The sequence below is a fragment of the Flagellimonas sp. B-3 genome, assembly GCF_056857835.1.
Genome location: NZ_JBSXNW010000023.1, coordinates 1 through 115,343 on the forward strand (window position 1 = coordinate 1; position 115,343 = coordinate 115,343).

The following is a 115,343-nucleotide window of genomic DNA, read 5'->3' on the forward strand; positions in this document are numbered from 1 at the left end:
CGAACACACTCGGTGGACCGGGCAGCGTACTTCTGGAACTTACGGGCCCTGTTTCGTCCACCCAGCGGGAGGGCGTAGCGCCCTACGCGTTGTTCGGCGACCTATCGGGCGATTACAACGAGAGGGACCTTCCGTTGGGGAACTATACCCTTACCGCCACGGCCTACAACGGCAGTAGTTCGAGCAGCGGGGTCATGGGCCAACCCTTGAGCGTGAACTTTTCCATAGTTTCTGGTTTAACAGGTAAACAAAGTTCTTCTGATATGGATAATGCACTAGTGGAATCTGAATCACAATTCAAAGTAGAAAATAAGGTCATGCCTTTTGAAATTATATTGTTCCCAAACCCTGGGACAACAGAGATCACTCTATCGACTAATTCAGTCAACCCAGACCTGAAAGGAATTAGAATATTTGATGCTACCGGACAATTGGTAAGGTCCTTCAACCCTTCAGATTTTAGGGATGGCAGGAATGATTATAAACTGCCTGTAAATAGTTTACAGTCAGGGGTGTATCATCTTGGTATCTTGACTTATGATGGTGGGACATATTTTAAACAATTGATTATAAGAAAATAACCGGTACCAGTTTTAACTGGAATTTTATTTAACAAGTAACAAAGCTTAGCTGTCCCTTTTTCCAAAATAGTTTTTCTACAGGAAAAAGGGTTGGCTTTTTGAGACTAAATGATAAGAATTTTTGCGAATTCCCTGTGGATGTATGCCTATGGATCTAATCCTGTCAAAATACGGTCTTTTTATGGGGAGTGACAACCAGTAAAGCAATATGGCCAAACTCAATAAGAATAAATACGGCCTACGGTACATTTCATAATTAATAGAAAGACTGGATCGTATTTTCCATAACAGGAAGTAATTGGTTCAGCACTTTTTTGGAAAGTTTGATGTTTTTCAACAGGGAAAGCTGTCTACTGTTGTGAATATCCGTTCCAACAAAATCAATAAGCTTGTCGCTGAGCAGTTTTTCGGCCATTTTTTGAACCCCTGTACCATAGGCTTCTGAGCCTAGGGATAGCAGGTTGAGCTGGAATAATATGCCATTGGATTTCATGGATGGGTATTTCCCATACTTTTGGTGGAAATATATATATCGCTCAGGATGGGCCAAAATTGGAAAATACTGGTGCTTTACAACTTTTTCGACCGCAATATCAAAATTAAAGGAAGGTTGCAGGTAGGACATTTCGATCAGCAAATATTGTTTTCCTAAGGGCATCACCTCTTCTTTTTCCAAAATGCTCTCAAAATTATCGTCGATCATGTGTTCTGCAGCACAATCGATACTGATGTTGGACAACCCCTTGTTGCCCAATTCCATTGAAAGCTGGTCGTAAGCCTTTTTAATGGTCCCCGGGGTGTTATCATAAAAATTGTGCATGATGTGGGGGGTGCAAATAAAATGGGTCATACCAAATTCGGATAGGCCATTGATCAAATCCATGGAATCATCCACCGTCTTGGCCCCATCATCTATACCCGGGAGTATATGGTTGTGAATATCCACCAACCCATGCAAATGGTCTGCCAAAAATTCTTTCTTCTGAAAAAAACTGAACATGATTAAAATTTGGACTGCTAAGATAATTAATCAATGGGAGCGAAGGCAAATTCAGGAAATCAATGTGTGAAAAATAAAAAAACCGACCTAAAATTAGATCGGTCCGAAAGATTCGCTACGTTGTATTTTTCTAACTAAACTCATGCTAATTTACGCATTGAAGTAATACACGGCGATTAACAAAAGATCAAAAAGGTTAATGAAAGATTAATAGGGTTAACCATTGGGTAAATAGCTGGTTATTTTTTGTTTATTTAGCAGTATGCTGACCAAGAGAAACCTGTATGTCCTTGTTTTTGTGATTGCCGTAATTGGCCTTTTGGTAGTGCAATATCAATATTTGCGAGTGGGACTCGGCTTGGCACGGGCTCAATTTTCAGATAAAATAGATAAGGCAAGGCAGAACATTACCAGTGAATTGGCCGAGGTAAACTCCCTGACCTACACCCTTGGCAATACCATACGAAAAGATACCTCCGAAGTGAGGATAGGGCTGGACAGCCTTGAAAAGGCATCCCAATACTATTTAAACGACTATATATCGTATCAGTTGAACGTTTCCGGAATTGATGCGCCTTTTTCCTATACCCTGTACTCCCGGGATTCCATAACCTATTTAAGTTCTGTCAGGTCGCACCTTAAGGCCGAGGACAAATTGACCTACCCTATTGAAATTGAGGGGTATTTGCCGGAACTTTTAAAAAAGGAGGTGATTCTGGAAATCGGTTTTGAAGATTTGAACAAGTATTTCTTGGGACAAATACGGGGATTGATCATTCCAGGGCTATTATTTCTTTTGATGATCGTCATCGTCGTTGTGTGGGTACTTCGATCATTTTACTTGCAGCGAAGCATCAATACAACTACCAACGATTTCATCAATAACTTGACACATGAACTAAAAACCCCGGTTTTTTCCATAGGATTGGCCACCAAGATTTTGGAAAAAGATGTTCCGGACAATAAAAAAGCCGTGGTGGAACTCATTCGAACCGAGTCGGATAGATTAAAAAAACATATCGAAAAGGTGTTGGAGCTGGCCAGTATGGAATCGGGAAAAAAACTGTTGCGGTTTCAAACATTCGATTTTAGACCGGATTTAAAGCGAATTTGCGAAGGTTTTGCCTTACTTGCGCAACATGAGGCCATTGCATTCGAGTACGAACTGGGGGAGGGCCCATATAACATTCGGGCCGAAAAGTTTCATTTGGAAAACGTAATCGGTAATTTGTTGGAGAATGCACGGAAGTATTCGGACGATCCCAAGGTAACACTGACCGCCCAAACCCAAAAAGGATGGCTGCTCGTTCATATTTCGGACAACGGCCAGGGTATTGCCAAGGAGGACATCAAAAAAATTTTCAGCAAATATTATAGGGTGAAGAACGGGGATGTGCACAAGGTAAAAGGCTATGGTCTGGGATTGTACTATGTGCAAAAGATCATTAAAATGCACCGTGGCAGAATTTCGGTGAAAAGTGAATTGGGAGAAGGAACTACTTTTATGCTATCCCTTAAATTGACCAAAAATGGATAAAATGTACAAATTGATTTTGGTAGAAGATGATAATTCCTTGGGGTATTTGCTCTCGGAATATCTGGGAATGAAAGGTTTTTCGGTCACTTGGGCCAAGGATGCTTCGGAGGCCATAATCAAAACAAAAAGCAATGTGTTCGACCTGGCCATTTTGGATGTGATGCTTCCCGATATGGACGGATTTGAACTTTCCCAGAAAATAAAGGCGATCAATGCAGAGCTGCCATTTATCTTTTTAACGGCCCGTTCGCTCAAAATAGATGTTTTAAAAGGGTTTTCCTTAGGTGCGGTCGACTATTTAAAGAAGCCGATTGATGAGGAGGAGCTGGTGGTCCGTATCAATGCCTTGTTGTCCAGATTGGTCAGCGATGCGGCGCAAGAAGACCAGGTATCGCAGTACGAAATCGGGGATTATGTCCTCAATATGGACAATTTTGAGCTCAACTATAAAGGAAAACCGATAAAATTAACGGGCAAGGAGTTTGACCTATTGGCCTTGCTGGCCAAAAACAAAAACCAATTGTGCACCCATAAGGAAATTTTGACCACGGTTTGGGACAAAAACGACTATTTCAACAAAAAAAGCCTTAATGTTTTTATATCACATTTACGAAAACATCTTGGCCAAGACCCCAAACTGAGTATAGTAAACGTGAGCCGTCGCGGGTTTATGCTTCGGGTAGAGGAGTCTTAAACCAAATATTCTGGCTTGGTTTTTGATAACCTTTCAGAGAATCTGGTTACCGTTTGTTTATATGTTCAAGTTTTTTAAAAATAGTTCCCCCAAGCCCTCATTGCACCAATTGGACCATCTTTATGGCCAAACCATATGTAAATGTCCGTTAAAAGAGCAAATATCCTATTGCCAAAGACTCATCGAAAGTTCCAGGTATCATTTGGAGCAATCCTGCCCAAAAAAGGATTCCGATTATTTTAAGAACTTGATCGAAGCAGCGGATAAAGAACTTCAACGATTGAACTCCCAAAGAAAATCCTGATGGATTTGAGGTGAAACGCTGCAAAAAGCAGTAATTTTAGGATTGTAAAAAAAACAGCAATGAAGAAATCAATCCTTGTTTTAGCCCTACTTTCAATTTGTATCAATGCGTTTGCCACAGAAACCAAACTTATGGTCCGGGCAAAAGCAAAAGACGCCAAGTTTGTGGGAAGTTCCATTGGTGGGGCACATGTTATTGTGCGCAATACCCGGAACGGCGAAATTTTAGCGGAAGGAAACACGGTTGGTGCTACTGGGAACACAAATCTTATCATGAAAAGTCCCCATGAGCGCTACACGCAACTTAGTGACGACAAAACTGCTGGGTTTTTGGCCGTTGTAGACATTGACGAGCCTACTTTTGTTCGCGTGGAGGTGCTTTCTCCGGTCAACAAAAAAAATGCACGGATACATGCCAGTACCGAACTATGGCTAATCCCCGGAAAGGATATTTTAGGCGATGGCGTAGTTTTGGAAATTCCCGGCTTTGTAATTGATATATTGGAACCCAACACGCATCAATATATTTCTTTGGAATCGATTTCCGCATCTGGTATAAAGATCACGGCCAACATTGTGATGATGTGCGGCTGCCCGATTGATAAAGAAGGTATTTGGGACTCCAATCTTATGGAGGTCAAGGCTTTGGTGCAAAAAGATGGGGAATCTTTTGGCGAAACAGTATTGGACAATCCGAGCCAAAACACCTTTGAAGGAACCCTAAAGCTAACGGAAGCAGGATATTACCAAATTACAGTGTATGCCTATAATTCCAAAACGGGAAATACGGGTGTTGATACGATAAATTTTGTGGTACGAGGGTAAAACTATAAGCAATACAGGCATCAAAATGATTTTCATTGATTGGGTTGTGTAAAATTGGTACCTTATACCTTCCAATCAATCCATTATGAAAAAGAACATTGCGTTCTCCATTTGTTTATTAATACTCAACGCAGCCTGCAATACTGCTCCAAAGGTTGACTTATTGGAGGAAGGTATTCCCTTAAAAATGGCAGCATATAGAAAAGAGCAGGTATCCGATGTGGTATACAATCTATCTTTCGATATTCCCTCCAAAAAGCAGGAGCCCATTCCTTCCAGGTTAAAGTTGGATTTGGAAATCAACGACCTTTCCCACCCCCTATACCTCGATTTTAACGCAGCCAGTTCCTTGTTAAAAAGCATCAGTGTCAATGGCGAAGCGCAGGAAATCAACCATCAAAAAGAGCACATCATTATTTCTAAGAACCTTGAGGAAGGTCCAAACACCATTGAAATTGTTTTTAATGCCGGCGAATTGTCCCTAAACCGCAACGAGGACTTTCTGTATACGCTTCTTGTTCCTGACCGTGCAAGTACGCTGTTTCCCTGTTTTGACCAGCCCAACATAAAAGCACGTTATCTTTTAGATGTTACTGCTCCCGAAGGATGGAAGGTATTATGTGGCGCACCTTTGGTGAAAAGTACCCAGAAAGGGGACAAGGTCCACTATAGTTTTGATGAGAGCGACGCCATGAGCACCTACCTGTTCTCCATGGTCGCCGGAAAGTTCGAGTCAGTTACAGAGAATCCAGGGATGTTTGATATGACACTTTTATACCGGGAAACAGACTCGATCAAGATAGAACATAGCATTCCGACCATTTTTGATTTACATCAACGATCCATAGATTTTTTAAAGGATTATACGCGTTATGAGTTCCCTTTTCAAAAATTGGATTTTGCAGCCATTCCCGGGTTCCAGTATGGCGGAATGGAACATGTGGGGGCCATTCAATATCGGCAATCCTCTATTTTTTTGGATGAGAGCGCCACGGAGCGTCGCAGAATGGGAAGTGCCAAATTGATTGCCCATGAAACTTCACATATGTGGTTTGGGGACATGGTGACGATGGACTGGTTCAACGATGTTTGGATGAAAGAAGTGTTCGCCAATTTTATGGCCGATAAAATCATAAACCCCACTTTTCCCGATATCAATCATAAGCTGCAATTCATGATTTCCCATTACCGGAGCGCTTACGGAGAGGATAGAACCCGTGGCACCAATCCCATACGTCAACAACTGGATAACTTAAAAAATGCCGGTAGCCTGTATGGGGGAATCATTTATAACAAGGCCCCCATTATGATGCGCCAATTGGAAGCGACTATAGGGGAGAAGGCCTTTCGCGATGGCATACGGGAATATATTTTAACCTACGCCTACAACAATGCCACTTGGAATGATTTGGTGGAAATTTTGGATAAACGTACACCCAAAGATTTGAAACAGTGGAGCGAAGTATGGGTAAACCAATCCGGTAGGCCTGTATTAACGGAAGAAATCAATTATGAAGAAGGAAAAATAACAAGCTTTACCATTTCCCAGCACGCCGAAGATGGGAGCGACAAGCTATGGCCCCAGTCTTTCGAGGTAACCTTGGTGTATCCAGATAGCGCACGAATTATCCCTGTTACGATTTCTGGAAGTAGTGTGGATGTGAAGTTGGCCATAGGATTGCCGAAACCCCGGGCTATCATTTATAATTCCAATGCTTTTGGATATGGTGTTTTTCCTTTGGACACTTCGGATTTGCCTATTATTCCACAATTGAAGGACGAAGTAGCCCGTGGGTATGCCTATTTAAATACATACGAAAATGCATTGTCTGGGAATATATCACCTCTTGAAGCCTTTGATCTATATATGGAAGGCATTCTCAATGAACAGAATGAGTTTGTGCATGGAATGGTATGTGGACAGGCGAACGCGATATTTTGGAGTTTCTTGAACGGGGAACAGCGAACAAAAAAGCAACCTTTGGTGGAGGAACAGCTCTGGAAGGAACTTCTTGATGATGGGTACAAGCCAAATATTAAAAAGAACATATTTGGACTTTGGAAGGGATTGGCCTATTCGGACAATGCCAAAGAGAGGCTTTACCAAATTTGGCACAAAAACATTAAGATTCCCGACTTAAAGTTAAATCAAGATGATTATACCGACATGGCCATGTCCCTTGCGCTTTACGAGCATAATAAAACAGCAACCATATTGGAAAAGGCCAAGTCACAACTGAATAATCCAGATAAGGTGAAACGTTTTGAGTTTTTATTGCCAGCTCTTTCATCGGACATTGCCGTGCGAGATGCCTTTTTTGAGTCGCTCAAAGAAGCCCAAAACCGTGAAAAAGAGTCTTGGGTGGTCACGGCAAGTGGTTATATACACCATCCGCTCCGTCAAAAAACGGCGATTGAACATTTGCCCTTGGCTTTGGAACTGCTCGAAGAAATACAAAAAACAGGGGATATTTTCTTTCCTAAACGATGGCTTGCATCAACTGTGGGGCAATACCAATCCGATAAGGCTTATGAGATGGTCGAAACCTATTTATCGCAACATCCTGATATGGAGCCATCGTTAAAGGGCAAGCTTTTACAGGCTTCGGATAATCTGTATCGTTTTGTAAATCAGGAATAAAGAGAATTTTTCTTGGTCTTGTGTAACTTTAGTTACAATAAGATGATTGTAAATAATTGGTTTTCAATGATTTGATGACGAAAATCATTGAATTCCCATAGTATTGATTATACTTTAGTTCCAATAAATTTTTAAATACGAGTACCATGAAAAAGATTTTAATGTTGGTGTTCGTTGTTCTTGGAACAGTGACACTAATGGCACAGGACAGGGATAGGGACAGAGTCCAAGATCCCGATCAAGATCGAGACCGTTTAATGCTGGTCGATGGCGATGTACTTCAAATTCGAGATCGTGACCAGATCCGTTTGGAAGACCCCATTACGTTGAACGATGGAACGGTAGTTAACCCAAATGGAACCTATTTTACCCGAGATCGAGATAGACTTAGGTTAAAAGATGGTGAATGTTTGGATAGTGATGGAATTAAATATCGCAATGAGTATCAGTATCGTTACAAAGTGATGCAAGCGGATAAAGGACTTACCGATGCACAGATCCAGCAACGCAACCAAAACAGGTATCAATTGATGCTCATTGATGGAGATGTATATCAAATCAGGACGCAATCACAAAACAGATTGCAGCAGCGGCTTGAGCTTGCAGATGGAACCACGGTTGACCCAGACGGTACCTACATGAATCAAAATCGTCAGCAATTGAGGCTTCAAGACGGTGAATGTTTGAATTTGAATGGTGAAAAGTTCACAAACATGTACAAGCATCGTAAAATGATGGCAAACAAGAATATGAAGTCCATCAAAAACATGAAGTCTAAAAAATCCATGAACAAATCAGCCCTTAAGAAAAAAGGGGGCGTCATGTGAAGGTACTGTATCGAGGGCTTGACCACCGTATGGTTGAGCCCTTATGTTCCATCTGTAAATGATTTATCATGAAACGGTGTTTACTCTTAAGCTTAATATTATGTTTGGGTACCATAGCAGGTGCATTTGCCCAAAAGATCAATAAGGAAAAGTCCGATAGCGAAGATTCCTATGTTTTGATGGATGTAAGTTATATGAACGATGCGGTATTTATGGGTAGGCGAGATTCCATAGCTGCTCCGTACCTATTGCCTTCCATTGGATATTATGACAAATCGGGATTGTTCATTGATGCCACTGTATCCTATCTTACAAGTTCCGATGAGCAACGCGTGGACCTTTTTTATTTGACTGGAGGGTATTTGTTTGATTCCAATAATTGGAGCGGAGGTGTTTCCGGAACGGCTTATTTTTACAATGAAGATAGTTACAATGTACAATCCGAGGTGGTCGCGGACATTACGGGTTTGATCAGTTACGATTTTAAATTGCTGGAACTATCGCTTTACGCCAGTTCATATTTTAATAAGAATAGCTCACCCGATATTTTTTTAGGCTTTATGGCCGATCATACCTTTAGGGCATTTGACGATCATTTGTTGTTTGCTCCCCGATTTTCGGTATTTGCGGGTTCCCAATACTTTTATGAAGAATATTATACAACCAGTAGATTGGGCAATAGAAAAGGCATTGGCAGTGGGCAAGGAAGTGGACCGGGAGGATCCATAGATTCAGGGACCGAAGTTACCACGATTCAAATTGCAGAGGCATCCGAGTTTAATATACTAAATATGGAATTGAGTTTTCCTTTTCAATATCGTGTGGACCAATTTATTTTGTCGTTTACACCTACTTGGGCATTTCCCCAGACCCCTGCAACCCTTACCACAGATACAGAAACCTTTAAAGAAGATTTGGAGAATGTGTTTTACTGGTCCGTTGGTTTAAGCTACTGGTTCAGTACAACCAAGAAGAAATAAGGTTTCTATTTTCTTTTCGGGCAAATACAGTCCATAGGTTTTGGCCGCTGTGGTTATCCTGTCCAAGTGCCCCACAAAGGATTTGTCCTTCATTAAAAAATGAACATGTACAAAACCATCGGTATATGTAAAAAATCCTTGGTAATGTTCGGAGTAAAAACCCATAAATCCCCCTTTGGCATTTTCAAATGAAAACTTTTGTGATTTCACTCCCTCTCGATAACCTTCCACTTCGGGCAAACGAAGGGTAACAATATGGGAAGGAATAAGACATACGATGCCATCGTTAAAGGAAAAGGTTTTGCAGGCTTCGGATGATTTGTATCGTTTTGTTGAGATGGAATGAGCCGATCTTCATGGATTTGATAGCCGTATATTGTCAATTATGGCTTAGGTTTCAGTACTCCACATACTCTTTTACAACACTAAGAACAATCCGCACAGGTACCCGTTAAAACACAGTTGACACTTTCAACCTTATAGCCCATAGGCAACGAAAAATCCACTTTTTCCTTTAAACAGGCGATAGTTTGGCAACTGGTGCAACGAAAGTGGAAGTGGCTATCCGGCAAGGACTTCCCATCACAGTCCATGCAGATTGCAAAATACTGTTTACCATCCTCCGCTACAATATTATGGACCAGACCATCCTCACAAAACCGGTTTAAGATTCTGTATATGGTCGCCCTATTGATATCCATATCGATCTTGTCCTCAATGGCATCATGGCTCATGGCCTTGCCACTCTGGGACAATAAATTCAAGATTGCTTGTTTTGTTGGTGTGTTTCTTCTTTTCATAAATTATTAATGCGACATTGTTGCAATAATATAAAATATTCATAAGTTTGACAAATATTATAGCGTTACAAATCACAATATGGAAAAAAACAAGATATACGATGTTATCATTATAGGAGGAAGTTATGCAGGGCTTTCGGCAGCTATGGCCCTCGGAAGGTCGTTAAAACAAACCTTGGTTATTGATGGGGGCGAGCCATGTAATAGGCAAACTCCACATTCCCAAAATTTTTTGACACAAGATGGCAAACCTCCCAAGGAGATTGCCGACCTCGCAACAAGGCAGGTTAAGGACTATGAAAGTGTTACGTTTTTTAAAGGCTTTGCATTAAATGCAAGTACATCTACAAGTGGTTTTCTTGTCCGTACCGATACTGGGGATGTTTTTGAGGGAAAGAAATTGATTATGGCCACGGGCATCAAGGATTTGATGCCTGAGATTCCGGGTTTTCAAGAATGCTGGGGGATTTCCGTGATACATTGTCCCTATTGCCATGGGTATGAATACCGCGGTAAAAAAACAGGGATATGGGCACCGGCAGAGAAAGCATTTCATTTGGCTCCGTTGTTGCTCAACCTTACCGATGATCTTACCATTCTAGGCCAAGATGTGTCAAATTTTACCGAGGAAGAGTTAAAAACACTTCAAAAGCATGGTGTTGAAATGGTACATCATAATGTTATGGCAATGGAACATAAAAATGGATACCTCCATAAAGTGGTACTTGATAATGGGGATAAAATTTCCTTTTCGGCCGTTTATGCGGGTGTCCCATTTGAACAAAGTTCGGATATTCCCAATTCGCTGGGCTGCGAACTTACGGAACAAGGTTTTATTAAAACGGATCATTTTCAGATGACCACTGTGCCTGGAGTGTTTGCTTGTGGGGATAACTGTATTTCTATGCGGTCGGTTGCCCAAGCTGTGTCATCGGGCAACTTGGCAGGTGCCATGGCCAATATGGAACTCTCGAAAGAATCATTTTAAAACAAACTTCATGAAGATAAAAAACCAAACTTTTGACATAATTGCACTTACAAGCTCGTTTATTTGTGCCATTCACTGCGCGGCTGCGCCCATTCTGCTATCATTCTCATCTTTGTCCAGCCTACATTTTTTACACAATCCACTTATGGAATGGTCGTTTATTGGACTTGGTGTTGTGTTTGTATTTGTTTCCCTTTGGCCGAGCTATAAAAAAGTACATCGTAAATCAAGGCCTTTGCTCATTGCCGCTGTTGGTTTTGGTATAATTGCACTGGGCAGGTTGGATTTCAGTGAAACTTGGGAAGTCGTAAATACGGTGGTAGGAGCGTTAATGGTTTCAGTGGCCCATTTTATAAACTGGAAGCTGTTGCGTTTTAGGGGAGGACATAAACATTAAAGTGCCGGGGGGCAAAATTGATCATAATTTTAGCATCGACCGAACTGTTTTTTGATGAGGAGAATGTGTGAATATTAAAGAAACAGTGCCATATGTATTGTCTATGTGCACAGTTTAGGGGAAAGCCCTTTACTGGTCTTGCAAATATTGTCCCTTACTTTCCTAAATTTTATTTCGTCTGGAACATAGAAAATCAATTCTTTCTTGTTTTTCCTCAACAATATGACATTTCGTTTCTTTTCCCATGGAAAATAGCTTTCATGATCTGTGATGTAATCTAACCTGGTGATTTTGGCAATTGCTATTGTTCTTCTCCCAATTGGAAATATCAGTACTTTCTTTTTAATCACCAGTTTGCCACAATCGATAATGATTTGATAGCGGCCCAATAGCATCCATATAGCACCAATACCAAACCACAGCCATAAAATCAAAAGCAAGAACAAGGTGATGTTAAACCCTTCGTAAAGGATTTTTTCAGCCATAAGTAAAGCCATGGCCAGTAAAAATAACCGAACAAGTGTTGATGCCAGGTTAAAATAACTTCGGTATTCCAATCTCATACACAAATCTTCACATTTTTAGGTTCATTGTATAGATGTGATGTTGCTTTGTTATTCAAAATAAGTATCATTTAAAATGGAGGTGTTTCCCAAGTACATGTTGTACAGTTCAGTAAGCTATCTGGTATGGGTTTGTCCATATAAATCTTGTTGAACGTTGGTTTGTCGATACTGTACTTGACCAAGAATTTTTTTCCGACAAGGGTTTTCATTTTCAAATAGTGGTTCTCTCGGAATTTATAACCAAGGTTGTACTTTCCTTTAAATTGTTCCTTTTTTACATTGAAATTGTACACTAGCCAACGCGACTCAGTCCCAACAATCTTATATTCAACTATTTTTGCAATGGTATACTTTGTATTGGTTCCTTGGATGAATTTTTTCTTCTGATAGTTTAAAAGAAGCAGGTAGGCTATTACGGTAAGGATACTGACCATTGGGAGAATAGTATAAATCAATTTGCTCAATTTCATGTGGTTCATAACCTTAAATGGATTCAGCACAATTTTAAGTTCCCCTCTCTCGCTGCCGTACGAATGCATCGCCAAGTAGCAGCGAGATTGAGAAAATAAGCTCTGTTTTTATTTACTCTTCCTTGGATTCCATGGCCATTTCGCATCCATATTTGTCTGCGAAGAAATTGTCCAGTTCATCGGCTTTTAGGGCCAATTGTTTTACATTTTCCTTGATGGTTTCCTTGTGATCCGTGAAAATATCCGAGATATGTGTTCGGTACGAAACAAAAATTTTGTTTTCATGTATGCCCAAATAATAAGGGGCCACCTCATTGCCCAATAGGTAGGGAAGTAAATTGTTGAGGTTCTGTTTGGGCAACTTGTTCAATGGGGAGGTAACTATCAAATAATCCTTGTTCAAAACAAAAATCCGGATGAGGGCACTCCCTTGGTGAAATTCCCAAAAATCCCTCCCGGCCCTGCCCAAAATGGGGTCTATGCCAAGTTCCGAGATTGCACTTTCAGCAAATTGGGCAAAATCGCCTTTTTTGGATTCCTCCCAAGCCGCGGAGTTGATGGTATTGCCACAGTTTGAGCAGAATTCAGTGGCCTCTTCAATATAGGTGTCGCAAGAGTTGCACTTGACCCTAAAAGAAGTTCCTTCTGCATTGGCAAAATCCTTCATTTCCTTGATCAAGTCGGAATGTTTAATACCAAAACCTACGTTGTCCGCATTGTTCAGCTTGGATGTGGTAACACCAACGAGTACACCGGCTTCGTTGAGGATTGGTCCTCCGGAGTTGCCAGGATTGACCGCAGCGTCCGTTTGAATATAGCTTCGGTTTCCCACAGGCTGGTTTATTGATGAGATGATTCCCTCTGTTATGGTAAAGGGCATACCAAAAGGATAACCGTTTATGAATACCTTTTGGGTATTGGCGAGCATTATTTCTTCTTGGAGCGAAACACCATATTCTTTGTAGTCCATTTCCTCTGGATGAAGAAAAGCAAGGTCTGCCTCGGGATTGGCCATGATTACTTTTGCCACATACCTGTCTTTTTTGTGATTTTCTACGGCCACCTTTTTTTCACCTTGTACCACGTGATAATTGGTAATGATATAGCTGTGTCCATTTATAATGAATCCACTTCCTGTTCCCGAAGCTGTTATGACTTTAAATACTGATTTATGAATATTTTCCATGGGTATTTTATTAATGGTTATCCAAACAATTTTGAGAAGAATCCCTTTTTGGAGCTGACATGCGACGCAGTTCCTACCGTACCGTCCAAGAAACTGCGATAAGTCTCCAATAACATCGGCGCCGCCTCATCAAGACTTTTTCCCGAAACCTGCTCCAGTACGTTGTAGATGGCATTTTTGTGGTGTTCTTCTACATTAAAGCAGTAGATGATATACAAAAAGGAGTATTGCAGATAGTAGCAGAGCATTAAGTCATCATTCTTTTGGACATAACTGTTCACATTCTTCTCAAGACTTTTGGCATGCTGCTGCAACTTTGAGGTGGAAGTCCATGCTTTTATGGAAATCAAGGCATCGGCATGATAAATATTGTCCAAATATTCCTCTTTGGTCATTTCACACAGTTTTTGCATAAATCCAAAAGTTTTGTCCACCCTTTGTTGAAAGCTTAAGTTTCCATTCATAAGTGTGCTTACATAGCCTTCGAGTTGTGTCCTGAGACTGCCATGTACACAGGGAATATTCACAATCTTTAGCATTGAAATCAACGAAATGTCCCACTGAAAATCGTTCCATCGCTTTTCTTGAAAAAGGGCACTGTAATTTTTGTAGTCATCCAGGATATTCTCAATTTGAAGCCAAACCTGTTCCTTTTCTTCTGAAGTCAATGGGGTTACTTTGGGCTCTTGGTAGAATTCAGCTTTATATTTTTCTATGAACTCATCGTCGTAATTGTCTGCACTTATGCAAATTTCCCTCAGCAAATAATAGATTTTGTAGGGCTGACAAAGCTCTATCGGGGTTTTGTATTCAAACCAGAGCGTATCGTTGTGCAAAATAATCTGTGTCAGTTTCAAAGGATGAAAATTGACCTCGGCAACTTTTCTGTACAGAGCAACTTTGTTGGTCTTCTCCGTTGTCTTTAGAAAAGGGGCCTTAACGGAAAAAGTATCATCCGTAATAGTGAGGTGGATTTCCGTGGAGCCTTGACTTTGGACAATCTCAATGTCTTTGTCAGTATCCTTGCCCTTTAGCAATGCTGGATTGATATAATTAATGGTCTCGACCAATGCCTTTTTGTAGTCTTTGGCATCATGTGCCTGTGTGGCCGTTTCCCAGTGCGATACATCAATAAATGGCTCACCCTTACTTTTAATAGGTCTTTGGAACCTAGGAAGTACATATTTCATAGATTTAGGTTAAGAATTATAAAATCAGATTCGGGGGAGGTTGAACCGCTGTTTTTGAAGAGGTTGTGGTAAAACAGCAATGCTAATATCGTCTTTTTTTAATTAGTACCTATTCAAATTAAAAAAAATATAAGCGATGGATTGTGGGTTAGGGGGGCTAACCCACCGCCGGTTCCAGTAGGCGTAGTTGTTTTTTATAGGCATTAAAGTAAGCCTCAACGCCTATGGGGAGGGTCGAGTTTTGTGGTATGTGCCCAAAGCTCATGCCATAGGCGGCGGGAATGCCCAATGGGGAAATCCTGTCCATGATCACTTCCCTTAACGTAAAGTTTTCGGTAGTACGTTTACGGTCGCACCCTTTGCAAACACCAAAAATGATTCCCTTGGCCTTGGTAAAGCTTTCAACATCGGTAAGTTGGGTAAGCATACGGTCAATGCGGTACGGGGCTTCCTCCACATCTTCCAATAGTACGAGTTTGTCCGTAAAGTCGATTTCATAAGGAGTGCCTATCATGGCGGCCACCAAGGTTAAACTACCCCCTACAAGTTCGCCTTGGCCAATACCAGCGGTGATCGTATATCGGTAGTATTCGCTGTTGCGGTATTGTTTCGGGTCTTTTAATATGGCATTTTTGATGGGCAGTGTTTGCTGTGGTTCCATCAATACCTTTTTGAAGTAAACCTGACTGTACTCATCATCCAGCGTTTTTCCAACAGGTCCGTGAAAACCAATAAGACCGGTTTTTTTATAAATGGTGTTGATCAATGCGGTGATGTCGCTAAAACCAATCAGTGCTTTTGGATTGTTTGTGATGCTGTCATAATCCAATAAGTCTAAGATACGGGTGCATCCATAACCGCCTCGGGCACAAAGAATGGCATCAATATCCGGGTTGGCAAACATTTCGTTCACATCTTTTGCGCGTTCCTCATCGGTATCGCTGAAATAACCGTAATTACCTTTTATACGATCGGTGTGATAGGTTTTGAAACCCATTTTTTGCAGCGTGTCCAAAGCCAGGTAGAGTGCTTCCTGTTCAATGGCAAATCCAGGGGCAACAAGGCCAATGGTATCCCCTAATTTTAATTTTTTCGGTTTAATTTTGGGCTTGGGGTCAGAGAAAGGTTGATTGCCCCAAGTGGTTTGGTGTAAAAGGGTTGCAGCTCCCAGAGCTGTTGCCGATTTTAAAAAGCTTCTTCTTTTGGACATTATCGAATTATCAATACAAATATAAAAATGCACAAAATTTAGAAGAACAGCATCAACTAATCACTGTTTCTTTCTTCTCTTCGTAATTGTCTTTGGATTTTTCTGATGGCCGATTCGATGGATTTTTCGGGTTCTATTATATTGTATTCGCCCCAAAAATCAGGATCCGAGAAGCCGGAGGCCTCATCACTTAGGATAATGGACTTTCGGATTTGTTGCCGATATCTGGGCCTTTCGGTCTTGCTTACTCTTTCCCAATCGGTGATGGCCATTTCAGCCGTCATACTGTACTGTGAATTAAACCATTTATCGGCCCAGTCCACTTTAAATTCCATAAATACACTGCTATAGCCGTAATGCCATTTCCCGTCTTTTTCCCGATAATCAACACGGTAAGAGACCTCTGTGGGCCACACATCCACTTTTGCAGGCTTTCTGCGCACAAAAAGTTGGGCAGCTTTGTTCCTATCTGTAATGTTCAGGGAAAAAATGGCGCCTGTTAAGATCTTATTCTCGACATCGATGTACAGTTCCCCACGATACAATGGTTCTAAAATACCTTCATGCTGATTAAATTTGATGACATAGATCAATCGGTCATTGGTCATTGTGGAGCGATCAAAGGTAAATTTGTAGTTGGATAGGGACTCTTCCGAGAATATATATTCCGGGTACTTCATCATATCTACATACAGGGTGTTGTAAGGTCCACCCTGAAGCTTTAGTGCCACGGTATCCAACTTGCTGTAATCAGTGCTTTTTCGCGCTTTGTAAAGCTCAACGGCATCATCGCGGGTGGAACTATAGGGTGTTTTGTAAACATTGACCACTGCTTCGGCCAAAGATACGTTCTTTCTTCGTCTTTTTATGGTTTCTCGATAAAAGGCCGTCATCAAAGCGGGATCTTCAAAATAATTCTCATCCCTGTTTTTTAGGGTCTCCTTGACCAAGGCCAACGCATCTTTTGGGGCGTTCACATTGATTTCTGAAAGCCTTGTAACGGACACCTCTAGGGATATTTCGTTTTTTTCGCGTTCAAGGCTGGCAATGGGAACCTTTTTGGTTTTGTAGCCCAAAAATGAAACCACCACATTTTTGTTGGTGTATTCTTTGGGTACTTTTAAAAGAAAGTTTCCTTCTGTATTGGTAATGGTACTTATGTTGGTGCCTTCTACGGTAAGTGTGGCAAAAACCAAAGATTTATTGCTCGATGCTTCCTTGACCTCACCACTGTACTCATTGAAATCGACCTCTGCACCATCTTGTTGAAAAGCAAAGGCCTCTCTTGGACTTAACAGTGCCATAGCGCATAGTGCCAATGGCAAAAATGCATGGTGTTTTATGTTTAAAATCAATGATGGGATTCTCAGCGACATATCGGCAATTTTTCTTTGTTACTTTTTATTAAATATACAAAATTTCGGGCACAAATTTTCGTGCCATTTTAGTTAAAAAACCGAACAATCCACTTAAATCAGTTTGTAGGAATTTTAGTCTACCATAAAGAGCGCATTGGCAAAAAACAGCTTGCCGTTTTCCCAAAATCCTCGGAACAAGGGGTTGTCCACCAAATAAATTACATGGCCGCGACCAACGTTTTCGACCCCGAATATTAAGGATTCGGAAATCTTTTTCTGTGCCTCTATACCTGCAAAACCAGAAAAGGGTTTGGTGTTTTGTTCGAGGTACACGGCATTTCCGTTGTCCAGATATTCATAAGCACTGCTTCCGAGCTTTAAAGAGAAATAATCGGAACCATAGCCGTAGGCCAATGGATTGGAGCTATCCACCTTAGTCTTAAAGATTGCGCCGGTAATCGCTCCCTTGATGCGTTCCCGCTCCCAATCTTTATAGGGTTGGGGGGTGTTTTCGGTGGAATCTTTTTCCACTTTCTTTTTCTTGATCCCAAATCCCTTTTTACCATCAAGGGCATCGATGGACCCGCCCATGGCAATGATTTTTCCGCCTTGTCTTACCCAATTCTTTAGTTTGGATAGTTGATCTTCGTTAAAATGGTTGCCGTAACGCCCATCCGGCAAAACCAAAATATTGTACTCGTTCAAGTCCACCCGGTTTGCATAGTCATCATCAATCACGGTGAGCGGGTAATGCAATTGTTGCTCAAAAAAGTGCCAAATTTCCCCGAATCGTAGTGTTGAGGTGGGGCCACCGGATAAAACGGCAATCTTTGGCTTGCTTATCATTTGAATGGAAGAGGAACCAAAATCTTTCCCCGAATCCACAAAACCTGTACTTGTGGAAGTAATCTCCTTTTTAAATCTAGCAGCAATGGTTTGCAGGGTTTGGATAAAATCTTCCTTGTTTTCGTTATCACCTTTGGTGATGATCAAGGTGCCACGCGCAAAGGATTTACCTTCGATACTAAAAGGGTGATCTGCTTTGCGAACCCTTATTCCCTCGTTTAGTAGGGCCGCCAAAAATCGGGCGTCGTCCATGCTGTTCCAATCGGTCAGATAGGCATAGCTTCCGCTATTGATACCTGAAGGTACCATAACTTCTTCTGTATTTTGGGAAGATATTATAGACGTGGAGGCAATGGCGTCCAATCCATACGCGTAGGGCAGCGACCAAGCGGTGATATCGTAGGTCAACGAATCCGAAAGTTTGGCATTGGGCTCGAACAATACCTTTACCAAGGTGCCTTTGGGCTGGTCGGTGGACACTACCATGCCATTTTTGTTGATGGACAGGTTGCCACTTTCGCCTGTCGTATAGTGATGTCCCCTGAAAGAACCACTGGAAAGATTGCCGTATGCAATGTTGTGTTTGTCCAAAAGGGATTTAAGGGCATCCAATTTGTCCTTGTCACCTTTTAGCACATAACTTTTGTACTTAAAATCCTTATTTTGATGGAACTTCCTGAATTCATCATTTAACTTCTCCGCATTCTGGGAAGATACCTCCACGGTGGAGAGCCCCGTTGTAAAGTGATGGGCGATTCGGTCTTTTAAGGTAAGGGTGTCACCGATAGCAGTGATAATCCCAAGCCCGGCTCTGCCACTTCCACCTTGTTCGTAGGTCATTCCAACAGAGCCGTTGTAAATGGGGTAGGTATCACCATAGCTGGGGTACAAAAGGTCAAAAACCTCTTTGGTGAAGTAAAACCAACCGTTGGCATCAAAATATTTGGCGTGGTTTCTACCAAGGGTTACTTGAAAATCACGCTGAAAATCGGTGATCACCTCGTGATAGGGTTCTGCCGCAGGTGCAAAATAATAGGGATTGTTCACCCCCTGCTCATGGAAATCCACATGGATGTGGGGCAACCATTGGTTGAACATTTTTAACCGTTGCTGGCTTTCTACCTGGGTAAGCCACGCCCAGTCACGGTTCAGGTCGAACATATAGTGGTTGCTCCGTCCACTCCACCAACCTTCGTGGTGTTCCTTGCTGTTGGGATCCACTTGATACGGGCTGTTCTTATATTGATTGTACCAGTTGCTGTATCTGTCGCGCCCATCCGGGTTAATACACGGATCCATGATCACCACGGTGTTTTCCAGATAAGAACTTTTTTTGGTCAAAAGTTCATAAATGGTCTTCATGGAAGCCTCTGTGCTCACACTTTCGTTACCGTGTACATTATAGCTTAGCCAAACAATGGCTTTGGATGCATTTCCCGTTCCTTCGGTATCTTTTAGGTGCTCTTGCCTAATGCTTTCCAGGTTGGCCAAGTTTTCTGCGGAGGAGACGTAGGCCAAGATCAAAGGCCTGCGCTCGTAGGTCTTGCCATAAACGGTAAGCTGCACCCTGTCCGGGGCAGATTCAGCCAAATACTCGTAATAATCCACCACTTCGTGATGACGGGTAAACTGTGTTCCGAGTTCGTACCCCAAAAATTCTGAAGGGGATTTTAGTTGTTGTGCCGATACGGAAATTGATACGAAAAGAATGAGGGAAAATAAAAATCTGGTCATGCTTGGGTTAATTGGTTCTACCAAATCTACTAATAAATTGAGGCAGAATCCTAATTTTATTGGGCCCAACCCGCTAATATTGCATAAAATTCAATTAACGTATTTTTGGGATGAGAAAAAAAGAAGAGACTTATCTTTGAACACCTCATTGCAATTTTTAATGGAAGTAGAATGTATACCCTTTAAGGAGACCGGTTATTTTTCCCAATTAATTTGTGACTATCTCGATCAGAAAAAAGAATTATCCCCTTTTTTTAATAGATATCCTTTGCCCGAAAACTTTGGTGATCAAATCAAAGAAAAGGCCACAAACTATCCCAAAGCACATCGAAAAGTCTTGGTCAATGCTTTAAAGGAGCAATACCAAGGCGTTGAGGTTTCCAAGGCAACGCAAAAAAATAGGGATGCCTTGTCCAAAGAGACCACATTTACGGTGGTAACCGGGCATCAGTTGAATTTATTTACGGGGCCGTTGTACTTCCTTTATAAGATTGTTTCCACCATCAATTTGGCCAAACAGCTCAACAAAGAGCATCCAAAAAACCACTTTGTGCCGGTATATTGGATGGCCACGGAGGACCATGATTTTGATGAGATCAATTATTTTAACCTGCACGGAAAAAAGGTGCTTTGGAACAAAAAGGCATCTGGAGCGGTAGGTCGATTATCTACGGAAGGCCTGGAAGAGGTGTTCGAGATATTTTCCGCGGAACTTGGAAATTTAGGACTTACAGAAAAGCTGAAAGACCTGTTTAAAAAAGCATATTTAGAGCATTCAACCCTTACCGAAGCCACCCGGTATCTTGCCAATGCACTGTTTGGTGACCAAGGTTTGGTGATTGTGGACGGCGATGATAAAGATTTGAAGGAATTACTCGTTCCCTATGCCAAAAAGGATATACTGGAGCACACGCCCCATAAAAAAATATCGGAAACAATCGATGCATTGGGAAAGGTTTCCACAGACTATACCATTCAAGTAAACCCAAGGGAGATCAATTATTTTTATTTAAAGGATGGTCTGCGAGAACGGATTATCCTAAAAAAAGGGAAATACCATGTGATCAATACGCATATTGATTTTACTAAGGAAGAACTTTTAAAGGAACTTGACGGGCATCCCGAACGGTTTTCGCCCAATGTAGTGGCGCGACCTTTGTACCAAGAAGTGATTTTGCCCAACCTGTGCTATATTGGCGGGGGAGGGGAATTGGCCTATTGGTTGGAGCTTAAATCCTATTTTGATGGGGTTGGGGTTACATTTCCTATGTTGATGCTTCGAAATTCAGCTTTGCTGATAACGGAAAAGCAATCGGAAAAAGTGGAACGGATGGGATTGAAGGTTTCCCATTTATTTATGAAGCAGCATTCGCTGATCAATAAAAAGATACGCGACATCTCCAATATCGATATTGATTTTTCGCCCCAGAAACAGTTGTTGGAAGAGCAGTTCCGGTACATGTACGAACTGGCCGAACAAACCGATAAAAGCTTTTTGGGAGCGGTAAAGGCACAGGAGGTAAAGCAGAAAAAAGGCTTGGACAACTTGGAAAAACGGTTGTTGCGAGCCCAAAAAAGAAAATTAAAGGACCATGTGGTGCGGTTGACCGATCTTCAAAATGAGTTGTTCCCCAACCGATCGCTTCAGGAAAGACAGCTTAACTTTTCAGAAATTTATCTGGAAATGGGAGAGGATTTGATTCCTTTGCTGTTGGAGACATTGGACCCCTTTTCCAAAGGCTTTACAATTTTAAGGCACAATTGATTGCTGCCTGATACCATTCAATACATTGATATTTTTCAAAAAAGCTTGCAACCAAAGTAGGGTATTTATGCTCTGGGTTGTTCCATAGGTGTAAATAGCTATGAAAATTTAAATTTTGAGTTGGTTAACTCATATGTTTAGGTTGGTTTTGATTTTATTTTTATTGAAAAGCCCTGGAGTGGTTCCCAGGGCTTTTTGTTTTTATGGCTTAAAATGATTTTAGAACAAATCCTTGAAATGTGACTTTACTTCGAACAGCGTAGCCTCCTTCATGGTGTCGAACCTAATATCGGCATGTCCCACGCGCTCTTCGGGACCTATGCCCACACTGTGAAAGTTGCCGGCTTTGGCGGCATCTATCCCTTTCTCGGCATCCTCAAAAACAATGCAGTTTTCTGGGCGCAGCCCTAATTTTTCCGAAGCATAAAGGAAAATATCCGGGGCAGGCTTGCTTTTGGAAACGCTATTGCCATCACCGATTACATCAAAAAAATGGGTGGCCTTGAGCTGTTTCAACACTTTTGGGGCATTTTTACTGGCACTACCAAGGGCAACGCTAAAGCCCTCAGACCTTAAATGAGTTAAAAGTTCCCTGGCGCCAGGCAAATAATCCTCTTGGGTCATGCTATCCAAACTTTCAACATATATGTCGTTCTTTTTTGTGGCAAGTTCAAGAATGGTCGCATCGTCCAAGCTAAGCCCGTTATGGTCCATTATCACCTTTATGGAATCCATTCTGGATATTCCCCGCAGTTTTTCATTAAGGGCACGATCAAATTGCCAACCCATATAGTCCGACAATTTTTTCCAAGCAGCGTAATGCAGTTCGGCAGTATCTGTGATTACGCCATCCAAATCAAAAATAAATCCCTTGATCATGGTCAGTGTTATTTAAAGGGCAAAGAAATAATGAAATCAGTTAAGAAAAAAACTAGATAAGCGTGTACTTTTTTCAAAAGAAAGTGTAGGCAACTTTGGAAAGATTGAGTTGTTGATAACCCGTTGGAATAACTTCATGGAAAAAGTTGTATTAAATATCCTTTAAAAGATACTTTTGCAACTAAAGCAAATTCCTATTTTTGCCCATGCATAACAACGTACTCATCCTAGACTTTGGTTCCCAGTACACACAACTGATCGCAAGACGCGTTAGGGAACTCAACATTTACTCAGAAATTAAACCCTACAATAAACTGCCCGAGGATTTATCGGATTACAAGGCGGTTATCCTTTCCGGTTCACCTTCTTCGGTGCGCTCGGAGCATGCCCCGCATCCCGATTTGTCCGAAATAAAAGGCAAGAAACCTTTGTTGGGCATTTGCTATGGTGCACAATATCTGTCCCATTTTCATGGTGGTAATGTTGCTCCGTCCGCCACTCGGGAATATGGGAGGGCCAATCTCTCCTATGTAAACTCAGAAGATGATTTTTTACAAGATATTGGTGAAGGAAGCCAAGTGTGGATGAGCCATAGCGATACCATTAAGGAATTGCCCGAAGGAGCCATTCGTTTGGCCAGTACCCACGATGTGGAAAATGCAGCTTACAAGATTGATGGTGAAATGACCTACGGGATTCAGTTCCACCCTGAAGTATACCACACCACCGATGGTAAAAAACTCTTGGAAAACTTTTTGGTGAACATTGCTGGATTAAAACAGGATTGGACGCCGGATGCTTTTGTGGAAACAACTGTAGAGGAACTAAAAAAAGAGATTGGCGACGAAAAAGTGATTTTGGGCCTGTCCGGTGGAGTGGATTCCAGTGTGGCCGCCATGCTATTGCACAAAGCAATCGGAGATCATTTGTACTGTATCTTCGTTAACAACGGTCTTTTGCGCAAAAACGAGTTTGAAAGTGTTTTGGACCAATACAAGCACATGGGATTAAATGTTAAGGGTGTTGATGCTTCGGCACGCTTTTTGGATGCCTTGAAAGGAGAATCGGACCCTGAAGGAAAAAGAAAAATCATCGGTAGGGTCTTTATTGAGGTTTTTGATGATGAGTCCCACAAAGTGGAAAATGCGAAATGGTTGGCACAAGGAACCATTTATCCGGATAGGATTGAATCGGTTTCGGCCAGTGGCGGACCATCAGCAGTGATAAAAAGTCACCACAATGTAGGCGGATTGCCCGACTATATGAAATTGAAAGTGGTGGAGCCCTTAAAAATGTTGTTCAAGGACGAGGTACGAAGAGTAGGAGCAAGTATGGATATGCCCGCAGAAATTTTGGGAAGACATCCGTTCCCGGGCCCCGGTCTTGGAATCCGTATCTTGGGAGATATTACTGCCGAAAAGGTGGCTATTTTGCAAGAAGTGGATGCCATTTTTATTGATGGACTCAAAAAATGGGGGCTTTATGACAAGGTTTGGCAGGCCGGAGCCATGCTTTTGCCCGTAGATAGTGTAGGGGTAATGGGAGATGAGCGCACCTACGAAAAATGTGTGGCGCTCAGAGCTGTTGAAAGCACCGATGGAATGACGGCCGATTGGGTAAATTTGCCCTACGAATTCCTGCAAAAGACCTCGAATGATATAATAAATAAGGTTAAAGGCGTTAATAGAGTGGTGTACGACATTAGCTCAAAACCACCGGCAACTATAGAATGGGAATGAAAAAACATATGTTACAACTGGTTTTTACCATGGTCTTTTTATTGGCCATGGTGCCGGTATCCGCACAAAACTACGCAACACATGCTGTAAAGGAAGGGGAAACGCTTAAAAGCATTTCTCAACAATACAGGGTAACGCCCTACAGCATTTTACAGGCCAACAAGGAAATCAAAAGTGCTTCCGATGTAAAGGAAAACACCATACTTATAATTCCTTTGAACGGAAAAGCTGTTGAAGATAAAACAAAGACCAAAGAAGAAGAACAAGAGGAAGAAGAGGTAAAGCCAATTCGTTTCATACGGCACAGGGTACGAAGAAAGGAAACCCTTTTTGGACTAACGCAGAAATACAACATTACCGAGGACCAGCTCAAACGGTACAATACCAAATTGTATTCCGAAACCCTAGAACGTAGGATGGTGCTCCAAATCCCTGTGTTTCCTGAGGTGGACCCCGATGAAGAAAAGGAGTTGGATTTTGAAAACTATACTGTCCGGCCCAAGGAAACCCGTTGGAGCATTGCCCACAAATATGGCATAAGTGTGGATAGCCTATTGGTGCTGAACCCGGAATTGGACAAGAACACCAACTATTTGGCCGCTGGCGAAGAATTGAAACTGCCAAGACCAAAAGGCGATAGCCTCAAGGAACAAGAGGTGGAATTGTTTACTTCCTATACCGTACCGCCAAAAATGACCCTTTACAGTTTGGGAAGGGAGTATGGTATTCCAACGGATTCCATTGTAAGGCTCAACCCCGAGATCATGAAAGAGGGTGGCCTAAAAGAAGGAATGGTGGTACGACTTCCCAAAAAGAAGAACAAAGAAGGCGAGGTAAACACAGAAAACTTTATTTTTTACGAAGTAAAGCCTAAGCAAAACATATTCAGAATTACCCAAAACCTGAAAATTACCAGGGATGAGCTGTTCCGTTTAAACCCGGCCTTGGAAAATGGACTAAAGGCTGGAATGGTCTTAAAATTGCCCAAAGAAAAGGCAGAAGAATTGGAAGTGAAGAATGCTTTGGTTCTGGATAAGATCAATTTGGTGGACAGCATTAATGTGGAAAACAGGCCCAAACTGGTTTTTATGCTTCCTTTCCGATTGGACAAGGTAAATGTGGCCGATACTGAAAAGGCCGAGGCACTGATCAAAAACCGTAGGGACATAGCATTGAGCCTTGGATTTTATACCGGGGCCATGGTGGCTTTGGATTCCATTAAAAAGTTAGGGGTCTCGGTGGATGTTAAAACCTACGATACCCAACTGGACCAAACCAAGGTCAAAGAAATCCTATTTAGGGAAAATCTAACCGGGGTAGACGCCATTATAGGCCCATTGGCAGCCGGGCCCTTGGACGAAGCAGCTGTTCAAGCTTCGGCAAAAAACATTCCTGTGATCGCCCCAATTGCTTCAGATAGTAAGTTGAGCCATGCCAATGTATTCTACTCCGTACCAAGGGATGTTGTACTACGGGATAAAATGCTCTCCCATATGGAAAAAATCCATAAGGGCGAAAACGTGATAATCATTGCGGATTCTACCCATCAAGTAGCGCATGATTCCATTTTGAGCAAATTCCCGGCAGCACAAATCGCAAAGGTAATCGACAACAAATCATTGCATTTGGATGAATTTTTGATCAAACTATCCGAAGACAAGGAAAATTGGGTGTTCCTCGAAACAGATCAGCCCAATATGGTGTCCAGCGTTACTTCTATCCTGAACTCGGCCAACACAGCTTCCATGGTGGATTCCGAAGAGACCAAGAAAATCAAGGTACGCATGTTTACCACGAGTTATAACGATGCTTTTGATGATGAGGCCGTCTCCAGGACCCATCTTTCCAATCTTAGGTTTACCTTTTCATCGTTCTACCGGGCGTCCAAGAATGATGCCTTTACCAGGGCATACATGAAAAAGTACAATGGAAACTTACCGGATAGATATGCTGTTCGCGGTTTTGATGTAACTATGGACATACTGCTGAAACTCGCATACAAGAAGAACCTTTTCGAAACTTCGAAGTATATCGGTCTAACAGAATATGCAGGAAACGGTTTTGATTATTTCAACGACTGGACTTCCGGCTATTTTAACCGAGCCTGCTACATTATGCAGTATGATGACCTTACATTAAAAGAAGTTAAGCTCAAAAATGACGTCAAAAGTAACCTATAACGGAAACTTGCGCACTACCTGTGTGCACATACGTTCCGGAAACGAGTTTATTACCGATGCCCCGGTCGATAACAACGGAAAGGGCGAGGCTTTTTCACCAACCGACACGGTGGCGACCGGCTTGGCCAATTGTATGATGACCATGATGGGAATCAAGGCCCGTGATATGGATGTGGATTTGACAGGGTCCACTGCCGAGGTAACCAAGCACATGGCGGCGAACCCAAGAAGAATTTCCAAAATCGAGGTAAAATTCGAGTTGCCGTCATCGGTGTCCGAAAAGCACAGGAAAATTTTGGTGCATACGGCCAATACCTGCCCGGTGCACTATAGCCTGCACCCCGATATTGAAAAAATAATCGAATTCAATTGGGTAAAATAATTTCCATAGGATGTATTTTTCTACTTGGTTTTTTGGGATTTGCACAGGAAATCGAGGAGGGTGTCCCTTGGAATGAGGACATACGGCTCACTTGGGCCGATTTTAAGGGGAAAGTACCCCCAGCGGAGGAATCTGCGGCAACCACTGCGAGCGGCATCAGCTATACCTATTCGGCCAATCTGTTGCACCACGAGGTGAATTTGGATTTTGAGGTAAACGCCTATTTCTACCCCAACGAGTCTTGGTACCGACCCGAACTGTGCAACGAGAACACATTGGCCCACGAACAGCTCCATTTTGATATTACCGAGGTATTTGCCCGTAAGATGCGGGAAAAATTACGTAGAACCTCTTTTTCCGATGATGTAAAGGCAGAGGTAAGGAAAATTTATTCCGATATTTTAAGGGAGCTGCAAACCTACCAAGAGCGATACGATTGGGAGACCAATTTTTCCCGAAACCGTGAGAAGCAGTTCGAATGGAACCAAAAGATAGCCGAAGCCTTAAAGGTTTGGGAATGATTCCTGCTTAAAATCGACCAATTTTTTTTGATTTCTTGATCGGGTACGATATATAGGACTAACTATCTGGAAACTATTTCTGAGCTTTACTCCAAAGTAATTTCAAAAAGGCAACCATGTTTTCAAGAGAACAGCAGGAAGAACCATTGCAATGGATTTGAGAGACCTAAGGCACTTTTGAAGCCTTGACCCAATATTTAGAGTTATGCTTGGCACTGTTGTTCTATCCGCAGAAGATACCTTTTCCCGAGTTGGGATATCGGAAACCTACAAAAGATCCCATTTGTTCTTCAATGGTTTTATTTTTTTTTGGCGGAAATTTTTAATATGTTTAATTGATTATAGATTTTTTCTTCTTTTAGACTCTTTATCTTCTAAAAAAGAAATTATTTCCCTTTTCTTTTTACTCAGTACCCTTTCAAAAAATTGAGTTATTGAAATACCAAAATAGTCACATAAAAGAAAAAGCTTAGCCACCCCAAAACTGGGTTTTGACTCCATACGTCCCATGTTTAATGTAACCTTGTATATATTTGCAAATTCAATGTTAACGTCCGATTGAGATAATCCCGTAGGTTTTCCTTGAGAAATACCTTTCTCCATACGAAGTTCCTTTAAGACCATTTCTATAGAAGTTGTAAAATGTAAAATTTCTTCTTCCTCAACCATGATTCCAAAAGACGTTAATAATTAAAATTCCGTCAACGACATTTGTGTCGTTAAAATGTTTTGAATATATTTGAACATCCTTTTTTGTTAAAGGATTATTTTTGCGATTCTTCGATTGATACATATTAGAAGCATTCGCTTGGAGTCTCACACTGAAAACTGGTAATTTTTGCTACGAGACAATAAGCAGTTTGCTCACGACCCGGGCGTGGGCTCTCTTATCGTAGCAAGGTATACCAGTACCCCAGTGTGGTAAGTTGAGTTCCGCGCCTTTTTTTGGCATTTGGTTCATTGCAATATCTTCTTAGCGTTTTGTTTCTTTTGTTCATTCAGGATATCGCCCAACTATTTGGGTTATGGGAAACATTTGGCAACTTTTTTTTGTGGGGTTCACACCGTGTTGTTGTCCTGTTTTTGGGGCAGCGCATTCGGTGTTCGATATCCTGTTTAAAAAGAAGCCAAAGAACCCCGTATAATCCCAAGGCCAGGGTTGTGGGATACACGTTTTATTATTTTCCGGTTCACGATATCCTTTTGTCCCATCACCAACGACTACACTTTTAGGGCAACCGGCCCAATCACGAAAACATGGTCTTTTTTGGTTTAGGAATCCTATTTCTGGGTATGCTTTTACCTGGGCAGGATGGCCTATGTCCGAACCTTGATGTCCTTTAGGAAGTTACGGTTTTTCCGTGACTTATGGGGCAGTGTGGAGAATAACAACCAACATTTTAATCAAACGAACTCAATTTATGCAACTAGTAACACAACGCATGCGCAGGGGAATCCTGCATGTGCTCCTATATGCTTTTCTAATGCCCTTCTGTGCCTTTTATGTGCAGGCGGGCACTGTCTTGGAACCACCACAGGCCACCGTTTCCGGCACCGTGACCGATACTTCGGGGAGTCCCCTGGCCGGGGTGAACCTAGTGGTGGAATCCAAGAATGTGGGCACTATTTCCGGTTTGGACGGTTCCTTTTCCGTTCAAGCTTCTCCTACCGATGTATTGGTCTTTTCCATGGTAGGTTTTAAATCCCTTACCGTCCCAATAGCAGGAAGGAATGTGGTGAACGTAATAATGGAAGAAGATGTGACCCAATTGGGGGAAGTAGTGCTCAATGCGGGCTATTATACCGTTACCGAAAGGGAGCGCACGGGGAACATCGGTAAGGTGACAGCTTCCGAAATCGAAAAACAGCCCGTTTCCAATCCACTGTCCGCCCTTCAGGGGCGTATGGCCGGAGTGGACATTACCCAGAGCTCTGGCCTGCCAGGGGCGGGCTTCAACATCCAGATCAGGGGGCGGAACAGTATCGGTGCAGGTAACGATCCGCTCTATATTGTGGATGGGGTGCCCTTTGCATCGGATCCCATCAACTATTCCCAGACCTCAGGAATCCTAGGGGGAAGCATAAGTCCGCTCAACGGGATCAACCCTGCGGATATAGAAAAAATAGAGGTGCTGAAGGATGCCGATGCCACGGCCATTTATGGCTCCCGTGGTGCCAATGGGGTGGTTTTGATCACGACAAAAAAGGGCCGCTCCGGCAAGGCAGAATTCAACATCCATCTCAATACCAGTCTGGGCAGTGCCACCCGTTTCATGGACCTGTTGAACACCCCACAGTACTTGGAGATGAGACGGGAGGCCTTTGCCAATGATGGCATAGAGGATTACCCTGCCAATGCCCATGATGTGAACGGTACCTGGGACCAGGACCGGTACACCGATTGGCAAAAGGAACTGATCGGGGGAACCGTGCACAGGACCATGGCACGGGCATCCGTATCCGGAGGGAGCAATGGCACCCGCTACCTGATCGGCGGGAGTTACCAAAGGGAGAATACTGTTTTTCCAGGGGAGTCCGGTTATCAAAAGGGAAGTGTATTGTTGAACCTGGACCATAATTCCGAGGATGGACGTTTCAAGCTCCATTTTTCCGGGAACTACGTTGTCGACGACAACGACCTGCCCGCCGCTGACCTTACCCTTACCTCGCGTAGCCTGGCCCCCAATGCCCCGGCCCTTTATGGCGAGGATGGGGAACTGAACTGGGCCGGCAATACCTGGAACAATCCGCTTGCCGATCTGGAGAGCCGCTTTTCCTCCAATTCCAAGACCCTGACCACAAATGGGACCGCTTCCTATGCTGTCTTAAAAGGAATTACCGCCAAGGTAAACCTGGGTTATACGGATGCAAGGATGGATGACAGCAGGGTCCTGCCCTCGACAAGATACAACCCGGCCTATGGGGCCGATAGCCGGTATTCCTCGGTCTATAGGGGGACATCGTCCCGTACTTCATGGATCTTGGAGCCCCAGTTGCAATGGCAAGGAAGTATGGGACCATTACAATTGGATGTATTGTTGGGAAGTACTTTCCAACAACAAGATCAGCATCAATTGGGGCTTTATGCCCAAGGCTTTCCAAGTAATGAACTCCTTGGGGACATTTCAGCGGCCACTACCCTTAACATCAATTTGGATTCCGGGACGGAGTATAGGTACCAGGCCATTTTTGGCAGGATCAACCTGAACCATCGACAAAAATATATCCTTAACCTAACGGCGAGACGGGACGGTTCCTCAAGGTTTGGTCCCGGAAACCAGTTTGCCAACTTTGGGGCCGTTGGGGCCGCTTGGCTGCTCTCGGAGGAGAATTTTATCAAAGAGGCCCTTCCGGTGATCAGTTATGGTAAATTACGGGGAAGTTACGGCACCACGGGGAACGATCAGATCGGGGACTATCAATTTTGGGAGACCTTCAGTTTGGGCGGAACGAATTATGATGGGGTCAGTGTCCTACAGCCTACCCGCCTCTTCAATCCCGATTTTGGATGGGAGCGCAACGATAAACTGGAGGTCGGGTTGGAGCTTGGCTTTTGGAAGGACCGTATCCTGTTGGCGGGCAATTATTATCGCAACCGATCCTCCAATCAACTGGTGGGCATCCCCATGCCGGGCACGACAGGTTTCACCAGTCTCCAGGCCAATTTGGATGCCATTGTCCAGAACAAGGGAGTGGAGCTGGAACTCACTTCCCGTTTGGTACATACTCGGAAAGTAAAGTGGCAGCTCTCCATGAACCTGAGTCTTCCAGAGAACGAATTGATTTCCTTTCCGGGACTGGAGGCCTCAACCTACGCCAACAGGCTTGTGGTAGGGGAACCTCTTGGGATACGGAAACTGTATTACAGTACGGGGGTGGACCCCACCACGGGAGTGTATCAGTTCAGGGACTACAATGGGGACGGTGTTATTTCATCACCCAACGACCAACAATGGATAGCGGATATGGATCCCGATCTTTATGGGGGCTTGGCCAACAATATCAATATTGGCCCATTTGAGTTGGATTTTCTATTCCAGTTCACCAAGCAAAGACAATGGAACTATCTCTACAATGGCGGTTTCCCCGGTTCGATGATGAACCAGCCAGTGGATGTTCTGGATCGATGGGGGGAGGCGGGAGAAAACGCGCCCCTACAACGATATACCACGGGCAACAATGCTGATGCCGTGTCCGCTTTTTTCCGGTACAGTGGCAGCAACAGGGCGGTGTCCGATGGTTCCTTTGTCCGGTTGAAAACAGCCTCGGTCAGTTATCGGATCCCTGCCAAGTTGACCAAGGGCATGGACTGTAGGGTCTACCTCCAGGGACAGAACCTATGGACATGGACCTCCTATAGGTGGGGGGATCCTGAATTCATCGGGGTGGGACGGTTGCCCCCGCTACGGCAGATTACATTGGGCACACAACTTACCTTCTAACTCAAAATAATATTCAGATGAAAATACAACGAACAATATATCACCTTTATTTTTTGGTGTGGTCATTGCTGATACCGGGCTGCACGGATTTTGTGGAAACGGACCTGCCACCCTCCCAATTGACGGGCGAGGCCGTATTTACCGATAGGGCCACGGCAACGGCGGCCTTGGCGAACATTTACGCGGGACTGCGAAATCAGACCCTGATCACGGGCGGTTACCGGGGCATCGGAAATCTTTTGGGACATTACGCGGATGAACTGGATCACTATGGTGACGGCATTGGAACGATCTACAATTTTAACATCCATTCCGTTTTGGCCACCGAACCGGAGTTGGCAACGTTATGGAACAACAGTTACAACCTGATCTATGCCTGTAATTCCATTTTGGAGGGCTTGGAAGATAACACTGCCCTTTCTGAAATGGATAGGGAACAATTACAGGGAGAAGCCCTTTTTCTAAGGGGTTTCATCCATTTTTACCTGTCCCAGCTTTTTGGGGACATACCCTATGTGATGGCAACGGACTATCGTGAGAATGCCCAGATCGGGAAATTGGGAAGTTCCGAGATCTACGAACTGTTGGTTTCCGATCTGGAAAGGGCCATCGATCTGCTTCCAGAATTGTATGTGACACCGGATAGGATCAGGGTGAACCGATATGCGGCCATGGCCTTTTTGGCCAGGGTGGCCCTTTATTTTGGTGATTGGGACAGGGCCCTGTCCCTTTCAAACGATGTGTTGGCCAGGACCGATCTATATACCTGGGAGGAAGATCTGGACCAGGTTTTCTTGAAAGGGAGCAAGGGAACCTTATGGCAGTTGAAACCGGTAACTTCCGAAGGAAATACCTTGGAGGCCCAGACCTATATATTTGAATCGGGACCCCCTATCAACCAGGGAGCCCTTACCCGATCCTTTATGGACGGGTTCGCTCCCGGAGACCAACGGGCCGTACATTGGACCAGGGGCATAACGAATGGTACCACGGTTTGGCACCATCCCTACAAATACAAGGCCAATGCCCCTACTGGAAGCTCCGTGGAGCACTCGGTGGTATTGCGGTTGGGGGAACTTTATTTGATCAGGGCAGAGGCCAGGATGCAATTGGGAGCCCTTGATGGGGCCATGGCGGATTTGAACAAGATCCGTGGCCGTGCAGGCCTTTCGGATATGGAAGGTCTGGATAGGATGGGTGTGGAGGCTGCCCTTATTCAGGAAAGAAGATATGAGCTCTTTACGGAGTTCGGCCATCGTTGGTTCGACCTTAAACGCTTTCAAAAAGCAGGCGAGGTACTTGGACCGCTAAAGCCGAACTGGCAGGAGTACCATCTGCTGTTCCCCATACCACAATCCGAGCTTTTGGCCAATCCGAACCTAAACCCCCAAAACGATGGTTATTAGAACAGATCAAAACAAGGGGATATTGACTCTTGTCCCAGGAAAGGGAGAAAGGGAACCAAAGATAAACCGCGAGGTTTTGTTTTCATTTATTTTATTGATGTTAGCCACCTGCCCCTTTTGGGGGCAGGTAACCTCGAAAAAAGACCTGACCCCAAAGGACTATCATCGGTGGAGCACCCTTTTCCTGCCCCAAATTTCCGATAACGGCCAATGGGCCTCGTACACAAAGCAGTACGATTATGGACAGGACACCCTTTTTATCCAATCTACGGAAGGAGATACCCAATATGTCCATCCGGGCGGGGGACAATTGGAATTTACACCGGATGGCGGTAAGGCGATAATATCCAAGGAAGGATCATTGCAGTTACAGGACCTGCACAAAGGTGAAGTTGTGGACATCGGCCCCATATTGGGCCACGAAATGATATTGAATGGCAGGTGGCTCCTGATAAAAAAAGAGGGAGCTGAAAACGGTGGATATGATCTTGAACTGAGGTCCCTGAAAACGGGAAGGACATTTAACCTAAAGGGAGTGGACTCCCATCTCATGTCCCCTAAGGGAAACAAGCTCCTTTATACCATGAGGAAAAAGGGAAGATATGCCCTTCATCTATTGGGTTTGGGACCTAGTGGATGGGAACCCGTTGTATTACGGGATTCCAAGTTTCCCTTTCAACGATTGGTGTGGGGACCTTCGGGCAATAGTCTTGCATTCCTTCAGACAGATGATGAAGCCAATAATGACCTCGACCTTTATTTCCATGAGATAGGGCCGAAAACCAACTGGTCTCGGTTGGATGGGGAGGGTTCCTTTGGTAAACAGGGGCATCAATTGGCCGATTACCGTTTGCTGATCGCCCCCGACAATTCCAAGGTATTGTTTGGCGTCGAACCCAAGGGGCCTAATGATGGGGAAATAGTCGAACTATGGCATGCCCAGGACCCATTGATCTACCCACGGAGACAACTGTTGGGCCTGTTCCCTGACAAAGCCCGTGTCTGGGCATGGTGGCCTAAGACCCAAAAGAGGTTGCAACTTTCGACATTGGAGCATCCCTATGCAATTCCCCTTCCAAGGTTTGACCATGCACTTATCTATAACCCCTGGGACAATGAGCCACAATTCAAGCGGGATGCCGATAAGGACTTTTACCTAAAGGAACTGGACACAGGAAAACAGCAACTGCTGCAAGAAAAATTGCCCTATTGGGGCAAGTATGTGGGCATTTCGGAGAACGGGAACTACCTCAAGTATTTCAAGAACGGGGATTGGTGGGTGTACCATGTTGAAGAGGGAGTGCATGTCAACCTCACAAAAAAACTGCAAACGGACTGGTCCTTTTTGGACTATGGGCGGGAGGAGGATGAAGTGCCCTATGGCAGTCCTGGCTGGGACAAGGAAGGGAACATGATTTTGGTCTATGACCGATATGACATTTGGCGGATTTCCCATGATGGCAAACGGTACAAACGCCTGACCAAGGGAAAGGAAAAGGGCATACAATATCGGATCGATAGGAATGCCTCCTTCGAACATGACAATACATACTATTTTTCCAACGTTATGGACGGTATTTTTGATGGAGGAGAAGGATTGATCTTGAAGGGATCGGGGGATGACCTGGGTTCCGGTTATTTTTTTTGGAACAAGGAAAAGGGTCTGCAGACCTTGGTATACAAACCAAAGCGGATATATGGATTGAAAAAGGCAAAGGACACCCAGGATTATATTTATCTGGAAGAAACCTTTGAAGAGCCGACCCGACTGGTCCACCTCAAAGTGGGCCAGGACCCCAAGACCTTGGCGAAGCCCAATGCCTTTCAATCGGAATATGAATGGGGCAGGTCTTCATTGATCGGTTATAGGAACAAGGAGGGTGAAGAAATCGAGGGGGTATTGGTGTATCCTTCGGGTTATGAACCGGGGAAAAGATATCCGATGGTGGTACATATCTATGAGCAACAAAGGTATAAGTTGCATAAATCGGTAATTCCTACAGAGTATATTAAGGCGGATTATTTGAACCCATCTGTTTTTGCTGCCGAGGGATATTTTGTTCTTTACCCAGATATAGATTATGAGATAGGAAAACCAGGGGAGAGTGCCTTGGCTTGTGTAGTCTCTGCCGTCAATAAGGTGGTTGATATGGGTCTGGCCGACCCTCAAAGGATTGGGCTGTATGGAGCATCCTTCGGGGGTTTTGAGACTACCTATATCATTTCCCAAACGGACATTTTTGCAACGGCCATTGCGGGGGTGGCGATTACCGATCTGGTCAGTAGCTATCTTTCCATTGGTGAGGCCAGGGGACTTGATGAGGCTTGGCGGTACGAGCACCATCAATTACGGATGGGCGATAGCTTTACGGATAACTTTCAAAGGTTTATCGAGAACTCGCCGGTTTACCAAGCGCATAATATCAACACGCCCTTACTCGCTTGGGTCGGGAAGGATGACCGCAATGTACATTGGACACAGAGTGTGGAACTCTATTTGGCATTGAGGCGTTTGAAAAAGGACCATGTGCTCTTGGTCTATCCCGGTGAAAAGCATGCTATTATAAACATGAAAAAACAGAAGGACCTGACCCGCCGAATCAAAGAGTGGATGGACCATTATCTAAAGGACCATCCCAAAAAGGCCTGGATGATCAAAGAAGAGCCATAAAATGCTTGCAAAAAAGGGAGCACCGATTTCCCGGTGCTCCCCTACTGCACAGCCAAATTACCAGATCATAGCTGTTCAATCCCTGTAGAGATCCACACTACAACTGGTCAAACCCTCCAATCCAAAGGCTTGTTGCCCTTGGTAGGTACAAATATTGGGCAAAACGGTCGTTTCACATTTCAGCCCTGTGTTTTCACAAGGCTGTCCAGGCCCCATGGGGATATATGCATCCACAAGGGCGGAACCGTTTTCATCCTTTGCCTGGGTGGCAAAGGCCGCCGCCACGGCAAATACGATCGCTATGGCGGGCATGATTGTTTTAAAAAGGTTTTTCCTCATAATAATAAAATTTAAAATTAAGACCCATGCTTTTGTTCAGCTCCAACAACAAGGTGACAGGCCTTTGACCTTGAGATGGAGCATCCGGATATCTTTATCCGGCACTTTGGGCCTTTTGTCCCATCCGTGCCGGTTTTTCTATCTAATCTTGCAGTGGTGCAAGTGTTTCGTTTTGGGCATTTGCCCTTATGCCGTCAAAAGACGGTCCCTGCAGTTTATAGGTGACCAGGGTCTGGTCAAAGATCCCGATGAAATTTCCCTCGGCGACCAAAAAATCCTTAAGGGGTTTCCCACGGAAATGCTGCACATAAAAACTGAGGACATAGCTTACGTCCATTAGATCGTAAACGTCTATGACCGAAGCCCTTTTCCACATAAATTCGGATTCGTTCCTGCCCAGGAGATTTCCTTGGACAAAGAGAAGGCCGTTATGGACGGCAGCCCTTTTGTTGACGATCAGGGGTGGGGCCGCCATTTTTCGTTGATTGTTCTTTTGGAGGGTGGCCACCTTTATCTGGGGAAAGCTGATGGTATCGATGGTCCGGCCATAGCGTGTCCTTTGCAATAGGGTATCGGCCAAAATGATCTTGTTATGGTAATAATGCACATATACCACCTGGTTCGATAACGGGTCGTGCAACAATACCCCATCGGTATCAAAGACGCCGTCAACCTGTTTTTGTAGGAGGTCGGGTTTCAACGATAATGGGATGCTGTCCCCCAACCGGACCAGCCCAAGTTCATTTTCGTTGTTTTGGGTACTGCGTGCCCGTATGGCAAAAGTGTTGGGGGACAGGGGAACCGCCAATGAAAAATAGGCTTCGTCCCTTAATAGGGGATTGGCGGACCATGTATCGGTACTGCCCCTGAATATAATGGGTACCGTCCCGTCCATAAAGTAGAAATAGGGTGGGCGTACAATGGTCCTGATGGACCTAAAACCCATGTTTTCACGGGGAATCTTCATTTGGATGTGCAGGGTGTCCCTTAATGTGGTATCACTGACCACCATATGGAGCGGGGAAGTGGGATTGGCCAAAAAAATCCTGCCCTGGCCAGCACCGGCCAAATAATAGGAATTGAAGCCCAGGTCCAGTTCATAGGTACGTTTTATGGGGTGGTGGGGATAACGACGGGTGAAATTGTTCCGATGGTGGACCATATCCTCGCTCCATAGAAACAGGCCCGTCACCAAGGACATGCTTCCCAAGGCAAGTGCCCCTATGATTACAAGCAGTTTGCCCGTCAATCCCCTTGGTGCCCAAGGATGGTTCCGCTGTTGGTTTTGGTTTCCCCCGTTACTGCCCTGTGGGTTCGATAAAAGGATGCCGATCAGTGCCAAAAGCACAAATAGGAGATTGAAGACCAAATGTTCGGTCCACCCCAGATCCTCCAAAACGCCACCACAGGAGCAGGGGATGAAGTCGGTAAAGTTCAGGATGATGACGATATAGGCGGTGAACATGGACATAAGGAAAAAGGCGGAACACAGGCCCCAAAACCGGAGCCGGGGAACAAAAAGCATTCCTGCCACGATCAGTTCTGAAAGGGGAACTGTCCAGGCCACCCAATCCGCATGTGCGGTAAGAAGGGGGGATTGGGCCAATTGAATGCGAAAACTTTCAAAATCCAACAGTTTGTTGACAGCGGCATAAGCAAAAAGGATGATGTACAACAGACATATGACCTCCAAAGTAATCCTGATATGTTTTACGCTCCATTTCATTTTATTTGTAACCGTTTGATTTACAATGATAAAATTAAGGAGGATGATGGATCTGTAAGGGATTACTTCGTATCTGAGAAGGAGTATTTGTTGCCTGAGAGGGAATATTTTCGCTTTTTTTCTTAAAAAAATGTAAAAACCCTTACAGAGCTACATACGCTTTTGCCATTTACCCTTTTGTTTCCGTCAAAGTCCTCGTTGGCAATGGGCAAGGCGTTCCTTCAGGTCTCACCGTCTAGAATGCCCATAGTCGCACGGGTATTTCTGGACCGTTTCTCTCCAACAAGTTCCTTGAGCTGGCATAGCTCCGCCTCTATGACCTCCATGTGCCCGCACCTGCTCCAATGATGGCCAACCAACTGCCGGCTTTGGAATCAATTCGGCAACATGTACCGTTGAAAGCCTGTCTTGACAAGGTGCAATAGGGTGTGCCATATCGGACGGAGGCCATATTTACTCTTTTTGACGGGTTGTGGAATTTACGGAAATTGTTAAGGCTTATTTTAATCGGTTTACATTGATATCGAAAAAGCAAAGGGCAGTCGAGCTCCAAAAGAAAAGACCATCCGTTTCAAGGATGGCCTTGTTTATGATTAAAGGACAGAATTTTTAAATCATTTTCCATCCTTGTTTTCAACTAGTGAAAAAGTATCCGGTCTAAATATCACACCGCATAAACCCATCTTTCAACGCCTGGATCTTGTCATCCCAAGTAGGAATAAACTCTTGGGCCACGTACCCTGTAAAACCTGTATCGTGAATTGCTTTGATGATAGCAGGGTAGTACAATTCCTGGGTTTCATCAATTTCATGTCGCCCGGGAACCCCAGCCGTGTGGTAGTGCCCAAAATAAGGGTGGTAATTCTGTATGCTACGGATAATGTCGCCTTCCTGAATCTGCATGTGGTAGATATCGAACAACAATTTAAAATTATCGCTGCCCAAGTGTTTGCAAAGTTCCACGCCCCATAAAGAGTTGTCGCACATATAATCGGGGTGGTTTACTTGGTTAAAAAGTTCCATTTGGATCACTACACCGTGTTCTTCGGCCAAAGGCATAATCTGAGAAAGACCATCTACACAGTTTTGAAGGCCCACATAATCGTTCATCCCGTTGCGATTGCCACTAAAACAAATAAGGTTGGTATAGCCCGCTTCGGCCACTTTCGGAATCATTTCCGTGTAGTTTTTGATCAGCTGCTCATGGTATTTTGGATTGTTCCATCCCTCGGCCAAGCCAATTTCGGCACCGTTGCACATGGAGCAATGTATGTCGTATTTTTTTAATATGGGCCATCTGTCGGGGCCTACGAGATCAATGGCTTTAACGCCCAATTCGTTCAATGTCTTTAAAAAATCCTCCAGCGGGATGTCATTAAAACACCATTCGCATACACTGTGGTTGATATTGTGCTTGAGTTTAAAGGTTTTGGATTGCCCTTGGCTGGCCGCCATGGCAGAGGCTGAAGCCAGACCTGCAGACCCAACGGCAGCAGTGGCTATAAAATTTCTACGTTTCATTTTTCGGATTTGTTATGGGAAAGATAGTATTTTCGACCTAGATATGGAAATACGTCCCGATTCAAAACAGCTTTTGGAGCTGGCACATTACAAGATGCCCTTTGGTAAATTCAAAGGGCGTTACCTTGTGGATTTGCCCTTGCCTTATTTGGTCTGGTTCCGTCAAAAAGGATTTCCCAAGGGGAAACTCGGTGATTACCTAAATACGATGTTGACGATAAAGGATAACAACCTGGAACCCATCATAAGAAAGCTGCAAAAAGATTTTCCTCGCGAATCTTCCTGATTTTTGCCCAGCAATTAGTAATTTTACGCCCCGTAATAGAATGAGCAATATGTCAGATACCAAGTACATTTTCGTTACGGGAGGCGTTACCTCTTCGTTGGGTAAGGGAATCATCGCCGCATCCTTGGCTAAACTACTGCAAGCCAGGGGATACCGGACCACCATACAAAAATTAGATCCCTATATAAATGTAGATCCGGGAACGCTGAATCCTTATGAGCATGGCGAATGTTATGTGACCGATGATGGTGCGGAAACCGACTTGGATCTTGGCCATTACGAACGTTTTTTGAACGTACGTACTTCCCAAGCCAATAATGTAACTACGGGCAGGATTTACCAAAGCGTTATTGAAAAAGAGCGAAGAGGTGAATTTTTGGGCAAAACAGTTCAGGTAGTGCCCCACATTACCAACGAAATTAAGGAGCGCATCCAAATTTTGGGGAATAGTGGGGATTACGATATTGTTATCACCGAAATCGGGGGTACGGTAGGGGATATCGAATCATTGCCTTATATTGAATCTGTTCGGCAGTTGCTTTGGGAATTGGGCGAGCATAACGGTATTGTAATCCATCTAACCCTAGTGCCATTTTTGTCCGCGGCAGGGGAGTTAAAGACAAAACCGACGCAGCACTCTGTCAAAACATTGATGGAGAGCGGAATAAAAGCGGATATTTTGGTGTGCCGTACCGAACATCAGATTTCGGAGGACATCAAGGAAAAATTGGCGCTTTTCTGTAATGTTCGGAAAGAAGCGGTAATTCAATCCATAGACGCATCCACCATTTACGATGTTCCTTTGTTGATGCAGGAAGAAGGCCTGGATACGGTTACTTTGCAAAAATTGGCCCTTCCGGATGATAAAGAACCCAACCTAGATCAGTGGAAGGAGTTTTTACAACGCCATAAAAATCCAAAACATAAGGTAACCATCGGATTGATCGGAAAATACGTCGAACTTCCCGATTCGTACAAATCCATACAAGAGGCTTTTATCCATGCAGGTGCGGCCAATGAAGTGGATGTTGAGGTAAGATCGGTGCATTCCGAACATCTATCGGCCAAAAACATTGACAAGAAGATGATGGGCTTGGACGGCATTTTAGTTGCCCCCGGCTTTGGTGAACGTGGTATAGAGGGTAAAGTGTTGGCCGTTCGTTACGCCCGTGAAAACGATATTCCCTTTTTGGGGATTTGTTTGGGCATGCAAATGGCGGTCATTGAATTTGCCAGAACGGTGCTGGGTCTGGAAAATGCCAACTCCACCGAAATGGATAAAAATACGCCAGACCCTGTAATCAGTTTAATGGAAGAACAAAAATCCATTACCGATATGGGCGGAACCATGCGTTTGGGCAGTTGGGACTGTCACCTAAAAGAAGGCAGTTTGGTGGAGAAGGTATACGGTTCCTCCGATATTGAAGAACGCCACAGGCACCGCTACGAATTCAACAATGCCTACAAGGAGCAAATGGAGGAAGCTGGATTGGTAGCCTCTGGGCTGAACCCAAGAACAGGCTTGGTGGAAGTGGTGGAAATACCCTCACATCCATGGTTTGTTGGAGTGCAGTACCACCCAGAGTACAAAAGTACGGTTGCGAGTCCACATCCCTTATTTGTGGGGTTTGTAAAAGCGGTATTGACCCAAAAGCAGAAACAAAACAATGCCAGTTTGGCATAAAACGGGGTTTTGGGCATATATTTGCCACCTGAAATACCAATAAAATATTTCTACTAAATAATATTCATGGAAGAAAAGAAGCTGGATATTAAGTCCATTATTGGATTTGTACTGATTTTTGGGATACTCATATACATGTTTTACCAAAATCAGCCTACGCCAGAAGAGTTAGAGGCACAAAAAGCAGAGCAAGCACAGATAGAGGCAGAGGAAGCCAAAGCGGAGGAGGCGGTCAAAACTGCACCCGTAAAGGAAACCAAGACCATAGATCTTAACGATTCCACCGCTGTGGCCCAATACAAAAATACGGTCGGGGCATTTGGTTTCACCCAGACTTCGGATGGAACCACCACTCTGGAAAACGAAGTGCTCCAACTGAAAGTATCCAATAAAGGGGGACAGATCGTTGAGGCCAAAATGAAGAATTTTGTCACCTACGATTCCGTTCCCGTATATTTGGTAAAAGATGGCAATGCCAACTTTGCACTGAATTTTACCACATCGGACAATCGCGTTCTCAGTACGGCGGACCTGTATTTTGAACCGTCACTTACCCAAAGCGGGGACAACCATGTGCTTTCCATGAAGGCCAAAGTGGCCAACAATCAATTTTTGGAGTACCGCTACGAAATGAAACCAAAAGAATATTTGGTGGACTTTACCGTGCGTTCCCAAGGTTTGAGCGGAGTTTTCAATACCAGTAAGCCTGTTACCTTGGAGTGGGACCTTAAAGGTATTCGCCACAATAAAAGCGTGCAGTACGAAAATAGATATACCCGTCTAACGTACAATCACGATGATGGTGACATCAGCAAGCTTTCCGAGAGCAGTGATTTTGATGAGGAAACCGAAGTGGATGTAAAGTGGTTGTCGTACCGTCAGCATTTTTTTAGCTCTATTCTAGCAACCGATGAGCATTTTAAGACTGCCGATCTAACCTCCACAAACTTGGTCGAGGAAGAGAGCAAGGAACTCCAATTTACGAAAGCATATACCACACGGGCCCCTTTGGAGCTGCAAGGCGGTGAGCTCTCGCAGCATATGTACTGGTACTACGGGCCCACCGATGTAAAGGTATTGGACGATTATAAGGATTTGGGCCTTGCCGATTCCATTCCCTTTGGATGGGGAATCTTTGGTTGGATCAACCGTTACGTATTTACGCCCTTCTATACGTTCTTGAGCTCGTTTTTACCCTATGGAATTGCCATTGTTATTATGACGATTTTGGTTCGATTGGCACTTTCGCCCGTCACCTATAAATCGTATTTGTCGCAGGCCAAAATGAAGGTGTTGAAGCCGGAGATTTCGGAAATCAGCGAAAAGTACAAGGACAACGCCATGAAAAAGCAGCAAGAGACCATGAAGGTGTACAACAAAGCAGGGGTGAGCCCTATGAGCGGCTGTGTGCCCGCCTTGTTACAGTTGCCCATTTTCTACTCCCTGTTCATGTTTTTCCCGACTTCCTTTGCGTTGCGGCAAAAACCTTTTTTATGGGCAGAGGACCTATCGTCTTACGACACTATTTTTGAGTTGCCGTTCACCATACCCTTTTACGGAGACCACGTATCCCTGTTCCCGATTTTGGCATCCGTGGCCATATTCTTCTATATGCAGATGACCACGGGGCAGAGCATGCAGATGCAGCAACAGCCTGGGATGCCGAACATGAAATTTATTATGTATTTATCACCCGTTATGATGTTGTTCTTCTTTAACAACTACGCAAGTGGGTTGAGTTTGTACTATTTCGTTTCCAACTTGATTACCATCTTTATTATGTTGGCCATCAAGAACTACATATTGGACGAGGATAAAATCCATGCCCAAATACAAGAGAACAAGAAAAAACCAAAAAAGGAAAACAAGTTCCAGCGTAAAATGCGCGAAATGATGGAGCAGGCCGAAGAACAAAAGAAATCAGGGAAAAGATAGTACTGAGGTAAATACTTTTCGGTCCAAAAAAAACTCCCTCAAGATTTTCTTGGGGGAGTTTCCATTTATAGGTGTAGTTTGGAAAGATTTGGGACTCCAAAGATGCGACATCACGCCTATCCAAAAAATTAAAAGTTGTAAAACCGTCGGTTTTTGTGGGTAAATAATCCCTTGTTGATGTGTTATCGATGAACGGTAAATTTTACGCCATAAAAAACCCCCTCAGTTTGTTTTGAGGGGGCCTTTTGCATTATCCATCAATCAAAAACCAGTTAGTTTGAAGTGTCCGGGATGAGTACAGTATCCACTACGTGGATGACACCATTGATGGCTTGTACATCCACGGCATCAATACCAATGCCCATGTTTCCGGCACCGTCGGTAATATCTGCAATGTTATCACCTGTTCCTGGTAGGTTGATGGTGATCATATCGCCTTCCAAAGTGGTAGCTGTGGCTCCATCGCTCAAATCACCGGAACGTACATTGGCACCTGCCACCACGTGGTGTTGCAATATTGGTATTAGGTCAGCTTCGGCCGGAATACTGGCCAAAGCGGCAAAAGCATCGTTGGTAGGGGCAAACACGGTGAATGGATCGCTTCCCGCACCGTCTTGTGCTGATAATACGCTCACAAAATCCGTACTTGGCGTCAACTCTGTCAATGCAGATACCAAGGTGGAGAAATTAGGATCTGCAGCGGCAAAAGTTACCACTGTTGGCAGGTCTATAACAGCATCCACGGTATGGATTACGCCGTTGCTTGCCACAATATCCGCCATGGCCACGTTACTTGTACCGTTTAAGGTTACACCATCATCGGTATTAATGTATAAACTTAAATTCTCGTCAGCAGCATACTCAGCAGCCGTGTTCACATAAGCATTTGTCAAATCCGAAGAGAACGCAGCGGCTCCCACAATAACGTGATTGGCCAAAATAGCATTCAAATCATTGGAATTAGGATTGGTAAATGCACTAAAGGCATCGTTTCCGGGAGCAAATACAGTGAACGTTTCTTCTTCGTTGGATAGTAAATCGGTGAAGGTTGTGTTTCCACCATCGGTCAATGCACCTACCAAAGAGGAAAGTCCTGGGTTGGCAACCGCATGGTCCACAATATTTGGAATGTCTATTACGGCATCTACCACATGAACAATACCGTTGATTGCTTTTACATCCGCAGCTACTACGGAGGCAACACCATTAAAGGTTACACCATCGGAGGTATCGAAGAACAAGCTTACATTTTGCTCACCGGCCCCAGTGGCCAAAGTACTTGTGTAACCGGAACCAAGTCCTGTTAAGTCTGTTGAGGTAACTTCACCACTGATTACGTGGTTAAGCAATACATTGGTCAATACATCCACGGGAACGTCCTCTAGCGCTGCACCATCAAGGAAAGCCTCAAAGGCTTCATCGGTCGGGGCCAATACGGTAAAAGGTCCATTGCCGCGCAATACGGTGGGTAAATCCCCGTTGGCAGCGGTAAGGGCAGCAACCAAATTCTGTAGGTTTTCGTTGCCAATGGCCAAATCGGTAATGGGCATTAAGATAATGTCGGCCAGTTCATCCAAAATAGCCTGGGGCAATAAAACTTTGTCTATAATATGTACAACACCATTGGAAACTTCAATATCTGCGGTAGTCACCTCAGCGGCAACATCGGTTGCATCTTGAATAAACACGCCACCTTCGGTGGATACTTGCAAGGAGGAACCCTGCAATGTTGTAAGGCTCATTCCGTTGCTCAGATCGGTGGATAGGGCAGCATCGCCTACCACGTGGTAGGTTAAAATTACAGCTAGCAAGTCTTGTAGTTGTTGGGAGCTAAAATCGTCCAAGGAATCAAAACCATCCAGTTGTGCAAGCAAATCTGTAAATGCTTGATTGGTTGGGGCAAAAACCGTAAATGATCCTTCACCACTTAAAGCAGCAACCAAGTCGTTATTGGCACTCTCATCCGCTTTTTGAAGGGCGGCAACCAAAGTGCTAAGTTCGGCGGTTGCCTGTGCGGCTTCAACAATATTATCTCCTTCCTGTTCAGGAGGCATAGGTCCATTGTCATCATCGGAACACGATGTGAATCCAATGAATACTAGTAAAAGGGTCAATCGGGTTAAATGTTTTAAAGCTTTCATGTTATTTTAGGTGTTTGTTTAACAATATGAAAATATAATTAAACAAAACAACAACAATAATGTTTAACATTTTTAATTAAAACTTTAACAAAATTAGAATTCTAGGGATGTGTAGGTTATAATTTCATAGCTGTTGCTTTAGGATATATTTACCATTATTAATTAACGTCAATTCGTATTTTTGTAGCCTTAAATCATTGCAATGAAAAAGGTTGTTGTTGGACTTTCGGGAGGAGTGGATTCAAGCGTAGCTGCTTATTTGCTCAAAGAGCAGGGGTACGATGTAATCGGTCTGTTTATGAAGAACTGGCATGATGATTCCGTGACCATTTCGGAGGAATGCCCTTGGTTGGAGGACAGTAACGATGCATTAATCGTGGCCGAAAAACTGGGAATCCCTTTCCAAACCGTTGATTTGAGTGCGGAGTACAAGGAGCGAATCGTGGATTATATGTTCAATGAGTACGAGAGAGGGAGAACCCCCAATCCGGATGTGCTGTGCAATCGCGAGATCAAGTTTGATGTGTTTATGAAAATTGCCCTGCAATTGGGTGCCGATTATGTGGCTACGGGACATTATTGCAGAAAGGGAACCATCAAAAATGATGATGGTACGGAAACTTACCAGTTATTGTCCGGTAAAGACCCGAACAAAGACCAATCCTATTTTCTTTGTCAATTGTCGCAAGAACAGTTGTCCAAGACCTTGTTCCCAATTGGTGAATTGTTAAAACCTGAGGTTCGAAAAATAGCGGCAGACAACAATTTGATCACGGCCGATAAAAAGGACTCCCAAGGATTATGTTTTATCGGAAAAGTGCATCTGCCCGAGTTTTTGCAACAAAAATTAAAACCCAAAAAAGGGGTGATCGTGGAAGTGCCTAGTGATGCTGCACAATTTTCGATTACTGTTCCAGCATTTCAGAATGAGCGGGAAAAATTGGTTTTCCAAGCCGAAAAGCCTGTATATTCAGAAACAGACGGTAAAGTGGTAGGGGAGCATCAAGGTGCGCACTACTTTACCATAGGGCAACGCAAAGGCCTCAATGTTGGCGGAACCAAAGAACCTTTGTTCGTCATAGATACCGATGTGGACAAGAACATCATCTATACCGGTCAGGGGAAAGCGCATCCGGGACTTTTAAGAAATACGCTGTTTATAAAGGAAGATGAACTCCATTGGGTACGCCCGGATTTGGCTTTGAAGGAGGATGAAACCATGGAAGTTATGACGAGAATTCGATATAGACAGCCATTGCAAGCGGCAACACTCTACAAAGTAGGGAACGGTTTGTACGTGGACTTCAAGGAAAAACAGTCCGCCATTACCGAAGGGCAGTTTGCTGCGTGGTATAACAATGATGAGTTGATCGGTTCAGGAGTGATCTCGTAACCGGAATCCTTATTTATTTTGTTTATTTTGGTGGAAATCTGAATCAAAACCTTCATGCAAAATAGAATCACGCAACTTTTCGGAATAGAATACCCTATCATTCAGGCAGGAATGGTCTGGGCTAGCGGTTGGCGGTTGGCCTCTGCGGTTTCCAATGCAGGTGGATTGGGGTTGCTAGGAGCGGGAAGTATGTATCCCGAGGTGTTGGAAGAGCACATCATAAAATGTAAAAAAGCATCCGATAAGCCTTTTGGGGTCAATGTTCCCATGTTGTACCCCGACATTGAAAAGTTGATGGACATTATTGTTGACCAAGAGGTGAAAATTGTATTCACTTCTGCGGGAAATCCGAAAACGTGGACCAAATTTCTTCAAGAGAAGGGAATTACCGTGGTTCATGTGGTAAGTAGTGTAAAGTTCGCATTGAAAGCCCAAGAAGCCGGAGTGGATGCCATAGTGGCAGAGGGTTTTGAAGCTGGTGGACATAACGGAAGGGATGAGACCACGACCATGGTACTGATACCTTCGGTAAAAGAAAAAATACAGATACCCCTAATTGCCGCTGGAGGTATTGCCACGGGCAGGGCCATGTTGGCAGCTATGGTTTTGGGTGCCGATGGCGTTCAGGTAGGGAGTAGGTTTGTAGCCTCCCCCGAGGCATCGTCCCACGAACTCTTTAAGCAGCGGGTGGTTGATGCACAAGAAGGGGATACCCAATTGACCTTGAAGGAATTGGCACCAGTAAGATTGCTCAAAAATAAATTTTTTAGAGATGTACAGGATGCCTATGCCAAAGGAGCTTCCAAAGAAGATTTAAAAATCTTACTGGGAAGGGCCAGGGCCAAACGCGGTATGTTCGAGGGGGATATGGAGGAAGGAGAACTGGAAATAGGCCAAGTTTCTGGCTTGATCCATAACATAACACCTGCAGCGGAAATAGTTAAAGAATTAATGTCCGAATTCAATCAGGCAAAAGCTGAAGTTCAACACTATTAAAGTACTACGCTAAAAGTTTAGGAAACTTTTAATACTTTTACGCTGCGCAATGAGAACACTAATCCCCACACTACTCTTTTTTGTGCTCGCCTCGCATTGCTATGGGCAAGTGGAGCGGGACAAAGCACTCCATTTTTTGGGAGGTAATCTCTTTGGCCTTGCTGGGGCCGGAATAGCCAAGCAAGCCACGGATGGCAATCGAATATGGACTTTTGTAGGTTCGGTAGCCGGGAGTACCCTTATTGGTTTGGCCAAAGAAACCGTGGATGCAGGACAACGACCAAATGGTTGGGACAATGATGATCTCGCCGCTACCATTTTAGGGGGCGTTACCGTGGGCGTTACCATAGACCTTTTCTCTAAAAAGGATGATAGAAGGCACTTGCGCGGCCGTTATTCCAACCTGAACGTAAAGAAGCGAAAGCAATTTCTTCACCCAAAATCGGAATTTGTTGTGTTGGATGGCAAACTCCCGTCATTGAATACATTGGGGCTTTCCAATCGGGAGTTTAGTGTTGAATAATATAAATCGTGTATTTTTTGTCACCTCGAGCGCAGTCGAGGGGTCTCTAATTGACGTAGTATACCTTGGGTCTCGACTTAAGTTTGTCTTGAATGGAGTCGAAAGGATCGACCTGACATTATCTAAATAATCCCCCTTGCTTTTATTTCCAGGTATTTATTGATGGTGTTGACAGTCAATTCTTCGGGTTTGGTCAAAATGGTCTGTATGCCATATTTCTGAAGTTCTTTCTGCATCAGCCGTTTTTCCAAAGAAAACTTCTCTGCAATGGTTTTATGGTAGATGGCCTGTAAATCTTCCGCATCTTCTGCAACAAGGGATTCCAACTCCGTATTTTCAAAGAAAATAACCACCAATACATGTTTTTTGGCCATGGCCAGTATAAAGGGCAGTTGACGTTTTAAGCCGGATATGTGCTCAAAATTAGTGTAGAGCAGTAATAGACTTCGTTGATTGACCTTTCGTTTTACCTGGGCGTACAATAAACCAAAATCGGAATCGGAAAAAGCGGTGGAAATATTGTACAGGTTCTCCATAATGGTATTTAGGTGCGTGATTTTCTGCACGGCGGGAACAAAGGTTTCAATCTTTTTGGAAAATGTGAGCAATCCTGTTTTATCGTTTCGTTTTAGGGCAACATTGGAAAAGGCCAAGGCCGAATTGATAGCATAATCCAATAGGCTCAAACCATTAAAGGGCATTTTCATGACCCTTCCCGTATCAATTATCGAATAAATGGGCTGTGACCTTTCATCTTGGTATTGGTTTACCATTAATTGGTTCTTTTTTGCCGTGGCTTTCCAATTTATGGTTCGTACATCGTCCCCTTTAATGTATTCTTTGATCTGTTCAAACTCTTGGGTATGTCCAATGCGTCTTATTTTTTTCAGCCCAAATTCCGTCAAACGATTGCTTGTGGCCAAAAAATCGTATTGCTGCATTTGTATGATGGAAGGATACACCGGTACCATTTGGTCCTTTTGGAACACAAACTTTCTCTTGATGATGCGTAAGGGAGAGGATGCAAATACAATCAGGTTACCGAAAACATATTCGCCACGTTCCACAGGACGTACCGAATATTCGAAAAAATGTGGTTCGCCCTTTAGTAATTGGGTTTTATGTTCAAAATCCCTTTTTTGGAACTGAATGGGCAATTCATCGATTATGGAAACGGCTGTCCTGAAAGGGTATTTGGAACTTAGATGTACCGATAGTATATTTTGATCGCTGTTCGATAATTTTTGGGGCAGGTTCCGCTGGGCTTTGATGGCCTTGGGGGTCGAGAACAATAAATAGAGGTCGAACACAAGGAGTGCCATCAAAAGAAACACCAACAACCAAGCTATGGGGTATAAGAGCGGTACCCAATAGGAAATTACAAAGCATGCGGAAAGCACGGCGATGTACCTGAAAAAAGTGTTATGGATGTATAGCGACCGAATGAATGCCATGTTTATCGGGGGATTTCAACAGACTCCGTGATCATGGAAACTACATTTTCGGTGGTCATGCCTTCCATTTCCCTTTCCGGGGTTAAAATTACGCGGTGGTTTAGCACGGGTACCAAGGCTTTTTTTACGTCTTCGGGAATAACAAAATCCCGTCCTGAAATGGCTGCAAATGCTTTGGCCGAGGTCAACGTGGCAATGGAAGCTCTTGGTGAAGCGCCCAGATACAAATGTGGATGGTTTCTTGTTTGTATTATAATGTTGGCGATGTAATCCAATATTTTTTGCTCCACGACCACTTCGTGAATGTTCTTTTTGAACTCCAACAGTTTTTTAGGGGTAAGCACCGCCTTAATCTGGTCTTGTGGTTTTTCGCCCTTGCGTTCGTGGTGGTTTTGTAAAATCACAACTTCTTCTTCAACGGACGGATAATCCACTTTGATCTTAAAAAGGAATCGGTCCAGTTGTGCTTCGGGCAGGGCATAGGTTCCTTCTTGCTCTATGGGGTTTTGGGTGGCCAATACCATAAATGGTTGCCCCATTTTGTAGGTAGTGCCGTCCACGGTGGCCTGCCGTTCTTCCATCGTCTCAAAAAGGGCCGCTTGTGTTTTGGCCGGGGCACGGTTTATCTCATCGATCAAAATAATATTTGAGAAGATGGGGCCTTTTTTAAACTCAAACTCCGTGGTTTTGGTATTAAAAACGGAAGTTCCCAAAATGTCACTTGGCATTAAATCGGGCGTAAACTGAATTCGGCTGAACTCCGTTTTGAGCGTTTTTGCGAAGAGCTTGGCGGTCACGGTCTTTGCAATGCCGGGAACCCCTTCGATCAGCGCATGTCCATCGGCCAAAATGGAAATGATCAGAAGTTCTATAAAATCCTTTTGGCCCACGATAATGGTGGATAGTTCTTTTTTTATCTGTTCCACGGTATCCCTCAATGCTTCCAAGGGAACCCTATTGTCAAAGTTCAAGTCGTTATTTTCCATCAACGTTTGCTTTAAATGCTTCTATTTTTTGATTCAGGTTTTTCAATTCAATTTCGGTTACGTACTGTTTGGTCCTCAGTTGTGAAATCATGCCTATCAAAGCTTTTACATCTTTCAGATCGGTATTGCTCCGCATGGCCAGGTTCCGCAAGAATGTTTCGTCTTCCAAATTTTGGGTGGAAACATGCAATTTGGTACGGAGGTATTCCAAAAAGTAATCAATTTTATGCTTTGTTATCAGGTGCAGTTCCCCTTTTTCAAAATACATGTCGGCTATGGTCCTCGTAAAGGCCAAGGTCTGGTTTTTTAACGGGGGTAGAACAGGAATGGCACGTTGTTTCCGCTTTCCTTCAAAAATAATGTAGATAAGGGCACCGATAAGAACAAGGTAATAGGCCCATTTAAATTCTTTGGTATTCAAAAAGAGGTACATGGGCGAGGTGTAAAAGGATTTTCCCGATTTGTGGAAGTTGTCCATGTAGATTTGTCCTTTACCGTCCAGATAAGACAATAGGCCCGCAGTATATGCTTGGTTATCATCCTTTAGGATAAAGTAGTTGGTAAATGCTTTTGGAAAGCTGGTCAAAACAATCGTTCCCTTGCCAAAAGATTGTTTTATGGTGTTTATATGTTTGGTGATGGTGTCCGTACTATCCGCTTGGGCATACACTTGGCCAAGAACCGTTGTCTGTAAGGTATCTATTCGTTCAAAACTAGGGGTGTAGTAGTCCTTGCCAAATGTTGCTGTTTTGTTCTTGAATTTAGGATTTACGAGCTCGTGATAAAAAAGAGGCTCCAAACCATTATTATAAACACTGCCTTGTTCCAAATGTAAGGTGTCCAGCAATTTTTTTTCAAAAGACCTTGAAGCAACAAATAGCATATTGCCTTGTTCCACCCATTCCAATAGGGAGTACAATTCGGCCTCTTCAAAAGAGACGGATTCGTTCACAAAAAAGTACGTGCCTTTTATGGAGTCGGTACGGCTTAGGAATTCGAAAGGCGGTTTATGGATTTGTTGTATCGCATCTGGAAAGTGCTTTTCCATCAAATTGTTCAATACAAGGGTGCCATAAGGTATTTTATGATGGGAAACATAAGATGGGAACCAGTTGATTTTTTTTGGTTTGTTATATTCCATCAAAAATATGGCCCCAAGGGTCAGCACACCGATCGCTATGTAAACCCATCTCTTTTTAAGCATCTGTAATTGCTTTTTTTAAGGAATTAAATACAACTTCTGCCTTTTGGTAACGTTCGTGGTCAATATCAAATTCCCCATACCAAACGTAGTCGTAGAGCAGGGTAGCCTTTCCAAAGGCATTTTTTAGGGTACTTTCGGAGAGTTCCGCTATGTAATCATCATTTGTTTTTTGTTGTTGCCAGTCTATCAATTCCCTTTCCGATAACAATTGTAAGATGTAGAGGTAATAGTACCGAATGGCGAGCCTGTAATTTTTATCCGCTAGGGCATTTTTGATCAATTGTTGTATGTCCTCGTTTTTAATGATGTGTTCTTCCTCCGATAGGGACACCACATTCGGGTTTTTCTTGTTTTTGCCAATCCCGTACATATTGGAGTTGACAAAGAAACGAATTACCAGATATAAGAATAGGGCAAGGAGCAAATAGGGGAGGATCTCCAAAAAAACGGCCAAATAGCCTTCGGCGTTTCCCACGCCAAAAATCCATTCAAAAAAGCGGCGCAACATGGTATAGAACCAATTGGTGAGGTCGGTCCACCAACTGCTTTCGGTCTTTACTTCCTCATAGTTGAACGCGCTATCGTTCTTGTAAGTTTCGAGGTCTTCTTTACTAAATTCAATGGGTTCAATGTCCGATTCATCATATTTGACAATGGAATCGTTTTGGGCAAAAAATATTGTCCAGGATAAGAGTAAGTATGATAAAATCAGTTTTTTGCGCATCTATTCCTCTGAAGGTTTCCCAAGGCTTTCAATACGTTCAAAAGTACCTGTAAAATTTTTCTTTTCGTTGAGGTTGAAAAATATCAAGGATGTGGACACTAAAAAAATAATGTTCATCAGGAACCTGATCAAGGTGCTCAAAATATTTAGCAAAAGATAGATGGGGTCGTTAAAAACATTGAAATTCTCAGCATCCATTTCGCCGGAAAACACGCCCATTTTGATCCAGGTGTAGATAATAGTCGGCAAACTAAAGGCATAGGTGGCAATGGCAACGATAATGTAAACCACAAAAAGGGTCACAAAGGTCATCCACCAATTTTCTTTGATCAAGGTAAAACTATATTGGTAGGATTCCATGGTATCCTTTTTAAGGAATACCAAAATGGCGAACGAAACGGATAAGGGCACGGCAAGGTAAATCCCGGGAATCAAACAAAATATTGCGCCTATCATTACGGACAGCCCGACCAAGATTCCCAAACCGATCAGGGACCAAAAAGAGCCATATACGCCTTGACGGATTTCATCATAATTTACGGCTCCTTTGTTGTTTATGTATGATTTTATGTAGTGCAAGACGGTTCCCTGTGCAAGAACATAGGCCGCAATGGAACTAAGTATCAAGGCCAATATGGCAAAAACCATAATAAATGGCGAATAGGTTTGGGTTGCCGTTGGATTGCCAATGGGACTCAGGTTAAAAATATCTCCAATGGTAAACATATAAAAACCCATGGAAACCAGCATGATCACAATGTAGGGGCCTACAATTTTTAAAATGGTGCCAAAAAAAGGTTTAAACTCATTTCTGATAAAGCCAAAGGAATCGGAAAGAATCTCTCCCAATTCACGCTGTTTTTTAAATTCGATGTAGTTATTGGTTGTCTGCATGAGCGGTTTTTCTATGGATTTGGTATGGATAAATGATGTAGTAAAAAATTATTAAGGACAACGATCCCAGTATGATGAAAATTGCCAACCCATCCGGCATTTCCGTGTGTCTGGTGACAAACCCTTCCAAAAAACCCGCAACAATAAAAAAGGGAACCGTGCTTACCATTATCTTCAGCCCGTTTTTAACCCCTCGTTTAAAAGATTCCAGTCGCGTATAGGTGCCCGGAAAAAGTATGCCATTGGCCAAGACCAGTCCGGCACATCCTGCAATGATTATCACCGATATTTCAATGGTTCCATGGATCCAAATGGTTCGGGCCGATTCCCATAGCAGCCCTTTTTCATAAAAAAAGTATTGGAAACTCCCTAGCATGATTCCGTTCTGCAGTAAAATGTAAAGGGTGCCAACTCCTAAAAAGATGCCAAAGGCAAATGCGTAAATGGCCACTTTAATATTGTTGACGGTAATGCCCAAAAACATATTGAACGCCCCTTGATCTTTGTAAACCGCCATAGGGTCGCCCTTTTCAATATTTTCCAGCGTCATGTTCACATAGCCATTGCCCAGTATGGATCGCACAAAATCACCCTCGTTGGCGGAGGAAAATGCACCAATCGACACAAAAAAGGCAAATACCAAGAAAGAAATCAATAGTTCACGGTGATGGGCTTTGAACATGGTCGGAAATTCTGTTTTCCAAAAATGGACAATACGGTTTCGGGATTCCCGTTTGGTCTTATATATTTTTTGATGGGCTTGCGAGGCAAGGGTGTTCAGGTAAACTTGTGTGTTGCTCCCAGGGTAAAAGGTCTTCGCGTAACTCAGATGATCGGTGATCTCAATGTAAAGATCCGAAAGCTCATCGGGGTGAAGTTGCCCTTTATTGAGCAAGGCATTTTCAAAAGCGGCCCATTTATCCTTATTTTGCCTAACAAAAGCGGCTTCGCGCATTAAATTTGATGGTTTGTAAGTAAAGAAACTAAAATATGGAACAATTTCAAATAGAAACGGCCCAAAATATAACCATCAACCAAAACACATCCCACCTTGGTGAGCGCATGCTGGCCTATATTATCGATAGTTTCATTATTTTGGTTTACACCATTTTGGTTTTTGTTTTTTTGATGTCCATTGAGGTTGATCTGGACGATCAATGGGCTTTTTATTTGATACTTACCTTGCCCGCCTTTTTTTATTATCTGCTTTTTGAGACCTTGATGGATGGCAAGACCATAGGAAAGGGGGCCATGAATCTACGGGTGGTAAAACTGGATGGTTCCAAACCTAATTTTGGGAATTATTTTGTGCGATGGGCCCTTCGCATTATTGATGTAGGCCTTACCTCAGGTGGTGCTGCCGTGTTGACCATTCTAATTAGGGGAAAGGGGCAGCGAATCGGTGATATTGCTGCAGGGACCACGGTGATAAGTGAAAAGAAGCGAGTGTCGTTTTCCGATACCTTGTTAAGGGAACTGCCCGAAGATTACAAGCCAACATTTCCGCAAGTAACTGTTTTTAAGGACCAGGAAATGCAAACCATCAAAGAGTTGTACGATAAGGCCAAAATCAACGGCAACCACAATATTATAGTTTCGTTGGATAAACGCATCAAAGAAGTATTGGGGGTACAGACTGTTCTGCAGCCTATCGAATTTGTAGATGTTGTCATCAAAGATTACAACTACTATACACAAAAAATGTAGTCATGCTGTATCAAACTATAGATATATTGGGAACTGTGGCCTTTGCCATTTCCGGGGTTTTGGTCGCTATGGAAAAGCGTCTGGATTTATTTGGCGTGCTTATCATTGCATTTGTCACCGCAATCGGTGGCGGGACATTGAGGGATTTGATGATCGGTAACACTCCCGTGGGCTGGATGCAGGACCTTACCTATGTGACCACTATTTTTATTTCGGTAGTTTTTGCCATCATATTCGTGAACAAGCTCAAATACCTCAGAAAATCGTTGTTTCTGTTCGATACCATTGGTATTGGGCTTTATACCATGGTTGGGGTGGAAAAGGGCCTGGAAGCGGAACTGTTGCCCATTATGTGCGTATTTTTGGGCACCATGACGGCCTGCTTTGGTGGTGTGATACGGGATATGCTCTGCAACGAAATCCCGATTATTTTCCGAAGGAAGGAAATTTATGCGACCACTTGTATTTTGGGTGGTGCCAGTTATTTTCTCTTTATGCAATTTCCGATAAAGGATAGCTACGCCTACGTAGCAGCTATCTTGGTTGTGATCTCATTAAGGTTGGTTGCGGTTAAGTTTGATGTTCGCTTGCCTAACATTTATAAAAAGGAAGCCTGAGAAACCTTCCCTAACTTTTCTTCAATAGTGGTTAATTATTGCTTAGTACCATTAACTCCTTGTTAATCAATTTTACTTTTTCATTAGTCGTAATCCCTTGTGTATACCGCTACATTGGCACCCAAGTAACATAAACAACCAATCAGTAGTACAGGTATGAGAACATCACGATCATTGATCATTACATTTTTAGGGCTGATTTCATTTCTTGGAATCAATCAGGCTAGCGCACAAGGGTGTGTTGCCATACGACATTTTTCCTCTTGTGTAGGGAATACTTTGGAGAATAATTTATTGGGTCCGGGAGACATTCAAATTGGAAGCAATTACAGATATTTCAAATCCTTCCGTCATTTTAGGGGAACCGAAGAGGAACCGGACAGGGTTTCCAATGAGACCGAAGTTATCAACCATTCCCATTCTTGGGATTTCTTCTTGACCTATGGAATATCCAACAGATGGTATGCCAGTATTACCATCCCCACCGTTATAAATACGCGTTCCTCGTTGTACGAACACGGACGCGATGAGCGTAACACCACTTTTTCCCGTGGCTTGGCCGATATTCGGGCAGGTGTTGGCTATTGGCTTTTCGATCTTGAAAAACACCAAAACGGAAATTTAGCATTGGGTTTAGGGCTTAAGCTACCAACGGGAAGCTACAATGCGTCCGATATTTTTTACAATGTTGGACCCGAAGGTGGGCCACAGGTGAGACCCGTGGATCAAAGTATTCAGCCCGGGGATGGCGGATTTGGAATAACCCTGGATTTTCAGTTCTACCAAAAAATTGCCGAACGGTTTTTTGCCTACGGAGGTGGTTTTTACTTGATCAATCCGAGGGAGACCAACGGTACACGGACATTTAGGGAAACTTTGAGCCCAATTTTGGAAAATGAGGCCATTATGGCCGTTCCAGACCAGTTTTCACTCCGCGCTGGAGTAAGCCATAGTTTGAGCAATACCATTTCAGCTTCATTGGGAGCACGATACGAAGGTGTGCCTGTAAAGGACCTTATTGGTGGTAACGAAGGTTTCAGAAGACCAGGGAACGTACTCTCCATTGACCCTGGAATTGCTTTTATGAAAGATAATTTCTCCTTGAACCTGAATGTGCCGTTCGCAGTGAGAAGGGAGCGTCCGCAAAGTGTGACCGATTTGGAAACACAACAGATGACAGGAGAGCCCAGACAGGGAGATGCCGCTTTTGCAGATTATTTGATCAATGTAGGGGTCTCGTACCGATTTGCACGCAGTAAGGTAAGGGTTGATCCGGAACTCATGAACGAATTCAATAATTAAAGGGTTGAAAAATATCAATGGACAAAATTGTAGTTTCCCAAATTCAAACTCTTTTTTTTATATGTATTTTATCCTTTGGTTTTCACGCCCAAGGTCAAGAGAATTTAAAGGGAAAAGTGATAGATGCCACTGATGGACAACCCTTGATCGGTGCCCAAATTATTCTGAAACCTAGCAATAAAGGAACCATGACCGATGATTTTGGGAATTTTGAGGTCCAAGCAGGTTCCGATGATAGATCAGTTGCCATAAAGTATTTGGGTTATGAGGAATGGGAAGCACCGATACCTCATAATCATGATTTGGGAACCATAGCATTGAAAAGATCCAATACCACATTAAACGAAGTAATTGTAAGTGCTTCCCCCAAGAATTTTAAAAGTGAGTTCAAAGGGAGCAATTTTAGGATCAATCCCGTTTCATTGAAGAACATCAATCCGATGAGTACCGAAGAGGTACTGCGGACCATTCCGGGAGTCAACATAGTCGGGGACATGGGTTTGTCCAACCGACCGAACATAAGTATTCGAGGTTCTTGGGGCAGGCGTTCCAAAAAGGTATTGTTGATGGAAGACGGTACCCCGTCCGCTCCAGCACCTTATATTGCCCCTGGAGCCTATTACAATCCCGTGAGCGATCGAATTACTTCCATTGAGGTGTACAAGGGAGCGGATTTACTACGGTATGGCCCCAATAATATGTACGGTGCTGTCAACTATATTACGGCCCTGCCACCACAAAAACCGACCCTGCGATTAAAATTGACAGGTGGTCAGCGCAACTATACTTCAGGGCTATTTTCTTATGGAGGTACTTGGAACGATATTGGCGGATTGGTCGAAGGTGTTTATAAGAAGTTTGACGGGTTTACCGATAATTCATCTGTCGAGATCTTGAACCTAAATGCCAAGATTTTTGCCAAACTGTCCAAAAATCAATCACTTTATTTCAAAGTCAGTGGGCAATTTGAGGACAATCAAGCCTCTTTGAGCTCTCAGACCCCTTTTACTTTTGAAACGGACCCGACCCAAAATCCATTGGATGCTGACCAATTTGTTATGAGGCGTTATGGTGTTGACATTATCCATAAATGGCTTCCAAAGGATAATTTGAGCTTTACCACAAAAATGTATGCATCGGATTTTGAACGGGATTGGTGGAGACAGGTTACCGCCAAGGTTCGGGCATCTGAAGTTCAGGATTATGTAGGGGCTGAAATTTTTAACGAGAGATATGGATACTTAGCGGGAAGAACATTTGATGACGAGGACTACGTTATCGTCGGTCGTGTGGAAAACGGAGAGGAAAGCACTACGGACAGTCGATGGATTTACCGTGTTTCCGGAATCAAGGAAACCGTAAATGTGGATTGGGACGCCTTTGGGGCCCCGAGTGCGTTCGAAGGAAGCATCAACCTACATCGTGAAACCTTCAAGGATGTCTTCTTGGAGGCGGACAATTCCAGATGGGCCAGATATGGAACAGCGACCAAGGATTTGTGGTATCGCTTGTGGTCGGCCAATGGATATGTCCGCAATGAGTTCCATTTTGGAAAATGGGGGGTCACGCCCATTCTTCGCTTCGAGCATGTGGATATGTTTAGGCAAGACCTTTTGGCTTTGTCACAAAACCCTGATTTGGAAAGTACCACGGAAGGTAGGGAGCCTAATGTGTACGATCAATTTTTACCTGGAATTACAGTAAACCACGATTACGGCGAAGGTGAGTTTTATGGAAGTGTGTACCAAGGGATGATAGCCCCTTCCAAGGTATTCGGATTTTTGGTGGAGCAAGATGGTGTTGTTACCAACCCATTGGAGGGACAGAGCATCAATATAGAACCGGAACTCAGCTGGAACAAAGAAATTGGTTGGAGAGGCAGCCTGCTGGACAATGGTGTCCAAGGACAGCTGACCTATTTCCATAATGCGAGCAGAAATTTTTATGCCGGTGGTCGAAATGAAGTGTTTACCGAATTGGGGGAAATCAATGTGCAAGGAGTCGAAATGGCCGTCAATGTAGAACTTTTGAACATAAATGGGCATCAATTACACTTTTTGGGCAATGTAACCTATATGGATTCCAAGGTAAAGGCCGGCAAATTGGAGGATAGAGATCTCTTTTCACAGGTTATTCATAGTGCAGCTACCCAAGACGAGTATGTGGATAAGGTAAACGCAAACAGGAATGCGTATGAGATTTATGTGGACAATGGGAGCGAAGAAGTCTTATTGAGCGACCAAACCGTGGATGCTTCACAATTTTCCAACATTACAAGGAGTGTCATTACCTTTGGTAATGAAGGACTTTACGATTCGGAGGCACCTTATACGCCACATATTAATACGAGCTTTGGTCTTAATTATGATTGGGACCGATTATCGAGCGGATTCAATGTGCACCACGTGGGCAAACAATACACCGAGTTTCACAACTTTGTGAACGAATCCGCAGATGGGGCTATTGGCCAATTGCCATCATATACCACCATTGATGCCTTTGTGAACTATGACCTGACCATCGGCAAGAAAATCGATGCGACCATTTTTGTCAACGGAAAGAATATTACCAATACTGTTTACAGAGCTTCACGGTTGAACAGAGCTACTTCAGGAGTTTTTGGCGGTGGATTTCGTCAGATCATATTTGGAATCAACATGAAAATTTAGAATAGAGGTATGAACCATTTAAATCCAACCAGAAAAAATCGTTTTATCGCCATCACTATCGGCTTGGTATATTTTTGGTTTGGTACATTAAAATTTGTCCCAAACCTTAGTCCAGCCGAAGATTTGGCAAAAAGCACCATTCATCAACTCACTTTTGGATTGGTACCTGATGAGATTTCCATAATCCTACTTGCCTTTTGGGAAGTAGGATTGGGCTTTTTATTTGTGTTCGGTTTTTTTAGAAGACAAGCTGTAATAATGACTTTGGTCCACATGGTATGCACCTTTACACCGCTATTCTTTTTTCCGGGCGATGTTTTTGGAGACGAGCCATTATCCTTGACCCTTGTTGGGCAATACATTATGAAAAACCTCATAATTATAGCGGCCCTTGTTTCCATTTACGAAAGAAAAAGGGTTTCCGAAAAGTCCGGAGAGCCAATAAGAAAGCAAAAATACAGTTTGTCGAACGGTATATTAATCGGCAAAAACCTCTTCAAAAAAGTGTGACATACGCTGCCAAGACCGATCACTGGCCAAAGGGTTGTACATCATGCCATCGTCAGGTGCATTGGCATTTGGGTTGGTGAAAGCATGCCCCGTATGGCCAAAAACATCCATTTCCCAAACCGCATTGCGTTCGGTGAGTTCGTAACCCAAGGAAACAATATCTTTTGGAAATGCCAGCGGGTCCTCCCAACCGTGAAGCACCAATATTTTTGCCTTGATGTCCCCTTCGTGATCCAGGCCAGGCGGGTCAAAGATTCCGTGGAAACAGACCGCTCCTTTGATATCTATGCCGGAACGGGCCAAATCCAAGGCGCATTTTCCACCAAAGCAAAATCCTATAATTCCGACCTTTTCGGCCTTGGCCAAATCATGTTCTTTTATTTTGTCGAGTGCCAAAAGTATCCGATTTAACAATTCTTGGCGGTCGTTCAACATTTCGTTCATTAATGTTTCGGCTTCTGCGGCATCCTTGGCTCTTTTGCCTTTTCCGTACACATCTATGGCGAAGGCCAAATAGCCTTGCTTGGCCAGTTCTACGGCTTTGTCCGCTTCAAAGTCTGATTGGCCTACCCATGTGTGGGAGACCAAAACCACAGGGCGTTTGCCCTTAATGCTATCATCGTAGGCAACCACTCCTTGGTAAGATTGCCCACTAGCTGCATAAGTAAAATTGTTAGTCTGTATCATGCTGAGTTTAGTTACGGGTTGAGGGCAATTAAATTATACTATTTTTTGATTCCTTTACAATACTTCTGCTTTGAGGATATAAACATTTTGCCATGGCCAATCACCGTCACCTACAGGAACATTGTTTATGGCATCCACCACATCCATTCCTTCCACTACACGTCCGAAGGGCGTGTAGGATCCATCAAGATGGTAAGATCCTGGATTGGTTACCACAATGAAGAATTCGTAGGGAGAAGCTAATTTGTGTGGATTGTCCCTTTCGCTACTGGGCATGGAAATGGTTCCTCGGTGGTGCTTGTGGCCTTTATTGGCGTCAGGTGGAAGGAGATATCGTCCTATATCACCACGCTTGCTCGCTGTTTTTCTATCATCGGAGTTGCCTCCTTGTATAATAAAATCCTTCACAACCCTGTGGAACTGGGTACTGTCAAAATACTTTTGCCTGGCCAAATAAATAAAATTGGCTTTGTGATAGGGTACATCATCATACAACTGTACGGTAAAACTGCCCATGGTAGTGGTAATCTTTACTTTGTCTTTTTTTAAGTTTTTTTCGTAATCGAAAAAGAAGTCAATTGCATTTTCCTCTGTGAGTTTGAAAGGTTCTTCTTCTTCCTCGATTTTCGTGGAATCCACTGTTACTTTTGGGACGGTATCGGTATTTGTAATATTTTCCTGAACTTTGTCCTTGTCCTTTTTAGGGGATTCTCCACAGGAAACGAATAAAAAAAATAATATACTTGTAATTAAAGCCGATTGTCTCAATAGCATGGATTTTAATGAATTTTGTGAACTAGCTTTAAAATTAAAAAATCTACCACTTCCTGGAGAGGATTCGCACAATAAAATGTCACCAGAGCTACGTATCCAATGGTTGAAGGACAACCGGGTGCAGGATGCCAACCCTAGAAGAGCCGGGGTAATGGCTCTGTTTTATCCGGATTTGGAACAAGAGACCCGTTTACTTTTGATACTTCGTAAAGTTTACCAAGGCGTGCATTCCAACCAAATCGGATTTCCAGGCGGGAAGGTGGAGAAGGAAGATAAAGACCTGATGCAAACTGCCTTAAGGGAAACCTATGAGGAAGTTGGCGTACCCCCTACTAAGGTCGAAGTAATCAAAGAACTCAGTGAAGTGTATATTCCGCCCAGTAATTTTTTGGTAAGGCCTTACATCGGAATCTATCCGAATCCGGGACCATTTGTTAAGGAAGAAAGCGAAGTGGAAAGCCTAGTCGAGGTGTATCTGAGGGATTTCTTGGACGACTCTAACCATATTGAGGAAATTTTGAGCACTTCTTACGCAAAAAACATACATGTACCCGCCTTTAAATTAAACGGTTACACGGTTTGGGGAGCTACGGCCATGATGTTGAGCGAAATCAAGGCACTTTTACGCCAAGTGCTTTAGCTGCTATTTTGTAAATTTGCTGCCAACAATCAACACTTTACATGGGTCTGTTCAAAAAAAATCCTTTTGGTCATATTTTATTTTTAAAACGATGGCTGATCCGTATCGCCGGTATGATGACACACCAGCGTTACAAAGGATTTAATACTCTCGAGATCGAAGGGTCGCAGATTATCCGTGATTTGCCCGAAAACAATGTGCTCTTTGTAAGCAACCACCAGACCTATTTTGCCGATGTGGTGGCCATGTTCCATGTTTTTAATGCCAGTTTGAGCGGGAGGGAAGACAATATTAAAAATTTGGGCTATCTCTGGAACCCCAAATTGAATATTTACTACGTAGCGGCCAAGGAGACCATGAAAAAGAGTCTATTGACCAAAATTTTGGCCTATGCAGGTTCCATAAGCATTGAGAGAACTTGGAGGGCCGATGGTCAAAATGTGAACCGACAGGTGAAGTTCAGTGATATTTCCAATATTGGAAAAGCTTTGGATGATGGATGGGTAATAACCTTTCCTCAAGGCACAACAACACCTTGGAAACCATTGCGAAAAGGTACCGCTCACATCATCAAAAAGTATAAACCCGTTGTGGTTCCCGTGGTTATTGATGGGTTCCGACGTTCGTTTGACAAGAAAGGGCTTCGTGTCAAGAAGAAAGGGATACTTCAATCCATGCAAATTAAAGAGCCATTGGATATTGATTACGACAACGAGTCGATTGATGCCATATTGGAAAAATTGGAGTACGCCATTGAGCAGCATCCATCTTTCCTAAAAGTAATTCCTCAAAAGGAGCTTCTTGCCTACGAGGAGGAAAACCAAAAAAGACGCTACAGTTATAAGGGCAAGTTGGACGATTAGACCTCTAACCTTTTAAGGTCGTTATAGTTTTTTCTAAGTCTTTTTAGTAAGATACCGTAAAGTAATTTGTAGAACAGCCATATTAAAAATAGGATAGCGGCTATAAATACCACGGATATCCCGATCACCATGGCCCAAAATGTTATGCTGTCCCCGTCTTTGGATGCAGCTTCAACAATTTTCTGTCCCTCGGAACCATAAAGGAGTGCCCCGTACATGTTTATGATCAAATAGGTGGTGAAGATGATAAGATTGAACCAGACATATTGTGTTACGGTTCGTTTTACCTTTAATATGGTCCGCATCAAATTCTTGGAGGAATCCGTGAATGATATTTTTTTGTAATTAATGTAAAACTTATAGATAAAGTAAAGGATTATGGCGTAGTTGATGATGTTCAGGGCCATAACGACCTTATAGATATGCATGTCCTTTAGCTCCTGCATGGTTTCTGGACCGCTAAAAATAATATTGATACCCGCCCAGAACACAAACTCTATGATGCTGATATAAAAAATCCATTTAACTATGGATGATGACTTTTTCTTGGTCATCGGATAGATTTGCTCATAGGACAGCTTGGGAAGGTCTGCTTCCCGCTTCTGCCAATCTTTTTTCAAGAGCTCCAGTTCATCCAGCATAATCAAGGATTTAATATGGTTCTTAATTTATTTTTTACCCTGCTCATCTTCACTCTCGCATTTACTTCTGTAATACCCAAAGTTTCGGCTATCTCCGTGTAATCCTTGTCTTCCAGATAGAGGAATACCAAGGCCTTGTCAATATCACCAAGCTGTTTTATGGCGTCGTACATCAGTTTTAACTGCCGTTCTTCCGTATCGTCATAATCCGTGGCCTTGATCTTATGGAGGACCGACTCAAAATCTTGGGTCTTTACCCTTTTTTTTGATTTTCGGTACAAGGTAATGGCCGTATTCAACGCCACACGGTACATCCATGTACTAAACTTGGCATCTCCCCGAAACTTTGGATATGCTTTCCACAATTGAATAGTGATTTCTTGGAACAGGTCGTTATGGGAGTCTTTGTCGTTGGTATAGAGACTACATACCTTATGGACAATATTTTGATTGTCCTCAAGTTCCGTCACAAAACGATGTTCCAGTTCTTTGTTCACTAAACGGTTGGTAAAGTTGCTTTAATTATAAGTATGCAGAAAGCAACATTTGTTACAGTGTTTGATGAAAAATCTATTTACGATAGTCCAATGCAGGAGGTCTGTTGCCCAACATGGGAATATATTTGAAGTCTTTTCCCCTTCTTTCCTCCAATTCCTTTTTGGCGGCCTCTATTGTTTTTGGGTTTTCAAAAATATCCATTGCGGTAAGGGCTATGGTTTTGGCGGCTACCATCATTCCTTTGGAGCCAATGCTCATACCTCCGGCAGCTACGGCTTGCCAACTGTGTGCAGGTGTTCCGGGTACCCATGTCGCCGTTCCCAGCCCAGCTGTTGGTACGGTAAAACTAACGTCTCCCACATCGGTGGAACCAAATGCATTGGCCGTTTCTTTGTAAGGTTGGATTTTTTCGGCAGTGGAAATGTCCGGTGCATTTTTGCCCAAAGTTTTGGATATTTTTTCGGCAAAGGCCTTTTCCTCATCATTGTAAGTAACCCCACCTACTTTCACCAAGTTGTCGTACATTATTTTTTGCACGGTCAGGTTGGGCAGGAGTTCGTGGGTTCCCCCGATCATTTCATATTCCATGGTAGTTCCTGTTCCCATCGCAGCTCCTTCCGCTGCTTTTACGATCCTATCAAAAATATCCACGACCACATCCCTGGTGTTGTGTCTTGCATAATAATAAACTTCGGCAAAGTCGGGAACAACATTTGGCGCTTTACCTCCATCGGTGATTACGTAGTGGATTCGTGCATCTTCGGGGATATGCTCGCGCATCATGTTTACCATGGCATTCATGGCCTCTACGCCATCCAATGCCGAACGTCCCATTTGTGGTGCGGCTGCGGCATGTGCAGAAACCCCATGGAACCTGAATTTGGCGGATTTGTTGGCCAATGCGGCACCGGCACTGGCGGCATTTGCCGAACTTGGGTGCCAATGCAGGGCTACGTCCACATCATCGAACACGCCTTCGCGAACCATATAAACTTTACCGGAACCACCTTCTTCTGCCGGGCATCCGTAAAAGCGAATGGTTCCTTTAATGTCGTTGGCATCCATCCAGTCCTTTACCGAAATCGCCGCAGCGGTGGATGCCGTTCCAAACAAGTGGTGCCCACAGGCATGACCGGCAGCCCCACCAGCGGATTTTTTCTCTGGAACAGCCTCTTGAGAAAGGCCGGGCAAGGCATCGTATTCCCCCAAAATACCAATTACAGGATACCCAGATCCATATTCGGCTTTAAAAGCCGTTGGGATACCAGCAATCCCTGTTTCGATGGAGAACCCGGCATCGGAAAGGGTTTTTTGTAAAAGGGCGGAACTTTGCTCTTCCAAATATCCCATTTCAGCCAAGTCCCATATTTCATGGGCAATTTCAGTGTATTTTTCAGATTTTGAATCTAAAGCCTTGATTACATCGTTTTTCTTTTTTTGGGCATGAATACCCATGGTGCACAACAATAGCAGCGCACCTAGCGGGAGAATTTTTTTCATGGGTTGAAGTTTTTTTGAGTTAGATGCTAAAGATACAAAAAAACCAAGCCTGAGATGACCCGCTCAAACAGGTAATACTTAAATTTGTCGGTATGTCGAGCATGAACATTCCTCAATCCAGTTATCCAAGAGTCGTAATTATAGGCGGCGGTTTTGGAGGCATTGCATTAGCCAAAAAATTAAGTAAAAAAGAAGCCCAAGTGGTTCTGTTGGATAAACACAATTACCACAACTTTCAACCCTTGCTGTATCAAGTGTCCACAGGTGGGCTGGAACCGGATTCCATTGCATACCCCATCAGAAAGGTGTTGCAGGGCTATCCCAATTTCTTTTTTAGATTGGCACAGGTGAAGGAAGTTAAAACGCATACCAAACGAATCAAGACCAATATCGGGGAGATTTTTTATGATTACCTGGTGGTAGCAACGGGTTCGGAAACCAACTTTTTTGGGAATAAGAACATTAAGGCCAAGGGTATGGCCATGAAAACCATTCCGCAATCCCTGAATTTACGAAGCTTGATCCTGGAAAATTTTGAGCAGGCACTTTTAACGGATGACCTCCATGAGCGTGATGCCTTGATGAACTTCGTTATAGTGGGCGGTGGGCCCACAGGGGTTGAACTGGCAGGGGCTTTGGCAGAGATCAAAAAAGGCATTTTGCCGAAGGATTACCCCGATCTGGATACCCGTAGGGCACAAATAAACTTGGTGCAAGGCGGCGATAGGATTTTGCCGGCAATGAGTGAAAAAGCATCGGAGAAAGCGGAAAAGTTTTTGGAAGAGCTCGGGGTAAATGTTTGGAAAAACATCCGTGTAACCGATTACGATGGCAAAAAAGTAACCACAAGCACCAAAACAATTTTTGAGGCAGAAACCTTGGTGTGGGCCGCGGGAGTCAAAGCAGTGGGACTAAAAGGTTTGGATGTTGAGGAACTTCTTAGCAGGGACAAACGTTTAAAAGTAAACGAGTTTCATCAAATTGTGGGACTGGAAGATGTTTTTGCCATTGGTGACGTGGCGCAAATGGAAACGGAGGAATTTCCTTATGGACACCCTATGATGGCCCAACCTGCCATACAACAAGGGAGGAACCTTGGGGACAACCTGGTTCGATTGATAGAGAACAAACCGATGAAACCTTTTGTTTATAAAGATAAGGGCAGCATGGCAACCGTAGGAAGGAACAAAGCGGTGGTGGATTTGCCAAAATTCCGGTTTCAAGGCGTATTTGCTTGGTTTGTTTGGATGTTTGTGCATCTATATTTTCTGATCGGTTTTAGAAATAGGGTAGTGGTCTTTATCAATTGGGTGTACAATTATATTCGATTTGACCGTGAGGCACGTTTGATTATCCGACCTTTTAAAAAACAGAACAAAGTAGAAAAGAATACCCTGATGCAGGACTGATGTAGTTTGCTGAATTCCAAACATCAAGGTTAAAATTTAGCTAATGGTTATGGTGGGTTGTTCAAGCTTTGGTAAATTGTAGTAAAACACTTACCATGAACAGATTAGCCTTTTTTCTCATCTTAGCCATGTTGTTCAGTCTGACGATTCACGCTCAAAATAGTACTGTTATTTCCAAAACCGCGGAGTCTCCAATCTATATTGAGGGTTTTAATTATCCAAAATTTGATGAATTATCACATTTTGCCTGGTTCAGTATCAATTTTGAAGCTTTGGAGGGTACAGAAATTCAAGTTATTGGCGAACATTACCGACGCTACCACGCAGACAGGTTCAGTTTAGGTACACAGCTAAACCAAAGGATCGGAAAAAAGCTTTACATGTTGGGAGGATATCAAAAAGAATGGGATTTATACAATAGTGGCAGGGGATATCCAAATCCCGACCCGCGCCATGAAATTTTTCTTGGTATGGAACATCAAGTTCGTGAAAATATGCTTTTGGATGTAAAGCTCGTCCGCCCGATCAAAGCATCCAATTTTTATAGTATGGGGCTGGAAGGAGTGGGCACACGACTTGAGATGGGAACCCGAATAAAATTTTGAGATTTTTTATCTTCTCGGATGAAAATTTTTGAGAACCTGCGTCAAATGTGTACGGTTCACATGCATGTACACCTCGGTAGTGGTAATGCTCTCATGCCCCAACATTTGTTGTATGGCCCTAAGGTCGGCACCATTTTCCAAAAGATGGGTAGCAAAGGAATGCCGAAAGGTATGGGGGCTGATATTTTTGTCCAACCCAATTTTTTCTGCAAGTCTTTTAACAATGGTGAAAATCATGGCCCGGGTCAATTGGTTGCCCCTACGGTTTAAAAAAACAAAATCCTCGTGTTCTTTTTTTATGGGCAAATGCACCCGAACCTCTTTCCAATATATGTTGATGTATTTTTGGTTCACATCACTGATCGGAACAAAGCGTTGTTTGTTCCCCTTCCCCGTTACCTTTATAAAATCCTCATCAAAATACAGGTCGGATAGTTTTAGATTGATGAGTTCCGATACCCGAAGACCACAACCATATAAGGTTTCCAGAATGGCCCTGTTGCGTTCCCCTTCGGGTTTGGATAGGTCGATGGCGGCAATCAAATTGTTTATTTCCTGCTCGGAAAGGGTGTCGGGCAACTTTCTTCCAATTTTTGGGGTTTCGATAAGATCCATGGGATTATCCTCCCTGTAATCCTCAAAAACCAAATAGGTGAAAAACCCTTTTAAACCCGAAATAATACGTGCTTGCGTTCTAGGGCTCACTATTTTGGCAATATCATAAATAAACTGTTGGACCGTTTCTCGAGGAATCAACACTGGTTTTTCATCAATTGAATTATCCTCAAGAAAATGTACGAGTTTTTGAACATCCATTGCATAATTTGAAATAGAGTTTTGGGAAAGACCTCGCTCTATCTTCAAATAATTTTGGTAATCTTTTAGTGCTTGCTGCCAGTTCATACCACCAAATATAGTGACATTCCATTTTCACGATTAATTAGAAGTATGCATTGGTCAATTCAAATTACCCTTTGGTCAATTGGGGTGATTAAAAAACCACAATTTTCAATACTTTCCGAATAGAAATTGAATGGATAAATAATTGAAAATGCTCATTTTGTAGGAAAATTATATCAAAAGACACTTTTTTACCGATGATGACGTTCTGTTGTTAATAAAATTTTAACAATGAAGAAAAAGACATTTGTAATGGCGATCATAGCCTTGGTTGCCGTAAGTTTTTCGTCCATGGCGCAGCGAGTGGATCGGACAAATTTTAAAGCAGGGGTTCATTTAGGGATTCCATTTGGAGATATTTCCGATTTTTCAAATTTTGAACTTGGTCTGGATTTAGGATATCATTGGGGAGTTTCGGAACTCATTGATGCAGGTATCTCCACAGGATTTATGAATGCCTTTATCAATAACGATACAGCAGATTTTGGTCCTGTGGTAGTGGAGGGTGACTTTCCCAATATCCAATATCTTCCTGTAGCGGGTGCTTTTAGAATATACCCCACCTACGATTTTAAGATCGGTGCCGATGTAGGATATGCCGTTGGAATAAATGATGGTAATACAGGAGGGCTTTATTTAAGGCCCATTATTGGTGCCAACCTCAATAGCACCACCGAAATAAACATTTCTTATGTAAAAATAAGTGATGATTACGATTTCTCGATGGCGACATTGGGAATTTTATTTTTGTTTTAAAAAGAAAAAGCAACTGTTTTTAACCCCAAATCTTGCAGTTTAAACTATGAATATTAACCATTAATTACACTTAACAAATGAAAAAATTACTTTTAGTTGTTGCTTTGTTTATGCTTGGTAACCTGGCCGTTAAGGCCCAAACAAATTACAGGGCTGCCTTGGGGTTGGGCATTGACCTTTATGATGAAGCTACCTTTTTTGGAGCTACCGGTAAATATTTTTTTTCCGATAATCATGTAGGTCAAGCGGATTTGGGCTTTGAGGATAACGCGACGATTACCACTTTTCTGTATTCCTTCCACAAAGGATTTTTTAGGGCACCTGGCTTACGCTGGTATGCTGGTGTGGGACCGAGTATTATTTTTATTAAAAACTCGGACAACATTTTTGCGCTGCGACCTCATTTAGGACTCGACTTTAAGATAGATGGAGTTCCCTTTGTGCTTAATTTTGATTGGCGTCCATCGGTGGTACTCAGTGATGTAGGTGAAAATGAAGTGGCAGCTTTTGGATTTGGGCTTCAATTCGCCATAGAATGATGATTTCTTAAAAAAACACCTAATTAAATAAACATTTTATTTTTTTAAGCTAAAAAAATGACATTGCTATATTTGTAACCTTAACTAAAATTAAACCTTTAATTATGAAAAAAGTATTTGTATTGACAGTTCTTTTTGTCGGATTTGCTATGGTAAACACCTTTGGACAGGAAGGTTTTGCAGCCAAAGCAGGATTCAACAATGTATCCATGAGTTTTGACTCGGGCGATGAGTTTTTCGGGGATGTAAGTGACAGTGAATTGGGCTTTTATCTCGGAGGTGGATATAACTTCTACCTCTCTGAAGAATTCGACATTGAACCTTCTTTGCTTTTGAGTTTTGTGAATGATTTGACTTCTTTATATGTTCCCGTAATGTTCAAATATAAAGTTGCCGACAAGTTTAACATCCAAGCAGGTCCACAAATCAATTATTTGTTGGAAGACATTCCAGACGGTGAGCTTGGAATTGACGTAGCTTTTGGAGGTGGTTATCAAATTGATGACAATTGGTTTGTTGAAGCCAGATACGGCCTTCAAATAAGCAGGGGAGGTGATTTTGGGGATGTTGTGGATATCAATACCCTTACAGTCGGTGCTGGATACAGGTTCAACTAATCATCTGCCACCAAAAGTATAAAAAAGCGAGAGGGCTTCCCTTTCGCTTTTTTTGTGCTTGAAAAAATACCATATTTTTACAGCTATGAAACTAATGATCATCAACGGACCCAACCTCAATTTACTTGGGAAAAGAGAGCCCGAAGTATACGGGAAAACTACTTTTGAAGATTACTTTAAACAATTACAGGAAAAGTTTCCCGATGTAGCATTGGAATACTATCAATCCAATATAGAGGGGGAGCTGATCGGCAAAATACAGGAAGTAGGTTTTGATTACGACGGTATTGTTCTAAATGCTGCTGCCTATACGCATACTTCTGTAGGCATTGGCGATGCAGTTAAGGCGGTGGAAACTCCGGTAATCGAGGTGCACATTTCCAATACGCACCAGCGTGAGGAATACCGTCATGTGTCTTACATATCACCTGGGGCCAAAGGTGTTATCCTTGGATTTGGGCTCCAAAGCTACGATTTGGCCATCCAGAGTTTTCTAGGCTAAATCTTTCAAGTATTTTTTATCGGCATAAAAGGTACCGAATGGGAGCAAGGATGCAACAAAGAGTATAATAAACCTTTTTAGTTTCCATTTTCGTTCCCAACAAAAAACTATGGCCACCACTACATATAGAATAAACAATATTCCATGTGCCATACCAACAACTTGGTTCGGTTCAGGAATATCTGCCCAATGCTTTAACGGCATGGTCATTCCGAAAAGGAGTAGATAGGAAATACCTTCTAAAATAGCAGTGGCCCTAAAAATCTTCAGCATAGTCTATAGGTGGATTACTTCATCATAAGCATCGGCAACGGCTTCCATTACCGCTTCGCTCATAGTTGGGTGTGGGTGAACAGCTTTTAATACTTCGTGGCCTGTGGTCTCCAATTTTCGGGCAACTACGGCTTCGGCGATCATATCGGTTACACCAACCCCAATCATGTGGCAACCTAGCCACTCACCGTATTTGGCATCAAAAATAACCTTTACAAAACCATCCGGGGTCCCTGCAGCTTTTGCTTTACCACTGGCGGAGAAAGGAAATTTCCCGATTTTAAGGTCGTATCCTTTTTCTTTGGCTTGCTTCTCTGTCAAACCAACAGAGGCTATTTCGGGGATACAGTACGTACATCCAGGGATGTTTCCGTAATCCAAAGCTTCCACATGCATTCCTGCTAATTTCTCCACACATATGATTCCTTCTGCGGAGGCAACATGTGCCAAGGCCTGTCCAGGTGTTATGTCACCAATGGCGTAGTAGCCGGGAATGTTGGTCTGGTAGTAATCGTTCACCAATATTTTATCTCTGTCCGTGGCAATCCCAACATCTTCCAAACCTATGTTTTCAATGTTGGTTTTAATTCCGACGGCAGACAGTACGATGTCAGCCTCAAGAACCTCTTCCCCTTTTTTGGTTTTTACGGTGGCTTTTACGCCATCGCCAGAGGTGTCAACTTTAGTGACCTCTGCAGAAGTTTTGATTTTTACGCCTGATTTTTTGAAGCTGCGCTCCAATTGCTTGGAAATATCTTCGTCCTCAACAGGAACAACGTTCGGCATATACTCCACAACGGTAACTTCTGTGCCCATGGAGTGATAGAAATAGGCGAACTCCATACCAATGGCGCCACTGCCCACCACGATCATTTTCTTGGGTTGTTTTTTCAAGGACATGGCCTCGCGGTAACCGATTACCTTTTCACCATCCTGTGGAAGACTTGGCAGCTCACGACTGCGCGCTCCGGTGGCTATTATAATATTGTCGGCTGAATACTCGGTGGTGTCACCGTTTTCGGCCTTTACTTCAACTTTTTTGCCAGGTTTTACCTTTCCAAACCCATTAATGACCTCAATCTTGTTCTTCTTCATCAAGAATTGAACACCTTTACTCATTCCATCGGCAACCCCACGGCTTCTTTTTACAACGGCATCAAAATCATGTGCAACATCCTTGGCGTTCAAACCGTAGTCTTCGGCATGTTTTAGATATTCAAAAACCTGAGCGGATTTTAGAAGGGCCTTGGTCGGGATACACCCCCAATTAAGGCATACGCCTCCCAAACTTTCTTTTTCTATAATGGCTGTTTTGAAACCTAATTGCGACGCCCTGATGGCAGTAACATATCCACCTGGACCACTTCCCAAAACAATTATATCGAACTTGCTCATTAGATTTTGATTTTAGTTGTTAGATTAGAAATATGCCGTCTCGGCAGGTGCAAAAGTACGGAAAACCATCCCCATTTCCCAAGTTGAAAAAAGGCAAATATGGATTAGTTTGTGAAACGGCCAAAAACTTGCGCTTAGGGCGAAAGTTATGTTGGGAACCCAATTTATTCCTCAGGATCAAAATCAATGCTCACCGAGTTGATGCAATAGCGTTGTCCTGTAGTTTCTTTGGGACCATCATTAAAAACATGTCCCAAATGACTCCCGCAATTGGCGCAGACCGTTTCGGTACGAACCATGCCATGACTGGTATCACGAATGTATTCAATGGCACCGGCTACGGCTTGGTCAAAAGAAGGCCATCCGCAACCACTTTCAAACTTGTGTTCGCTTTCAAATAGTTTGGCATTGCATGCTTTGCAGTGGTAGTCGCCATTTTCAAAATGGAGGTCGAATTTGCCCGTGTAGGGGCGTTCGGTTCCTTTTTGCCGTAAAACATAATATTCCTCAGCGGAAAGCTCTTGTTTCCACTCCTCTTCGGTTTTGTTTACGCCGTATTTTTTGTCCATAAAGGTTTAAGTTTTTTTAGTTGTTGTCTGGAATAAAATCAAGAGCGGCCCCGTTTATGCAATGCCTTTTTCCGGTGGTGTTGCTGGGCCCGTCGTTAAAAACATGTCCCAAGTGGCCGCCACAGACCGCGCAATGCTCCTCGGTGCGCGGCACCCCTATTTTATAGTCGGTATCGTATGCTACGTTGCCCTTGATCTCTCGGTCGAAACTAGGCCATCCCGTTCCGGATTTAAACTTATGCTCACTTTTGAAAAGGGGCGTGCCGCAACCTGCACAAACATAGGTGCCTTTTTGCTTGTTATCCAAAAGCTCGCTGGAAAAAGCGTTTTCCGTTGCAGCTTTTCGGAGTACGTAATACTCCATATCGGTGAGTTCCGCCCTCCACTCGGCATCGGTTTTATTTACTTTGAAGGCTGTTTCCTTGGTAGTTTCTTTTTTCTCTTCTTGTGATGTGCCTTTACATCCGGCAAATACGACTAAAAGAAGTAATAGCAATCTTTTTCCCATGATTCGTTTTTTATGTGTTTGGACGGAATTGGATAGGAATCCTTTCAAAAAAAGCCAATAAAAAAGTCCCATTGATTACCAATGAGACTTAAGATACTATTTTTATGGGATTTAGTGAATGTCCAATTTCATGATTTGTTCTTCATCAATATTAAGCTTGGACATGACATTGTCAATATTTGAAGCATCAAAATCGGCCGATTCGGCAAACTCGCTGGGCACAAACACGATCCTGAACAATTGATTATCAGTAAAATCTGTGCTTATGCCTGATAGGTCAAAATTTCCATCAATAAAGATTTCCAAGTCCACAAAAGTGTGTGCAAATACATATTGAATGGTACCTCCCTCCAAAAAATAATTTTGAGGCAGTTGTGTCCAGGCATCGGCAGTGGAACCATCGCTAAGGTCGATAACACCATCGTGTCTGTATACCAAAACGGCATCAGATTCAAATACTTCGAAATCGGTTACATCTGAAAAAGTGATTAAGGTGCTAAAAAGGTTGGCCTCACCATCGTAGCCAAAGTTTACACCCTCCACTTCAACAACCTGCCCTTGGATACCGTCAAGGCCGTCTTGTCCATCTAACCCATCAAGCCCATCAAAACCGGGTGGGCCTTGAGGACCTTCGCATGCTGCGAGGACAAAAACGATTACGACACCTAAAATTGTACTAAATTTATTCATGATTTTGGATTTTTAGTTTGTGTTCATTTTATCTGTTGCTGCATTAAAATCAAAAAGCGTTCCATTTTAAAAAAAAATGTTGTTTCCAATGCCAAACCTCTTGTTATAATCGTATTCTTGCTCAAAGATGCTTATTATTGTATAGTACTAAACCCAGATATATGTCCAAGGTAGTTCCTCATAGTTTTTTTACAGAATTTGATATCAATCTTTTTAAAGGAGGCAAACACTTTCGGCTCTACAAAAAATTGGGGTCGCACCTTACGGAGGTGGATGGTGTTAAAGGTACGTATTTTGCTGTTTGGGCACCTTCCGCTAAATCCGTCAGTGTGGTTGGCGATTTTAATTACTGGAACGCTAGCCAACACCAATTGAATGTGCGTTGGGACAGTAGTGGTATATGGGAGGGATTTATCCCGGGAGTGGACAAGGGCACCAAGTACAAATACAAAATACACTCCAACAACAACGACATTTGGACAGAGAAAGCCGACCCCTTTGCGCGTTTTTGTGAACAACCACCACAAACGGCTTCGCTGGTTTGGGACGACGCCCATCAATGGAAAGATGGGGACTGGATGGAAACCCGCGAGAAAAGGAACGGCTTGGACAGGCCCTATTCCGTCTACGAAGTACATTTGGGTTCCTGGAAGAAAAAGAACGGCTGGGAATCGCTCAGCTATCTGGAGATGGCGGAGCAATTGGCCGATTATGTAGAGGAAATGGGCTTTACCCATGTGGAGTTGATGCCCGTGATGGAATATCCCTACGATCCTTCGTGGGGGTATCAAATAACAGGGTATTTTGCGCCTACTTCGCGTTTTGGCAAACCAGAGGATTTTAAGGTTCTGGTAGATGCCTTGCACCAACGCGGTATCGGTGTTATTTTGGATTGGGTGCCGTCGCACTTTCCCGAAGATGCACATGGACTTGGCTATTTTGATGGATCGCACCTATATGAACATCCGGATAGGCGAAGGGGGTATCATCCCGACTGGAAAAGCCTTATTTTTAACTACGGAAGAAACGAAGTACGCGCCTTTTTGATAAGCAACGCCATTTTTTGGCTCGATCAATACCATGTGGATGGATTACGGGTCGATGCCGTGGCATCCATGCTTTATTTGGACTATTCTCGCGAAGACGGTGAATGGGAGCCCAATATGTATGGCAATAACGAGAATTTGGAAGCTATGTCCTTTTTGCGGGAGATGAACCAAGAAGTATATGCCAGCTTTAAAGGAGTGCAGACCATTGCCGAGGAATCCACGGCCTTTACGGGAGTAACCAAACCTGTTCATTACGGCGGGCTGGGCTTTGGAATGAAATGGATGATGGGCTGGATGCACGACACCTTGGAGTTTTTTAAAAAAGACCCCATTCACCGATCGTATGATTTAAATGCCATCAGCTTTAGCCTTACCTATGCCTTTACCGAGAATTTTATGTTGCCCTTTTCGCACGACGAGGTGGTGTATGGCAAACAGTCCTTACTGTATCGAATGCCCGGGGACGAATGGCAACGTTTTGCCAATCTGAGATTGCTCTTTGGGTATATGTTCACCCATCCAGGAGGAAATCTCCTGTTTATGGGGGGCGAGTTTGGACAATCTTCCGAATGGAATTTCCAAGAGGGTCTGGAATGGGACTTGACACAATATGATCTCCATTCAGGTATACAAGATACCATCAAGGACCTAAACAAAATGTACAAGGCCCAACCGGCGCTTTACGAAAAGCAATTTAAGCCAGAGGGATTTCGGTGGATCGAGTACAACGACCGGGAAAACACGGTCATATCATACATTAGAAAGGGAGCGGACCCTAAAGATGATTTGATCGTTGTTTGCAACTTTACCCCTGTGCCTCGTGAAAACTATAGGTTGGGCATTCCAAAGACTTCGACCTTAAAATTGCTCTTTAATAGCGATGATAAAAAATACTCGGGCAGCGGAGTTGGAAAGAAAACAATAAAACCTTCCAAAACCGCATGGAATGGGTACGAGCAATCCGTTTTGATGAACCTGCCACCCTTGGGTGTGGTCGTTTATAAATAAACGGGCGACTAAAACGTTGTAGTTGATTGCTTTTCAAAACATATTTTTAATTATTCAGGCTTTTGTAGTTCTTTTGCTAGCCTCAACTGATTACAGATGATAACCAATACGGAAATTGAAAAAAGAGGGAATCAACTCCCCAATCACATAGTCGATTTTAAACAAGAAAACGACAAAATATATTTCACCACCCAAAACGGTGTCATTCTACAAGTCACCATTCTAAGGGACAGTGTGGTCCGCTTTAGGTATGCTACGGAATATGTTTTTGAACCCGACTTCTCCTATGCCATAAACGAAGATGTCAACCTTGGGTACAACGAACTTACCGTAGAGGAGGAAATACCGGAATATGTCATAATCACGTCCAAGATTAAAATATATATCAACAAGGCCAATCTCAAGGTTCAGATTGTTGATATGGATGATGTGATCCTTACAGAAGACGAACTAGGTTTCCATTGGGAGGAAAATTTTGACTTTGGCGGGAACGTGGTAAAAATGAGCAAAGTATGCCATTCCGGCGAAAGTTATTATGGAATGGGGGATAAGGCATCGCACACCAACCTAAAAGGAAAAAGGGTGAACAACTGGGTAACGGATTCCTACGCCTATGGCAAAGATCAGGAACCACTGTACAAATCCATCCCTTTCTATATTGGGCTAAAAGAGAACATAGCTTACGGTATATTTTTCGATAATTCATTCAGTACGTATTTTGATTTTGCTGCCGAAAAACGAAATGTCACCAGTTTTTGGGCCGATGGGGGCGAAATGAACTATTACTTTTTCTACGGCCCCAAAATGAAGGAGGTCGTGGAATCTTATACCGATTTAACAGGTGTTCCCGAACTTCCCCCGCTTTGGGCCTTGGGTTTCCATCAATCCAAATGGAGTTATTTCCCCGAACAAAAAGTGAAGGACATTGCTTCAAATTTTAGGAAATTGAACATACCCTGCGATGCCATCTATCTGGATATTGATTATATGGAAGGGTTCAGGTGTTTTACCTGGAACAACCAATACTTCCCCAATCCCAAGAAAATGATCGAGGAAATGGAGGATGATGGCTTTAAGGTCATCACCATGATAGACCCCGGAATTAAAATAGATCGCGAGTATTGGGTATATCAGCAGGCCATGGACAACGGATTCTTTTGTAGAAGGGCGGATGGCCCCCATTTTAAAGGCAAAGTATGGCCGGGCGAATGTAAGTTCCCAGACTTTACCAATCCCAAAGTCCGGGAGTGGTGGGCGGACCTGTACAAAGAAATGATCGCGGACCTGGGCGTTAGCGGGGTTTGGAACGATATGAACGAGCCCGCTGTGATGGAGGTGCCCACAAAAACCGCCAATTTGGATGTGAGGCACGATTATGACGGGCATCCCTGTAGCCATAGAAAGGCACATAATGTATATGGGATGCAGATGGTGCGCGCAACCTACGAAGGTGTCAAAAAATATATGTTCCCCCGCAGGCCCTTTGTACTTACCAGGGCGGCATATGCCGGTACCCAGCGCTATTGTGCCACTTGGACAGGCGATAATGTCGCCACATGGGAACACCTATGGATTGCCAACGTACAGATGCAACGTTTGTGCATGAGCGGGTATTCCTTTGCAGGTTCCGATATTGGTGGATTTGCCGAACAGCCCAATGGCGAATTGTTTGCCCGTTGGATGCAACTGGCCGTTTTCCATCCATTTTGCAGGGTACACTCAAGTGGTGACCACGGAGATCAAGAACCTTGGTCGTTCGGTGATGAAATCACGAACATAGTAAGAGCGTTTATCGAGCTGAGGTACCAACTAATGCCTTACCTCTACACCATGTTCTATAATTACATCAAAGAAGGTTTTCCGATGCTTCAATCCTTGGTTTTTTACGATCAGGAAGACCACCAGACCCATTTCCGTACCGATGAGTTCATATTTGGAAAACAAATGTTGGTATGTCCGGTGCAAGAGCCCAATGCACAAGGTAGGAGAATGTATTTTCCAAAAGGGAATTGGTACAATTACTGGACGGATGAATTAATAGCGGGAGGAGTTGAGCGTTGGGTGTCTGCAGAAATCCACCGCATTCCGTTGTTCGTTAAAGAAGGCGCCATGATTCCTAAATACCCGGTACAGCAATATATTGGGGAAAAGGAGATTGAAAAGTTGGGTATTGATGTGTATTATAAAGAAGGTACCGAAAACTCCGTAGTATACGAAGATCAACAAGAGGGTTACGATTACAAAAAAGGAAGATATAGCCTAAGACGGTTTAAATTGACGGGCAAGGAAAACGAATTGATCATTCAGCAGTTTAAGGATGGCAATTTCATTACACCATACAACAATTTTAAAATGACCTTCCACGGACTCCCGTTTACCATTGAAACCGTGGAGCTTGACAATGAAGAAGTCGATTTGAACGATATTAAGTTGAATGGCAATAACTCGATCGAAGTTGGTAAGGATTTCACGGAGCTTCACATATTCGGAAAATAAAATTTTGTAATTTTCATAATACAAAACAATTTTACCTATGAAAAAGCTTAGTCTTACCTTTTTGGTGTTTTTGGCAGTGATGGCTTGCAAGACCAATCCATTTACTGGAAAGAGCACACTTAATTTTTATGACAATAGCCAAATGTTTCCCATGGCTTTCTCCCAATATGATCAGTTTTTGGAAGAAAACAAAGTGGTTAAAGGAACATCCGAAGCCCAAATGATCACAAGGGTAGGGCAGCGGATTGCTTCAGCTGCGGAACGTTGGTTGGACGCCAACGGATATCCAGGGTATTTAAAGGACTATCAATGGGAATATAATTTGGTGGAGGACGAAACCGTAAACGCGTGGTGTATGCCGGGGGGTAAGATTGTGTTTTACACCGGTATTTTGCCGATAGCACAAAATGAGACTGGTATTGCGGTTGTAATGGGACACGAAGTGGCACATGCTTTGGCCGATCATGGTGCCCAGCGCATGAGTGCGAGCACCATACAGCAGATTGGTGCGGTGGCCGGAAATGTGGCCATAAAGGATGACCAGACCAGAGGATTGTTCAACCAAGCCTATGGTGTGGGCTCCCAAATTGGGGTAATGCTTCCCTTTAGCAGAAACCACGAAACCGAGGCCGATAAAATAGGATTGCAGATTATGGCAATTGCCGGATACAATCCAGATGAGGCCGCCAAACTCTGGCAGCGCATGAAAGCGGAATCGGGCGGACAGGCTCCTCCGGAGTTTTTGAGCACGCACCCGTCCAACGATACCAGAATCAACAATTTGACCCAATGGGCACCTGCTGCAAAACAAGAAGCACGTAAATTTGGGGTAACATCGTTCAAATAGATGTAAAGAATAATTAGTGAATGTCATTTCGAACTAAACGAGAAACCCGACCGACATTGAAAGGGTTTTTCAAAAAAGATTCGAAGTGACATTTTTTTGTAAATAAAAATTATGGCACAGACACTGGCACTCAAAGGAAGCAAAAAACTATTGAATGCTTGGGCGTTTTACGATTGGGCCAATTCGGTGTACAGCTTGGTCATATCCTCCGCAATTTTCCCGCTTTTTTATGGGCTATTGTTTAGGACCGCAGGCATAGAGCAGGTCACTATTTTTGGTGGTGAAATCGCTAGGGCGCCATTGATCAGTTATGTAACCTCTCTGGCCTTTGTTTTTATAGCCATTGTAACCCCTCTCGTCTCGGGCGTGGCGGACTATTTGGGGAACAAAAAAGTATTCCTCAAGTTCTTCTGCTATTTGGGAGCGGGCTCGTGCATTGGATTATATTGGTTCTCTTTGGAGTACATTTATTTTGGTCTCGCCTGTTATTTCTTTGGGCTTGTAGGGTTTTGGGTCAGTTTTGCCATCAACAATTCCTATTTGCCTGACATCGCTTTTCCGGAGCAACAGGATAGCATAAGTGCTAAAGGTTTTTCTCTCGGTTATATTGGCAGTGTTATATTATTGGTGTTTAATTTGGCTATGGTGATGGAACCCGATTTTTTCGGCATCACGGATAGTGGCGGGGAGCTTGCGGAGATCAAGGCCATGAAGTATTCCTTTATCTCTGTTGGAATTTGGTGGATACTCTTTAGCCAATACACTTTTGCACATTTACCCAAAGGGTACAAGCGCGAAGGAGAACGCCATCACATCATCCTGAATGGTTTTAAAGAGTTAAAACAGGTCTGGCACCAACTTGGACATAATAGGAAGTTGAAACGCTACCTAGGTGCATTTTTTACCTATAGTATGGCGGTACAGACCATTATGTTGATCGCCACCTATTTTGGGGAAGAAGAAATTGTATGGGGTTCGGACGATGAACGTACCATGGGATTGATTGTAAGTATTTTGCTGATTCAGCTTGTAGCTATTTTAGGGGCAACGGTAACCGCAAGGGCGTCCAAGGCTTTTGGCAATATTCGGACACTTATCGTGATCAACGTAATTTGGACATTGCTTTGTGTGTATGCCTATTTCCTACAGACCCCCATGGATTTTTATATTGCCGCTGGATTGGTCGGTATTGTGATGGGAGGGATTCAGGCCTTGTCCCGTTCCACCTATTCCAAATTTTTGCCCGAGACTACAGATACCACATCGTTTTTCAGTTTTTATGATGTTGCGGAAAAAATAGGCATCATCATCGGAACGCTTATGTACGGAATGGTGGCGCAACTTACGGGAAGCATGCGTAACAGCACTATATTCTTGGCCATATTCTTTTTAATCGGTATCTTTTTGCTGACTCGCGTCAATAAAAATAACTAGACACATGAAAAACTTCTTATTAATTGCCCTCTCAATTTTGTTGACAGGAAAAGGGCTCCATGCCCAAAAAAGTCTCCAGGAACGACTTGGATTCTCTGCGGACACCAAACTTTTGATTATTCATGCCGATGATCTTGGGGTGACTCACACCGTGAACAAAGCTACATTCAATGCCCTGGAAGAAGGCTCCGTGAACAGTGCCAGTATTATGGTGCCCACACCTTGGTTCCCCGAAGTGGCCCAATATGCAAAAGCAAACCCTGATCATGATCTGGGCATACACTTGACCTTGACCAGCGAATGGAAACTGTTACGATACGGGCCTGTGGCATCCCGCTCCAACGTATCAAGTTTAGTGGACGCCAATGGATATTTTTATAGCGATTGTAATGAACTTTGGGAAAATGCCAAGATAGAGGAGGTTGAAATTGAACTACGGGCACAGATTGATAAGGCGATTGCTATGGGAGTCAACCCAACCCATTTGGACAGTCACATGGGGTGTTTGTTCGCAACAGATCCCCGCTACTATAAATTATACACAAAATTGGGGAGGGAATATGGTATTCCTACCATGGTCAACCATCAAATAAAACAATTGGGAGGGGAGGCCGCCCCTGAACCCATGGCGGTGGTCAATCAAATTTTTGGGGCTGCACCCCAGGACTTTGATAAGGATGCCATGTCAGAATATTATGCTGATACGCTTAGGGCCATGGAGCCTGGAGTTCATGTAATGATCATACATTGCGCTTACGATGATCTGGAAAGCCAAGGCATGTCTTTTGAACATCCATACTGGGGAGCCAAATGGCGCCAAAACGATTACGATTTTTTTACCAGTGAGGAATGTGCCAAGATTTTGGAGGAAGAAAACATAAAGTTGGTCACTTGGAAAGAAATAGGTGAGTCAATGCAAGAATAGATGCAAGACAAGTTGCATAAAAAAGCCCTGAAACTTTCAGGGCTTTTTCATTTTTTGATTGATGATAAACCCGGTCTTATCCTTTGGTTATGTCCCCCGAACCGGAAGCTTTTGATTTTATTTTTTTAGGGTTGCCCCTGTAATGGATGTCGCCCGAACCGGACACTCTGGCATCAATGGATTGGTGGGCGGTAACTTTAATGTCAGCAGAACCGGAAACCGTTGCCTTCACAAAATCGGCCTCTAAGTCGTATGCTTTTATATCTCCTGAGCCCGAAACCGACACGGTAAAGTCCGTTGCCCTACCGGATAAGTTTATATCTCCAGAGCCTGAAAGTGCAGCTTCTACTTCTTCTGCTTCTACCATAAGGCTAACGTCGCCCGAACCCGACATGCTTGCATTGAAATGGTCGGACTTTATCATGGTTTTGCCTACAACATCTCCAGAGCCCGATAGACTCACAAATTCAATGGATTCCACTGGAACGGTAATATGAATGCCCTTGTTCCAACTGGATGGCCTGAGATTCATGCCCTTTTCCGCTTTAATGACCAACTTTCCATCTTTGACCTCCGTTTTAATGTGCTCCAATAAATTGGATTCCCCTTCGAGGGTAATTTCCCCTTCATTCCCCGATACCAGGTCTACATCAAACCAACCTGCAAGGGCGACGCCGTCATAGTTGCCTACGGAGCGTTCAACAGTTACGTAATCGCCATTTCCTTTAACTCGTTTTCCCCATTGGGCACTGGTACAGGCCATCATCCCCAATGTTAGCGTAAGTGTGATAAGTTTTTTCATGATCTTGTGTTTAAAATTGTTTTTGATTTGATGTTAATTTTGATAAAATGAGATTCCTCCGTAGTCACTGGTAATGCTTACCTTGTTTCCGGAATTTGCTTTTCCGTAGTAGCCACTGTAGTATTTCTCGGTAGATTTTTCTTTACTGATGTTGATTTCAAAATTCTCCTTGCCATTTACCCCGGCATATTCGGCAGAAATCTCAAAATCGAAATGGTATCCTGGGTCATAACCTATTTTAATGCCTGTGTAATCGGTTCGTATTTCCACGTTTCCGGCATCTGGGGCCAAACGGTCTATTTTTAAGGATCCATAATCGCCGTTTATGGAAACATTGCCGTGTACATTGCCCAGTTTTACGCCAATATAGTCTCCGTTGCCAGTTACATTTTCTACGTTGTTCACTTCGACAGATCCGTAATCGCTGGAGTACTCCAGATTTTTCATCTCTTCAACGACAGCATTGGTATAATCGGCCCTTATGTTCAGGTTCCCAGCTTTTTTGATGGTAAACCCGGAATAGTCCGCTACAATTTCGGCACTGTTCACATAATCAAAAGTAGATCGAGAGGTATAGTCGAACTTAAGCTCATTGTTGCGCCCACGAAGCTCACCGATTTCCAAATTTCCATAGTCGCAGCTAATCTTGGCATGGCCGTCAATACGGTCAAGGATAATGCTACCATAGTCATTGCTTAGGTTTACATTGTTTTTAACGGGCAGTTTAATGGTGTAATTTACCTGTACGCTCACTTTTTTGCGTTTTCCCCAGCTCCATCCCCAGCTATTGCTTTGGTCTCCAAATTGTGTTATGGCGGATACCATACTTGAACTGTTTTCAAAGTCCACATCAATCTCCTCCAGTCGCTCTTGAACGCGATCTTCATCGTTGCCGTTGGTTTTTATATGTACCTCGATAACCACACGGTTTTCGTTCCAAGAGGTAATGTTGAGGTTGCCATAACTGTTTTTTACCTTAAAGAGGGCATCGGAATTAACGTTGTACTCTTTTTTTATGGTTTTTTCCTTGGTGTACCTCCCGTTCAACTTCTGGTTATCCACATGGGCAATCGCAACAAGCGGTATCAAAGCCAAGGCGAAAAAAATGTATTTAAATGGTAAAGCTTTCATCATTTTGTGATTTTAAGTTCTTAATGTTTTCTATTTGGCTCAAAACTTCTTTTAAAAGGTCGATTCGTGTTTGGAAATTGGTAATCATGGCACTCAGGATAATTTTACTGTCGCCGCCGTTTACCAAATCCTGCTCAAGGGTTTCATAATCTTTGTCCAGTTTTTCCAATTGTGCCAAGGTGTCGTCCACCAATTGGGCCGTTTCCGGGGTTTTCTCCTCTTTTAGCTCTTCAACCTGTTCCTCTATCAAATTCGCAAAATAGAACTCGGTTTGGGAAACTTCGGGGGCAATTTTTGTTACCTGTTGCTTAATGCTGGGTTGTGGGCCAAAGGCTTGGTAGCCCAAGAGTGCCACTAGGGCAATGGATGCAGCTATGGACAAAGGTTTCCACCAAGATATTCTCTCATTTAGGACAATAGTGCCCTGATCTTTGTTCAGCTTTTCCAAAAAGCGTTCTTGGTGCCCACTTTGCGGTTCCGCTACATCAAACTCTCCGTGGAGTCTTTCAAACAACCTATCTAAATTATCTTTGTTCATAACTACACATTTACGGTCAACATTTTTCTCAGGTTTTGTTTGGCCCTCGAAATCGTGGTTCTACAATTAGCATAGCTAATGTTCATTATCTCACTGATTTCTTCGTAATCGTACCCTTCAATTAAATGTAAGGTCAAAGAAACTCTGTAATTGTCTTTCAAACTTTTCATGGTCTCCATCACTTTTTGAGCCTTCAGTTCTGTGTAACCATTTTGATCTGAAGCAACTCCATCATTATCTTCGACCTTGTACATTACATCATCCAAATCTGCAGCGCGTTTTTTCTGCTGCTTTTTGTAATGATAAATACTGTTATTGATCACAATCCGCTTTAACCATGCCCCGAAGGTGACGTCACCCTTAAAGGTATGCAGCTTGGTAAATGCGCTCAGGAACGATTCCTGCATCACATCTTCTGCTTCGGCGGTATGCTTTACAATCCTTAAAGCGGTGTTGTACATCGCTTTGTAATAACGGTTGTAAACCTCTAGCTGTGCACTTTGCTTCCCTTGCATGCACAATTCGAGCAGTGTGTCAATATGTTCATTTTGGTGGCTCAAAAAATGATTTGTTTGTCTTATAGATTACACAATTTAGCATTTGTTACACTTTTTTCTTAAAATTTGATTTTTAATGGCACAAGAATTGCCAATTAATGGGTGATAATAAGCTTGTGAATCGCCATAAACATTGATTTTGAGGGATTTGTACAAGCTTTAATGTTGAATAAAAACACGGGTCGTTTGTAGATTATGACAAAATGACCGAAAAGTTGATATGGGAGAGATGAAAATTACCAATTTTGACAATATAGATTTACAAGGGCTGGATGAAGATGCGGAGTTGATCCCGTTGTTGACCCCTGAGGACGAGGAACAGATGAACAGGGAGAGCCTGCCGGAAACTTTGCCGGTATTGCCCCTCAGAAATACGGTACTGTTCCCCGGAGTAGTAATTCCAATTACAGCAGGTAGGGACAAATCCATCAACTTGATCAAGGATGCCAATAATGGCACTAAGACCATTGGAGTGGTATCCCAAAAGGACGAAGGTGTTGAAAACCCCGGCCTTGAGGACATTAACACAGTGGGTACTGTTGCCCGTATCCTAAGGGTGCTTCAAATGCCCGATGGAAATACTACGGTGATCATACAAGGAAAGAAACGATTCAAAATAGATGCAGTTCTGACCGAGAAACCGTATATCACGGCCAAGGTGAGCGAGGCCGCGGAGGAGCGTCCCGATGAAAAAGGAAGCGAATTTGAGGCCATCATCGATTCCATCAAGGAGTTGGCATTTAAAATCATAAAGGACAACCCCAATATTCCTAGCGAAGCCACTTTTGCCATCAAGAACATTCAGAGCAATTCGTTCTTGATCAATTTTGTGTCTTCCAACCTGAATCTTGCGGTTAAAGAAAAGCAGCAACTTTTGGAGATGCCAAATCTTCAGGAAAGGGCATTGGCCACTTTGAAGTACATGAACATGGAACTTCAAAAATTGGAGCTGCGCAACGATATCCAGAGCAAGGTCCGCAGCGATATGGACCAACAGCAACGCGAGTATTTCCTCCACCAACAAATGAAGACCATTCAAGAAGAACTTGGAGGATTATCGTATGAGGAAGAGGTGGATGAGATGGCAGAAAAGGCCAAAAAGAAAAAATGGAGCAAAAAAGTACAGGAACATTTTGAGAAGGAACTCTCCAAAATGCAACGTATGAACCCACAAGTAGCCGAGTATTCCATCCAACGTAATTATTTGGACCTTTTGTTGGATTTGCCATGGAACGAATATTCCAAGGATAAGTTCGACCTAAAGCGTGCCCAAAAGATTTTGGATCGAGATCACTACGGCCTGGAAGATGTAAAGCGAAGGATTATTGAATATTTGGCGGTCTTGAAGCTGCGAAACGATATGAAATCGCCCATCCTTTGCCTGTACGGGCCTCCCGGAGTGGGTAAAACCTCTTTAGGGAAATCCGTGGCCGAGGCCCTTGGCAGGGAGTATGTACGTATGTCCTTGGGCGGCCTGCGTGATGAAGCGGAAATTCGTGGACACCGAAAAACCTACATTGGTGCCATGCCGGGTCGTATTATTCAAAGTTTGAAGAAAGCTGGAACTTCCAACCCCGTGTTTATTTTGGATGAGATCGATAAACTGGCAAGCAGTCACCAAGGGGACCCGTCTTCCGCGATGTTGGAGGTATTGGACCCTGAACAGAATAGCGAGTTCCACGATAATTTCCTGGAAATGGGGTACGATTTGTCCAAAGTAATGTTTATTGCCACGGCGAACAACCTGTCCACCATACAGCCAGCCTTGCGCGACCGTATGGAAATCATCAACGTTACGGGTTATACCATCGAGGAAAAGGTGGAGATCGCCAAACGCCATTTGTTGCCAAAGCAGTTGGAGGAGCACGGACTTTCCAAAAAAGACCTAAAAATAGGGAAACGGCAATTGGAGAAAATTGTGGAAGGCTACACCCGTGAGTCCGGAGTGCGTAGTTTGGAAAAACAGATAGCCAAAGTGGTACGTTATGCTGCAAAATCCATTGCTATGGAGGAGGAATACAATGTTACCTTGACCAACGAAAATATTGAGGAAATTCTCGGCCCGGCCCGTTTGGAACGCGATAAGTACGAAAACAACGATGTGGCCGGAGTGGTCACAGGTTTGGCGTGGACCAGCGTAGGTGGCGATATTTTGTTTATAGAATCCATTCTTTCCAAAGGAAAAGGTGCCATGAACATTACCGGTAACCTCGGCAAGGTGATGAAGGAGTCCGCCACCATTGCCATGGAATACATAAAATCCAATGCAGAAACCTATGGGGTCGATCCAGAGGTATTCGATAAATACAATGTGCACATTCACGTGCCCGAAGGTGCCACGCCAAAAGACGGCCCTAGTGCGGGTATCACCATGCTGACCTCGCTGGTGTCCCTCTTCACACAACGTAAGGTGAAGAAGAGCTTGGCGATGACGGGCGAGATTACGCTCAGGGGCAAGGTTTTGCCCGTGGGAGGGATCAAAGAGAAGATTTTGGCCGCTAAAAGGGCACGCATTAAGGAAATCATTCTGTGTGCGGACAATAAAAAAGATATTGAGGAAATCAAGGACGAATACCTGAAAGGGCTTACGTTCCATTATGTAACGGACATGAGTGAGGTTATCGACATTGCGGTTACCAAGCAAAAGGTCAAGAATGCAAAAAAACTCTAGTCTCAACTACATTTGATATATTCCAACTTCAAAGGCCTAAAGGACTTTTTGTAAAGGAATTCCCCCCTAAAGGCGACTTTAGGGGTGTTATCCCTATTTTTGTTTCAATGAAAAAAATAACAATAGCAATAGATGGATATTCCTCCACGGGAAAAAGTACCATTGCCAAAAGGTTGGCTTCTGCCTTAAATTATATATATGTGGATACGGGTGCCATGTACCGAGCGGTGACCCTTTTTGCTTTGCAAGAGGGCATCATCAACGATAAAGGGGAGTTGGATAAGGCCGCTTTGGTTGATAAACTATCGGAAATACACCTCAAATTTGTGCCCAATAAGGGAACAGGTCGCTCCGAAATGTTTTTGAACGATGAAAATGTGGAGCGGGAAATAAGATCTATGCGGGTGTCCGGTTTTGTGAGTCCCGTAGCTGCGATCAAGGAAGTCCGTGAAAAATTGGTGAAGATCCAGCAAGCAATGGGCAAGGACAAGGGCATTGTGATGGACGGGCGTGATATAGGCACCGTGGTGTTCCCAGATGCCGAACTAAAACTGTTTATGACAGCTTCGCCTGAAACTAGGGCAAACCGTCGCTACAAGGAACTATTGGAAAAAGGGGAGAAGGTCACCTATCCTGAAGTGCTTAAAAACGTAGAAGAGCGCGACCGAATCGACTCTACCCGTACCATTTCACCCTTGACCCAAGCTAAGGATGCCATTGAGTTTGATAACAGCGATATGGGCTTGGAAGAGCAGTTTGAACGGATTTATGATTATTCCAAACGGGTGATTGCGAAGGAGGGGTGAGGATTAGGGTGTTTTTTGGGTTGCACTTATCGGTTGCATTTAACCTTTGGTTACGGATAGCTTTACCAAAATATTCAGTGATATCGCGCTGGTAACTGACTTATTATTAATAATCCTGAACCAAAACTTCAGTTGGAATATGAAGCGTGGTATTCAGTTTTCGAATCATTCCTAAAGTCAACTTTCTTTTTCTATTTAAAATTTCGCTGACCCTACTTTTAAACCCCACAACTTCTGCCAAGTCTTTTTGTTTCATTCCCATTTGCTCCATTCGGAATTTGATGGCTTCAATTGGGTCTGGCATGTCGATTGGAAAATTTTCATTTTCGTAACGATCGATTAAAATCGAAAGGATTTCCAGTTCGTCTCCTTCCTCAGTTCCTTTTTTTGCATCAAAAATATCCTCAAGCCTGTTGAGGGCATTTTGATAATCTTTTTCGTTTCTGATTGGTACTATATTCATTTGTCAGATGTTGTTTGCGTCAATCTTGTCATATTCCGCGTGGGTTCCAATAAAACGTATCCAGCATATTTGATATTCAAAGTTGAACTTTACGATCAACCGATAGTTGTTTCCTTTGATGTTGTAAACAATTCTGTTGTCCTTTAGAATACTTGCGCTTGGATAATCATTTTTTAGTTCGTTTATGTTTTTCCATTCGGACTTTTCGGTTTCCCTGAACCACGCTTTTAATTGATCCTCTCTGTCGGCGTGTTTCTCCCAGAAATTCCGTAATGTGCGTTTGGCTATTACCCTCACATTATGATTGTTTGTCGCAAATCTAGCAAAAAGTTACCAAATTGGTAATTATTTTTGACTTATTCAGATTTAGGTTCCAAGTGAGTTCTTGCTCTTTTTTGTAAAAACCGCAAGTACTCCCAACGGGTGATTGCGAAGCAGTGCTTAGAATAGTTTCTGATTTTGGAGTTGCTCTTATACAACTTGTTGTAGCCAGTAGTTCTTCATTACTTCAAAATTAGGTTCGCTCTTTTTTCCAAATCGTCAAGGTCATTTTTTTCTTTTATTGTTTCTTTTCCTAATCGCAACACCATCTCAACATGATTGATTATCGCCTTTTTGTGACCTTCTCGTTTGGTGAAATTTTGGATGGTTATCAATGCTTCCAAAAGCCTTATAATTACCGAGGTGCTTCCTACTGAAAATTGTCTGATTTGATTAAATGCTGCATTTAATACGCCTTCAAAATCCAATACATCTGCAATAACTCTAAGATTTCCGTCTTCATCAACACGATACCTTGAAGGGAATTTGGCTTGTGCCAAGTAGCACATAGTCGCCGTTAGATTGTCAATACAGGCAATTGCGGTATATGGGTCGTTTACCCCTGGAGATAATGCCCTGGCCGCAATCTCTACCATTTGATGGATTGAAAATTCCAAATCCTGCTGGGAGGTCTTTATTTTTCCAAAAACAAATTGGTGTAGTAGCTCATCTATGGATTCTGCTTGCCAATCCATGTTTGAATAAATCACGCCAATTTCTTGGTCTTTCACTAAAAAGCTACCCGGTCTGTGTTTTAATTTAAACAAGGAATCATTATCAGTTATTATCTTTGATATTACTTCGCTGTCCAAGTATTGCAGATAACCATTTTTGGGAGATTTGATACCTGTTTGTTTTTGATAGTTGGAAATAGCAGCATCTTCATCGAAATCTTTATTGTTCTTGGGTTCATCTCCCATTTTTTCCGGGAAAAGCGTTTCTACTTGTTCCAAAATAAGGTTTGATATATCAGAAATAACCTTGTCTGCTTGAATACTTACTGCAATTTGGTGTATAAATACGATAAGCAAAGTAATATTTGCTATGGCCATTAAAATGGCAACAAGAATGGAAATGGATGGAATAAAAGTATATCCATTTCCGTCCTTTATAGCATTTAAAACCAAGAGGCAATATAGATATGTGGCAATGTATGAACCCAAAACTACTTGGTTGAGGCGTACGTACATAAAGTTTTTTATCAGTCTAGGGCCAAATTGAGAGGAGGCAAGTGTCAAAGCAACCAATGTAACTGAAAAAACTGTTCCTGCAACACCGATCATAGCACCTGAAATAGTAGATAAAATGCTTCTTGCAGAATCGGAGCTATTCACTAAAAAAAGCGAATCCAACCTTCTTGTGGGATGGTTATCATATTATCCAATGAAACTAAGCTTACTGACAATACTACTGCTAAACCAATAATTATAACAGGTACAAACCAGAACGTGGCAAGCAATTCTTTCCAGAAAAAGAGCAGTTTTTTCATTTTATTAAATAGAAGAACAGGGCTTAAATGATTTATACCGACCGATACCGAAACCAATTCGGCCCAGATAAATGAAGTTAGTATTTTTCTGATTAAAATTCCAGTTTGGATAGATGGAAGTATTTGCTGAGTTGGCAAAACACTGTTCTGGGTTTACCAAGAGTTCCCAAAATCCAAAAAAAACGCCCAAGGGGCACCTTTTCAAAAGTTCGTGGACATCACAATAGTTACAACGAGCTAACACCTTATTGAAGCCAGTTTTCTCAACGACTTATACTCGATAAAAGATGTATTATTTTCTCTTAAGTATTTTTACAATACGATTAATAGTAATTTCGGATAAATTCCACTCATATCCATTAAAATCTGTTGTGTTTATAAATTGTACGATAACTGCATCAATATCTTCATGATATTCTGCAAGGCTTTGATAGCCAGGAACCAAACCCCCATGTTTATACTCGTAAATGGATGAGTAGATTTCCTTTTCACCCTCTTCAAATACAGAACCATCGTTTAAAGCTCTTAAGAATATTCCAACATCTTCTGCTGTTGCTAACATTCCATTTTCATTCGTTTTAAAATCTTGTTCTATCCCAACATAATAACCACTCATAACATCGTCAATGCTTACTTCATTAAGAGAAAAAAATGTATTGTTTAATTCGAGTGGCAGCAAGATTTTCTCTTTGATATACTGCTCATGGCTATAGCCCAAAACCTTATCAATAATATTTCGAAGCAATAAATAATTAGTGTTTGAATATTCATAACCTTTATTAGGCTCAAAACTCGCTGGCAAATCGAGAACAAATTCAAGTGCTTTTTTTCCATTTTCTTGTTCATTTTCCCAATAGGCAGGGTTATCTGTGAAATTTGGAATACCACTTCGATGTTGTACCATCAGTTTTAAAGTGATTTTTTCTGCATTTTCAATTCTGCCTACAAGTTCTGGAAAGTATTCAGCAAGTGTATCATCTAAAGATAAATGATTGTCCTTGGCTAGTTTTGTGATGGCAACGGCGGTATACAACTTACTAATGCTTGCAATTTTAAATAATGATTTCGGGTCTGCCGGTATTTTGTTTTCTCGATTTTTCCAACCACCTGTATAAAATGCTGGTGGTTTTCCTGCTTCGTCCACATACACAATCATTCCATCAAAACCATGATTTATCGCTTCATCTACCTGTTCCTGAACCGTATTTGGCAATGGTAAAATCCAAGCCCATACCAAAACCCATGGTACGTAGAACAAAGAAATTAAAGTTCCTACTAGTAATACTATCCTAAGTATCTTTTTTTTCATAATGTTAGTTGCTTCTAATTAGCGCGAATTATATGTAAGTGCTACACGCAAAATTTCATCTATATACTAAGAATAGAAATTATAAACTTCTGAATTGTTGAATATTCTTGATGAGCTGTTCATTTCTTCAATAGGTAAAACTTGCTCAAAATTAGCTAAACATTGTTTCAATGATTTTTAGCGTACGATACCGAAACCAGTTCAGCACAGCTAAGTGAAGTTAGCAATTTTCATTTTAAAAGTTATAAACCAAAAAAAACGCCCAAAGGGCGCCTTTTCTATTCTATAATGTCACATCGAGCTGTCATCCTGAGCGCAGTCGAAGGAGCAGTCGAGATGTCATTTCGTTCACGATTAAAGTTTATCCTAAGCGCAGCCGAAAGGCTCGAACTGACAAATATTACAAATTCGGAATCACCAACACCTGATCGGGGTGGATTACGTTCGGGTCTTTTAAAATATTGGTGTTCGCATCAAAAATTTTGGTGTACTTCATCGGGTCGCCATAATAATGCTTCGCAATCTTGCTCAAGGATTCCCCGCTCTTCACCGTATGTCTGTGGTAAACGGATTCATCTTCCACAGTAATATTGGCCTTAATGTCCGATGGCTTTTCCCCACCAATTTCCTTGATCTTGTCCCACAATAGGTTTTTTTCGTATTGGGTCTTGGTCATCCCTTTTATCTTCAAGATGTCGCCTTCTACAACAACATCGCCATTTTTCACTTCCAATTTCTCACCTAGATCTAATACAGGTTGATATTTTGCTTTAACGCTCATAATTTAATTTTTTACAGTTAACAATTAGAACTTCAATATAATCAATATGCCGAAAATTTACTATTAAATAATTGTAATACTTTTTTTGCTGAAACCTTGCCTGTAGGCTTTGTATATCAAGAATTTAATTGTATTTTTGCACCCCTTTTGGCAAGGAGGCAAGAGAAAAAGGGAATTTTAGAAAATCATTATAAAAACCACTTCCGCGGTAATTGTTCAACTCTTGTAAAACGTGGAATACAAATTTTAATCAGCAGCATGGCTGAAGAAAAACAAAACGTTGAGGTAGAAGAAACTGCCGCAGCACCAGAAGTAAAAGAAACAGAACCCAAACAAGATCCTCAGGAATTTCTTGAAAATTTTGATTGGGACAAGTACGAAGAAGGAATTGAGCGCGTAGATGATACCAAGCTCAAGGAATTTGAAACACTTGTAGAGGAAAACTTTGTGGACACTGCCGATGAGGAAGTAGTGGAAGGAAAAGTAGTTCACATGACAGACCGTGAGGCGATCATTGATATCAATGCCAAGTCCGAAGGTGTAATTTCCTTGAATGAGTTCCGCTACAATCCCGACCTTAAAGTTGGTGATAAAGTTGAGGTACTTATAGATATCCGTGAAGACAAGACCGGTCAATTGGTGTTGTCTCACCGTAAAGCAAGAACCATCAAGGCGTGGGAGCGTGTTAACAACGCACACGACAAAGAAGAGATTGTTACTGGATTCGTTAAATGTCGTACCAAAGGTGGTATGATCGTGGACGTATTCGGCATCGAGGCATTCTTGCCAGGTTCCCAAATTGATGTGAAGCCTATCCGCGATTACGATCAGTACGTAGGCAAGACCATGGAGTTCAAAGTAGTGAAGATCAACCACGAGTTCAAGAACGTAGTGGTTTCCCACAAAGCTTTGATCGAAGCGGATATCGAAGAGCAGAAAAAAGAGATCATTGGCCAATTGGAAAAAGGTCAAGTATTGGAAGGTATCGTGAAGAACATTACATCTTACGGGGTATTTATCGACCTTGGAGGTGTGGATGGATTGGTTCACATTACCGACCTATCTTGGAGCAGGATCAATCACCCGAACGAAGTTGTGGACCTAGATCAGAAATTGAACGTTGTTATCCTTGATTTTGATGATAACAAGTCAAGAATCCAGTTGGGTCTTAAGCAATTGGAGAAACATCCATGGGATGCCTTGGGCGATGAGATCAAAGTTGGTGACAAAGTAAAAGGTAAAGTAGTTGTAATCGCCGATTATGGTGCATTTATCGAAGTTGCCGATGGCGTTGAAGGTTTGATCCACGTTTCAGAAATGTCGTGGAGTACGCACCTAAGATCCGCCCAAGACTTTGTAAACGTGGGAGACGAAGTTGAAGCTGTTGTATTGACCTTGGATAGGGAAGATCGTAAAATGTCGTTGGGTATTAAGCAATTAACGCCAGACCCATGGACAGATATCACTTCCAAATATCCTGTTGGATCACGTCACAAAGGAATCGTTAGAAACTTTACCAACTTTGGGGTATTCGTAGAGTTGGAAGAAGGAATCGACGGTTTGATCTATATTTCCGATCTTTCTTGGACAAAGAAAATCAAGCATCCATCCGAGTTTGTTGCCGTAGGCGATACCTTGGAGGTGGAAGTATTGGAATTGGACGTAGAAGGGCGCAAATTGAGCCTTGGACACAAACAAACCACAGAGAACCCTTGGGACAAGTACTCCGAAGAGTTTGCTGAAGGTACAGTGCACAAAGCTGCAATTGCAGAGGTTGTTGACAAAGGAGCTACCATTAACTTCAACGAGGATATCGTTGGATTTGTTCCACAGCGCCACATGGAAAAAGAAGACGGCAAGAAACTTGTAAAAGGAGAAGAAGCCGAATTCAAGATCATCGAGTTCAATAAAGATTTCAAGAGAGTGGTGGCGAGCCACACTGCAATCTTTAGAGAGCAAGAAGATAGAAATGTGAAAGCTGCTGCCAAGAAAAGAGCCGCATCATCCGATGAAGCTGCTCCGACCCTTGGAGATGCCAACTCCGCATTGCAAGCATTGAAAGACAAAATGGAAGCCGATTCCAAGAAAAAGTAATCGGACTTTTCAATGATACGAAGCCCCGCTGGAAACAGTCGGGGCTTTTTTATGTCGCGAACATTTTAAAGAATTGCTTACTTTTGTATTCAACCGAGTTGGTCGCACATAGCATATGAGTCAAAAAGTTCTGCTTACTTCAAAGGAAATCAACATCATACTGCACCGGTTGGCCTGTCAACTAATGGAAAACCATTTGGATTTTACCGATACCGCATTGATCGGTATTCAGCCCAGAGGCGTTTTTTTGGCAGAAAGGTTGGTAAAGATTCTCAAAAAAGAATACAAGATCAAACATATTGACCTTGGTTCCTTGGACATCACATTTTTTAGGGACGATTTTGGACGTGGAGAAATCCTAAAAGCCAATTCCACACAAATGGATTTTTTGGTGGAGGATAAAAAAGTGGTGTTCATTGATGATGTGCTCTATACCGGAAGAAGCATCAGGGCGGCACTAACGGCCATCCAATCCTTTGGAAGACCAAGCAACATCGAACTATTGACGTTGATAGATAGGCGTTTTAGCAGACATTTGCCCATACAACCGACATATAGAGGCAGGCAGGTGGATGCCATCAACAAAGAAAAAGTAAAGGTGATGTGGGAAGAGAACGACGGTGAGGATAAAGTATATTTAGTAAGCAAATAAAAGGGAATGAGCGAGTTAAGTGTAAACCATTTGTTGGGAATCAAATATCTGAACAAAAAGGATATATCGCTCATATTTGAAACGGCCGACCATTTTAAGGAAGTGATCAACCGTTCCATTAAAAAAGTGCCCACACTTCGTGATATTACCATAGCCAACATCTTTTTTGAGAACAGTACCCGTACAAAACTATCTTTTGAGCTGGCCGAAAAGCGACTTTCTGCCGATGTGGTCAATTTTTCCGCAGGACAATCATCCGTAAAAAAGGGGGAGACCCTCATCGATACCGTGAATAACATCCTGTCCATGAAAGTGGATATGGTAGTGATGCGGCACCCCAATCCAGGAGCGGGCATTTTCTTGTCAAAACACGTAAAGGCGGCTATCGTAAATGCTGGTGATGGTGCCCACGAGCACCCCACGCAAGCACTCTTGGATTCTTATTCCATCCGCGAAAAGTTAGGTGATGTGGGGGGTAAAAATGTGGTAATAGTTGGTGATATCCTTCACTCAAGGGTAGCGTTGTCCAATATTTTTGCCTTAAAACTACAAGGGGCCAACGTAAAAGTCTGTGGACCAAAAACACTTATTCCCAAACATATAGAATCTCTGGGAGTAGGGGTGGAGACCAACCTAAAAAAGGCCTTGGAATGGTGCGATGTGGCCAATATGCTCCGTGTTCAGAACGAACGTATGGATATCAGTTATTTCCCATCCACTCGTGAATACACGCAACAATTCGGGGTCAATAAGGGACTGTTGGACAGTTTGGACAAACAAATTGTGATCATGCACCCCGGCCCTATAAACCGCGGTGTGGAAATAACCAGTGATGTAGCGGACTCCGACCAATCCATTATTTTACATCAGGTAGAAAACGGAGTGGCAGTACGTATGGCAGTACTTTACCTATTGGCATCAAAAATTAAGTAAAAGATGATTTTCGACAAAGACGGAACAACAACGATTGTTTTTCAGGAAAAGACCACCTTAAGCGGTTTTTTGGAAAACCTCAACAAAGCATACCCAAAACTCAAGCACGACAATATTGTTGTCAACCTTTTTTCTTTCAATACCTTAAAAATTGCCGATTTATTGGAGTTTTTGGACATTTCGAACACCCACAAAGGTGCTGGCAGGTCATTTGTTTTGGTGACCGATAAGTTAAACTACGACGAGGTTCCTGAAGAGATTAGCGTGGTGCCTACCCTGCAAGAGGCCAAGGACCTTATCGAAATGGAAGAAATAGAACGGGACCTGGGTATATGAAATTGACCGTACTTGGTTGCTATGCCGCTACACCACGAACATTTACCAATCCTACTTCGCAGGTACTTGAAATAAAGAACCATCTGTTTTTGATCGATTGCGGTGAGGGAACCCAAGTGCAGTTGAGAAAATACAAGGTCAAGTTTTCCAGAATCAACCACATTTTTATATCGCATCTCCATGGGGACCATTTTTTTGGCCTTCCCGGTTTGATCTCAACCTTTAGGTTGTTGGGCAGGGACAAAGAACTGCACATTTACGGCCCCAAAGGAATCAAACAGGCCATCACCCTATTTCTAAAATTGGGTGATTCTTGGACCAATTACCCGTTGATATTCCACGAATTGGAATCCAAAGAATCCGAACTTGTTTTTGAAGATGGGAAAGTCACCGTGCGAACCGTTCCTTTAATTCACAGGGTGTATACCAATGGATTTTTGTTTCAAGAAAAGGAATCGCCAAGAACATTGAATGTTGTAGCTGCCAAAAAGTTCGGTATAGACAAGAGCCAGTTCAATAACATTAAAAAGGGCGTTGACGGTAAAGATGCCTCTGGCAACATCATTCCCAATAAGAAGCTTACGTTAGACCCGCCCGAGCCCAAAAGTTATGCTTTTTGTAGTGATACGGTCTATAACGAAGCTATTTTGCCCATTATTAAAGATGTGACAGTGCTGTATCACGAATCCACTTTTTTGGAATCCGAGGAACACCTTTGCGAAAAAACAAAACATAGCACAGCCAAGCAAGCCGCACAAATCGCCAAAAAGGCCAATGCCAAATTGCTGATATTGGGCCATTATTCCACGCGCTACAAATCCATCGAACTATTTAAAAAAGAAGCGGAGGAGGTTTTTCCAGTGGTGGATCTAGCCGACGATGGTAAGTCTTTTGAATTTTGAGTTGATTTATTGCAAAGCAACCAAAAGTTCAAATATGTATCTTATTTACAAAGCTTTATTCTATGAGCAAAGGATTTATTGGTTTCTTTATTTTTCTTCTAATAGTATCCTGTAATAAGGCGGACGAGCCAACCCAAGGCTTTGAGCCAAATCTTTTGGGTAGCTGGAGTAAAACGTACGAACAAGAACAAGGTATCATAATCAATAACTATACATTTAACGTAAATTCCACTTTTAAACGAAGAATTGAATGGTTTGGATTTAATGGGGCGCCTAAAACCGAACTTACCGAATCTTCAGAATACACAGGTACCTTTGAAGTTGAAGGAGATAGTTTGTTTTTTCGAAATTTGGAAGGCCAAGGTGGGTTTAACAGTAAATTTTGGATAAAAAACAATGTCCTTCATTTGGAATATATTACCTATCCGGCGGATGCTCCGGTTCTTACCCAAATTAAATACGAAAAAATTGATTGACGATTGAATAGGAATTCGATGTCCTTCAAATAAAAACAACTTCTTTTTGTACGTCTATCTTTGCTGACATTTGAATTTTCCCGAACTTCACGTCATGCAAAAAGACCTTGGTGATTACAGAAAAACTTACGAAAAAAGTGAGCTGACCGAAGCCTCTATAAAGGAAAACCCGTTGGAGCAATTTCAGAAGTGGTTTTATGAGGTAGAAGCTTCAGAAGGGGTGGACGAACCCAATGCCATGACGATTTCTACCATTGGATTGGATGGATTTCCGAAAAGCAGGGTGGTTTTAATGAAAAAATTCACCTTTGAGGGTTTCATTTTTTATAGCAATTACCAAAGTGAAAAGGGAAGGGCCATTGCAGCAAATCCGTCGGTTTGCCTGTCTTTTTTTTGGCCAAATATGGAACGTCAGGTCATCATAAAGGGTACCGCAGAAAAAATAGCCGAAAATCTTTCAGATGGATACTTCGAATCCCGCCCACATGGCAGTAAACTAGGTGCCATTGTTTCTGACCAAAGCAAGGTAGTTCCGTCCCGTGAATATTTGGAGGATAAGTTGAAGCAGCTCGAACAGAAATATGAAAGCAAGGAAGTGCCCAGGCCCGAGCATTGGGGAGGATATTTGGTTCGCCCCATTTCCATGGAATTTTGGCAAGGTCGCCCTAACCGATTGCACGATCGGATACGATACTCCCTCCAGGAAGATTTTGATTGGAAAATAGAGCGATTGGCCCCCTAACCTAACCCCTACAAGATGAAACAATTGATACTGATGAGACATGGGAAATCCTCATGGGATTACGATGTCTCCGACAAAGACAGACCTTTAAAACAAAGAGGAATCAATGACGCCCATTTGGTTTCCCAAACCTTTGCTTTGCATGCCCCTTCAATAGACTTTATTTATTCAAGCCCAGCCAATCGTGCTTTACATACCAGTATGATCTTTGTAAGAAATCTGGATTTTGACCTGTCCAGATTCAAGGTCAATGATATGCTTTACGATTTTTCAGGCAATAGTGTACAGCAATTTGTTCAGCATTTAGACAATAATTTGGATACCGTGGCCATCTTTGGTCACAATTATGCCTTTACCTCGCTTGCAAATACTTGGGGAGATCAGTATATTGAGAACGTTCCCACGGCTGGACTTGTACACATTACATTTGGTGTGGACGATTGGTCCAAAATATCCAAGGGAACCACAAAGCAAATGGTCTTTCCAAAACACTTGAAAAAATAGATGGTAAAAACAAAGAACGAATATATAAACCGGGAAATCAGTTGGCTTCACTTTAACGCAAGGGTACTGCAAGAAAGTAAAGATCATAGGGTGCCACTGATCGACCGATTACGGTTTTTAGGGATTTTCAGTAACAACTTGGATGAATTTTTTAAGGTACGTTATGCCACGGTAAAACGTATTGTAGATGCCGGAAAAACGGGTAAAAGTGTTTTGGGCGGAGAAAGGGCCAAGGATTTGTTGGAAGAAATCACCAAAATTGTGATCGATCAGCAGACCCGCAGCCTTGAAATTTTCCAACAAATTGACAGGGAGCTTCGTGAGGAAAATATTTTTATCATCAGGGAAACCGAAGTGAACGAAAGTCAGGCAGAGTTCATTCGGGATTATTTCTTTAAAAAGGTGAACCAGGAGTTGATGACCATTATCCTGAACGACCTTACCGAGTTTCCGCTCCTGAAGGACACCGCTGCCTATTTGGCCGTTAAGGTGGTTATGAAGAACGGTTCGGGCAAAGGAAAGCACAACAGGTATGCCTTGATAGAGATCCCGAAGGGAATCGACCGCTTTGTGGTATTGCCAAAAGAAGGGGAGAAGAACTACGTCATCATATTGGATGACTTGATCCGCTTTTGCTTGGACAGTGTGTTTACGATGTTCGAGTTCGAGTCCATTTCGGCCCACATGATCAAGATTACCCGTGATGCAGAATTGGATATAGACAACGATCTGAGCAAAAGTTTTATTGAAAAGATTTCTTCCAGTGTGGAGCACCGGAAAATCAGCGATCCCGTACGCTTTGTATATGACAAGAGCATAGACAAGGACACCCTCCAGTTCCTGAAGGAAAAAATGGATATTATGGACACCGATAGTGTGATTCCCGGTGGTCGTTACCATAACAGAAGGGATTATATGGGTTTTCCCAGTTTGGGGCGCCAAGACCTTATGTACGATAAGATAGAGCCCTTGCCCGTGAAAGGCTTGAGCATGAAAGGGAGTTTGTTGGATATGATTGCCCACAAGGATTACATGATCTACGCCCCATACCATACCTTTAGTTATGTGACCAAATTTTTAAGGGAGGCCGCAATGGATCCACAGGTACGCAGCATAAAAATCACCATATACCGATTGGCCAGCGACAGTCAGATTGCAAATGCTTTGGTCAACGCCGTTAAAAACGGAAAACAGGTAACCGTACAGATAGAGTTGCAGGCCCGATTCGATGAGCAGAACAATATTGAATACGCCAACTTTTTGCAAGATGAAGGCGTAAAATTAATCTTTGGCGTGCCCGGACTAAAAGTACACAGTAAGATTTGCCTTGTGGAGCGCGAAGAAAATGAGGGTATCAAAAGGTATGGCTTTATCAGTACCGGTAACTTTAACGAGTCCACGGCGAAAATTTATACGGATTATACACTGTTTACGGCCCATCAAGGTATCTTAAAGGATATGAACAAGGTATTCGGCTTCTTCGAGACCAATTATAAAATCAATAAATACAAACATCTTATTGTATCGCCCCATTACACCAAGTCATCTTTTATGAAGATGATCGATAAGGAAATCGCCTTTGCCAAGGCGGGGAAAGAGGCTTACATCAAAATAAAGATGAATAGCCTTACCTCTTATAAAATGGTGGATAAACTGTATGAGGCCAGTAGGGCAGGAGTTAAGATACAGATGATTGTTCGGGGAATATGCTGTCTTATTCCCGGTGTAGAGGGCATGAGCGAAAATATTGAAGCCATAAGTGTGGTGGACAAGTTTTTGGAACACCCCAGATTGTTCATTTTTGGCAATGATGGCGACCCGAAAATCTATATTTCATCCGCAGATTGGATGACGCGCAACCTGGACTTTAGGGTAGAGGTGGGCTGTCCCATTTACGACCCCGATATTAGACAGGAATTGTTGGATACTTTCGATATTTCTTGGAAAGATAACTCCAAAGCACGAGTGTTTTCCGCAAAACAGGACAATGCCTATAGAAAACGTGCCAAGGGGGAAGCCGAACTGCGATCGCAGGTTGAAATGTACAATTATTACAAAAGGAAATTGGAATCCTAACCGTGCATGGTCTCCTTTTTGCCGAGGTCTTTCATTAATTGTGCCTCGTACTCCAAGAGGGCTTCCCATTTTTGGTCCACTTCCTCTTTTTTGCCGTATTTGCGGGCAAACTTTAGGAACATGGTGTAATGGTTGGCTTCGCTGACCATAAGGTTCCGGTAAAACTCGGATAATTCTTCGTCGGCTATTTCTTCTGATAGCAATCTAAAGCGTTCGCAGCTTCTTGCCTCGATAAGGGCAGCATACAAAAGTTTGTGGACCAAGTGGGTTTCCCTGCTGCCGCCTTTTGGGAAGAATTTCATCAACTCGATAACATATTCATCCTTGCGTTCACGGCCCAAGACCCAGCCGCGCTTTACTATTTTATCGTGCACCATGTTAAAATGACCCATTTCCTCACGGGCAAGAGCGGTCATTTCCTTTACCAATTCCGACTTTTCCGGAAAACCAATAATCAACGAAATGGCAGTACTGGCTGCTTTTTGCTCGCAATACGCATGATCCGTAAGAATCTCTTCGATGTTCTTTTCAACAATGTTTACCCATCTTGGGTCAGTTGGTAATTTTAGGCCTAGCATGATGTGTATTTTTCCGCAAAGATAATCCGACAGGATTAAATAAATTCGTTGAACCCTCGTTATATTTGTAAAACCAACAGATTCTAGTCTATATCTTATGGCCAAAACCTCTAAAGATTATCTCTCCGATATTCTGCAATTAAATTTAAACGAATTAGAATTCCAATGGTTAACGGATGCTGTAGCACAAATTTCTGAAGCAAAAAGCAAAAAGGATTTGTACATGACCTACAGTCTGTGCACTTCCAAAATCCAAAATACGCCCATTGCTGATTTTGGTACTCGTGATTTTGCATGGAAAATTTATTTGGAAACACAAAGGGCATCCACCTTGGAGATTTCCAGAATTTTTATACTTTCTTCTGCCCTCGAAGCAGGGGATGAGTTTTTAAAAGCTGTACAGCAATTGATTCAGGTTGCTGATAAAACCGAATTGGAAACCTTTCTAAAATATTTGGTTTTGTTGCCAGAACCAAAGAATTTCAATTTTGCAGCCGTAGAGGCGTTAAGGACCAATATTGCTACGGTTTTTAATGCGATATCCCAATATAACCCATATCCGGCCCAATATTTTACTACGGCGGAGTGGAACCAAATGTACCTTAAGGCTGCTTTTATGCAGCAAGATTTGAAAAAGATACCCGAAATAGAGAAAATGGCCAACAAGGATTTGGCACGCATCATCTCCGATTATGCACACGAAAGATGGGCGGCATCAAGAGATGTGGACCCCATGTTTTGGAGACCTGTATCCAATTTTCTGGAAGGTAATCTAATTGATGACATAGAACGTTTGTTTAAAAGTGATACGGAAAGGGAACAAAAGGCAGCGACCTTGGTTTGTTTCCATTCAAACTCTGATGAAGCAAAAAAATTACTCAAAACCTATGATACCCACCTACAAAAAGTAGAAAAGGGTGAAATAACCTGGAAAAATTTATAAGATCATGGATGATACATTAATGATAATAGACCCGCACGTTCACATGACCTCAAGAACAACCGATGATTATGAGGCCATGGCAGCGGCTGGGGTTGTGGCTTTGATAGAGCCATCTTTTTGGTTGGGTCAGCCTAGGACTCAGGTAGGCTCATTTCAAGACTATTTTAGCAGTCTTGTGGGATGGGAGCCGTTCAGGGCATCACAGTTTGGGATAAAACACTATTGCACCATCGGGCTGAACTCAAAAGAAGCCAACAATGTGCCCTTGGCCGAAGAGGTGATGGAATTGTTGCCCCTGTATCTACACAAAGAAAATGTGGTGGCCATTGGTGAGATTGGTTACGATGACCAAACTGAGGCTGAAGACCGTTTTTTTCGGGAACAATTGGAATTGGCCAAGGCTTTTAATATGATGGTTCAGGTACATACCCCGCACAGGGATAAAAAAGCAGGAACCATCAAAAGTATGGAAGTCTGTCTGGAACATGGTATAGACCCGGGAATGGTGGTGATAGATCACAACAACGAAGAAACCGTTAAGGATGTGCTGGACCGAGGTTTTATTGCTGCATTTACCATTTACCCAAAAACAAAAATGGGCAATCAAAGAATGGTGGAAGTGGTAAAGAAGTTTGGCAGTACAAACATTATAGTAGATAGTTCCGCCGATTGGGGCGTAAGCGACCCGTTGGCTGTTCCAAAAACAGCAAATTTGATGTTGCAAAACGGAGTTTCCCGTGAAGATGTGATAAAAACGTGCTACCAAAATGCCTTGGACTTTTTTGGAAGATCCGGAAAAATGAGAGAGGAGCATTGGTTGAATCCAGAGGCTATTGACCAAAGAAAACTATTTAATGACAATAGTGTGCTTCGTGGTCAGGAGCCAAAGGTAGAGGACAACAAAATTGTTTAATGGGGCCACGTGTAAAGGCATATCTCCAACTGTGTAGGCCTCCCAATTTACCTACCGCCGCAGCCGATATTTTGGCAGGTATGTCCATATCGGGCCTATTTGCTGGAATAGGGGCATTTGCAATACCAACTGTGGATTTGTTTCCATTTTTCATGTTGATATTGGCCTCTGTGTTTTTGTATGCGGGCGGTGTGGTGCTCAACGATGTTTTTGATATTGCAATAGATAAAGTGGAGCGTCCAGAAAGGCCCATTCCCAGTGGTGTAGTTCCTTTGGGCAAAGCAAAGTCTTTTGGCTTTGGTTTGCTCTTGGTGGGAATCTACTTTGCTTTTTTGGTCAATGTCAATAGCGGTATCATTTCCATTTTTTTGGCTTTGGCCATTTTGTCCTATGATAAATTTGCAAAGCACCATGCTTTCTTTGGCCCCCTCAATATGGGAATTTGTAGGGGACTTAACCTTTTAATGGGTATATCTTTGCTGAATTCAATGGAAAACTGGCCCTATGTTTTGGTTCCCATCGTATTTATTTTTGCCGTGACCATGATCAGCAGGGGAGAGGTGCACGGAAAGAACAAGGGCAATATACTGCTAGCGGGTTTGTTGTACGTTGCAGTACTGTCGGGCGTGTTTTATTTGCATCAAGTGTATGCAAATGGCGACCTTTGGTATCTATTCTTTTTGGGGCTTTTTGCTTTTATGGTTTTTAAACCTTTGATCAAGGCATATCAAAATAATACACCAGAAAATATAAAGAAGGCTGTAAAGTCTGGTGTGCTGTCCATAATTTTGTTGGATACCGCTATGGCGGTTGCACACGCCAATTTAATTATAGGAGTATTGATGCTCTTACTGTTACCATTATCCTTGTATTTGGCCAAACAATTTGCAGTTACCTAGCTTATGAATAAAATTACGCTACCTACGATTCGACAAGAGTTTCAAGTAAGGTATACATATCAATTGCTTTTTACCCAGCATTTATTTGCGGTAGGGAATCCGTTGTTCAAAAATGTGTTGGCCGACTATCGCCCAAACCATGCTATCAAATGTCTTTTCGTGGTAGATCAAGGAGTGTTGGACCATCATCCGAATCTAGGAAAGGAAATCGAAGAATATTGCAACCACTTCAAGAATCAAATCCAATTTACTGATCTTATCGCCGTTCCAGGTGGGGAACAGTGCAAAAAAGACCAATCCAGTGTTAACAAATGTCTTGAAGCCATCAATAATAATGCTATTTGTCGACATTCATTTGTAGTGGTCATTGGAGGTGGGGCAGTGGTTGATATGGTGGGTTATGCCGCCACTATTGCTCACAGAGGTGTGAAGCTTATCCGAATCCCAACCACGGTATTGGCTCAAAATGATGCTGCGGTAGGTGTGAAGAACAGTGTAAATGCTTTTGATAAGAAAAACTTTCTGGGCACCTTTTCAGTTCCCTACGCTATCATCAACGACTTGGAATTCTTAAAAACCTTGGAACAAAGAGATTGGATAGCAGGAATAGCAGAAGCAATCAAAGTTGCCTTGATCAAGGACAAAAAATTCTTTGAATACATCGAATCCAATGCAGAAGCACTCGCCAACCGGGAAATGGAGCCCATGGCCTATCTGATTCACCGTTGCGCAGAATTGCACATGGAGCACATTGCCGAGGGTGGAGACCCCTTTGAAAGTGGTTCTTCCAGACCTTTGGATTTTGGGCATTGGTCCGCCCACAAGTTGGAATATATGACAGGGTACAGCCTCAGACACGGTGAAGCCGTGGCGATAGGTATGGCCATTGATATGGTCTACGCCAGTTTGGTCGGTGTGTTGCAAGATGATTTGGAGCGAGTGCTATCGGTCATGAAAAAAGTAGGTTTTAACTTGGAGGTTCCTTTTGAAAAAGAGGATGAAATTAAAGAGCTCCTCAACGGGATTGAAGAGTTCCGGGAGCATTTGGGAGGCGAACTCACCATTCCCTTAATTCCCAATATAGGGGCCAAAACCGATGTCCACAGTATCGATTATGAATTAATGGAAAAAGCAGTGCGAAGCTTTATGTACAAACCGCAAAACTCTTTATGAGGATCAAGGACAAATATCACCTGACCTATTGCACCAATATCCACGCAGGTGGAGATTGGGAAGAAACCTTTACCAGCCTAAAGCAACATTTACCAAAAATTAAGAAATCCGTTTCTCCAAACAAGGCGTTTGGTTTGGGGCTTCGATTGGGCAACACGGCCAGTTTGGAACTGGACAATGGGCAGCTTCAGGGCTTCAAAGATTGGCTATCCGAAAATGACTGTTACGTTTTTACGATGAATGGATTTCCCTACGGGAATTTCCATGGAGAACCTGTAAAAGACCAGGTTCACGTACCTGATTGGACCACACATGAGCGGTTGACGTATACCTTACGATTGTTCAAACAATTGGACTTTTTGGCATCGGAAGGCATGGAATGTGGTATTTCTACATCCCCGGTTTCTTACAAGCATTGGTTTGATGGTGAATCTGAAAAGCAACAGGCCTTTGCCAAAGGAGCTGAAAATATGGTCAAGGTTGCGCTTGAATTGTACCAAATTGAAAAGACAACGGGCAGATACATGCATTTGGATGTGGAGCCGGAACCTGACGGGTTTTTGGAGAATACCCAAGAAGTACTGGATTATTTTGACACATATCTGATTCCCGAAGCCATCAAAGCTTTTAAGTCACTCCAACTCCATGAGGATGAGGTTGAAAAGTTGCTCAAGCGGTATATTACGGTATGTTATGATGTGTGTCATTTCGCATTGGCATACGAAGCTCCAAATTTAACCTTTGAAAAGTTTAAGGCGGCCAACATTTATGTAGGTAAGATTCAAGTGAGTGCAGCCCTCAAAATAATGTATGACAGCGATAAGGAAGAGGAGTTGTGGAACACCTTGGCCCAATTCAACGAGCCCGTGTATTTGCATCAGGTTACGGAAATGGTGGATGGAAAAGTGAAAACATATAACGATCTGCCGATTGTTTTGGAAAAAAAGGCATCTTTTAAAGAGTTGCGCTCCCATTTTCACGTGCCCATATTTTTAAGGGATTATGGGTTGCTTCAATCCACACAAGACCAGATTGTAAAGGTGTTGGATTATTTGGAGGACAATTTTGTGAGCAATCATATTGAGGTGGAAACCTATACGTGGGATGTTTTGCCCAATGAACTAAAGGTGCCAATTACAGAGTCTATTGCACGGGAATTGGACTGGATGAAATCAAGATTAAAATGAAGAAGACCGTTGTAATCAACATAGTTGGACTTACCAATAGATTGATAGGTGAGCACACCCCATTTATAAAAACTTTTCTGGAAAAAGGAAAGGGCAGCGTGATTAAACCAGTTTTACCTGCTGTTACCTGTTCGGCCCAAAGCACCTATCTTACAGGCAAGTGGCCAACAGAACATGGAATTGTGGGCAATGGATGGTTCTTCAAGGAAGAGTTGGAGGTAAAGTTTTGGCGGCAGGGAAATCCTTTGGTGCAGTCCAATAAAATTTGGGATGAACTAAAAACATTAAATCCAGACTTCACCTGTGCCAATATGTTCTGGTGGTACAATATGTACAGCACTGTGGATTTTAGTGCCACACCACGCCCCAATTATTTGGCGGACGGTAGAAAGATTCCAGACATTTATACCTATCCGGCTGAGTTAAGGGATAAGCTTCAGGCGAAATTGGGAACGTTTCCGTTGTTCAAATTCTGGGGCCCCAAAACATCCATAGCATCCAGTAGGTGGATTGCCGATGCCACGATGGAAATGGATAGGGAAAGCAATCCGACCTTGACTTTGGTCTATTTGCCCCACTTGGATTATAACACCCAACGCCATGGACTGAATTTCGATGTTCTGCAGAAGGATTTAAAGGAAATTGATGCGGTGGTCAAGGATTTGGTGGAATATTACGAGGGACAATCGGCCAATATTGTTTTGTTGTCCGAGTATGGCATCACCAACGTGTCCAACCCTATCCACATTAACCGACACTTACGAAAAGAAGGGTATTTGGGTATTAGAGTAGAGCGAGGCTTGGAACTTTTGGATGCAGGCGCAAGCAAAGCTTTTGCGGTTGCCGACCATCAAATAGCGCATGTTTATGCAAAAGATTCCGTTGACCACGACAAACTTTATGAATACTTAAAAACAATTCCGGGGGTGGAAGAGGTTATTCCGAAGAGCGAAAGGGAAAATCATCACATAGATCACGAGCGAGCGGGCGATTTTGTGCTTGTGGCGGACAAGGATAGCTGGTTCACCTATTATTTTTGGGAAGATGATACCGTGGCACCCGATTATGCCAGAATGGTGGACATACACAAAAAACCGGGTTACGACCCCGTTGAAATGTTTACCGACCCCGCGGATAAACTCGTTATGTTTAAAGTGCTATGGAAGCTCCTAAAAAAGAAGCTGGGCTTTAGAACTGTAATGGATGTGATTCCTTTAAAGGCTGAATTGGTGAAAGGATCCCACGGAAGAATTCCGGAAGATAGGGAGGATTGGCCCATTCTAGTTACCAATAGCGGGAGCAATCTGCCAAAACAAGAATTGCTTGCAACGGAAGTTTACGAAGTGCTAAAAAATCATCTAATTAAATAAATATGGAAACTTTTTTCAAGATTTTCGCGGTAGTTTTCACGCTCTTGTTCGGCTATGCCATAGCAGTACAGTTCAATGATCCAGATGCTATAAAATGGATGCTGATTTATTTGGCTGCTGCGGTGGCATCAATACTTTTTCTATTGAAGAAGCTTAAGCCTGTCATCTATTTTTTGCTTACGATTTTCTTTTTGGTGCTGTTCTTTATGTATTGGCCAGAAACCTATGAAGGTGTTCGGTTGGACCAAGGAATGAAAACCGTAAATATTGAAGAGGGAAGGGAATCATTAGGCTCTTTGATTGCCGCGGTAGTGATGTTGGTGTATGGATTGAGAACGCGGTTTATGAATAAATCAAAAGTCTAGATCAAACTCTTTTCTGAGCAAATCCAAATTTGGGTTTTTCTCTCTTAGTTTTTCATACTTCTCTTCAGGGGTAAAGGCAAACTTTTTGGCTACCTCCTCATTCACGGTAATGTAAAGAGAAATGGAGTAGTTGTTCAATTTTTGTTTCAGGTAATCCAGCATCAAACTTTGTTCTCGCTCTATTTCCTTCTTCATTGTGCCATTGGGAAGCTCTATCCAAATGGTATTCTCGTTTTTGAGTTTTGGCACATCACTTTGTAGATTGCTCGCCAATATTTTTCGGCCCTGCTTTTCCAGTTGATGTACAAAATCATCCCAATGTTGTTGCATCTCTTTTTCTTCAAAAGCGTCTTTGGGCAGGTCCTTTTCGTCTATGCCCGGCGATTTTGAGTTCTCGTGCGCTTTTTTAACCTTAATGCTCGATAACGAAAGTCCGGAAACCCGCTTTTCTGAAGTCTTGATTTCGATTTTTTTAGGGCGATAGGGTTCCTTGGGTTCGCTTAGCTGTTCCTTTACCGCTTTTTTTGGTTCAGGAGCATTATTTGGAGTGGGTTGCTCGGTTGCTCGGTTATCTTCATTTGGTGGGGTAGGAGAGCCATTACTTTGAGGTGGCTTTGTACCGTTGGATATATTTGTTTTTCCTGCAAAATAGGAAGCAGGAATTATAAAATCAGCGTTTTTTTTTTCTCCATCGAAAGTGATGGAGGCTAATTTCATGAGGGTGAGCTCGACGAGCAGTCGCTGGTTTTTACTGGATTTGTATTGTAGGTCACAATCGTTCGCCAGATCTATGGCTTTTAATAGAAATTGTTTTGAGGCCTTTTTGGACTGTTCCTGATATTGTTGCGTTACATCTTCACCTACTTCCAACAGGTTTAAGGTATCGGGGTGCTGACAAACCATCAAATCCCTAAAGTGCGAAGCCAATCCAGTAATAAAATGGTGGCCATCAAACCCAAGTGACAGGGTTTTGTTGAAAAGTACCAGAAGTTCCGGAATATTGTTCTCCAGAATCAAATCCGTGGCCGAGAAATAGATATCGTAATCGAGAACATTGAGGTTTTCCGTTACGGCCTTTCTCGTCAATTCTTTACCAGAAAAACTGACTACACGGTCAAAAATGGACAATGCATCCCTCATGGCACCATCGGCTTTTTGGGCTATGATATGCAAAGCGCTCTCTTCAGCCTCAATACCTTGTTGCTCTGCTATATGTTTTAGGTATTCCGAGGCATCCTTTACCGTGATGCGCTTAAAATCAAAAATTTGGCATCGGGATAGAATGGTCGGGATTATTTTGTGCTTTTCCGTTGTGGCCAAAATAAATATGGCGTGCTTTGGGGGTTCTTCCAAGGTCTTCAAAAATGCATTGAAGGCCGATTGGGAGAGCATATGGACCTCATCAATAATATAAACCTTATATTTTCCGGTCTGTGGTGGTATGCGTACTTGGTCTATCAAACTGCGAATGTCGTCCACAGAGTTATTGGAGGCGGCATCCAATTCAAAGATATTGAAAGCAAAATCCTCATCTTCCCTTTCAGTGCCATCTTGGTTTATTTTTTTGGCCAAAATACGGGCACAAGTGGTCTTCCCAACACCTCTTGGACCGCAGAATAACAAGGCTTGTGCCAAGTGGTTGTGTTCAATGGCATTCATCAAAGTATTGGTAATGGACGATTGGCCCACGACATCTTTGAAGGTTTGGGGTCTATATTTTCTAGCTGATACTATAAATGGTTCCAATGCTGGGAAAATAGAATTACTACAAATATAAAAATAGCATTGGGCAAAGTTGACTTGAAACGCACAGTTCCCCCGTTTTTTATTAACAATTGGATTACCTTTGTAGTAGCAGGCCACCTTATCGCTGCAAGTATGGGCAACCTTACTTGAAGAGGAAAGTCCGGACACCATAGTGCGACATAGCGGGTAACGCCCGTCCGCCGTGAGGCGAGGACCAGTGCAACAGAAAGCAAGTACAGTTCGGCTGTAGTGAAATCGGCAAACTCTATGCGGTGAAACGTCATGTAAACCAATGTTTGAGGGCTGCACGCCCGAGTTGGAGGGTAGGCGGTTGGAACACTTGGGCAACCATTTGTCTAGATAAATGATAAGGAGTTCCCCAAATTAATTGGGGATGCACAGAATCCGGCTTATGGCCTGCTTTTAATATCTAGTTAAAGGTAAAAACCCTGCCTTTACCAGCAGGTATGCACTTTAGTGCAAGACTTCAGTTTCTATAAACATTTTAGTGCTCAGGGTTATTGAGTTACTGACTACTGGGGCATTGAAGAGGAATTTCTAAATAGGTAGTAATCAAATAACTCAGTAACCGTTTGCAATTTCGTTGCCTTTCTAAACCTATATACTTCAATTATACAGTGTTTTATGCTACTTCAAAAAAGCTGAAGATACTGCCCCCATATTTTCGCTGCTCCGAAAATTTGGGATGTTCGGATAGATTGGTTTGGTCGGAATGTTCAATGATTAAAAGTCCATCATCCAGCAATAACCCTTGTTCAAAAACCAGATTGGCAATGTTCAAAAATTGTTTGGTATCAAAATCATAAGGTGGGTCTGCAAAAATGAGGTCGAACTTTTCCGGTGTTTTTTGCAAAAACTTGAACACGTCGGATTTCACCGTGTTGATGGTAAAATCCAGTTCCTGTGCCGTTTTGGAGATGTAACGTACACAAGCTTGGTGATCATCTACCGCTGTAATCTTTTCCGTGCCCCTCGAAGCAAACTCAAAACTAATATTCCCTGTTCCTGAAAATAGGTCCAGCACTTTGAGCTCGTCAAAATAAAAGCGATTGTTCAAGATGTTGAACAAGGCTTCCTTGGCCATGTCCGTTGTGGGACGAACAGGTAACTTTTTGGGGGCAGTCAATCTTTTGCCCTTGTATTTTCCTGAAATAATACGCATTAAAGGGAGCTTAAAATGGAAAAGTCTATGCTTTCGTTTTCCAATTGGTCCATAGGGAAGGAAGGATTGCTGGGCGCAAAAACGGAAACGTTTTTAATGTATTGGTAGCAGAGGTCGTAGATAGGGTCGCCTTCTTCTATAGCTCCGAAGAGTTTAAGTTGAATTTTTTCCAAATCCATTTGTAATTGCTCCAAGCTGAACAACAGATAGTAAAGGAAATCTTCTTTGTTCTTGTACTCGAACTGGTTGTAGAAGAGCAATTTTTTATCGGACATCACCATCATTTCCATCTCGCGTTCGGATACCTGCACATAGCAAACCGGTTCCGAAGTAGTTCTGTTTTGGTTCAACAAAGTGTTGATGAGAACGGTACCGCTATGCTTAAATTCAAACTCCCCAAAAAGCTCAAAAATATAGTTGTTTACATTGGTGTAGGGAATGTAAACGTTCATAATTTCTTGGTTGGGAACCTCATCGTATGCAATAAGGTCGTTTGCCATGATCTTGGCGTTGAATTTTAGGTAGTTGGGCAGCTCTTCTTTGTTAAAAAGCGGCTTTGGCACCAAACCGAACATATTGTTTTTGTGGATAACCATAACCTCGGAAAAGTTCCTCCCTATTTCTCCCTGCTTACTGAGCTTTTCTTTTAACTCCTTTAGCATCAGGTAGGGGGTGAGCTGTGTTTGGAAATTCACCCTTTCAAAGGCTAAGATTTTATTGGTAATGGTATCCAGTGCACAAAAAGAAAGTCCATTCAAGCCAGCTTGAATGGACAGTTTTCTATGGGCGCTATTTGTATCGTTCGGTACTATAGCTAATTTATCTTTTTCCTATCGTATATAGGTGGCCAGTTTCCATTGGTACTAACATCGGTCAAGGAACCAACCTTTATTTCCGAACCATTAACTTCTTCAACACTCTGGTAAGAGTTTTCCTTTTCCACCAAGTCTTCTGGCTGATCGTAAAGCACAACATTTTTCTTGACCTTGGCTTCGAATACTGGGGCTTTATAACCACTTTTGTCGATAATGTCGGCCTTCATTTCAAACTTTTCATCGTTCTGGGCGTAGGGAACGTTCATCATTGTTTTGTAACGGTCATCTGCCCCAAAAAGGGAATCTTTTACCTTAACAGTACCCAAAGTGTCAATGATAATGGTGTCCTGTTGCATTTCAATTTGATATACCCTGTCGTACCTCATAAAAGAGGAGTCGCGCTGTGTGGTAATGGTATAGTTGCCGGTGTCTATGAACTTGATCAAGCTTTCAAAATCATTGGCATACTTTCCGTTTACAGTTTTATAAGCTTCTTGCGAGTCTCTAATGTCCTTTAACTTGTTGATTACTTTGGTGAATCTTTCATTTCTCACCTTGTTAAACTCAATAGGAGCGTTTATGGAATGATATATTTTATAGCCAAGGTAAATGCTCAGGATTCCAAATAGAATTATTAAAACGGGCTTTACTTTTTGAGGTAAAAATCTATCAATAACGAAAACAAGCCCTATGGTCACAAGGCATATTAATACAACAATAAGAATTAAGTTTAACATATCTGATACTGTCTTTCAAAGTTAATTTAGTGGTTACAGACAAATCTACAATATTTTTTTTATTGGGAAACTTTTTGCTTTAAAAAAGACCACTATATTTAGCACTCATGAAGGATTTTGACGCACCCACTTTTTTAAAGGTTTTAACTGAAAAATTTCCGCACGCACCTACCCAAAAACAAGGTCTTGCACTTAATAAGCTGGCTAACTTTGTTTTAGAGGGCAAAAAGGACAATGTGTTCCTGTTGAAGGGATTCGCTGGAACGGGAAAAACGACATTGGTGGCCACATTGGTGAGCAGTCTTTGGAAAGTTAAAATGAGTTCGGTTTTGATGGCTCCTACGGGCAGGGCGGCAAAAGTTATGTCCGTTTACTCCGGAAATAAAGCCTTTACCATACACAAAAAGATATATTTTCCGAAGAAGCAATCGGGTGGGGGAATCCAATTTGTTCTGGCCCCTAACAAACACCGGAACACCGTTTTTATAGTGGACGAAGCATCCATGATTCCGGATACGCCCGCAGATTCCAAACTGTTCGAAAATGGTTCGCTTTTGGATGACCTTATGTATTATGTACACTCTGGGCATAACTGTAAATTGATATTGATCGGGGATACCGCCCAATTACCGCCCGTAAAATTGGAGTTGAGTCCTGCGCTTGATGAAAACCGCCTATCCTTAAATTATGATAAGGAAGTGGAATGCTTGGAACTGGACGAGGTAATGCGGCAATCGGATGATTCGGGCATCCTTTACAATGCGACCAATCTTCGGGAGCAATTGCAATCCGAGTTTTTTGAGGACTTTAAATTTGATTTGGCCCATTACAAGGACATTGTCCGTTTAATTGATGGCAACGAAATACAAGAAGCCATCGATTCATCCTATGGTGAAAATGGAAAGGAACAGACGGCCATAATTGTACGCTCGAACAAAAGGGCCAATCTGTACAATCAGAATATTCGTGAACGCATTCTCTTTTTGGATAATGAAAT

General features: G+C 42.8%; 108 protein-coding genes and 1 other RNA gene (1 of these 109 running past the window's edge). 62 read left to right on the forward strand and 47 right to left on the reverse strand.

Translation table 11 applies throughout. The annotated features are described in order from the left end of the window. Positions 1-581, forward strand: a 581-nt coding sequence (locus AC13CS_RS11760; RefSeq protein ID WP_482888761.1) for a T9SS type A sorting domain-containing protein, incomplete at its 5' end; no start/stop codon positions are given. 256 nt (positions 582-837) lie between these two features. Here the strand turns inward: AC13CS_RS11760 and AC13CS_RS11765 are convergent. Next, entirely contained in the window at positions 838-1,581 is a 744-nt protein-coding gene (locus AC13CS_RS11765; RefSeq protein WP_482888762.1) for a tyrosine-protein phosphatase, read from the reverse strand. 262 nt (positions 1,582-1,843) lie between these two features. Here AC13CS_RS11765 and AC13CS_RS11770 point away from each other — a divergent pair, with 262 nt between their 5' ends. The 7 genes from AC13CS_RS11770 (at position 1,844) to AC13CS_RS11800 (ending at position 9,388) form a co-directional block, all read left to right on the forward strand. Continuing rightward, a complete protein-coding gene (locus AC13CS_RS11770) occupies positions 1,844-3,118 on the forward strand; it encodes a sensor histidine kinase (protein ID WP_482888764.1) in 1,275 nt (424 codons plus the stop codon). A 1-nt stretch (position 3,119) separates the two neighbouring features. Continuing rightward, positions 3,120-3,812, forward strand: coding sequence for a response regulator transcription factor (locus AC13CS_RS11775; RefSeq protein ID WP_306770396.1), 693 nt, complete (start codon positions 3,120-3,122; stop codon positions 3,810-3,812). 61 nt (positions 3,813-3,873) lie between these two features. Then, the gene (locus tag AC13CS_RS11780) at positions 3,874-4,116 is read left to right on the forward strand and encodes a hypothetical protein (RefSeq protein ID WP_163625642.1); all 243 of its coding nucleotides are present in this window, start codon (positions 3,874-3,876) and stop codon (positions 4,114-4,116) included. 59 nt (positions 4,117-4,175) lie between these two features. Continuing rightward, positions 4,176-4,940 (forward strand): hypothetical protein, encoded by a 765-nt coding sequence (locus tag AC13CS_RS11785; protein ID WP_163625641.1) that lies wholly within the window; start codon positions 4,176-4,178, stop codon positions 4,938-4,940. Positions 4,941-5,025: 85 nt separating this feature from the next. After that, complete coding sequence (locus AC13CS_RS11790; protein WP_482888765.1) at positions 5,026-7,581, forward strand: M1 family metallopeptidase; 2,556 nt, start codon at positions 5,026-5,028, stop codon at positions 7,579-7,581. A gap of 146 nt (positions 7,582-7,727) precedes the next feature. After that, positions 7,728-8,408 carry a DUF6799 domain-containing protein gene (locus AC13CS_RS11795; protein ID WP_482888766.1) on the forward strand — a complete coding sequence of 227 codons (681 nt, stop codon included), beginning with the start codon at positions 7,728-7,730 and terminating at the stop codon, positions 8,406-8,408. Between the two features lie 68 nt (positions 8,409-8,476). Further along, positions 8,477-9,388: a hypothetical protein gene (locus AC13CS_RS11800; RefSeq protein WP_482888768.1), complete on the forward strand. Its 912-nt coding sequence runs from the start codon at positions 8,477-8,479 to the stop codon at positions 9,386-9,388. Here AC13CS_RS11800 and AC13CS_RS11805 read toward each other — a convergent pair. Continuing rightward, complete coding sequence (locus tag AC13CS_RS11805) at positions 9,353-9,598, reverse strand: acetolactate decarboxylase (protein ID WP_482888769.1); 246 nt, start codon at positions 9,596-9,598, stop codon at positions 9,353-9,355. The genes AC13CS_RS11800 and AC13CS_RS11805 overlap by 36 nt on opposite strands. Positions 9,599-9,813: 215 nt before the next feature. Further along, a complete protein-coding gene (locus AC13CS_RS11810) occupies positions 9,814-10,188 on the reverse strand; it encodes a Fur family transcriptional regulator (protein WP_163625636.1) in 375 nt (124 codons plus the stop codon). 79 nt (positions 10,189-10,267) lie between these two features. Between AC13CS_RS11810 and AC13CS_RS11815 the strand changes: the two genes are divergently transcribed. Beyond that, positions 10,268-11,176, forward strand: a complete 909-nt coding sequence (locus tag AC13CS_RS11815; protein WP_482888771.1) for an NAD(P)/FAD-dependent oxidoreductase — start codon at positions 10,268-10,270, stop codon at positions 11,174-11,176. Between the two features lie 10 nt (positions 11,177-11,186). Further along, on the forward strand, positions 11,187-11,573 hold the full coding sequence (locus tag AC13CS_RS11820; RefSeq protein ID WP_482888772.1) for a MerC domain-containing protein: 387 nt from the start codon (positions 11,187-11,189) through the stop codon (positions 11,571-11,573). 101 nt (positions 11,574-11,674) lie between these two features. Here the strand turns inward: AC13CS_RS11820 and AC13CS_RS11825 are convergent, their stop codons facing one another. The 7 genes from AC13CS_RS11825 to AC13CS_RS11855 form a co-directional block, all read right to left on the reverse strand. Next, positions 11,675-12,136, reverse strand: coding sequence for a hypothetical protein (locus AC13CS_RS11825; RefSeq protein WP_482888773.1), 462 nt, complete (start codon positions 12,134-12,136; stop codon positions 11,675-11,677). Between the two features lie 71 nt (positions 12,137-12,207). After that, complete coding sequence (locus AC13CS_RS11830) at positions 12,208-12,684, reverse strand: hypothetical protein (RefSeq protein WP_482888774.1); 477 nt, start codon at positions 12,682-12,684, stop codon at positions 12,208-12,210. A gap of 37 nt (positions 12,685-12,721) precedes the next feature. Next, on the reverse strand, positions 12,722-13,795 hold the full coding sequence (locus tag AC13CS_RS11835) for a trypsin-like peptidase domain-containing protein (protein ID WP_482888775.1): 1,074 nt from the start codon (positions 13,793-13,795) through the stop codon (positions 12,722-12,724). Between the two features lie 17 nt (positions 13,796-13,812). Then, positions 13,813-14,985, reverse strand: coding sequence for a type III secretion system chaperone family protein (locus tag AC13CS_RS11840; protein WP_482888776.1), 1,173 nt, complete (start codon positions 14,983-14,985; stop codon positions 13,813-13,815). Positions 14,986-15,142: 157 nt separating this feature from the next. Then, positions 15,143-16,195, reverse strand: a complete 1,053-nt coding sequence (locus tag AC13CS_RS11845) for an LD-carboxypeptidase (protein ID WP_482888777.1) — start codon at positions 16,193-16,195, stop codon at positions 15,143-15,145. Between the two features lie 56 nt (positions 16,196-16,251). Continuing rightward, a complete protein-coding gene (locus tag AC13CS_RS11850; RefSeq protein ID WP_482888778.1) occupies positions 16,252-17,571 on the reverse strand; it encodes a carboxypeptidase-like regulatory domain-containing protein in 1,320 nt (439 codons plus the stop codon). Positions 17,572-17,685: 114 nt separating this feature from the next. Beyond that, entirely contained in the window at positions 17,686-20,133 is a 2,448-nt protein-coding gene (locus tag AC13CS_RS11855; RefSeq protein WP_482888779.1) for a M14 family metallopeptidase, read from the reverse strand. A gap of 160 nt (positions 20,134-20,293) precedes the next feature. Between AC13CS_RS11855 and bshC the strand changes: the two genes are divergently transcribed. Beyond that, positions 20,294-21,898: a bacillithiol biosynthesis cysteine-adding enzyme BshC gene (gene bshC / locus AC13CS_RS11860; protein ID WP_482888780.1), complete on the forward strand. Its 1,605-nt coding sequence runs from the start codon at positions 20,294-20,296 to the stop codon at positions 21,896-21,898. 219 nt (positions 21,899-22,117) lie between these two features. On the opposite strand, the gene pgmB is transcribed toward bshC, so the two are convergent. Beyond that, positions 22,118-22,777 carry a beta-phosphoglucomutase gene (gene pgmB, locus AC13CS_RS11865; RefSeq protein WP_163625630.1) on the reverse strand — a complete coding sequence of 220 codons (660 nt, stop codon included), beginning with the start codon at positions 22,775-22,777 and terminating at the stop codon, positions 22,118-22,120. 206 nt (positions 22,778-22,983) lie between these two features. Between pgmB and guaA the strand changes: the two genes are divergently transcribed. Genes guaA through AC13CS_RS11885 form a run of 4 tightly spaced genes read left to right on the forward strand, consistent with a single transcriptional unit; the run spans position 22,984 to position 27,599 of the window. Continuing rightward, positions 22,984-24,516, forward strand: a complete 1,533-nt coding sequence (gene guaA, locus AC13CS_RS11870; RefSeq protein ID WP_293165084.1) for a glutamine-hydrolyzing GMP synthase — start codon at positions 22,984-22,986, stop codon at positions 24,514-24,516. Continuing rightward, the gene (locus AC13CS_RS11875) at positions 24,513-26,696 is read left to right on the forward strand and encodes a LysM peptidoglycan-binding domain-containing protein (protein WP_482888781.1); all 2,184 of its coding nucleotides are present in this window, start codon (positions 24,513-24,515) and stop codon (positions 26,694-26,696) included. The genes guaA and AC13CS_RS11875 overlap by 4 nt, the downstream gene beginning before the upstream one ends. Next, the gene (locus AC13CS_RS11880) at positions 26,674-27,078 is read left to right on the forward strand and encodes an OsmC family protein (protein ID WP_293165080.1); all 405 of its coding nucleotides are present in this window, start codon (positions 26,674-26,676) and stop codon (positions 27,076-27,078) included. Before AC13CS_RS11875 ends, AC13CS_RS11880 begins: the two co-directional genes overlap by 23 nt. Continuing rightward, positions 27,066-27,599: a DUF922 domain-containing protein gene (locus tag AC13CS_RS11885; protein ID WP_482888783.1), complete on the forward strand. Its 534-nt coding sequence runs from the start codon at positions 27,066-27,068 to the stop codon at positions 27,597-27,599. The genes AC13CS_RS11880 and AC13CS_RS11885 overlap by 13 nt, the downstream gene beginning before the upstream one ends. A gap of 339 nt (positions 27,600-27,938) precedes the next feature. On the opposite strand, the gene AC13CS_RS11890 is transcribed toward AC13CS_RS11885, so the two are convergent. Next, positions 27,939-28,268, reverse strand: a complete 330-nt coding sequence (locus AC13CS_RS11890) for a hypothetical protein (protein WP_482888784.1) — start codon at positions 28,266-28,268, stop codon at positions 27,939-27,941. Between the two features lie 752 nt (positions 28,269-29,020). Here AC13CS_RS11890 and AC13CS_RS11895 point away from each other — a divergent pair. Genes AC13CS_RS11895 through AC13CS_RS11905 form a run of 3 tightly spaced genes read left to right on the forward strand, consistent with a single transcriptional unit; the run spans position 29,021 to position 36,118 of the window. Continuing rightward, a complete protein-coding gene (locus tag AC13CS_RS11895; protein WP_482888785.1) occupies positions 29,021-32,041 on the forward strand; it encodes a SusC/RagA family TonB-linked outer membrane protein in 3,021 nt (1,006 codons plus the stop codon). A gap of 17 nt (positions 32,042-32,058) precedes the next feature. Then, positions 32,059-33,447 carry a RagB/SusD family nutrient uptake outer membrane protein gene (locus AC13CS_RS11900; RefSeq protein ID WP_482888786.1) on the forward strand — a complete coding sequence of 463 codons (1,389 nt, stop codon included), beginning with the start codon at positions 32,059-32,061 and terminating at the stop codon, positions 33,445-33,447. Next, positions 33,437-36,118, forward strand: a complete 2,682-nt coding sequence (locus AC13CS_RS11905) for a S9 family peptidase (protein ID WP_482888787.1) — start codon at positions 33,437-33,439, stop codon at positions 36,116-36,118. The genes AC13CS_RS11900 and AC13CS_RS11905 overlap by 11 nt, the downstream gene beginning before the upstream one ends. Positions 36,119-36,193: 75 nt before the next feature. On the opposite strand, the gene AC13CS_RS11910 is transcribed toward AC13CS_RS11905, so the two are convergent. The 3 genes from AC13CS_RS11910 to AC13CS_RS11920 all read right to left on the reverse strand — a co-directional run bounded on the left by AC13CS_RS11910 (position 36,194) and on the right by AC13CS_RS11920 (position 39,704). Beyond that, positions 36,194-36,457, reverse strand: a complete 264-nt coding sequence (locus AC13CS_RS11910; RefSeq protein WP_163625621.1) for a DUF6520 family protein — start codon at positions 36,455-36,457, stop codon at positions 36,194-36,196. A gap of 142 nt (positions 36,458-36,599) precedes the next feature. Continuing rightward, entirely contained in the window at positions 36,600-38,183 is a 1,584-nt protein-coding gene (locus AC13CS_RS11915; RefSeq protein WP_203532411.1) for a MauE/DoxX family redox-associated membrane protein, read from the reverse strand. A 657-nt stretch (positions 38,184-38,840) separates the two neighbouring features. Next, positions 38,841-39,704 carry a hydroxypyruvate isomerase family protein gene (locus tag AC13CS_RS11920; RefSeq protein WP_163625619.1) on the reverse strand — a complete coding sequence of 288 codons (864 nt, stop codon included), beginning with the start codon at positions 39,702-39,704 and terminating at the stop codon, positions 38,841-38,843. 43 nt (positions 39,705-39,747) lie between these two features. Between AC13CS_RS11920 and AC13CS_RS11925 the strand changes: the two genes are divergently transcribed. From AC13CS_RS11925 to yidC, 3 genes are all read left to right on the forward strand, one after another. Then, positions 39,748-39,990, forward strand: a complete 243-nt coding sequence (locus AC13CS_RS11925; RefSeq protein WP_163625618.1) for a DUF3820 family protein — start codon at positions 39,748-39,750, stop codon at positions 39,988-39,990. Positions 39,991-40,039: 49 nt separating this feature from the next. Then, the gene (locus tag AC13CS_RS11930; RefSeq protein WP_163625617.1) at positions 40,040-41,674 is read left to right on the forward strand and encodes a CTP synthase; all 1,635 of its coding nucleotides are present in this window, start codon (positions 40,040-40,042) and stop codon (positions 41,672-41,674) included. A gap of 66 nt (positions 41,675-41,740) precedes the next feature. After that, complete coding sequence (gene yidC / locus AC13CS_RS11935; protein WP_163625616.1) at positions 41,741-43,609, forward strand: membrane protein insertase YidC; 1,869 nt, start codon at positions 41,741-41,743, stop codon at positions 43,607-43,609. A 272-nt stretch (positions 43,610-43,881) separates the two neighbouring features. Here the strand turns inward: yidC and AC13CS_RS11940 are convergent, their stop codons facing one another. After that, positions 43,882-45,750, reverse strand: a complete 1,869-nt coding sequence (locus tag AC13CS_RS11940) for a fasciclin domain-containing protein (protein ID WP_482888788.1) — start codon at positions 45,748-45,750, stop codon at positions 43,882-43,884. Positions 45,751-45,952: 202 nt separating this feature from the next. On the opposite strand from AC13CS_RS11940, the gene mnmA reads away from it, so the two are divergent. From mnmA to AC13CS_RS11955, 3 genes are read left to right on the forward strand one after another with little or no spacing between them, the layout of a single operon-like run. After that, positions 45,953-47,143, forward strand: a complete 1,191-nt coding sequence (mnmA, locus tag AC13CS_RS11945) for a tRNA 2-thiouridine(34) synthase MnmA (protein ID WP_482888790.1) — start codon at positions 45,953-45,955, stop codon at positions 47,141-47,143. Positions 47,144-47,197: 54 nt separating this feature from the next. Next, complete coding sequence (locus AC13CS_RS11950) at positions 47,198-48,139, forward strand: NAD(P)H-dependent flavin oxidoreductase (RefSeq protein ID WP_482888791.1); 942 nt, start codon at positions 47,198-47,200, stop codon at positions 48,137-48,139. A gap of 49 nt (positions 48,140-48,188) precedes the next feature. Further along, on the forward strand, positions 48,189-48,662 hold the full coding sequence (locus tag AC13CS_RS11955; RefSeq protein WP_482888792.1) for a hypothetical protein: 474 nt from the start codon (positions 48,189-48,191) through the stop codon (positions 48,660-48,662). Between the two features lie 122 nt (positions 48,663-48,784). On the opposite strand, the gene AC13CS_RS11960 is transcribed toward AC13CS_RS11955, so the two are convergent. From AC13CS_RS11960 to AC13CS_RS11985, 6 genes are read right to left on the reverse strand one after another with little or no spacing between them, the layout of a single operon-like run. Then, a complete protein-coding gene (locus AC13CS_RS11960) occupies positions 48,785-50,116 on the reverse strand; it encodes a DUF58 domain-containing protein (RefSeq protein ID WP_482888793.1) in 1,332 nt (443 codons plus the stop codon). Positions 50,117-50,118: 2 nt separating this feature from the next. Next, entirely contained in the window at positions 50,119-51,102 is a 984-nt protein-coding gene (locus AC13CS_RS11965) for an AAA family ATPase (RefSeq protein WP_482888794.1), read from the reverse strand. Beyond that, positions 51,092-52,306, reverse strand: coding sequence for a DUF4350 domain-containing protein (locus AC13CS_RS11970; protein WP_482888795.1), 1,215 nt, complete (start codon positions 52,304-52,306; stop codon positions 51,092-51,094). The genes AC13CS_RS11965 and AC13CS_RS11970 overlap by 11 nt, the downstream gene beginning before the upstream one ends. Further along, positions 52,299-53,030 (reverse strand): DUF4129 domain-containing protein, encoded by a 732-nt coding sequence (locus AC13CS_RS11975; RefSeq protein ID WP_482888796.1) that lies wholly within the window; start codon positions 53,028-53,030, stop codon positions 52,299-52,301. Before AC13CS_RS11975 ends, AC13CS_RS11970 begins: the two co-directional genes overlap by 8 nt. Next, positions 53,031-53,924, reverse strand: a complete 894-nt coding sequence (locus tag AC13CS_RS11980; protein ID WP_482888797.1) for a hypothetical protein — start codon at positions 53,922-53,924, stop codon at positions 53,031-53,033. It lies immediately after the preceding gene. Next, the gene (locus AC13CS_RS11985; RefSeq protein WP_482888798.1) at positions 53,908-54,879 is read right to left on the reverse strand and encodes a stage II sporulation protein M; all 972 of its coding nucleotides are present in this window, start codon (positions 54,877-54,879) and stop codon (positions 53,908-53,910) included. Before AC13CS_RS11985 ends, AC13CS_RS11980 begins: the two co-directional genes overlap by 17 nt. Positions 54,880-54,914: 35 nt before the next feature. On the opposite strand from AC13CS_RS11985, the gene AC13CS_RS11990 reads away from it, so the two are divergent. The 5 genes from AC13CS_RS11990 (at position 54,915) to AC13CS_RS12010 (ending at position 60,729) form a co-directional block, all read left to right on the forward strand. Further along, positions 54,915-55,631 carry an RDD family protein gene (locus AC13CS_RS11990; RefSeq protein WP_482888799.1) on the forward strand — a complete coding sequence of 239 codons (717 nt, stop codon included), beginning with the start codon at positions 54,915-54,917 and terminating at the stop codon, positions 55,629-55,631. A gap of 2 nt (positions 55,632-55,633) precedes the next feature. Further along, positions 55,634-56,248, forward strand: coding sequence for a trimeric intracellular cation channel family protein (locus AC13CS_RS11995; protein ID WP_482888801.1), 615 nt, complete (start codon positions 55,634-55,636; stop codon positions 56,246-56,248). 156 nt (positions 56,249-56,404) lie between these two features. Beyond that, positions 56,405-57,550, forward strand: a complete 1,146-nt coding sequence (locus tag AC13CS_RS12000; RefSeq protein ID WP_482888802.1) for a hypothetical protein — start codon at positions 56,405-56,407, stop codon at positions 57,548-57,550. Between the two features lie 17 nt (positions 57,551-57,567). Continuing rightward, the gene (locus tag AC13CS_RS12005) at positions 57,568-60,219 is read left to right on the forward strand and encodes a carboxypeptidase-like regulatory domain-containing protein (RefSeq protein WP_293165043.1); all 2,652 of its coding nucleotides are present in this window, start codon (positions 57,568-57,570) and stop codon (positions 60,217-60,219) included. Between the two features lie 9 nt (positions 60,220-60,228). Continuing rightward, complete coding sequence (locus AC13CS_RS12010) at positions 60,229-60,729, forward strand: hypothetical protein (RefSeq protein ID WP_293165041.1); 501 nt, start codon at positions 60,229-60,231, stop codon at positions 60,727-60,729. Here the strand turns inward: AC13CS_RS12010 and AC13CS_RS12015 are convergent. Together AC13CS_RS12015 and AC13CS_RS12020 are read right to left on the reverse strand one after the other, a co-directional pair. Then, complete coding sequence (locus AC13CS_RS12015) at positions 60,697-61,416, reverse strand: dienelactone hydrolase family protein (protein ID WP_482888803.1); 720 nt, start codon at positions 61,414-61,416, stop codon at positions 60,697-60,699. The genes AC13CS_RS12010 and AC13CS_RS12015 overlap by 33 nt on opposite strands. A gap of 54 nt (positions 61,417-61,470) precedes the next feature. Then, positions 61,471-62,184 carry a peptidylprolyl isomerase gene (locus tag AC13CS_RS12020; protein ID WP_293165266.1) on the reverse strand — a complete coding sequence of 238 codons (714 nt, stop codon included), beginning with the start codon at positions 62,182-62,184 and terminating at the stop codon, positions 61,471-61,473. Positions 62,185-62,188: 4 nt separating this feature from the next. On the opposite strand from AC13CS_RS12020, the gene AC13CS_RS12025 reads away from it, so the two are divergent. Together AC13CS_RS12025 and AC13CS_RS12030 are read left to right on the forward strand one after the other, a co-directional pair. Next, a complete protein-coding gene (locus AC13CS_RS12025; protein WP_293165038.1) occupies positions 62,189-62,830 on the forward strand; it encodes an NUDIX hydrolase in 642 nt (213 codons plus the stop codon). Positions 62,831-62,871: 41 nt separating this feature from the next. Beyond that, positions 62,872-63,693 (forward strand): lysophospholipid acyltransferase family protein, encoded by an 822-nt coding sequence (locus AC13CS_RS12030; protein ID WP_293165036.1) that lies wholly within the window; start codon positions 62,872-62,874, stop codon positions 63,691-63,693. Here the strand turns inward: AC13CS_RS12030 and AC13CS_RS12035 are convergent. From AC13CS_RS12035 to AC13CS_RS12045, 3 genes are all read right to left on the reverse strand, one after another. Continuing rightward, a complete protein-coding gene (locus AC13CS_RS12035) occupies positions 63,690-64,334 on the reverse strand; it encodes a hypothetical protein (RefSeq protein ID WP_293165034.1) in 645 nt (214 codons plus the stop codon). The two genes, AC13CS_RS12030 and AC13CS_RS12035, sit on opposite strands and share 4 nt — an antisense overlap. A gap of 2 nt (positions 64,335-64,336) precedes the next feature. Next, a complete protein-coding gene (locus AC13CS_RS12040; protein ID WP_163625598.1) occupies positions 64,337-64,831 on the reverse strand; it encodes an RNA polymerase sigma factor in 495 nt (164 codons plus the stop codon). A 73-nt stretch (positions 64,832-64,904) separates the two neighbouring features. Continuing rightward, the gene (locus AC13CS_RS12045) at positions 64,905-66,332 is read right to left on the reverse strand and encodes an amidohydrolase (RefSeq protein WP_293165031.1); all 1,428 of its coding nucleotides are present in this window, start codon (positions 66,330-66,332) and stop codon (positions 64,905-64,907) included. Positions 66,333-66,433: 101 nt separating this feature from the next. On the opposite strand from AC13CS_RS12045, the gene AC13CS_RS12050 reads away from it, so the two are divergent. Both AC13CS_RS12050 and AC13CS_RS12055 read left to right on the forward strand, forming a co-directional pair. Beyond that, positions 66,434-67,741 (forward strand): NAD(P)/FAD-dependent oxidoreductase, encoded by a 1,308-nt coding sequence (locus AC13CS_RS12050; RefSeq protein ID WP_482888832.1) that lies wholly within the window; start codon positions 66,434-66,436, stop codon positions 67,739-67,741. 95 nt (positions 67,742-67,836) lie between these two features. Continuing rightward, complete coding sequence (locus AC13CS_RS12055) at positions 67,837-68,346, forward strand: hypothetical protein (RefSeq protein ID WP_293165029.1); 510 nt, start codon at positions 67,837-67,839, stop codon at positions 68,344-68,346. A 6-nt stretch (positions 68,347-68,352) separates the two neighbouring features. Here AC13CS_RS12055 and xerD read toward each other — a convergent pair whose 3' ends face one another. Continuing rightward, on the reverse strand, positions 68,353-69,249 hold the full coding sequence (gene xerD, locus AC13CS_RS12060) for a site-specific tyrosine recombinase XerD (protein ID WP_482888804.1): 897 nt from the start codon (positions 69,247-69,249) through the stop codon (positions 68,353-68,355). Positions 69,250-69,477: 228 nt separating this feature from the next. Here xerD and AC13CS_RS12065 point away from each other — a divergent pair, with 228 nt between their 5' ends. The 4 genes from AC13CS_RS12065 (at position 69,478) to aroQ (ending at position 71,660) form a co-directional block, all read left to right on the forward strand. Continuing rightward, complete coding sequence (locus AC13CS_RS12065) at positions 69,478-70,002, forward strand: hypothetical protein (protein WP_293165025.1); 525 nt, start codon at positions 69,478-69,480, stop codon at positions 70,000-70,002. Positions 70,003-70,079: 77 nt separating this feature from the next. Beyond that, positions 70,080-70,541 (forward strand): hypothetical protein, encoded by a 462-nt coding sequence (locus tag AC13CS_RS12070; RefSeq protein ID WP_293165023.1) that lies wholly within the window; start codon positions 70,080-70,082, stop codon positions 70,539-70,541. A gap of 104 nt (positions 70,542-70,645) precedes the next feature. Then, positions 70,646-71,158 carry an outer membrane beta-barrel protein gene (locus AC13CS_RS12075; RefSeq protein ID WP_482888805.1) on the forward strand — a complete coding sequence of 171 codons (513 nt, stop codon included), beginning with the start codon at positions 70,646-70,648 and terminating at the stop codon, positions 71,156-71,158. A gap of 85 nt (positions 71,159-71,243) precedes the next feature. Then, positions 71,244-71,660, forward strand: coding sequence for a type II 3-dehydroquinate dehydratase (aroQ, locus tag AC13CS_RS12080; protein ID WP_482888806.1), 417 nt, complete (start codon positions 71,244-71,246; stop codon positions 71,658-71,660). Here aroQ and AC13CS_RS12085 read toward each other — a convergent pair. The 5 genes from AC13CS_RS12085 to AC13CS_RS12105 form a co-directional block, all read right to left on the reverse strand. Then, entirely contained in the window at positions 71,652-71,933 is a 282-nt protein-coding gene (locus AC13CS_RS12085) for a DUF3817 domain-containing protein (RefSeq protein WP_176621399.1), read from the reverse strand. The two genes, aroQ and AC13CS_RS12085, sit on opposite strands and share 9 nt — an antisense overlap. Positions 71,934-71,936: 3 nt before the next feature. Then, a complete protein-coding gene (lpdA, locus tag AC13CS_RS12090; protein ID WP_293165015.1) occupies positions 71,937-73,328 on the reverse strand; it encodes a dihydrolipoyl dehydrogenase in 1,392 nt (463 codons plus the stop codon). Positions 73,329-73,492: 164 nt separating this feature from the next. Beyond that, a complete protein-coding gene (gene msrB, locus AC13CS_RS12095; RefSeq protein WP_163625589.1) occupies positions 73,493-73,897 on the reverse strand; it encodes a peptide-methionine (R)-S-oxide reductase MsrB in 405 nt (134 codons plus the stop codon). Between the two features lie 16 nt (positions 73,898-73,913). Then, positions 73,914-74,405: a peptide-methionine (R)-S-oxide reductase MsrB gene (gene msrB / locus AC13CS_RS12100; protein WP_163625588.1), complete on the reverse strand. Its 492-nt coding sequence runs from the start codon at positions 74,403-74,405 to the stop codon at positions 73,914-73,916. Between the two features lie 111 nt (positions 74,406-74,516). Beyond that, positions 74,517-75,095 carry a collagen-like triple helix repeat-containing protein gene (locus AC13CS_RS12105; protein ID WP_482888807.1) on the reverse strand — a complete coding sequence of 193 codons (579 nt, stop codon included), beginning with the start codon at positions 75,093-75,095 and terminating at the stop codon, positions 74,517-74,519. Between the two features lie 161 nt (positions 75,096-75,256). On the opposite strand from AC13CS_RS12105, the gene glgB reads away from it, so the two are divergent. The 5 genes from glgB to AC13CS_RS12130 all read left to right on the forward strand — a co-directional run bounded on the left by glgB (position 75,257) and on the right by AC13CS_RS12130 (position 82,854). Then, positions 75,257-77,152 carry a 1,4-alpha-glucan branching protein GlgB gene (gene glgB, locus AC13CS_RS12110; RefSeq protein WP_293165009.1) on the forward strand — a complete coding sequence of 632 codons (1,896 nt, stop codon included), beginning with the start codon at positions 75,257-75,259 and terminating at the stop codon, positions 77,150-77,152. Positions 77,153-77,248: 96 nt separating this feature from the next. Next, complete coding sequence (locus tag AC13CS_RS12115) at positions 77,249-79,648, forward strand: glycoside hydrolase family 31 protein (RefSeq protein WP_482888808.1); 2,400 nt, start codon at positions 77,249-77,251, stop codon at positions 79,646-79,648. Between the two features lie 37 nt (positions 79,649-79,685). Then, positions 79,686-80,495, forward strand: a complete 810-nt coding sequence (locus AC13CS_RS12120; protein WP_163625584.1) for a M48 family metallopeptidase — start codon at positions 79,686-79,688, stop codon at positions 80,493-80,495. 111 nt (positions 80,496-80,606) lie between these two features. After that, positions 80,607-81,929: an MFS transporter gene (locus AC13CS_RS12125; RefSeq protein WP_482888809.1), complete on the forward strand. Its 1,323-nt coding sequence runs from the start codon at positions 80,607-80,609 to the stop codon at positions 81,927-81,929. A gap of 4 nt (positions 81,930-81,933) precedes the next feature. Beyond that, positions 81,934-82,854, forward strand: coding sequence for a polysaccharide deacetylase family protein (locus AC13CS_RS12130; protein WP_482888810.1), 921 nt, complete (start codon positions 81,934-81,936; stop codon positions 82,852-82,854). Between the two features lie 76 nt (positions 82,855-82,930). Here the strand turns inward: AC13CS_RS12130 and AC13CS_RS12135 are convergent, their stop codons facing one another. Genes AC13CS_RS12135 through AC13CS_RS12150 form a run of 4 tightly spaced genes read right to left on the reverse strand, consistent with a single transcriptional unit; the run spans position 82,931 to position 85,885 of the window. Continuing rightward, the gene (locus tag AC13CS_RS12135) at positions 82,931-83,656 is read right to left on the reverse strand and encodes a head GIN domain-containing protein (RefSeq protein ID WP_482888811.1); all 726 of its coding nucleotides are present in this window, start codon (positions 83,654-83,656) and stop codon (positions 82,931-82,933) included. A 33-nt stretch (positions 83,657-83,689) separates the two neighbouring features. Further along, complete coding sequence (locus tag AC13CS_RS12140) at positions 83,690-84,787, reverse strand: DUF4097 family beta strand repeat-containing protein (RefSeq protein ID WP_482888834.1); 1,098 nt, start codon at positions 84,785-84,787, stop codon at positions 83,690-83,692. Further along, on the reverse strand, positions 84,768-85,325 hold the full coding sequence (locus tag AC13CS_RS12145) for a hypothetical protein (RefSeq protein WP_482888812.1): 558 nt from the start codon (positions 85,323-85,325) through the stop codon (positions 84,768-84,770). The genes AC13CS_RS12140 and AC13CS_RS12145 overlap by 20 nt, the downstream gene beginning before the upstream one ends. A 2-nt stretch (positions 85,326-85,327) precedes the next feature. Then, positions 85,328-85,885, reverse strand: coding sequence for an RNA polymerase sigma factor (locus tag AC13CS_RS12150; RefSeq protein WP_293164994.1), 558 nt, complete (start codon positions 85,883-85,885; stop codon positions 85,328-85,330). 217 nt (positions 85,886-86,102) lie between these two features. Here AC13CS_RS12150 and lon point away from each other — a divergent pair, with 217 nt between their 5' ends. Together lon and cmk are read left to right on the forward strand one after the other, a co-directional pair. Further along, positions 86,103-88,553, forward strand: coding sequence for an endopeptidase La (lon, locus tag AC13CS_RS12155; protein ID WP_482888813.1), 2,451 nt, complete (start codon positions 86,103-86,105; stop codon positions 88,551-88,553). A gap of 107 nt (positions 88,554-88,660) precedes the next feature. Further along, complete coding sequence (cmk, locus tag AC13CS_RS12160) at positions 88,661-89,359, forward strand: (d)CMP kinase (RefSeq protein ID WP_293164988.1); 699 nt, start codon at positions 88,661-88,663, stop codon at positions 89,357-89,359. A gap of 106 nt (positions 89,360-89,465) precedes the next feature. Here cmk and AC13CS_RS12165 read toward each other — a convergent pair whose 3' ends face one another. The 5 genes from AC13CS_RS12165 to AC13CS_RS12185 all read right to left on the reverse strand — a co-directional run bounded on the left by AC13CS_RS12165 (position 89,466) and on the right by AC13CS_RS12185 (position 93,722). Beyond that, entirely contained in the window at positions 89,466-89,822 is a 357-nt protein-coding gene (locus AC13CS_RS12165; RefSeq protein WP_293164985.1) for a helix-turn-helix domain-containing protein, read from the reverse strand. A gap of 3 nt (positions 89,823-89,825) precedes the next feature. Beyond that, a complete protein-coding gene (locus AC13CS_RS12170; RefSeq protein WP_293164982.1) occupies positions 89,826-90,119 on the reverse strand; it encodes a type II toxin-antitoxin system HigB family toxin in 294 nt (97 codons plus the stop codon). Between the two features lie 206 nt (positions 90,120-90,325). Further along, positions 90,326-91,426, reverse strand: a complete 1,101-nt coding sequence (locus AC13CS_RS12175; RefSeq protein WP_482888815.1) for a DUF2254 domain-containing protein — start codon at positions 91,424-91,426, stop codon at positions 90,326-90,328. Positions 91,427-91,924: 498 nt separating this feature from the next. Next, positions 91,925-92,941, reverse strand: a complete 1,017-nt coding sequence (locus AC13CS_RS12180) for a serine hydrolase domain-containing protein (RefSeq protein ID WP_293164976.1) — start codon at positions 92,939-92,941, stop codon at positions 91,925-91,927. A gap of 400 nt (positions 92,942-93,341) precedes the next feature. Continuing rightward, positions 93,342-93,722: a LysM peptidoglycan-binding domain-containing protein gene (locus tag AC13CS_RS12185; protein ID WP_482888816.1), complete on the reverse strand. Its 381-nt coding sequence runs from the start codon at positions 93,720-93,722 to the stop codon at positions 93,342-93,344. A 258-nt stretch (positions 93,723-93,980) separates the two neighbouring features. Between AC13CS_RS12185 and rpsA the strand changes: the two genes are divergently transcribed. The 9 genes from rpsA (at position 93,981) to ppk1 (ending at position 102,437) form a co-directional block, all read left to right on the forward strand. Continuing rightward, positions 93,981-95,816 carry a 30S ribosomal protein S1 gene (gene rpsA, locus AC13CS_RS12190; protein WP_293164970.1) on the forward strand — a complete coding sequence of 612 codons (1,836 nt, stop codon included), beginning with the start codon at positions 93,981-93,983 and terminating at the stop codon, positions 95,814-95,816. A 115-nt stretch (positions 95,817-95,931) separates the two neighbouring features. Beyond that, positions 95,932-96,468, forward strand: a complete 537-nt coding sequence (pyrR, locus tag AC13CS_RS12195) for a bifunctional pyr operon transcriptional regulator/uracil phosphoribosyltransferase PyrR (RefSeq protein WP_293164967.1) — start codon at positions 95,932-95,934, stop codon at positions 96,466-96,468. A 6-nt stretch (positions 96,469-96,474) separates the two neighbouring features. Beyond that, the gene (locus AC13CS_RS12200) at positions 96,475-97,401 is read left to right on the forward strand and encodes an aspartate carbamoyltransferase catalytic subunit (RefSeq protein ID WP_293164964.1); all 927 of its coding nucleotides are present in this window, start codon (positions 96,475-96,477) and stop codon (positions 97,399-97,401) included. Positions 97,402-97,404: 3 nt separating this feature from the next. Next, positions 97,405-97,737, forward strand: a complete 333-nt coding sequence (locus AC13CS_RS12205; RefSeq protein WP_293164961.1) for a ribonuclease Z — start codon at positions 97,405-97,407, stop codon at positions 97,735-97,737. Beyond that, positions 97,734-98,639, forward strand: coding sequence for a ribonuclease Z (locus tag AC13CS_RS12210; RefSeq protein ID WP_293164959.1), 906 nt, complete (start codon positions 97,734-97,736; stop codon positions 98,637-98,639). Before AC13CS_RS12205 ends, AC13CS_RS12210 begins: the two co-directional genes overlap by 4 nt. Positions 98,640-98,701: 62 nt before the next feature. After that, entirely contained in the window at positions 98,702-99,115 is a 414-nt protein-coding gene (locus AC13CS_RS12215) for a hypothetical protein (RefSeq protein ID WP_293164956.1), read from the forward strand. A gap of 94 nt (positions 99,116-99,209) precedes the next feature. Next, entirely contained in the window at positions 99,210-99,857 is a 648-nt protein-coding gene (gene pdxH, locus AC13CS_RS12220; RefSeq protein ID WP_293164953.1) for a pyridoxamine 5'-phosphate oxidase, read from the forward strand. A gap of 15 nt (positions 99,858-99,872) precedes the next feature. Then, a complete protein-coding gene (locus AC13CS_RS12225; protein ID WP_293164950.1) occupies positions 99,873-100,361 on the forward strand; it encodes a histidine phosphatase family protein in 489 nt (162 codons plus the stop codon). Continuing rightward, positions 100,362-102,437 (forward strand): polyphosphate kinase 1, encoded by a 2,076-nt coding sequence (gene ppk1, locus AC13CS_RS12230; RefSeq protein WP_293164947.1) that lies wholly within the window; start codon positions 100,362-100,364, stop codon positions 102,435-102,437. It begins immediately after the preceding gene. Here the strand turns inward: ppk1 and AC13CS_RS12235 are convergent. After that, on the reverse strand, positions 102,434-103,015 hold the full coding sequence (locus tag AC13CS_RS12235; RefSeq protein ID WP_293164944.1) for a tRNA-(ms[2]io[6]A)-hydroxylase: 582 nt from the start codon (positions 103,013-103,015) through the stop codon (positions 102,434-102,436). The two genes, ppk1 and AC13CS_RS12235, sit on opposite strands and share 4 nt — an antisense overlap. Before the next feature lie 97 nt (positions 103,016-103,112). On the opposite strand from AC13CS_RS12235, the gene AC13CS_RS12240 reads away from it, so the two are divergent. From AC13CS_RS12240 to AC13CS_RS12270, 7 genes are read left to right on the forward strand one after another with little or no spacing between them, the layout of a single operon-like run. After that, a complete protein-coding gene (locus AC13CS_RS12240) occupies positions 103,113-103,958 on the forward strand; it encodes an EboA domain-containing protein (protein ID WP_293164942.1) in 846 nt (281 codons plus the stop codon). 4 nt (positions 103,959-103,962) lie between these two features. After that, positions 103,963-104,871 carry a TatD family hydrolase gene (locus AC13CS_RS12245; protein WP_293164940.1) on the forward strand — a complete coding sequence of 303 codons (909 nt, stop codon included), beginning with the start codon at positions 103,963-103,965 and terminating at the stop codon, positions 104,869-104,871. Beyond that, positions 104,871-105,770 carry a UbiA-like protein EboC gene (gene eboC, locus AC13CS_RS12250; RefSeq protein WP_293164937.1) on the forward strand — a complete coding sequence of 300 codons (900 nt, stop codon included), beginning with the start codon at positions 104,871-104,873 and terminating at the stop codon, positions 105,768-105,770. The genes AC13CS_RS12245 and eboC overlap by 1 nt, the downstream gene beginning before the upstream one ends. A gap of 3 nt (positions 105,771-105,773) precedes the next feature. Beyond that, the gene (locus AC13CS_RS12255; protein ID WP_293164934.1) at positions 105,774-106,943 is read left to right on the forward strand and encodes a 3-dehydroquinate synthase; all 1,170 of its coding nucleotides are present in this window, start codon (positions 105,774-105,776) and stop codon (positions 106,941-106,943) included. Then, positions 106,940-108,130 carry a metabolite traffic protein EboE gene (gene eboE / locus AC13CS_RS12260; RefSeq protein WP_293164932.1) on the forward strand — a complete coding sequence of 397 codons (1,191 nt, stop codon included), beginning with the start codon at positions 106,940-106,942 and terminating at the stop codon, positions 108,128-108,130. The genes AC13CS_RS12255 and eboE overlap by 4 nt, the downstream gene beginning before the upstream one ends. Further along, on the forward strand, positions 108,127-109,500 hold the full coding sequence (locus AC13CS_RS12265) for an alkaline phosphatase family protein (RefSeq protein WP_293164929.1): 1,374 nt from the start codon (positions 108,127-108,129) through the stop codon (positions 109,498-109,500). Before eboE ends, AC13CS_RS12265 begins: the two co-directional genes overlap by 4 nt. Before the next feature lie 2 nt (positions 109,501-109,502). Continuing rightward, entirely contained in the window at positions 109,503-109,865 is a 363-nt protein-coding gene (locus tag AC13CS_RS12270) for a transmembrane 220 family protein (RefSeq protein ID WP_163625543.1), read from the forward strand. Here AC13CS_RS12270 and AC13CS_RS12275 read toward each other — a convergent pair. Continuing rightward, positions 109,854-111,611, reverse strand: coding sequence for a DNA polymerase III subunit gamma/tau (locus tag AC13CS_RS12275; protein WP_293164925.1), 1,758 nt, complete (start codon positions 111,609-111,611; stop codon positions 109,854-109,856). The two genes, AC13CS_RS12270 and AC13CS_RS12275, sit on opposite strands and share 12 nt — an antisense overlap. 105 nt (positions 111,612-111,716) lie before the next feature. On the opposite strand from AC13CS_RS12275, the gene rnpB reads away from it, so the two are divergent. After that, an RNA gene (rnpB, locus tag AC13CS_RS12280) (RNase P RNA component class A) lies at positions 111,717-112,039 on the forward strand. Positions 112,040-112,254: 215 nt separating this feature from the next. Here the strand turns inward: rnpB and rsmD are convergent. The 3 genes from rsmD to AC13CS_RS12295 are packed head-to-tail and all read right to left on the reverse strand — an operon-like array spanning position 112,255 to position 114,346. Continuing rightward, on the reverse strand, positions 112,255-112,794 hold the full coding sequence (gene rsmD / locus AC13CS_RS12285; RefSeq protein WP_293164922.1) for a 16S rRNA (guanine(966)-N(2))-methyltransferase RsmD: 540 nt from the start codon (positions 112,792-112,794) through the stop codon (positions 112,255-112,257). Continuing rightward, positions 112,794-113,552 (reverse strand): DUF3822 family protein, encoded by a 759-nt coding sequence (locus AC13CS_RS12290; RefSeq protein WP_293164919.1) that lies wholly within the window; start codon positions 113,550-113,552, stop codon positions 112,794-112,796. The genes rsmD and AC13CS_RS12290 overlap by 1 nt, the downstream gene beginning before the upstream one ends. A gap of 56 nt (positions 113,553-113,608) precedes the next feature. Beyond that, entirely contained in the window at positions 113,609-114,346 is a 738-nt protein-coding gene (locus tag AC13CS_RS12295) for a hypothetical protein (protein ID WP_293164917.1), read from the reverse strand. A gap of 107 nt (positions 114,347-114,453) precedes the next feature. On the opposite strand from AC13CS_RS12295, the gene AC13CS_RS12300 reads away from it, so the two are divergent. Continuing rightward, positions 114,454-115,343: the 5' portion of an ATP-binding domain-containing protein gene (locus tag AC13CS_RS12300; RefSeq protein ID WP_293164914.1), read on the forward strand. 544 nt of this gene lie beyond the right edge of the window; the window shows 890 of its 1,434 coding nt (coding positions 1-890); the start codon lies at positions 114,454-114,456; its stop codon lies off the right edge, out of view.

What these genes read in the sequence shown, in the direction of transcription:
- eboC (WP_293164937.1), top strand. Translation starts at nt 104,871, where the DNA reads ATGGGGCCACGTGTAAAGGCATATCTCCAACTGTGTAGGCCTCCCAAT.
- AC13CS_RS12035 (WP_293165034.1), bottom strand. Translation starts at nt 64,334, where the DNA reads ATGCTGGATGAACTGGAGCTCTTGAAAAAAGATTGGCAGAAGCGGGAA.
- pdxH (WP_293164953.1), top strand. Translation starts at nt 99,210, where the DNA reads ATGCAAAAAGACCTTGGTGATTACAGAAAAACTTACGAAAAAAGTGAG.
- AC13CS_RS11850 (WP_482888778.1), bottom strand. Translation starts at nt 17,571, where the DNA reads ATGTCGCTGAGAATCCCATCATTGATTTTAAACATAAAACACCATGCA.
- AC13CS_RS11985 (WP_482888798.1), bottom strand. Translation starts at nt 54,879, where the DNA reads ATGCGCGAAGCCGCTTTTGTTAGGCAAAATAAGGATAAATGGGCCGCT.
- AC13CS_RS11845 (WP_482888777.1), bottom strand. Translation starts at nt 16,195, where the DNA reads ATGTCCAAAAGAAGAAGCTTTTTAAAATCGGCAACAGCTCTGGGAGCT.
- AC13CS_RS12070 (WP_293165023.1), top strand. Translation starts at nt 70,080, where the DNA reads ATGAAAAAATTACTTTTAGTTGTTGCTTTGTTTATGCTTGGTAACCTG.
- pgmB (WP_163625630.1), bottom strand. Translation starts at nt 22,777, where the DNA reads ATGATCAAGGGATTTATTTTTGATTTGGATGGCGTAATCACAGATACT.
- mnmA (WP_482888790.1), top strand. Translation starts at nt 45,953, where the DNA reads ATGAAAAAGGTTGTTGTTGGACTTTCGGGAGGAGTGGATTCAAGCGTA.
- AC13CS_RS12270 (WP_163625543.1), top strand. Translation starts at nt 109,503, where the DNA reads ATGGAAACTTTTTTCAAGATTTTCGCGGTAGTTTTCACGCTCTTGTTC.
- aroQ (WP_482888806.1), top strand. Translation starts at nt 71,244, where the DNA reads ATGAAACTAATGATCATCAACGGACCCAACCTCAATTTACTTGGGAAA.
- AC13CS_RS12010 (WP_293165041.1), top strand. Translation starts at nt 60,229, where the DNA reads ATGAACCATTTAAATCCAACCAGAAAAAATCGTTTTATCGCCATCACT.
- AC13CS_RS11910 (WP_163625621.1), bottom strand. Translation starts at nt 36,457, where the DNA reads ATGAGGAAAAACCTTTTTAAAACAATCATGCCCGCCATAGCGATCGTA.
- AC13CS_RS11775 (WP_306770396.1), top strand. Translation starts at nt 3,120, where the DNA reads ATGTACAAATTGATTTTGGTAGAAGATGATAATTCCTTGGGGTATTTG.
- AC13CS_RS11790 (WP_482888765.1), top strand. Translation starts at nt 5,026, where the DNA reads ATGAAAAAGAACATTGCGTTCTCCATTTGTTTATTAATACTCAACGCA.
- AC13CS_RS11770 (WP_482888764.1), top strand. Translation starts at nt 1,844, where the DNA reads ATGCTGACCAAGAGAAACCTGTATGTCCTTGTTTTTGTGATTGCCGTA.
- AC13CS_RS12120 (WP_163625584.1), top strand. Translation starts at nt 79,686, where the DNA reads ATGAAAAAGCTTAGTCTTACCTTTTTGGTGTTTTTGGCAGTGATGGCT.
- guaA (WP_293165084.1), top strand. Translation starts at nt 22,984, where the DNA reads ATGCATAACAACGTACTCATCCTAGACTTTGGTTCCCAGTACACACAA.
- AC13CS_RS12225 (WP_293164950.1), top strand. Translation starts at nt 99,873, where the DNA reads ATGAAACAATTGATACTGATGAGACATGGGAAATCCTCATGGGATTAC.
- AC13CS_RS12050 (WP_482888832.1), top strand. Translation starts at nt 66,434, where the DNA reads ATGAACATTCCTCAATCCAGTTATCCAAGAGTCGTAATTATAGGCGGC.
- AC13CS_RS11950 (WP_482888791.1), top strand. Translation starts at nt 47,198, where the DNA reads ATGCAAAATAGAATCACGCAACTTTTCGGAATAGAATACCCTATCATT.
- AC13CS_RS11795 (WP_482888766.1), top strand. Translation starts at nt 7,728, where the DNA reads ATGAAAAAGATTTTAATGTTGGTGTTCGTTGTTCTTGGAACAGTGACA.
- AC13CS_RS11780 (WP_163625642.1), top strand. Translation starts at nt 3,874, where the DNA reads ATGTTCAAGTTTTTTAAAAATAGTTCCCCCAAGCCCTCATTGCACCAA.
- AC13CS_RS11840 (WP_482888776.1), bottom strand. Translation starts at nt 14,985, where the DNA reads ATGAAATATGTACTTCCTAGGTTCCAAAGACCTATTAAAAGTAAGGGT.
- eboE (WP_293164932.1), top strand. Translation starts at nt 106,940, where the DNA reads ATGAGGATCAAGGACAAATATCACCTGACCTATTGCACCAATATCCAC.
- AC13CS_RS11800 (WP_482888768.1), top strand. Translation starts at nt 8,477, where the DNA reads ATGAAACGGTGTTTACTCTTAAGCTTAATATTATGTTTGGGTACCATA.
- AC13CS_RS12255 (WP_293164934.1), top strand. Translation starts at nt 105,774, where the DNA reads ATGAATAAAATTACGCTACCTACGATTCGACAAGAGTTTCAAGTAAGG.
- AC13CS_RS12135 (WP_482888811.1), bottom strand. Translation starts at nt 83,656, where the DNA reads ATGAAAAAACTTATCACACTTACGCTAACATTGGGGATGATGGCCTGT.
- AC13CS_RS11890 (WP_482888784.1), bottom strand. Translation starts at nt 28,268, where the DNA reads ATGGTTGAGGAAGAAGAAATTTTACATTTTACAACTTCTATAGAAATG.
- AC13CS_RS11995 (WP_482888801.1), top strand. Translation starts at nt 55,634, where the DNA reads ATGCTGTATCAAACTATAGATATATTGGGAACTGTGGCCTTTGCCATT.
- AC13CS_RS12115 (WP_482888808.1), top strand. Translation starts at nt 77,249, where the DNA reads ATGATAACCAATACGGAAATTGAAAAAAGAGGGAATCAACTCCCCAAT.
- AC13CS_RS11765 (WP_482888762.1), bottom strand. Translation starts at nt 1,581, where the DNA reads ATGTTCAGTTTTTTTCAGAAGAAAGAATTTTTGGCAGACCATTTGCAT.
- AC13CS_RS11930 (WP_163625617.1), top strand. Translation starts at nt 40,040, where the DNA reads ATGTCAGATACCAAGTACATTTTCGTTACGGGAGGCGTTACCTCTTCG.
- AC13CS_RS12105 (WP_482888807.1), bottom strand. Translation starts at nt 75,095, where the DNA reads ATGAATAAATTTAGTACAATTTTAGGTGTCGTAATCGTTTTTGTCCTC.
- AC13CS_RS11825 (WP_482888773.1), bottom strand. Translation starts at nt 12,136, where the DNA reads ATGAGATTGGAATACCGAAGTTATTTTAACCTGGCATCAACACTTGTT.
- AC13CS_RS12045 (WP_293165031.1), bottom strand. Translation starts at nt 66,332, where the DNA reads ATGAAAAAAATTCTCCCGCTAGGTGCGCTGCTATTGTTGTGCACCATG.
- AC13CS_RS12245 (WP_293164940.1), top strand. Translation starts at nt 103,963, where the DNA reads ATGGATGATACATTAATGATAATAGACCCGCACGTTCACATGACCTCA.
- AC13CS_RS11815 (WP_482888771.1), top strand. Translation starts at nt 10,268, where the DNA reads ATGGAAAAAAACAAGATATACGATGTTATCATTATAGGAGGAAGTTAT.
- AC13CS_RS12055 (WP_293165029.1), top strand. Translation starts at nt 67,837, where the DNA reads ATGAACAGATTAGCCTTTTTTCTCATCTTAGCCATGTTGTTCAGTCTG.
- AC13CS_RS11905 (WP_482888787.1), top strand. Translation starts at nt 33,437, where the DNA reads ATGGTTATTAGAACAGATCAAAACAAGGGGATATTGACTCTTGTCCCA.
- AC13CS_RS12240 (WP_293164942.1), top strand. Translation starts at nt 103,113, where the DNA reads ATGGCCAAAACCTCTAAAGATTATCTCTCCGATATTCTGCAATTAAAT.
- AC13CS_RS11785 (WP_163625641.1), top strand. Translation starts at nt 4,176, where the DNA reads ATGAAGAAATCAATCCTTGTTTTAGCCCTACTTTCAATTTGTATCAAT.
- AC13CS_RS12175 (WP_482888815.1), bottom strand. Translation starts at nt 91,426, where the DNA reads ATGATCGGTGTTGCAGGAACAGTTTTTTCAGTTACATTGGTTGCTTTG.
- AC13CS_RS11975 (WP_482888796.1), bottom strand. Translation starts at nt 53,030, where the DNA reads ATGCGCAAAAAACTGATTTTATCATACTTACTCTTATCCTGGACAATA.
- ppk1 (WP_293164947.1), top strand. Translation starts at nt 100,362, where the DNA reads ATGGTAAAAACAAAGAACGAATATATAAACCGGGAAATCAGTTGGCTT.
- AC13CS_RS11895 (WP_482888785.1), top strand. Translation starts at nt 29,021, where the DNA reads ATGCAACTAGTAACACAACGCATGCGCAGGGGAATCCTGCATGTGCTC.
- AC13CS_RS11920 (WP_163625619.1), bottom strand. Translation starts at nt 39,704, where the DNA reads ATGAAACGTAGAAATTTTATAGCCACTGCTGCCGTTGGGTCTGCAGGT.
- lpdA (WP_293165015.1), bottom strand. Translation starts at nt 73,328, where the DNA reads ATGAGCAAGTTCGATATAATTGTTTTGGGAAGTGGTCCAGGTGGATAT.
- AC13CS_RS11875 (WP_482888781.1), top strand. Translation starts at nt 24,513, where the DNA reads ATGAAAAAACATATGTTACAACTGGTTTTTACCATGGTCTTTTTATTG.
- AC13CS_RS11835 (WP_482888775.1), bottom strand. Translation starts at nt 13,795, where the DNA reads ATGGAAAATATTCATAAATCAGTATTTAAAGTCATAACAGCTTCGGGA.
- AC13CS_RS12205 (WP_293164961.1), top strand. Translation starts at nt 97,405, where the DNA reads ATGATTTTCGACAAAGACGGAACAACAACGATTGTTTTTCAGGAAAAG.
- rsmD (WP_293164922.1), bottom strand. Translation starts at nt 112,794, where the DNA reads ATGCGTATTATTTCAGGAAAATACAAGGGCAAAAGATTGACTGCCCCC.
- AC13CS_RS11900 (WP_482888786.1), top strand. Translation starts at nt 32,059, where the DNA reads ATGAAAATACAACGAACAATATATCACCTTTATTTTTTGGTGTGGTCA.
- AC13CS_RS12125 (WP_482888809.1), top strand. Translation starts at nt 80,607, where the DNA reads ATGGCACAGACACTGGCACTCAAAGGAAGCAAAAAACTATTGAATGCT.
- AC13CS_RS12265 (WP_293164929.1), top strand. Translation starts at nt 108,127, where the DNA reads ATGAAGAAGACCGTTGTAATCAACATAGTTGGACTTACCAATAGATTG.
- AC13CS_RS12140 (WP_482888834.1), bottom strand. Translation starts at nt 84,787, where the DNA reads ATGAAAGCTTTACCATTTAAATACATTTTTTTCGCCTTGGCTTTGATA.
- AC13CS_RS11880 (WP_293165080.1), top strand. Translation starts at nt 26,674, where the DNA reads ATGACGTCAAAAGTAACCTATAACGGAAACTTGCGCACTACCTGTGTG.
- AC13CS_RS11990 (WP_482888799.1), top strand. Translation starts at nt 54,915, where the DNA reads ATGGAACAATTTCAAATAGAAACGGCCCAAAATATAACCATCAACCAA.
- yidC (WP_163625616.1), top strand. Translation starts at nt 41,741, where the DNA reads ATGGAAGAAAAGAAGCTGGATATTAAGTCCATTATTGGATTTGTACTG.
- msrB (WP_163625589.1), bottom strand. Translation starts at nt 73,897, where the DNA reads ATGGACAAAAAATACGGCGTAAACAAAACCGAAGAGGAGTGGAAACAA.
- lon (WP_482888813.1), top strand. Translation starts at nt 86,103, where the DNA reads ATGGGAGAGATGAAAATTACCAATTTTGACAATATAGATTTACAAGGG.
- AC13CS_RS12130 (WP_482888810.1), top strand. Translation starts at nt 81,934, where the DNA reads ATGAAAAACTTCTTATTAATTGCCCTCTCAATTTTGTTGACAGGAAAA.
- AC13CS_RS12210 (WP_293164959.1), top strand. Translation starts at nt 97,734, where the DNA reads ATGAAATTGACCGTACTTGGTTGCTATGCCGCTACACCACGAACATTT.
- rpsA (WP_293164970.1), top strand. Translation starts at nt 93,981, where the DNA reads ATGGCTGAAGAAAAACAAAACGTTGAGGTAGAAGAAACTGCCGCAGCA.
- AC13CS_RS12295 (WP_293164917.1), bottom strand. Translation starts at nt 114,346, where the DNA reads ATGTTAAACTTAATTCTTATTGTTGTATTAATATGCCTTGTGACCATA.
- msrB (WP_163625588.1), bottom strand. Translation starts at nt 74,405, where the DNA reads ATGGGAAAAAGATTGCTATTACTTCTTTTAGTCGTATTTGCCGGATGT.
- pyrR (WP_293164967.1), top strand. Translation starts at nt 95,932, where the DNA reads ATGAGTCAAAAAGTTCTGCTTACTTCAAAGGAAATCAACATCATACTG.
- AC13CS_RS12145 (WP_482888812.1), bottom strand. Translation starts at nt 85,325, where the DNA reads ATGAACAAAGATAATTTAGATAGGTTGTTTGAAAGACTCCACGGAGAG.
- AC13CS_RS11820 (WP_482888772.1), top strand. Translation starts at nt 11,187, where the DNA reads ATGAAGATAAAAAACCAAACTTTTGACATAATTGCACTTACAAGCTCG.
- AC13CS_RS12180 (WP_293164976.1), bottom strand. Translation starts at nt 92,941, where the DNA reads ATGAAAAAAAAGATACTTAGGATAGTATTACTAGTAGGAACTTTAATT.
- bshC (WP_482888780.1), top strand. Translation starts at nt 20,294, where the DNA reads ATGGAAGTAGAATGTATACCCTTTAAGGAGACCGGTTATTTTTCCCAA.
- AC13CS_RS12065 (WP_293165025.1), top strand. Translation starts at nt 69,478, where the DNA reads ATGAAGAAAAAGACATTTGTAATGGCGATCATAGCCTTGGTTGCCGTA.
- AC13CS_RS11915 (WP_203532411.1), bottom strand. Translation starts at nt 38,183, where the DNA reads ATGAAATGGAGCGTAAAACATATCAGGATTACTTTGGAGGTCATATGT.
- AC13CS_RS11970 (WP_482888795.1), bottom strand. Translation starts at nt 52,306, where the DNA reads ATGCTTAAAAAGAGATGGGTTTACATAGCGATCGGTGTGCTGACCCTT.
- AC13CS_RS12200 (WP_293164964.1), top strand. Translation starts at nt 96,475, where the DNA reads ATGAGCGAGTTAAGTGTAAACCATTTGTTGGGAATCAAATATCTGAAC.
- AC13CS_RS12030 (WP_293165036.1), top strand. Translation starts at nt 62,872, where the DNA reads ATGGGTCTGTTCAAAAAAAATCCTTTTGGTCATATTTTATTTTTAAAA.
- AC13CS_RS12075 (WP_482888805.1), top strand. Translation starts at nt 70,646, where the DNA reads ATGAAAAAAGTATTTGTATTGACAGTTCTTTTTGTCGGATTTGCTATG.
- AC13CS_RS12235 (WP_293164944.1), bottom strand. Translation starts at nt 103,015, where the DNA reads ATGCTAGGCCTAAAATTACCAACTGACCCAAGATGGGTAAACATTGTT.
- AC13CS_RS12015 (WP_482888803.1), bottom strand. Translation starts at nt 61,416, where the DNA reads ATGATACAGACTAACAATTTTACTTATGCAGCTAGTGGGCAATCTTAC.
- AC13CS_RS11960 (WP_482888793.1), bottom strand. Translation starts at nt 50,116, where the DNA reads ATGGCATTCATTCGGTCGCTATACATCCATAACACTTTTTTCAGGTAC.
- AC13CS_RS11925 (WP_163625618.1), top strand. Translation starts at nt 39,748, where the DNA reads ATGGAAATACGTCCCGATTCAAAACAGCTTTTGGAGCTGGCACATTAC.
- AC13CS_RS11810 (WP_163625636.1), bottom strand. Translation starts at nt 10,188, where the DNA reads ATGAAAAGAAGAAACACACCAACAAAACAAGCAATCTTGAATTTATTG.
- AC13CS_RS12215 (WP_293164956.1), top strand. Translation starts at nt 98,702, where the DNA reads ATGAGCAAAGGATTTATTGGTTTCTTTATTTTTCTTCTAATAGTATCC.
- glgB (WP_293165009.1), top strand. Translation starts at nt 75,257, where the DNA reads ATGTCCAAGGTAGTTCCTCATAGTTTTTTTACAGAATTTGATATCAAT.
- AC13CS_RS12185 (WP_482888816.1), bottom strand. Translation starts at nt 93,722, where the DNA reads ATGAGCGTTAAAGCAAAATATCAACCTGTATTAGATCTAGGTGAGAAA.
- AC13CS_RS11980 (WP_482888797.1), bottom strand. Translation starts at nt 53,924, where the DNA reads ATGCAGACAACCAATAACTACATCGAATTTAAAAAACAGCGTGAATTG.
- AC13CS_RS11855 (WP_482888779.1), bottom strand. Translation starts at nt 20,133, where the DNA reads ATGACCAGATTTTTATTTTCCCTCATTCTTTTCGTATCAATTTCCGTA.
- AC13CS_RS11940 (WP_482888788.1), bottom strand. Translation starts at nt 45,750, where the DNA reads ATGAAAGCTTTAAAACATTTAACCCGATTGACCCTTTTACTAGTATTC.
- AC13CS_RS12000 (WP_482888802.1), top strand. Translation starts at nt 56,405, where the DNA reads ATGAGAACATCACGATCATTGATCATTACATTTTTAGGGCTGATTTCA.
- AC13CS_RS11965 (WP_482888794.1), bottom strand. Translation starts at nt 51,102, where the DNA reads ATGGAAAATAACGACTTGAACTTTGACAATAGGGTTCCCTTGGAAGCA.
- AC13CS_RS12025 (WP_293165038.1), top strand. Translation starts at nt 62,189, where the DNA reads ATGGATTTTAATGAATTTTGTGAACTAGCTTTAAAATTAAAAAATCTA.
- AC13CS_RS12005 (WP_293165043.1), top strand. Translation starts at nt 57,568, where the DNA reads ATGGACAAAATTGTAGTTTCCCAAATTCAAACTCTTTTTTTTATATGT.
- xerD (WP_482888804.1), bottom strand. Translation starts at nt 69,249, where the DNA reads ATGAACTGGCAGCAAGCACTAAAAGATTACCAAAATTATTTGAAGATA.
- cmk (WP_293164988.1), top strand. Translation starts at nt 88,661, where the DNA reads ATGAAAAAAATAACAATAGCAATAGATGGATATTCCTCCACGGGAAAA.
- AC13CS_RS12165 (WP_293164985.1), bottom strand. Translation starts at nt 89,822, where the DNA reads ATGAATATAGTACCAATCAGAAACGAAAAAGATTATCAAAATGCCCTC.
- AC13CS_RS11955 (WP_482888792.1), top strand. Translation starts at nt 48,189, where the DNA reads ATGAGAACACTAATCCCCACACTACTCTTTTTTGTGCTCGCCTCGCAT.
- AC13CS_RS12085 (WP_176621399.1), bottom strand. Translation starts at nt 71,933, where the DNA reads ATGCTGAAGATTTTTAGGGCCACTGCTATTTTAGAAGGTATTTCCTAT.